This is a genomic window from Nitratireductor rhodophyticola (assembly GCF_019891355.1).
Lineage (GTDB): Bacteria > Pseudomonadota > Alphaproteobacteria > Rhizobiales > Rhizobiaceae > Nitratireductor > Nitratireductor rhodophyticola.
In genome coordinates this window covers 331828-447170 of record NZ_JAHSSF010000004.1, presented here as the reverse complement: position 1 = coordinate 447170, position 115343 = coordinate 331828, and the positions used below count along the sequence as shown (strand labels likewise).

Sequence of the window (115343 nt, the reverse complement as noted above, 5' to 3'; positions counted from 1 at the left end):
CAGCTTTTCAGCTTCGATCCGTTTCATCGCGCGAAGCTGCCGGCGAGTTTGGCGTGCCGGTTGACGTCCTTGTAGAGCAGGTAGCGGAAATTGCCGGGCCCGCCCGCATAGCAGGCCTGCGGGCAGAAGGCGCGCAGCCACATGAAGTCGCCGGCTTCCACTTCCACCCAGTCCTGGTTGAGCCGGTAGACGGCCTTGCCTTCCAGCACATAGAGACCGTGTTCCATGACATGCGTTTCGGCAAAGGGGATCACCGCGCCGGGCTGAAGCGTGACGATGGTTACATGCATGTCGTGGCGTAGATCGGCCGGATCGACAAAGCGTGTCGTTGACCATTTGCCATCCGTTCCCGGCATGGGAGAGGGCGCGACATCGGCCTCGTTCAGAAACAGCGGATCAGGCATGTCGAGGCCGTTGACGGGCTCATAGGCCTTGCGGATCCAGTGGAACCGCGCGGGTGAACTTCCCCGGTTGTGAGCGGTCCAGCCGCTCGATGGCGGCAGATAGGCGTAGCCGCCGGGTGTCATCTTGTGCGTCTCGCCGGCGATCTCGACGGTCAGCTCGCCCTCGACGATGAAAAGCACGCCTTCCGCCGTCTCATCGAGTTCGGCCCGGTCGCTGCCGCCGCCGGGCTCCACTTCCATGATGTATTGCGAAAAGGTCTCGGCGAAGCCGGACAGAGGCCGCGCGATGATCCAGCAGCGGGTTTTTTCCCAGAACGGCAGCAGGCTGGTGACGATGTCCTGCATGACGCCCTTCGGCATCAGCGCATAGGCGTCCGTCAGAACCGCGCGATCGGTCAGGAGCTGGGTCTGCGGCGGATGCCCGCCATGCGGGGCGTAATAGGTGCGGGCGCTCATCTTCTTTGTCCTGAACTCATGCGGGAAGGATGTCGTTGAGCCGCAGCCGGGCGATCCGCTCCACCTGCCGGCAGGCGGTGGCGAATTCCTCGTCGCGGCTGTTCTCTAACCGGGTTTCGAAGGCCTTCAGAATGCTGTCCCTGGTGTTGTCCTTGACGGCGATGATGAAGGGAAAGCCGAATTTTCGCGTGTAGGCGGTGTTGAGTTCGGTGAAGCGGGCGCGCTCGCTGTCGGTCAGTGCATCAAGCCCTGCCGAAGCCTGCTCTTTGCTCGATTCCTTGGTCAGCCTTTTGGCTGCCGCCAGCTTTCCGGCAAGGTCCGGGTGCGCTTTGAGAACCCCAAGGCGTTCGTCTTCGCTGGCCGAACGGAAGGCGCGTGCCAAAGCGTTGGCAAGGCCGCCAGCTGTGTCATGTGCGGGGCCCAGCTCCAGCTTCACCGCGCGCTCGGCGATCCAGGGTGAATGCTCGTAGATGCTGCCGAACCGTTCGATGAACTCCGGTTCGCTCATGCGGCTCGGGCGCAGGGCCGGCGCTTTATAAGGGTGCTTTTCGCGCCAGTGCCGAGCGATCTCGCCACGTGTCGCAAGCCACACATGATCGTGGCTCTTCACATAGTCGATGAAGCGCTGAAGGGCTGCGGCGCGTCCCGGCCGGCCGATGAGCCGGCAATGCAGTCCGATGCTCATCATGCCCGACCGTCCTGCTTCCCCCTCGGCGTAAAGCGTGTCGAAAGCGTCCTTCAGATAGCTGAAAAACTGATCGCCAGAGTTAAAACCCTGTGCGGTGGCAAAGCGCATGTCGTTTGCGTCGAGCGTGTAGGGGATGACCAGCTGCGCGCGCGTGCCGTGCCCATGGCCGTCATGATCGATCCAGTAGGGCAGGTCGTCGTCATAGGTGTCGGAAATCCAGTCGAACCCGCCTTCCTCGATGGCCAGCTTTACCGAATTGACCGAGGTGCGACCGAGATAGAGGCCGCGCGGGCGCTCGCCCACCACTTCGGTGTGCAGCCGGATGGCCTCCAGAAGATCGGCCCGCTCGCTTTCCTCCGTGTGTGCGCGGTAGTCGATCCATTTCAGACCGTGCGAGGCGATCTCCCAGCCGGCGTCCTGCATGGCGGCAAGCTGGTCGGGGCTGCGGGCAAGTGCTGTGGCGACGCCGAAAACGGTGACGGGCACGCCGGCTGCCGTGAGCATGCGGTGGAGCCGCCAGAAGCCGGCACGCGCGCCATACTCATAGATGGATTCCATGTTCCAGTGGCGCATGCCGGGCCAGGGGGCCGCGCCCACCACTTCGGACAGGAAGGCTTCGGAGGCCCCGTCGCCGTGCAATATGCAGTTTTCGCCGCCTTCTTCGTAATTGACGACGAACTGCACCGCGACCTTCGCGCCGCCGGGCCAGTCGGCACTGGGTGGGGTCTGGCCGTAGCCGATCATGTTTCTCAGGTAGCGGGTCATGCAATCTGTCCGAAATTCGCTATTGGCAAGGATAATAGATGGAATGCGGGAGGTACTTTCCTGAAAAATTTGAAAGAGTTTTGTTGTTCTTCCTTAGCGCGTCCTCTTATGCTCGCAATCAATTTGCCCCACAATCAAGTGGTAGACGCGCAAGTGGCTTGAGCGAGTTGATAGGGAGGCCGCATGAGCAATGCGGGTGAGGGTCGTCTGACGACCCATGTGCTGGACACGGCCAGCGGAAAACCGGCCGGAGGACTGGAGATTGCGCTCTATCGCCTGGAGGGCGATGTGCGTACTCATGTGAAGACGGTCAGGACCAACAGCGATGGACGCTGCGATGCGCCGCTGCTTGCCGGCGATGCGTTTCGCACCGGTTTTTACGAACTGGTGTTCGAGGCCGGTGCCTATCTGCGGGCGCACGGTGCCGATCTGCCGGCCCCGGCCTTCCTCGATCAGGTGCCTATCCGCTTTGGCATGGCCGAGCAGGCGCATTATCATGTGCCGTTGCTTCTCTCGCCCTATGGCTACTCCACCTACAGGGGAAGCTGATGAAAGCGCGTTCTGAAATCCGCTTTCTGTTGAACGGCACGCCTGTCACCCTAGCCGATGTGCGGCCGGACGAAACGCTCCTCGATTATCTGCGCCTGCGCCAGCGTCTGACAGGCACCAAGGAAGGCTGCGCGGAAGGCGATTGCGGCGCCTGCACCGTGCTTGTGGGCCGTTTGCGCAATGGCGAACTCGTCTATGAGAGCGTCAATGCCTGCATTCGTTTCCTCGGTTCGCTCGATGCCTGCCATGTGGTGACAGTGGAGCATCTGAAACGTGCCGATGGCAGTCTGCACCCGGTTCAGCAGGCGCTCGTGGATCATCACGGTTCGCAATGCGGCTTCTGCACACCGGGCTTCGTCATGTCGCTTTATGCGCTCTGGATGCGCGAACCGCAGCCCACCGAGCGTGCTGTCGAAAGGGCACTGCAGGGCAATCTCTGCCGGTGCACCGGCTATGAGCCCATCGTGCGCGCCGCGCTGGCCGCCTCCACCTATGGCGATGCGGCGTCGGATCCGTTGGCGACGGAGCGCGCTGCGGTCATCGCCGCGTTGGAAGGTATGAAGGATGGCGCGCGGGTGGAGAGCGGCTCAGGCCGCGAGCGCCTGCTTATTCCCGCGGATGTCGACGATTTTGCCACGATTCTCGAAGCCGAGCCAAAGGCCACCATCGTTGCCGGTGCCACGGATGTGGGGCTCTGGGTCACGAAGTTCATGCGCGAGATTGCGCCGGTGGTGTTCATTGGCGGGCTCGATGAATTGCGTGACATCCGCGAAGACAATGGCACGATCCATATCGGCGCTGGCGTCAGCTATTCCGATGCGTTCGCGCTTTTGGCAAAGCGCATTCCGCAACTCGGCGCACTGATCGACCGTATTGGCGGCGAGCAGGTGCGCAATATGGGCACGATTGGCGGCAACATCGCCAATGGCTCGCCCATCGGCGATACGCCGCCGCCACTGATCGCGCTTGGCACAACGCTCACGCTGCGCAAGGGCAGCGCGCGCCGCACCATTCCGCTGGAAGATTTCTTCATCGACTACGGCAAGCAGGATCGTTTGCCCGGCGAGTTCGTCGAGGCGGTGCATGTGCAGGTGCCCGATGCGGCCTCCCGTTTCGCGGTCTGGAAAATCTCCAAGCGCCGCGATGAAGACATCACGGCGGTTCTGGGCGCTTTCGACATCAGTATCGCCGATGGCCGGGTTGAAGCCGCCCGCATCGCCTATGGCGGCATGGCGGCGACACCAAAACGCGCCAAAGCCGTCGAAGCAGCGCTTGCTGGAAAGGCGTGGACGCAGGAGACGGTCGAGGCAGCACTTTCGGCCTATGAGGACGATTTCCAGCCGATCAGCGACATGCGTGCCTCTGCCGACTATCGCATGATGGTCGCGAAAAACCTGCTCCGCCGCTTCTATCTTGAAAGCACGGGCGGCGCGGCAAACCTCTCCAGATATGAGGCGGCCTGATCATGACTCGGCACGAAATGCTTGATCTGGACAAGGCAAGGATCGCCGGCGGCGTCGCCAGTGATCAAAAACACGATTCCGCGCACAAGCATGTCAGTGGCGAGGCCGTCTATATCGACGACATGCCCGAACCCGTGGGCACACTGCATGCCTGTCTCGGCCTTGCCGAAGTGGCGCATGGCACGATCACGAGCATGGATCTTTCGAAAGTGCGTGCCGCGCAAGGTGTGGTCACCGTTCTGACAGCGGACGACATTCCCGGCGAAAACGACATCAGCCCCACCGGTCTGCATGACGAACCCATTCTAGCCAGTGACAGGGTTCAGTTCTTCGGCCAGCCCATCTTTGCTGTGATTGCCGAAACGCGCGAAGCCGCCCGCCGTGCCTGCCGTCTGGCCAAGATCGAGTATGCGGAAGAACCCGCACTGATCGACATTGCCGATGCGGGCGCCGATGCCCGCCTTGTCACCGCGCCTCTCAAGCTTGAGCGCGGCGACAGTGCCGCGGCCATCGCCGCCGCCCCACATTCCATCAAGGGCCAGATGCGGGTTGGCGGACAGGACCATTTCTATCTCGAAGGCCAGATCGCCTTCGCCATGCCCGGCGAGGATGGCGATGTGACCGTGTTTTCCTCCACCCAGCACCCGAGCGAGGTGCAGCACATGGTGGCGCATGCGCTGGGCGTTTCGTCCCACGCCGTCACCATCGAGGTGCGGCGCATGGGTGGCGGGTTCGGCGGCAAGGAAACGCAGGCCAATTTGTTTGCGGTGATTTCGGCCATCGCGGCCAAGAAGCTGAACCGTCCCGTCAAGCTGCGTCCCGACCGTGACGACGACATGACAGCGACCGGCAAGCGCCACGACTTCCTGATCGACTATGAAGTCGGTTTCGATGATGAGGGTGCCATTCTCGGCGTTGATTTCACCTATGCCGCGCGCTGCGGCTACGCAGCCGATCTCTCCGGTCCGGTGACCGACCGGGCACTGTTTCACTGCGACAACACCTATTTCTACCCCGCTGCGCGAGCCGTTTCGCGCCCGCTTTATACCAACACCGTGTCCAACACCGCGTTTCGCGGTTTCGGTGGGCCGCAGGGCATGGTCGGCGCAGAGCGCATCATCGATGAGGTGGCCTTTGCGCTGGGCAAAGACCCGCTCGAAATCCGCAAGAAAAACCTCTACGGCACCGACGACCGCAACATCACGCCCTACCACCAGACGGTGGAGGACAATGTCGCAGAACGGGTCATCGCGGAACTGGAGGAAAGCAGCGATTATGCCGCGCGCCGACGCGAAATCGCGGCCTTTAACGCAAAAAGCCCGGTCATCAAGCGCGGCCTTGCGCTGACGCCGGTAAAGTTCGGCATCTCCTTCACCGCCACGCATTTCAACCAGGCCGGCGCGCTGGTGCATGTCTATACGGATGGCTCCGTGCATCTGAACCATGGCGGCACCGAGATGGGGCAGGGGCTCTACACCAAGGTGGCGCAGGTGGTGGCCGAAGAATTCCAGATCGACATCGATCAGGTGAAAATCACCGCCACGACCACCGGCAAGGTGCCCAACACGTCCGCAACGGCGGCCTCCTCCGGTTCCGATCTGAACGGCATGGCCGCGCAGGATGCGGCGCGGCAGATCAAGTCCCGGCTGATCGACTTCGCGTCCGAAGCCCATGACGTGCCGAAGGATCAGGTCGTGTTCCTGCCGGGCCGCGTGCGCATCGGCAACCGCGAAATCCCCTTTGCCGACCTCATCCGCGAGGCCTATATGGCCCGCATCCAGCTTTCGGCCGCCGGTTTCTACAAGACGCCGAAGATCCACTGGGATCGCGACAAGGGACAGGGGCGGCCTTTCTATTACTTCGCCTATGGCGCCGCCTGTGCCGAGGTTTCCATCGACACGCTGACCGGCGAATACATGGTCGAGCGCGTCGACATCCTGCATGAGACAGGCCGCTCGCTGAACCGCGCCATCGACATTGGCCAGATCGAGGGCGGCTTCATTCAGGGCATGGGCTGGCTGACGACCGAAGAACTGGTCTGGGACGGCAAGGGGCGGCTTCGGACCCATGCGCCTTCCACCTACAAGATTCCACTCGCATCCGACCGGCCGAAAGTGTTCAACGTGGCGCTTGCCGACTGGGCGGAAAACGCCGAACCGACGGTGCACCGCTCCAAGGCCGTGGGCGAGCCGCCCTTCATGCTGGCCATGTGCGTGCTTCACGCGCTGTCCGATGCGGTGGCGAGCGTGGCCGATCACAAGGTCTGCCCGCGTCTCGATGCGCCGGCCACGCCCGAGCGTGTGTTGATGGCGGTGGAGCGGGTCCGGGCGGAAGGCGCACGCTAGGGCCAGGAACTACTGATATGGCCGCACCGATGACCCATTCAACCGCTGCCCTCAGGGCCTTCCTGCAAGCCTCGCCGTCTGTCGCTCTCGTAGAGGTACGCGAGGCGAAGGGCTCCACCCCGCGCGAAGAGGGCGCATGGATGCTCGTTTCCCTCGAAGCCATTTTCGGAACCATCGGTGGCGGCCAGCTCGAATTTCTGGCGATTGCCCGGGCACGCGAACTCATCTCGGACAATCTCGCAAACGGAAGCCTCGACATCCCGCTCGGGCCGGAAATCGGCCAGTGCTGCGGCGGACGGGTGGCGCTCGACTTTCGCCTACTCGATCAGGCGGAGCGCGAGGCGCTCGTGAAGCGTGCTGGCGAAGCGGCAAGCACCTTCCCGCAGGTGATCCTGTTTGGCGGCGGCCATGTCGGCCATGCGCTGGCGGCAGCGCTGACCCCGCTGCCCGTGCGGGTGCTGGTGGTCGAGACCCGCAAGGAGGCGCTTGAAGATTTTCCGGATGATGTGGAGACGCGCCTTGCGGCCCTGCCGGAAGAGGCGGTGCGTGAAGCCTCCGCCGGAACCGCCTTCGTGATCCTGACCCATGATCACGCGCTCGATTTCCTGCTAGTTGCCGAGGCGCTGGCACGTGACGATGCGGCCTATGTCGGCATGATCGGGTCGAAGACCAAACGTGCCACCTTCAAGAGCTGGTATCTGAAAAACGGCGGTGACGAACACCGTTTCTCCAAGCTCGTCACGCCCATCGGCGGCGATGCCGTACACGACAAACGCCCCGCCGTCATCGCGGCGATGGCGGCTGCGGAGATACTGACGGCTCTACAGTCGTGATGTTGACATTTGTGTGTACAAAACTACATACTTGATGAATGAAGATCGCGGGCTTTGACTGGGACATCGGAAACTGGCCGAAATGCGCAAAGCATGGTGTCTCGAAGGACGAGATCGAACATGCGCTTCTTCATGACCCGCTGATTGCGCCTGATCCCGCACACTCTGGGCCCGAAGACCGCTACATCGTCATCGGGCGCAACCGGCAGGGCCGCCCCATGTTCATAGGCGTGACCTTTCGTATGGTTGATGGGAAGCGTCTTATTCGTCCGATCACAGCGCGCTATATGCATGCCAAGGAGGTGAAACGCTATGAAACGCAGCGTTCCCAAACTGAAAACCGATAAGGATGCGGAAGACTTCCTCGATCAGGATCTTTCCGATCTGGATTTTGGCGCGTTCAAACCCGCTGGTTTCGAGTTCGAGAACAAGGCGGCAAGGGTGAATATGCGCATGCCGCAAAGCCAGCTTGATGCGGTGAAGGCTGAGGCGAAGAAGCGCGGTGTTCCCTATCAGCGGCTCATGCGCGAGCTTGTTCAACGCGGTCTGGAAAGCCTGCGTGCAGGCTGACCATCATTGCTCCGACAGGGTCTCGCCAATCATCTTCTGGCAACGGCTTGCCATGAAGTCGACCAGCAACCGCACTTTCGGGTCCTGAAATTTCTTGTGCGGGTAGAGCGCGGCAAGCTTTACCGGCACGGGCGGGGTTTCAGGCAGGACCACCTGGAGCCGTCCGTCGCGCAGGAATGGCTCGATCTCGAAGCGGGGTTTGTTGACGATGCCGCGCCCGGCAAGCGCCCAGTCGGTGATCACGTCGCCATCGTCGGAATCGAACGGGCCGCCAACCTCGAACTTTCGGGCGCCCTCTGGCGTCTGTAACACCCAGAAATGCTCGCGCGCACCGGGAAAGCGCAGCATCAGGCAATCGTGACGCTCATCAATCAGCGCTTCGGGCGTCTTCGGTTCGCCGCGTCGTTGCAGATAATCAGGGGCTGCCGCCAGAACGCGCTCGCAATCCATGATGCCGCGCATGCGGAATGAGGAATTTTCCAGAATGCCGAGCTTGAAGGCGACGTCGATGCCCTCGCGCATCATGTCGACCTCATGGTCGGAGAGCCGTAAGCGAACCTCGATCTCGGGATATCGGTCACGAAATTCGGGAATGCCGCTGGCGATCAGCCGTTTGCCGATGCCGAGCGGCGCGGTGACGCGGATCGTGCCGCGCGGCTGGCCGGAAAGATCGGCGACCGAGGCTTCGGCTTCCGCCACCGCTTCGAGAACCTTGCGCGCGCCCTCATAGAAGACGCGGCCCTGCTCGGTGGGGGTGAGCTGGCGCGTGGTGCGGTTGAAGAGCCGCACGCCGAGGTGCTTTTCGAGCTCTTTCACCCGGTTCGAGGCAACGGCCGGAGAAAGCCGCATGTCGCGGCCCGCAGAAGACAGATTGCCGAGTTCCACGACGCGGACAAAAACGGCGATGTTGTCGAGATAGGCCATGCACTGCCCCCAGGTGTTTCGCGCGCATTATTTTCCAAAATTTTTTGAAAGTCATCGTGATCTTATCCGCTTTCCGTTTATATCGGGTTCCGTCACCCTGCGCCCGGTGGAGTTGAGGAAGCTGGCATGAACGAATACGCGGTTTTGTGGGACTGGCTGTCTTTTGGCGTGCGCTGGCTGCACGTGGTCACGGCCATTGCCTGGATTGGCTCATCCTTCTATTTCATCGCGCTCGATCTGGGGCTGGTGAAGCGGCCGGGCCTGCCCGAGGGCGTGCATGGCGAGGAATGGCAGGTCCATGGCGGCGGCTTCTACCACATCCAGAAATACATGGTCGCGCCGGCCTCCATGCCGGAGCACCTGACCTGGTTCAAATGGGAATCCTATTCCACCTGGCTGTCCGGCTTCGCGCTGCTGGCCATCGTCTATTATGCGGGCGCGGATCTCTATCTGGTCGACCGCAATGTGCTCGATGTGCCCGCCTGGGGCGGCATCCTGATCTCGCTCGCTTCCATTGGGCTTGGCTGGCTGCTCTACGACCTTCTGTGCAAATCGCCGCTCGGCAAAAACGACACGGCGCTGATGCTGGTTCTCTATGTGATCCTGGTGGTGATGGCGTGGGGCTATACGCAGCTCTTCACCGGTCGCGCGGCCTTCCTGCATCTGGGCGCTTTCACCGCGACCATCATGACGGCGAATGTCTTCCTGATCATCATCCCCAACCAGAAGATCGTGGTGGCCGATCTGAAGGCGGGGCGCACGCCCGACCCGAAGCTTGGCCTGCAGGCCAAGCAGCGCTCGCTGCACAACAATTACCTGACGCTGCCCGTCGTCTTCCTGATGCTGTCGAACCACTATCCGCTGGCCTTCGGCACCCAGTTCAACTGGGTGATCGCATCGCTCATCTTCATCATCGGCGTGCTGATCCGGCACTATTTCAACACGGTGCACGCCCGCAAGGGCACCCCGCACTGGACCTGGGGCCTGGCCGGCGTTCTCTTCATCATCATCATGTGGCTCTCCACCGTGCCGCAGGTGCTGACGGGCGAGACGAAGCTTTCGGCGACGGGACAGACCTTCGTCGCCTCGACCCATTTTCCCGCCGTGCGCGACACGGTGATGGGGCGCTGCGCCATGTGCCATGCTGCCGTGCCGGGCTATGATGGGGTACCTTCACCGCCGAAGAATGTTGTGCTCGACACGGATGCGGCTATTGCCGAGCACGCGCGTGAAATCTATCTGCAGGCAGGCCGCAGCCACGCCATGCCGCCCGGCAATGTCTCGGGCATCACCGAAGAAGAGAGGCGGCTGATCGTGACCTGGTTCGAGGAGGCGCGCTAGCGCATGGCACAGAAACTCATCCGTGGCAGGCTTCTGTCCTTCAAGACCGAGCCGCGGAGCATCGATGATCACGATTCATACCTCTTTGAAGAGGATGGCGCGGTTCTGGTCGAAGACGGCGTTATCCTCGCTGCCGGCAGCTTTGCCGAGGTCGTAGCCGGCGCCGAAGCGGGGCACGCGATGGTGGATCATCGCCCGCATCTCATCCTGCCGGGCTTCATCGACGCCCATGCGCATTTCCCGCAGATGCAGGTGATCGCGAGCTATGGCGCCGAGCTTCTGGACTGGCTGAACAACTACACTTTCCCCGAAGAAACCAGGTTCTCCGACATTCAGCACGGTCGTCACATCGCCCGTCTGTTCTTCGATGAGCTGCTGCGCAACGGCACGACCACGGTTGCCGCCTATTGCTCCGTTCACAAGGAAAGCGCTGAGGCCTTTTTCGGCGAGGCGCTGGCGCGCAATATGTGCGTTGTTGGCGGTAAGGTGATGATGGACCGCAACGCGCCGGCCGCACTCACCGACACGCCGCAGTCCTCTTACGACGACACGAAGGCGCTGATCGGCGAATGGCACGGCAGGGGGCGGCTCAACTATGCCGTCACGCCGCGTTTCGCCATCACCTCCAGCCCCGAGCAGCTGGAGATGGCCGCAGCACTGATGCGCGAGTTCCCCGACCTCCACATGCAGACGCATCTGTCTGAAAATCACGACGAGATCGCCTTCACGCTGGAGCTTTATCCCGACGCGCCGGACTATACCGGCATCTATGAGCATTACGGCCTGCTTGGCCCCAAGGCGTTGCTCGGCCATTGCATTCATCTCTCCGAGCGCGAGGCGGATGTGCTTTCGGACACGGGCTCGGTCGCCGTGTTCTGCCCCACCTCAAACCTCTTCCTCGGCTCCGGCCTGTTCGACTATCTGCGTTATCGCAAGCGTGAGAAGCCGCTGCGGCTGGCCTCGGCGACGGATGTGGGCGGCGGCACCAATTACTCCATGCTGCGCACCATGGATGAGGGCTACAAGGTCATCGCGCTCAATGGCGAGAAGCTGAACCCGCTGGCCTCCTTCTGGCAGATCACGCGCGGCAATGCCGAGGCGCTTTCCCTGTCGGAGCGCGTGGGCACGCTGGAACCGGGCACTGACGCCGATATCGTGGTTCTGAATGCGCGCGCAACGCCGGTCATGGCGCTGCGCATGGAGCGCATCGAAACGCTGGCCGAGGAGCTTTTCCTGCTCCAGACGCTTGCTGATGACCGCGCCATCGTGGAAACCTATGTCGCAGGAGAGGCTGCCAAAAGCGCCTTGTAAGTTCAGGGGGCGCATGTGACCGGCAGCATCGATCCGAAGGCGTTTTTCACAAGACTGTTCGACGCTGCTGTCGCTGCCGCCGACCCGGCCAAGACCATTCGCGCATTCCTACCGGAAAAGCCCCGGGGCCGCACCATTGTGGTCGGGGCCGGCAAGGGGGCGGCCCAGATGGCGGCAGCGCTGGAGGATGTCTGGGACGGGCCTCTGGAAGGCGTGGTCGTGACCCGCTACGGCTATGGCGCGCCGACCCGCATGATCGAGGTTCTGGAGGCGGCGCACCCGGTGCCGGATGAGGCCGGCCTTTCCGGCGCAAAGCGTCTCATGGAGAGCGTGACCGGGCTTGGCCCGGATGATCTGGTGATCGCGCTCGTTTGCGGCGGCGGTTCAGCCCTGCTGCCCGCACCGGCAGGCTTCCTGACGCTTGCCGACGAGATCGCCGTCAACGAGGCGCTTCTGGCGTCCGGCGCGCCGATCTCGGCCATGAACACGGTGCGCAAGCACATTTCCGCAATCAAGGGCGGCAGGTTGGCCGCTATAGCTCATCCCGCGCGCGTGGTCTCGCTGATCGTTTCGGACATTCCCGGCGATGATCCGGCACTTGTTTCATCCGGTCCGACCGTGCCTGACACGGCAAGCCGCGCGGATGCGCTTGCGGTGATCGAGACCTATGGCATGCAGCTGCCCGATGCGGTGATGCAGCATCTCGCATCGCCTGCGGCAGACGCACCAAAGCCGGATGATCCACGTTTTTCAGGCCATGAGGTTCACGTCATCGCCTCGGCCGCGCGTTCGCTGGAAGCCGCTTCGGCCGCCGCCGAAGCGCAGGGCGTGCCTGCCGTCATCCTGTCGGATGCGATTGAGGGCGAAGCGCGCGAGGTGGGCGGCGTTCATGCAGCGATTGCCCGTGAGGTGGCGCTGCGCGACCGGCCTTTCAGAAAACCGGTCGTGCTGCTTTCGGGCGGTGAAACCACGGTCACGCTGCGCCGAAGCGGCGGGCGCGGCGGGCGCAACACAGAATTCCTTCTGGCGCTTGCGCTCGGCATTGAGGGCGTTTCCGGCATCTCGGCTTTCGCCGCCGATACGGATGGCATCGACGGGTCGGAGGAGAATGCCGGTGCCTTTGCCGATCACGGCACCGTCGCGCGTCTGCGCTCTGCCGGCCACGACCCGAAGGCGCTGCTGGCCGCGCATGACGCCTGGGGCGCGTTCGATGCGCTGGACGATCTGTTCGCGCCGGGGCCAACCGGCACGAATGTCAACGATCTGCGAGCGGTGCTGGTGCGGTGATGCTTATGCGCTTTTGCGCGGGCGCTCTTCCGACTGGTAGACGGACAGGACATGTCCGTCCGGGTCGGCAAATTCGGCAGACCAGCCGCCCGGAGCATGGCTGACAGGCGTCACGATCGTCGCGCCTTTCTCCGCAAGACCCTCCACAACGGTATCGATGCCACCTTCGGAGAGGTCGAACACCACTATGGGGGTGTTTCCGGGGCGGGACTCCATCTTGAAGAAGATGAGTTCGATATTGTTCTCGATGCTGGCCAGCAGCCAGTCGCCCGCCTCCTCGTCCCCTTCCATCCTCTGGACATTCAGCCCGACCACATCGCGGTAGAACGCCTCCGTGCGGTCAATGTCGGTGACGTAATAGCAGATGGTGCCGATGCGGACGTTGGAAAGCATGTGTATCTCCTGATGTTACAATGTGGGTTCTGCTTCTTAATTGCCGCAGGAGCCAGGTTTGTGAGCTTTGGGGTGAGAAAAACTTACCGCAAAGAGGTGTCCGTCCGGATCGTGGCTTGCAAGGAATGCAGAATTGCGACCGGTCAGCGGAAGAAGGCTCTGCCGGATCGTGCCGAAGGCGAGCGTGCCCGCCAAAAGCTTTCCGGGAAGGGGAGTTGCATCGGGCGCGGCATCGCGCCAACGCTGGCGCAGGCCGGCAATGCGCTGACGCAGGCTCGCATCGGAAATGCGCAGAAGGTGCCGGATTTCATTGCGCGTATGACCGCCGAGAGCCAGAAGCGCGACAATTCTCTGGCTCCTCGGAAGGCCGGCGAGAAACGCGGTCGGAACATCCCCGTCTTCCGATGGTTCAAAAAGAATTGCGGCGTTCTCACGGGTTGACCGGCGGTAGGCGGAGCGCCGTTTCGTCGCCGCCACGTTGCGCATGACGCCCTGAAGCCAGGCGCGGTTCTCCACGCATGGGCGGTTGCCGGCAGTCAGTGCGGCGATCAGCGTTTCATGCAGCAGGTCTTCCGCTTCGATCTGGTGCGATGCGTGGCGGTGCGCCGTTTTCAGAAGATGGCGATAGGTCGCGGGGGTGAGTTCAAGCCGGGCAGGCATCTCCTGCGCTGTGCGCCTGCTATCCACCGCTCGCTCCCCCATGCTTCCAGTCAGGTGAGGAAGCTACAGGACGCGGCGCGCGCTGCAAGCGAAGACTGAGGCACAGGGCGTGAAATTCAACCCGCGATATCCACCACGCCGCTTTCACCGGTCTCCGAGCCAAAGGCGAGGCGGCGGCCATCATCGTCCCAGGCCATGGCGGTGATCGCACCATTGCCCTGCCGGCGCAGAAGCACCTCCTTCTGGTCGGCAAAGCGCCCGGCCAGGATCATGCCGTCGCCGTAGCCGACGGCGACGATCTCCTCGGTCGGGTGGCAGCAGACCTGCGTCACCATCGTGTCGCCGCGGGTTCCCAGCTCAAGCGGCGCCTTGCCCATCGGGCCGTCCTTCGCCTGGAAGGGCCAGACAATGGCTGCCGGCGCGCCGGACGTGGCGAGCCACTTGCCCTTGGCGCTCCACGAAAAGCTCTTCACCTTTCCCGGATAGCCGGCCATGCGCATGTGCTTGCCGTCCGCGAGTTTCCAGCCATGCAGGGCGTTTTCCTGCATGGTGGTGACGAGGAACTTGCCGTCCGGCGAGAAGGTGATGCCGGTGTGAGCGCCGGCCCATTCCAGCTCAGTCGGCTTGCCGTCGGTTGCCGGAAAATGCAGCGTCGCGCCATTGTAGCGGGCGACCGCAAGCCGCATCCCCTTCGGCGCGAAGGCGATGCCTTCCACCGAGCGCGGGTGCTGGAATTCGCGCTGTTTCCCATCGGCAAAGCGCACATAGGCGTTGCGCCCGACCGCGAAACCGACCGCGCCCTGCGGCCCGGCTGCAACGCTGGTCACCCATTTGCGGCTGATCTCGGCCAGCGTCTCCACCGTGCCGTCAGCCGCAAGTGCCGTGACCCGCCCATCTTCGCCGCCGGTGATGAGGCGTGCCCGATCGACGTCGGGGCAGGCGGCCAGCAGTCCGTCATGAACCTCTGTCCATTTGTGGCCATTGTCGAGACGATGCACCACGCCATCGGCCAGCGCGAAATGCGGAATGTCGTTCAGCCACGCGGTGGCAATGCAATGGCTTTCGAGGTCGAGCGGGGCGACTGTGGGCATATGGGCAGGTCCTGGGCGATGCAGGTCTATGGATTTCGTATGGCGTGGCGCGGATGGCTCTGTCAGGCGTTATGCCTGACAGGCCTCGAATGTGCGCTGCAGACGCTCGGTGTCGAGGTCGCGCCCAATGAAGACGAGGCGGGTTTCGCGCTTTTCGTCCTCGCGCCAGGGGCGCTGGTGATCGCCCTCGATGATCATGTGCACGCCCTGCACCACGAACCGGTCCGGATCGTCCGGGAACGCGATGATGCCCTTGAGGCGCAGAATGCTCGGACCGTCCATCTGCGTGGTCTTCTCGATCCACGGGAAGAACTTCTTCGGGTCCATCTCGCCACCGCGCAGCGAGAGCGATTTCACGCCCGCATCGTGGATCGGCGAGGCCGCGCCATGATCATGCGCGTGGTGATGATGATCGTGCCCGTGCGCATGATCGTGGTGATGATCGTGATGGTCGTGGTCGCAGTCGGGGCCGCACACATGGTCGGGATCGTCGTGATCGAGGAAGTGCGGATCATTATCGAGCACACGCTTCAGATCGAACGCGCCACGGTCCAGAACCTCGGTCAGCGAAACGCCGGCGCGTTCGGCGCGGTGAATGCGGGCCATCGGGTTGATTGCGCGGATCGTTGCCTCGACCGCCGCCAGTTCTTCCGGCGTGACGAGATCGGTCTTGTTGACGATCACGACATCGGCGAACGCGATCTGGTCTTCGGCCTCGTTGGAATCCTTCAGGCGCAGCGGCAGGTGCTTGGCGTCGACCAGCGCGACAACCGCATCAAGGCGGGTCTTGGCGCGCACATCGTCATCCATAAAGAAGGTTTGCGCCACGGGGGCGGGATCGGCCAGGCCCGTGGTCTCCACGACGATGGCGTCGAACCGGCCCGGACGCCGGGTCAGCCCTTCGACCACCCGCACCAGGTCGCCGCGCACCGTGCAGCACACGCAGCCATTGTTCATTTCGTAGATTTCCTCGTCGGATTCCACGATCAGGTCGTTGTCGATGCCGATCTCGCCGAATTCGTTGACGATCACCGCATAACGCTTGCCGTGGTCTTCGGTGAGAATGCGGTTCAGAAGCGTCGTCTTGCCTGAACCCAGATAGCCGGTCAGCACAGTGACGGGGATCTGTGTCGGGGTGGTTTCGCTGGGCGTCTCGGTCTGAACGTCGGACATGATTTCTCGCAAAACTGGAATTGTTTCTCGACTATATAAGACGGCGTCCGGGCGATTGCACGGTCAGTGTTCGAAGTGGGAAATGTCGAACCGGTCGACATCGTGAAGCAGATCCAGGAAGCCGGCCACGCTGTGGGCGATGATGCGATTTCCTGCTTCTGCGCTCGCCGCTGCTGCGTTGCCGGTGACGCCCTCGCGGGCGAGGTCGCGCATCATCCAGCCGAAAGCATGAGGACCGTATGCGCGCAAATGTGTGAAATCGCGGCAAAAGTCAGCCTGGGCGGATTTGAAGTCCATTGCCTTTCGCATGTCCACCATGTCGGGGCGCAATGCCAGCATGACGGAGGTCTCGATAAACCCACCGTGGATACCAAAAGCGCGCTCTTCCTCGGAGACGAGATCCTGCGGATACCCAAAGCGCGTCCAGCTCGTGGCAGCGGCCAGCATGCCGAATCGCACGCGCAATTCCGTTGTTACAATGGTGAGCAATGGTGAGTTGCCACCATGGGCGTTGAGAATGACGAGTTTGCGCAGACCAGCCCTGAACTGGGACTCCCCGATGCCGATCCACCGATTGGCAGCCTCCTCGAATGTCATGGATTGGGTTTGAGGAGAGTCGGAATGCTCCACTGAGTAGCCAATCTTCTCGACAGGAAGAAAAACAATACCGAGATTTTCTGGGGCCTCCCTTTTAACGGCCTCTACAATGCCTTGCGCAATGATCCAGTCAGTCTCGGGGGGCAGATGAGGGCCGTGCTGTTCAGTAGCGCCTATTGGCAGGATCGCTATTTTCTTTGCCGGCGTAGGTTTATTTTCTTGTGTATTCACAGCATGCCTCACGATCTATCAAGACAATTGCCGGGCAAAACTTTTATACGAAAGTAGAGCATAATTATTTGTCTGGGTAAGAGCAATCTATGGTTGCAATGGGATTCGTTAGAGCTATTTTGTTCAAGGGGCGTTCTATCTTATCGTTGAGGATGTCTAAAGGGGAGTTTTTATGGCCAAAGCTGTAAAGGGCGCGACAATTGGTTTGCTACAGTCGGCCGCTCGGCTTTCACGCACCGCTCTGGCCGAGCGGCTTCTGGAGCATGGGCTATATGCGGGGCAAGACAAGTTAATGCTGGCGTTATCGGTGGAGAATGGGCAAACGCCCAGCCAGCTTGCCACTCTTTTAGGTGTGCGTCCGCCGACAATTACCAAAACCATCAACCGACTGACGAATCAGGGCTTTCTTGAAAAGCGATTATCGCAGGAAGACGGACGCCGGGCGTATGTTTTCTTAACCGAAGAAGGAGAGCAGGCCATCCGGTCCATTGAGAAGTCGGTGCGCAAGACCGAAAAAATTGCGCTTAAAGGATTCGACAAGAAAGAGCAGAGGGTCTTGACGCGGCTTCTCTTCAAAGTCGAAGCGAATCTGAACGGCACCAGTTTTGACGATGTCGACGATGAAGACAGTATCGAGGTCGAAGCCTAGCATCTGATCGTCCAGCCTGTTTCCCGCAGAACCGACCCGATTTCACTGAAAGGCGACGTTGCGGCCGCGTATCCTGATTGACCTTTTGGCCGTCCGTGGCGTAAGCAGGTCTTTAAACAGTTTAGCAGGGTGCGACTGCGAGCCCGTCGCAGCACGAGCGGGTGGTGCGATCATGGATTGCGTTGCGCCTGGTGGTGAAGGCCATCCGCACGTTTGGGGGGATTCAGGCTGGCGCAGAAGATCAAACTTTCCACCATCGCCGAGGCGCTTGGCGTCTCCACGGCAACTGTTTCCCTGGCGTTGCGTGACAGTCCGCTGGTCGCCGATGCAACGCGTCAGCGGATCAAGGAGCATGCGCGCGAAATCGGCTATATCTACAACCGGCGTGCGGCAAGCCTGCGAACCTCCCGATCCGGCATTATCGGGGTCGTGGTTCATGACATCATGAACCCGTTCTTTGCCGAGATTCTGCGCTCTATCGAGACTGAACTTGACCGGTCGCGGCAGACCTTTCTCCTGTCCAACCATTACGACCAGCTGGAAAAGCAGCGCACGTTCATCGACACGCTTTTGCAGCTGGGGGCTGACGGGGTCATCATGTCGCCGGCTATTGGTACGCCGCCACAGGATATTCGCCTTGTGGAGGAAAATGGTTTGCCGACGGTGCTTATCGCCCGATCCGTCGAAGGTGCGCGGGTGCCGGTGTTTCGTGGCGACGATGCCTACGGCACCGGGCTCGCGACCAATCACCTGATCTCGCTTGGACACACGCGCATTGCCATGATCGGAGGTACCGACCAGACCTCGACCGGCCGCGACCGGTATCAGGGCTACGTGGATGCGATGGGCAAGGCGGGGCTCGAGATCAAGCCGCAGTGGCGGTTTCCGGGGCCTCGCACCAAGCAGGCCGGCTTCGAGATTGCCGGGGCGTTTCTCGCGCTCAAGGACAAGCCCACAGCGGCGGTCTGCTGGAACGATCTCGTGGCCATCGGTCTCATGAACGGCATTGCCCGTGCCGGACTTGTACCCGGCGTCGACATCTCTGTAACCGGATATGACGATCTTGAAGAGGCGGCGATTGCGACCCCTGCACTGACCACCGTCTGGAACGGCCAGCGGGATGTGGGGCGTCGGGCGGCGCGCGTTCTGCTCGACAGATTGAACGGGGCTGAGGTGAATCCGGCTCAGGAACTTATCAAGCCGGAGCTTCATGTGCGTCAGTCGACCGGCAAGCCCGTCGAGCGCTGAACCATCCTGCAGAAAAGTCACCGGCTCATCTAATCGGGAGGAATGATTTGGCTGAAACACGAGACATCGCCATCCTGGTTCCGGGCGTGCTGCATCCACATGCGAAGGATCGCATTGCCGGGTCTTTCGAACTCGTGACGCTCGAGAGGGCGGATCCGGCTCTTGTGACGGAAGAGATGGCCGCAAGAGTGCGCGGTATGGCAGCCATGACGACGGTCGAGGCAGGCTTCATCGACGCATTGCCCCATCTGGAGATCATCGCCAATTTTGGTGTCGGCTATGACGCGGTGGATGCCGCGCATGCCGGTCGCCGAGGTATCATGGTGACCAACACGCCCGACGTTCTCACGGAGGAGGTGGCCGACACGGCGGTGGGCCTGCTTCTCAACACGGTGCGCGAACTGCCTCGCGCGGAGACATGGCTGCGTGAGGGGCGCTGGGCGCGCGAGGGAGGCTATCGTTTTTCGCGCGGTTCGCTGCGCGGGCGGACAGTAGGCATTTTCGGCATGGGGCGCATCGGCCGCGCCGTCGCGCAGCGGCTTGCCGCCTTTGGTTTGCCGATCGCCTATCACAACCGCCGGAAGCTCGATGACGTGCCGTATGTCTATCACGATACGCTTCCGGGACTTGCTGCAGCCGTCGATACCCTGATCTGCGTCGCCCCCGGAGGGCCGGAAACACACAGGGCCGTCAATGCCGATGTGTTTGAGGCACTGGGCGCAAACGGCGTTTTCGTCAATATCGGCCGTGGCAGCACGGTAGACGAGGCCGCACTGATCCAGGCGTTGCAGAAGGGCACGATCTTCGCGGCGGGTCTGGATGTGTTCGAGAACGAGCCGCATGTGCCGGAGGCATTGATCGCGCTGGAGAATGCGTCGCTTCTGCCGCATGTGGGATCGGCTTCGGTTGCGACGCGTCAGGCCATGGCGGATCTGGTGGTCGACAATCTTGTCACCTGGTTCACCCAAGACCGGGCAATCACACCTGTTCCCGAGACGGGCCATGTGAAGCGCCGGGGCGTTTCGCAGTCTGTCGGTTGACACTGAAAGGCCGCACGGCTCAAAAATTCGGCTGCGCGCAGAACGCCTTAAAGTTGTAGGCGTTAGCAATCGATTAACCAGAAAAATGGAAGCTCCCGGGATGATATCCCGATGACGATGGAGCTCCGATTTCATGAAACTGGTTGTGTCAGGGGCGCTGGTCTTGGCGCTGGTGGGCTCGTTTGGCTATTTTTCCGATCAGGGGGCGACGGGCAATGCCCTGGATCCGGACCGAGATGAGACTGGCCCTGCAGCCACTTCCGAGTTCACGTTGACGGGTATCGGTGTCAACGAGGTCTGCCGTGTGCGCCATGCGCCGGGAGAGGGGAGCACGCAGCTTGATCTCGACCGAAGCTGTGCTCGGATACTGCCGCGTCTTGCCGACGCCCGCATCTGGGAGGAGCGGCCTGACGGGACGGTTGTCTTCGTCTCGGCGGCAGGCGAGGCGCTGGTGGAGTTTTACCCGGGCGATGGCGCAGCCTATGAATCGCTGCGCCCGCGCACACCCCTGCTCAGCCTGTATCGGGAAAACTGATCACTCAGCCGCGATGCCCGCTCTCTCGCGGTTCGCGGCGTGGCGGCGGACGGCTTCGCCGAACGCTCTGAAGATCCGTGCCGAGGAATCGTCCCTGTGCGCCCAGTATTCGGGATGCCACTGGACACCGACGGCGAAGCCCGGCGCCTCCTTCATGGAGACGGCCTCCACTGTGCCATCGTCTGCCACTGCCTCGACCTGAAGACACGGAGCGGGCCTATCCACGCCCTGTCTGTGGACTGAGTTCACACGGACCTCGGACGTGTCGAATATGCGTGCGAGGCAGCCGCCAGGCGCCACTTTCACCGTCTGGCGGATGGCGAAACGGGTGTCATGACCGGCCTCCTGCGGTCCGCGATGATCGAAAGCCCCTTCGCGTTCGTGAATCTCCGTTGCGAGCGTTCCGCCGAGCGCCACGTTCAGTTCCTGAATTCCGCGGCAAATGGCCAGCAGCGGCACCCCCTTCTCGATGGCCTTGCGGATAAGAGGGAGGGTGGTGGCGTCGCGGGCATGGTCGTAGGGACCGTTCTCTTCACTGGCTTCCCCACCGTAGAGTTCGGGATAGACATTTGACTTCGATCCCGTCACGAGCACGCCGTCAACGGTTTCCAGCAGGCTGTCCAGATCGAGCCTGTCGCCGAGCGAGGGAAGCAGCACCGGCAGTACGCCGGCGGTGGAGACGGCGGCGTCGAGATAGGGCTGTGGCGTGGCATGCCACGTGTAGTTCTCGAAATCCTTTGCATCCGTCGAGACGGCGATCAGTGGGGTGTGCATTCGATAATCCGTTTTCTGGCGGTCGCTCTCAGAGATCGGAATGTAGACATTCCGCGCGCCTTTCCAATGGGCAGTTTCGGGATTTCGTTGGGCCTTCGACATTGGTCGCAGAACAGGGATCACACGCTGGACTTGGGCCGCCATGCATGCATTGATACCTGTGGTTTTCGGTGCCCGATATAAGCAAACAGCGTGGGGGCGGCGAAGCCGGCATGAAGCCGGGTGCCAAAGGCACTGCGGCAGACGGTTCCAGAATGGGAGGAGAACATATGGACCGCAGAACCTTCTTCAAGAAGGCAGGCATGGCAGGAACGGGCGTTGCCGCTGCGTCGGCGCTGGCCTCACCCGCCATAGCCCAGTCAATGCCAAAGATCACCTGGCGCTGCACGTCTTCGTTCCCGAAGGCGCTGGATACGATCTATGGCGCAGCCGAAACAATGGCCGAATTCGTGAAAGGGGCAACGGACGGCAATTTCGAGATTCAGATCTTCGCTGCGGGCGAGATCGTGCCTGGCCTTCAGGCGGCGGATGCGGCGGCTGCCGGCACCGTCGAAATGGCGCATACGGCGTCATATTATTATTGGGGCAAGGACGCGACCTACGCGCTGGGCACAGCCATCCCGTTCGGGCTCAACTATCGCCAGCAGAACGCCTGGCTTTATTATGGCGGCGGCAATGAGCTGTTGAACGAGTTCTACCACACCGAGGGGCTCCACACTCTTCCCTGCGGCAATACCGGTGCACAGATGGGCGGCTGGTTCCGAAAGGAGATCAACACCGTTGAGGATCTCAAGGGCCTCAAGATGCGCATCGGTGGCATGGGCGGCAAGATCATCGAGAAGCTCGGCGTGGTTCCCCAGCAGATCGCCGGTGGCGACATCTACCCTGCGCTCGAGAAAGGCACGATCGACGCGACCGAGTGGGTCGGCCCCTATGACGATCAGAAGCTCGGCTTCAACAAGGTCGCCCAGTATTACTACTATCCGGGATGGTGGGAAGGCGGTCCGGTCCTGAACGCCATGTTCAACAAGGCAAAGTGGGATGAACTGCCAGCGGCCTATCAGTCGGTGCTCGATGCGGCCTGTCGTGCAGCCAATGCCGACATGATGGCGAGCTACGATTACAAGAACCCGGCGGCTTTGCGTCAGTTGGTGGCGGATGGCGCGCAGCTGCGTCCGTTCAGTCAGGAAATCCTCGAGGCGTGCTACAACGCTGCGATGGAAACCTATGACGAGATCAACGCGTCTAATCCCACCTTCAAGAAGATCTACGACAATCAGCTGGCGTTCAAAAAGGATGCGTATCTCTGGGCGCAATTGTCCGAATATACGTTCGATACCTTCATGATGATCCAGCAGCGCGCTGGTAAACTCTGATCTGTCCCTGAAATCGCAGAAAACCCCGGAGTTGCGGCTCCGGGGTTTTCTTTTGCAGTCCTGCCGCCGTGTCAGTCAAAACTCGGCGGCTGGCTCAGATCCGGGCCAGCCGGGGCTGCCGGCTGCTCCTGTGGTGTCTCGCCCTGGGTGTTACCGGGCTGCGTGCCCAGCGGTGGCAGACCGCCGATGCCCGGCAGCTGCAGTCCGTTGTTCTGTTGCCCGTTTCCGTCGCCTGGAGCTGTTGTGGGTGGTGAACCGAACGGGGAGCCGCCCAGCCCGCCCGGCAGATCGAATGCGGGTCCTCCGTCGCTGCCGCCACCGAAGGTGGGAATGGTGATCTCAACCTCGTTCGGATCGACGGTGCTTTCCTGCTTGTAGTGCGTGACAAGGCCGGGAAACGCAATCACCAGGATGATCATCAGAAACTGGATGATGATGAAGGGGATGGCACCCTTGTAGATCTCCGTCGTCTTGACGGCGGGCAGAATGCGTCCGGAAACTTCGTCTTTCCATTCCTTCATCGGCGCGATCGATCTCAGATAGAACAGCGAGAAGCCGAAGGGCGGGGTCAGGAACGATGTCTGCAGATTGATGCCGAGAATGACGCCGAACCAGATCAGGTCGATGCCGAGCGTCTCGGCGGCTGGCACCAGGAGCGGGACCATGATGAAGGCAATCTCGAAGAAGTCGAGAAAGCAGCCGAGAATGAAGACGATGACGGTGACGGTAAGCAGGAAGCCGATTTCGCCGCCAGGCAGCGCCAGAAGAAGTTCCTCGATCCAGACATTGCCGTTGATCCCGTAGAAGGTCAGGCCGAAGACCCGCGCGCCAATCAGGATGAACATCACGAAGGCTGCAAGCTTCGTTGTGGCGTCCAGCGCCTGTTTGAGGACGGAAAAGGACAGCCTGCGCTTGACCAGGGCCAGCACGAGTGCGCCGGTTGCTCCCATGGCACCACCTTCGGTCGGTGTGGCGATGCCGAGAAAGATGGTTCCAAGGACGAGAAAGATCAGCGCCAGGGGCGGGATCAGCACGATCACCACCTGCTCGGCGAGCCGTGAAAGAATGTTCAGTTTCAGATGGCGATTGGCAAGGCTGAGGGCGAGAGCGAAGACCGTTGCCGTCGTGGCCGCCCAGACCAGTCTGACTTCGCTGCGCATATCGGCGAAAACGGTGTGATACGTGGCCAGGTAGATGCCGACCGACGCAGCCAGTAGAAGGATCAGAGAGATCACGCCGCCGCCGAGCGTGCGTGTTTCCGGCGGCAGGGCCGGAGCCCAGTGCGGTTTGACGATGGTGACGGCAAAGACAAGCAGGCAGTAGGTGCCGATGATGGCGAGGGCCGGCAGAAGCGCGCCCACATACATGTCTCCCACGGAACGGCCAAGCTGATCGGCCATCACGATCAGGACGAGCGACGGGGGGACGATCTGCGCCAGCGTGCCGGACGCGGCGATGGTGCCGGTGGCAAAGCCGCGATTATAGTTGTAGCGCATCATGATCGGCAACGAGATGAGCCCCATCGCGATCACCGATGCGGCGACGACCCCTGTCGTTGCGGCGAGGAGGGCGCCCACCAGCACTGCGGCGTAGGCAAGCCCGCCACGCACCGGCCCGAAGAGCTGGCCGATCGTGTCAAGCAGGTCTTCGGCCATCCGGGAGCGCTCCAGGATCAGCCCCATAAAGGTGAAAAACGGAATGGCGAGCAGCGTGTCGTTGTACATGATCCCGTAGATGCGCTCGGGGTGCGACTGCAGGAGCGGCCAGAAGAGCCGGATCTCACTGGAGATATGTGAGAGTTCAACACCGATCACGAAGAAGAGGAGGCCACCGGCAGCCAGTGTGAAGGCAACCGGATAGCCGATCAGCAGCATCGCCATGACGGTGACGAACATGATGGGCGCGAGATTGTGCGCGATCAGGTCAATCATCGCGCTTCTCCTCCATCTCAATGGCCGCTTCTGCGGCCGGATGCATTTCATGCTGCGGGTTCGGTTCGTCGATCAGGCCGCGCAGGACCGCATATCGCTTGACGATTTCGGAGATGGCCTGCGCCGTCAAAAGGATGAAGCCGGCAAGGACCATGAATTTGGCGGGCCAGATGATCAGGCCGCTCGCATTGGCGGAAATCTCGCCCGAAATGAAGGAACGCTGAAACCAGGGCCAGCTCAGCCAGACGATCAGCGATACGAATGGAAGCAGGAAGAAGACGTGGCAGAAAAGGTCGATCCAGTCCCGGGTCCGTTTCGTGAACAGGCTCGAAACGATGTCGATGCGGATGTGCTCATTGCGCTGCAACGTATAGGCGGACGCCAGCAGGAACACGGTGCCGTAGAGGTACCATTGCAGTTCGAGCAGGCTGTTGGAAGCCCTCGGTATCGGCAGGTAGGCGGGCAGGCCGTCTCCCAGAAAGCGGATGATGGCATTGTAGGCAGAGACCAGCACCGCAACCAGGATCAGCCACGAAACCTGCTTTCCGATGAATTGATTAATAGCGTCAATCAGGCGCGAAAGGCCAAGAAGCCCCGCCATGCTTTCCTCCCAGCAATGTGTTCCCCCCGGATCGTTTTTGTGATTCTCGGGCCTTATGCTTTGTCTTGCATCTGCAGCCTGCCTTCAAGTGAGCCAAAAGTCGACATTGAAACACGCAGGCAGGCGATACGGAGTGGCGCCGCGTCCGCGACATGCCGAAAAAGTGCAGCCGGACCGGGCCGATGCCCCAGTTCGCTGCTCTCGTGTAGACTGTGGCCATATTAGTAGGTCCTGACCCTAGACAGTTATGCTTGTGCGTGTATTGATGAGCTTCCGCTGCGCCGGAGCATGTTAACTACGGCGCTGCAGTAAAGTTGAAGAGGCCGTTCTGCGGCCCTTTTTTTCGTTTGATGTTCTTTTGGGAGGTATTCATGGATCGTCGTTCTTTCCTCAGGAAAGCGGGACTGGCCGGTGCCGGGGCGGGCGCTGCTGCGTTAGCCACGCCTGCGATCGCTCAGGGCAACCAGACCTGGCGCATGGTCACCACGTGGCCGAAGAATTTTCCGGGTCTGGGTGTCGGCGCCCAGCGGCTTGCAGATCGCATCACGGCGGCTTCGGACGGTCGGCTGACTGTGCAGGTTTATTCGGCGGGTGAACTCGTTCCGCCGCTGCAGTCGCTCGATGCCGTGATCGACGGTTCGGCCGAGATGAGCCATGGTGCGGCGTATTACTGGCAGAACAAGAGCCCGGCCCTGTCCTTCTTTACCGGTGTGCCCTACGGAATGACCTCGCGTGAAATGGCGGCATGGGTCCGCTATATGGGCGGTCAGGAAATCTGGGACGAGATCTACGACCAGTTCGGCGTTCAGGGCTTTCTTTCCGGCGATACGGGCACACAGGCCGGTGGCTGGTTCCGCGAGGAGCTGACGGGTCTCGATTCCGTAAAAGGTCTGCGCTTCCGCACGCCGGGCCTCGGCGGCCGGGTATGGGAGAAGCTTGGCGCGACGGTGACCAACATGGCTGCCGGCGAAATCTTCCAGGCGCTTCAGTCGGGCACGCTCGATGCGGCCGAGTTCGTCGGCCCCTACAACGATCTGGCGCTTGGTTTCTACCAGGTCGCCAAGAACTACTACTTCCCGAGCTTTGTGGAACCGGGACTGGCTACCGAGCTGGTGGTCAACAAGTCCAAGTATCAGGAGCTGCCCACCGACCTGCAGGCGATCGTCAAGGATGTCTGTCAGGCGGAATATGATCAGGTGGCTTCGGATTTCTACGCCAATGATCCGCGTGCCCTGAAGACACTGGTCGACGAGCACGGCGTCAATGTGCGCCAGTTCCCCGACGATATCGTTGAGGCAGGTGCGAAGGCAGCGGCCGAGATTCTCGGCGAGCTGCGCGATTCCGGCGATGCGCTGACGAAGAAGACGACGGAGAGCTTCATCGAGTCGCTCAACATCCTGCGCACCCGTACGGAAGGCACGGACGGTGCTTTCGTCGAGGCTCGCAAGAAATACTTCTCGATCTGATCTCGGTTGAGGTCGACGAAAAAGCCCGGCATCGCGCCGGGCTTTTTTGTTTTCTTGTGTCTGGATCCTAGCTGTAGATCGCTCTCGGAAGCCAGGTGGCGATCTCAGGGAACATGAACATGATGGCGATGGCCAGGAGCTGCAGCAGCACGAAAGGCAGTACTCCCTTATAGATCATCGACGTTTTCACGGAACCCGGTGCGACCCCGCGCAGATAAAACAGCGCGAAGCCGAAAGGCGGCGTGAGGAAGCTTGTCTGCAGGTTCACACCAACCAGAACGCCGAGCCAGACCGGGTCCACATCGAGGGCCAGCAGGATCGGTGCGGTGATCGGGATCACGATGAAGATGATCTCGAACGTGTCGAGGATGAAACCCAGCAGGAACATGATCAGCATGACCACGGCCACGGCCGCCAGCGTGCCGCCGGGCAGGTTGGCGAGGAACTCATGCACCAGATTGTCGCCGCCCATGAGACGGAAGACGATGGAGAAGACCGAAGCGCCGAACAGGATGATGAACACCATGCAGGTGATGGAGGCGGTGGCGATCGCCGTTTCGCGCAGAACGGCAAAAGAAAGCCGCCAGCGGAAGGCGGCAAGCACCATGGCGCCGACGGCGCCCACGGAGGCGGCTTCCGTCGGCGTGGCGATGCCGCCGAGGATCGAACCCAGAACGGCCATGATCAGCAGGAGCGGGGGTAAGAGCGCGACGGCGACCTCGCCCATCAACTCCTTCTTCTCTTCGGGCGGAACCGGTGTGGCCGGGCAGGAGGCCGGATCGAAGATGGCCTTGAGAAGCGTCCATCCGAGATAAAGCCCGACCAGCAGCACACCGGGAAGAAGTGCGCCGGCGAAGAGGTCGCCCACCGATACGGGAACCGGGGCGAAATTGCCCTTCGCCATCTGCACCTGCGCGTTGATGCCCGAAAGCATGTCGCCCATGAAGATGAGAACCGTGGAGGGAGGGATGATCTGTCCAAGCGTACCGGAAGCGCAGATGACGCCGGTCGCAAGCTTCGGATCGTAGTTCGCACGCAGCATTGCCGGTAGCGAGATCAGGCCCATGGTGACGACTGTGGCACCCACCACACCGGTGGATGCGGCCAGAAGCGCGCCGACGATGATGACCGACATGCCAAGCCCGCCGCGCAGATTGCCGAACAGCTTGCCCATGGTCAAAAGCAGTTGCTCTGCGATCTTGGAGCGCTCCAGCATCACGCCCATGAAGATGAAGAGCGGGACAGCCACCAGCACTTCATTGGTCATGTAGCCGATATAGCGGTTTGCCAGGCTGCCGAAATTCGACGGGTCGAAAACGCCGAACCACATGCCGACAAGACCGAACATGAGCGACACGCCAGCCAGCGTGAAGGCGACGGGAAAGCCCAGAAGAAGAAAGCCGATAATGCCGAAGAACATGAGCCCCGAAAGGAGCTCGCCAATCAGAACCGGATCCATCAGACGCTCGCCTCCGGCTGCTCTTCGTCATTGGTTTCGTATCTCAGTTTCGCCGGCAGCAGGGCTTCATTGCCGCTAAGGACAAGGATCGAGCGCAGCGCCATGGCGATGCCCTGCAGGGCGAGCAGTAGGGCAAAGCCGAGGATGAAACCCTTGAGGATGAAGAGCCCCGGCATGCCCCCGACATTGGCAGAAGCTTCCCCCAGCCGCCAGGAGCGGCTGACGAAGCTCCACCCGTAATAGAAAACGACCCAGGAAAACGGCAGCAGGAACAGGACCACGCCAACCAGATCCACGATTGCCTTGTGACGCGTGCTCGCCGGCCGGTAGAAAATGTCGACCCGCACATGGTCGTTTCGGAGAAGGGCGAAGCCGGCGACGGCGGTGAACATCGCTCCGTTCAGCCAGATATAGAGGTCCTGCATCCACACAAAGCTCGTCGCAAAGACGTAGCGCTGCACGACGACGGTGAAACACACCAGGACGATGGCCAGTGACAGCCACGAAAAGATATTGCCGACAAGGGCATTCAGGCCGCTGATTATGCGGACCAGAAAAGCGATTGCGCGCACGGTCAGTTACCTCCGCCGTTGGCGCGCACGGCGAGCGGCGCGTGATGGTATGCCATGAGGCCCTCTTGCATTTCCCCGATTCGGGCGGAAGTTGTTCCCTATCCTGCCCTTCAACCTGGTAGCCAGGCAGCGCCTGATTAGCAGCTTTGTTTCTGGCGAAAAAGTAACCGGGCGGGAAAAGTCGCCTTTTTGCCTTTCGAACCTAAATTATGAAGTGAATATGCCGGACTGGATGCTGCGTTCGGGGAGCAGGCAGGTATACTCCGGTCAGATTCGTGCGCCGTTCATGCGGCCCGGCTAATAAAATGTCCCCGGAAATGCCGTATTTTGTGTTGGCGTTGCTCATTGTTGTGGAGCCCGCAAATTCGTTTGACGGGATGCCGGGCGAATAGAAAACTACCCTTGCGGAAACGTTTCCAACCGTGATCCGCTGAGGAGGAATGCATATATGACGCTTCACGACGTCACGCTGAATGACAAATTCGATTTAACGAAGGAACGCATCTTCGTGTCCGGCGCGCAGGCGATTGTCCGGATGCTCCTGATGCAGCGTGAGCGTGATCGACGTGCGGGGCTGAACACTGCCGGTTTCGTTTCCGGCTATCGCGGGTCGCCCATTGGCGGGCTCGATCAGCAGCTCTGGAAGGCGAAAAAGCAGCTCGAAGCGTCCAATGTGATCTTCCAGCCCGGCCTGAACGAGGAACTGGCGGCAACCGCCTGCTGGGGCTCGCAGCAGACCGAGCTTCTCGGCGAAGGCAAATATGACGGGGTGTTCAGTGTCTGGTACGGCAAAGGCCCGGGCGTAGACCGCTCCGGCGACGTTTTTCGCCACGCCAACCATGCGGGCTCTTCGAAACATGGCGGCGTGCTCGCGCTCATGGGCGATGACCACACAGCCGAATCCTCAACTGTCGCCAATGCCAGCGAGTTCGCTTTCGTTGACGCGATGATTCCGATCCTGAACCCGGCCGGCGTTCAGGAACTTATAGACTACGGTCTTTACGGCTATGCGCTGTCGCGTTTTGCCGGCACCTGGACGGCCATCAAATGCGTCAAGGACAACATTGAATCGACAGCCGCCGTGGATGTGTCGCTTGAGCGGCTGAACATCGTCACGCCCGAATTCGAGATGCCGCCCGGCGGTCTGAACATCCGCAACGAGATCAACATGCTCGGGCAGGAGGCGCGGCTCTACGATTTCAAGCGCGCCGCCGCCGCCGCGTTCGTCCAGGCAAACAATCTCAACCGCATCATCTATTCCGGCGGTTCCAAGGCGAAGATCGGCATTGTCACGCTTGGCAAGAGCTATCTCGACACGCGGCAGGCGCTGGACGATCTGGGAATCGACGAAGCGCGGGCGAACCAGCTTGGCATTCGCCTCTTCAAGGTGGCCTGTCCCTGGCCTTTCGACGTGGAGCACATGCGCGAATTCGCGCGCGGCCTCGACATGGTGATCGTGGTCGAGGAAAAGCGTTCGCTGATCGAAGTGCAATTGCGCGAGAACCTTTACGGCACGGCCAATCAGCCGGAAATCATCGGCAAGGTGGATGAGAAGGGAGGTCGTCTTTTCGCGCCCACGGCGGCGCTCGATCCCAATGAGATTGCCATCGCCATCGGCGAGCGGATCCTGCGGATCATCGGCCCATCGGAAGAGATCGCGGCCCATGTGTCGCGGCTGCGCCAGTTCCAGGCAATGCTTGCGGATACGCAGGACGTGTCAGGTCGCACGCCCTATTTCTGCTCGGGCTGCCCGCACAATACCTCGACCAATGTTCCCGAGGGATCGATCGCAGGCGGCGGCATTGGCTGCCATTTCATGGCCACCTGGATGGACCGGTCCAATGTCGGCTTCACGGCCATGGGCGGCGAGGGCGCGCAGTTCATCGGCCAGGCACCGTTTTCCAGGCGGGAGCACTTCTTCCAGAATCTCGGCGATGGCACCTACAATCATTCCGGTTCCATGGCGATCCGCTTTGCGCGCGCTTCGGGCGCAAACATCACCTACAAAATTCTCTACAATGACGCGGTCGCCATGACGGGTGGTCAGCCGCACGAGGGCGGGCTCACCGTTGACATGATCGCCGATCAGGTGCGTGCGGAAGGCGTGCAGCGCATCGCAGTCGTGAGCGACGAGCCGGAAAAATATGCCGGCGCTGTCAACTTCCCGCAGGGCACCACGATCAACCACCGCGACGATCTCGATCAGGTGCAGCGCGAGCTCCGCGAGGTGAAGGGCGTTTCAGTCCTGCTCTATGATCAGACCTGTGCGGCCGAGAAACGCCGCCGGCGCAAACGCGGGACCTTCCCCGATCCGGACAAGCGCGTCTTCATCAACGAACTCGTGTGCGAAGGCTGTGGAGACTGCGGGGTCAAGTCGAACTGCGTTTCGGTCCAGCCGCAGGAGACCGAATTCGGCCGCAAGCGCCGCATCGACCAGTCCAGCTGTAATAAGGATTTTTCCTGCGTGAACGGGTTTTGCCCGTCCTTTGTGACGGTGCACGGTGCAAAGCTGAAGAAGGCAAAAGGTGCGACAGGCGCCAACGATCCGCTGGAAGGCGTTCCCGAGCCGAAGCTTTATGATCTCGCGCGCGGCTGGTCGGCGGTGGTGGATGGGATAGGCGGCACTGGTGTTGTCACCATTGGCGCGATCGTTGGCATGGCCGCGCATCTGGAAGGCAAGGGCGCAGGCATCATCGACATGGCGGGGCTGGCGCAGAAGGGCGGAGCGGTTTTCACCCATCTGCGAGTCGCCGGGACGCCGGAAGACATTCACGCGATCCGCGTGTCCGCCGGCGAGGCGGATCTCGTTCTCGGCTGCGACCTGGTGGTTTCCGGCGCGAAGAAGGTTCTCGCAGCCGCCCGTGAAGGGCATACCCTGTTCATGGCCAACACCGCGGAAGTGATGCCGGGAGATTTCGCCCGCTCAGCCGATTTCTCGCTTCCCACAGAGCGCCTGAAAAAGGCGATCCGCGCGGCCGTCGGCGAAGACAGGGCGCATTTCTTCGACGCGACACGAACCGCGAGCGTCCTCTTCGGCAATTCCGTTGGTGCAAACATGCTCATGCTTGGCATGGCCTATCAGCTCGGCGGGCTGCCGATTTCGGCTGAAGCCATCGAGAAGGCGATTGAACTCAATGGCCAGGCTGTGTCCATGAACGTTTCAGCGTTCCGCTGGGGACGCCGCGCGGCGCATGATCCTGAATATGTGAGCCGGCTGGTCGCAAAATCCTCAAATGGCGATGTCCGGCAGCCCGTATCGCAGACGCTCGATGAGGTCATCGACCGGCGTGCGACGTTCCTGGCTGGCTACCAGAACCAGGCTTATGCGGAGCGCTACCGCAGCCGCATCGCCCGTTTGCGTGCCAAAGAAGAAAAAGCTGTGCCGGGTTCCACCGCGGTGACGGAAGCCGCAGCGCGCAATCTCTTCAAACTCATGGCCATAAAAGACGAATACGAAGTGGCACGTCTCTACACGGACGGTTCCTTCAAGCGCCAGCTCAACGCTGAATTCGAGAGCTATGATCGCCTCGAGTTTCATCTTGCGCCGCCGGTTCTCGGTCGCCGTGATGCCGCCGGGCATCCGAGAAAGTCGAGCTTTGGTCCCTGGATGATGTCGGCCTTCCGCCTGCTTGCGCGCATGCGGGGCCTGCGGGGCACGGCTTTCGATCTTTTCGGCCGCACCGAAGAACGCCGGATGGAACGGCGCCTGCTCTCCGAATATGAAGGAGATCTCGATCGCATCGAGGCGCTGCTTTCTCCCGAACGGGCGGATGCCGCGGCGGCGCTGGCATCGGTGCCGGCGCTCATTCGCGGCTATGGCCACATTAAGGAAGCCAACGCTGCGAAAGCGGTGCAGGAGCGGGCGAGGCTTGTCCGGCGTCTGGAAGACGGAGACAGGGCGGGTCCTGTCCTGAAAGCGGCAGAATAGCCGGCTTTCTTTAGGGCAGAGGCGAGAAAACTTCACTAAACCTTTCTTAATGCTGTTGTGGCATATCTTGCCCGTCAATCGGGCTCATGCGGTGAAAAACAGCAAAAACAGCATTCCGGAAGACGTCTACGTTGGGTACATCCGTTCGTTGTTTCAGGACGTCGGCGTGCTCCCCGTTGGCGCGGCCTGCTACGGCCTGATTGCTCTTCTCCTCTACTATAAGACAGGCCAGGAGGCCTATCTTGTCTTCGGGCCGGCCATGTTCATTGCCGGCGTCTGGCGTTACTTCAAGATTACGCGTGTCGATCACGCGCTGATCTCCGACTATCCGTCCGCACTCGCCTGGGAGGCCCGATATCTCTGGTGGGGCAGCATCCACGGATTTGTTGTCGGGGCGTTCGGCTTCTTTGCCACGATGTGGTCGAACGACAATTTCAGCGAACTCGCCGCTGTTTCGGCCATTCTAAGCGGCACGATCACCATTGCCGGGCGCAATTACGGATCACACAAAATGGTGTCGATCCTGACGCTGACCATCGTGTTCCCGATGGCGCTCGGTCTGATGCTGAAGGGCGATTTCTATCATTTCGTGCTTGGGCTTTTCATCGCGCCGTTCATGCTGGTCGTGACCAAGATGGCCGATCTCGTACGCACGGTCCTGTTCACTGCCATCAGTGAGGAAAAGCGCTCCACACGGCTGGCGCAGCGTTTCGACCGCGCGCTGAACACCATGCACCACGGTCTGCTCATGCTGAACAATGAGGAGCGCGTGGTGGTGAGCAACACCCAGGCGGCGGAGATGCTTGGGTTCAAGTCCTCTGAGCAGATGCTGGGCCGGACGCTGAAATCGCTCTTGATGCGCGGTGTGGCGAGCGGCCTGCTTTCGGAGCGCGATTATGCGTATGCCGAGGAGCAGCTTTCGCGCGCTTTGCGCGAAGGCCGCAACCGCAAGGTCCTGTTGCGCATGACCAATGGGCGGCATTTTGAGTTCGCTGCCCGTGAAGGGCATGATGAGGTAGGGGTTCTGACCTTCGAGGAGGTCACGAGCCGCGTGGAGGCGGAGGAAAAAATCCGTTTCATGGCGCGTTATGACAGCCTCACCAGCCTGCCCAACCGCGCCTATTTTCACGAGAAGGTCACCGAAGCGATGGCGGCGGGCGATCAGGACAGACTCTGCGGCCTTGGCGTACTCGACCTCGATGATTTCAAGACCGTGAACGACACTCTGGGGCATCCGGTCGGCGATGGTTTGATCTATGCCGTGGCAGAGCGTCTCTCCGCGTTCGAGAGTCCGAATGTTCGCATCAGCCGGTTCGGCGGCGATGAGTTCATGATCTACTTCAACCGGGTGGCCGACGAGGGCGAATTTTCCCGACAGTTTGAGGAAATCTTTGCCTCGCTTGCCGGGGAAGTCGACGTGGCCGGCCACGCCATGCGCATTCAGGCCAGTGGCGGGGCGGTGGTTGTGCCGGTGCGGTCAGGCGATGTGGACTCGATGATCGTCAAGGCGGATCTGGCGCTTTATAGAGCCAAGGAACTCGGCAAGAACGCCTGGAGCCTGTTTGAAACGGAGATGGATGTCGCCTTCCGCAATCGACAGGTGATGAAGGCTGACCTGCGCAATGCCATCGAAGCGCGCAATCTGCGTGTCGTCTACCAGCCGATCGTCGATGCCGCCACCATGCGTGTTTCGAGCTGTGAGGCGCTGTGCCGCTGGGACCACCCGGAACTCGGGCTTGTATCGCCGGCGATCTTCATCCCCCTTGCGGAAGAAATGGGCCTGATCTCCGAGATCAGCACGATCGTTCTTGAAGCGGCCTGCCATGAGTGCGCGAAATGGCCGGAGCATGTCGGCGTGTCCGTGAACCTTTCGGCCAAGGATTTTCGTTCCGATGAAGTGATCGGCAAAGTGGAACGAGCGCTTGACGGGGCAGGCCTGAAGCCCGACCGTCTGGAGATCGAGGTCACGGAAACCGCACTCCTTAACGATACGGAGGCGACGGTCCGCTACATCAACACGCTGAAGAAGCTCGGTGTGCGCATTGCGCTGGACGATTTCGGGACCGGCTATTCCTCGCTGAGCTACCTGCACAGCCTCCCGCTCGACAAAATCAAGATCGACGGAAGTTTCGTCGCCAATCTGAAGGAGGGAGAGCGGTCGCTTCACCTCCTGCAGGGGGTGGTCGATCTTTCGCGCAAGCTGGGCCTTGCGGTCACCGTTGAAGGCGTCGAGCGGTTCGATCAGCTGAAGCTGCTTGAAAGCGCGGTCAAACCCGATCTCCTGCAGGGTTTTCTCTTCGGCCCGGCCCTGACGGCATCCGGCATCGAGACCATGGCTGAAATGAAGCAGCCCTACGCGCCCGGGCAGATTGCCGCCAAGACGCGCGCATCCATCTGACTTTTCGCACATCCGGTATATGCAAGGTGAATGTGCGAAAACCTTCTGTTAAGGTTAATAAAACCTAAACAAGTTTCATACGACTATCAGCTTTACATCGCTCGTCAGGCGACTACGCTTGCTTGATACGAGAGGTGGTAAAAGTCGACGTGGGGCATGCGGCAATGGTCACGAGTACCGGCCTGGTCGGCCTGAAACCGGGGGCAGAGCGCTTTGCTCGCGAACCGGCCAAGAAGTCCTCGAGCTTCATAGATGGCGTGATGGCACTTCTGGAGCGCACCGAATACCGACGGTGCGAATCTGGCGAAGACCGGGAAGAGATATTTCATCTGCGGTACCGTTCCTACCGGGCGCACGGTTTTGTGCCCGAGGCGGAGCAACAGATCGTCAAGGACGATCTCGACGATCTTCCCAACTGCTACAACTTCGCCGTCTATATAGACAAACGCCTCGTCAGCACGGTGCGCCTGCATCAGATCGACCGGGAAAACCCGCTTGGGCCGGTGACGAAAGGGTTCGGCGACGTCATGTCCCCGCTGATCGAGCAGGGCGACAGCTGTATCAATCCAAGCATGCTCGCTGCCGATCCCGATCTCGCGCGCGAATACCGGGCCCTTCCCTATGTCTCGCTGCGCCTGGTTATCGCGGCCTATGAATATTTCCGCTCGACCTATTGCGCCTGTCTCATCCGCCAGGAGCACACGGCATTTTATCGCCGGATCTTTGGTGCCCGGCAGATGAGCCCCGAGCGTGCCTATCCGCCGATAAGCATACCGTTAATGTTGTTTGGCGGGGTCTGTGCCAGGGAGTTCGGCCCCATCGTCGAGCGGTTCCCGTTCTTCCTTTCGACGCGATCGGAGCAGAGAATGCTGTTTGAGCGCACGGCGTCTGGTATATCGGCGCCGCTCACCATTCTGCCGACGGCCAAATATCTGCAGCACGCTGCCTGACCCGGATGCTTTGACGGGATCGCTGCTTGTCGCTGACAGGCTGTCGGGCTATCGAATAGGCATGACTACAAAACGCGACATTGCCGGGGAGACCATCTGGGCTGCCGAGCTTACGGACGACGAACTGGAACGGGCGCGCCGCGGGCTGACGGAGCGGTTATTTTCCAAAGGCAGTTATATCTGTCACCGGGGTGACCGGCTCGATCACTGGACCGGCGTTGTTGAGGGGCTCATCAAGATCAGCGCCATTTCCGCCGCCGGCAAGGCGATGACCTTTGCGGGGGTGACGGACGGCGGCTGGTTCGGTGAGGGGTCGGTGCTCAAGAACGAACCGCGCCAGTACGATGTCGTCGCGATCCGCGATACGCGGCTTGCCATGCTTTCACGCTCAAGCTTCCTGTGGCTCTACGAGAACAGCACCGGTTTCAACCGTTTCCTCGTGCGCCAGCTCAATGAGCGCATGGGTCAGTTCATTGCGACGATAGAGTATGACCGCATTCTGGGACCCACGGCCCGGGTCGCGCGCAATCTCTCATGGTTTTTCAATCGTACGCTCTATCCGCGTGCTGGAACAACGATAGAGATCAGTCAGGAGGAACTTGGTCTTCTGGCCGGTGTTTCGCGGCAGGTGGTCAACCGCGCCCTGCGTGCGCTTGAGGATGAAGGGCTCCTGAAGGCGGAGCATGGCCGCATAACGGTGGTCGATGCAGGCGCATTGAGCCACTACGAATCCTGACCGCGTTCGGGCCTGCCACCATTCTTGATGTTCGCTTAGAGCATCGGACCGAAAAAGTGGAATCCGGTTTTCGGATTATTTCGATGCTCCGACTAAAGACTAGATTCTCCTTCGTGCGTCCGGATGGACGCACGCGATCTAGACTTTAGTCGGAGCAGGCGCCTGATGCTTTAAGAATACTCGCATCCGCGCACATAATTCCGCTAGCATAAAGGCAAACTGATCGCCTGTCTGTCAAGGGGCGTGTTGATCGGGTGCGGGTTTCGTGGAACCCTCAATTCAATCAATAGCTCCGGTTCGGGGAGGAACCGGAACAACAGCGGGTCTACCGCTGACAGTGGGAGGAAGCGACTTGGCGCATTCTGACGCGTCGAAGGATACGTTTGCCAAATATCTGCTCTGGAACGCCGAGCGGTTCGGCGACAGGCCGTCCATGCGTTTCAAGGACTATGGCATCTGGCAGAGCTGGACCTGGGCGGAGCAGCTTGAGGAAGTGCGGGCGTTCGCGCTCGGCCTCCAGTCGATCGGCCTGAAACGCGGCGACAAGATCGCCGTGATCGGCTCCAACCGGCCAAGGCTCTATTGGACATTCGCCGCCGCCCAGTCTCTGGGGGCGGTTCCCGTGCCGGTCTATGCGGATTCCGTTGCCGAAGAGATGGCCTATGTGCTCAACCATGCCGAGGTCACCTTCGCCATGGTCGAGGATCAGGAGCAGGTCGACAAGGTGCTCTCCATCTCGGAAGAGGTGCCGCTCCTGACCGAAATCGTCTATGACGAGGAGCGCGGTCTCAGGGATTACGACCACACCCATCTCCATGCCTATGACAGCGTGCGTGAAACGGGCATGCGCCGCTTCACCGAGGAACCGGAGGCGAATGCGAACTGGCTGGCCGAGATCGAAAAGGGGCGCGGCTCCGATCTTTCGGTCATGCTCTACACATCCGGCACCACGGGCCGCCCGAAGGGCGTGATGCTGTCGAACGACAATTTCGTGCGCTCCGCCATCAACGGGAACGCCTTCGACAATCTGACCGAGAGCGAGACGATCATCGCCTATCTGCCGCTGGCCTGGGTGGGCGATCACCTGTTCTCCTACGCTCAGTCCTACACGGCGGGTTTTTGCGTCGCGTGTCCCGAAAGCCCCGAAACGGTGAACGAGGACCGCCGCGAGATCGCGCCGACCTATTTCTTCGCGCCGCCGCGCGTCTTTGAGGCCATGCTGACCTCGATCATGGTGCGGATGGAAGATGCCGGAAAGCTCAAGAAGGGCATGTTCGATTATTTCCTCGCCCACGCCGCAAAGGTGGGCGAGCGCATTCTGAATGGCGAAGAGGTCGGGCTCGTGGACCGGCTGAAATACCGGCTCGGAGAGTTCATGGTCTATGGCCCGCTGAAAAACCGCATGGGCTTTTCGAACATGCGTGTCGGCTATACGGCCGGCGAGGCCATCGGGCCGGAGCTTTTCTCCTTCTACCGCTCGCTTGGTCTGAACCTGAAACAGCTCTACGGCCAGACGGAAGCCACCGTCTACATCACCGCGCAGGAAGACGGAAAAATCCGTCCCGACACGGTGGGGCTGCCATCGCCCGAGGTGGAAATCCGCATCGCCGAGAGCGGCGAGGTGATGTATCGCTCGCCGGGCGTTTTCGTCGGCTACTACAAGAACGACGAGGCCACCCGCGAGACCAAGACCGAGGATGGCTGGGTGCACACGGGTGACGCCGGCTTCTTCGACACGGACGGCCAGCTCAAGATCATCGACCGGGCCAAGGATGTCGGCAAGCTTTCCGATGGCGCGCTGTTTGCGCCGAAATACATCGAGAACACGCTGAAGTTCTTCCCCGATATTCAGGAAGCGGTGGCGTTCGGCCATGGGCGAGAATTCTGCGCGGCCTTCATCAACATCGATTTGCAGGCGGTCGGCAACTGGGCCGAGCGCAACAACATCGCCTACGCGTCCTATCAGGAACTGGCCGGGCATCCGCGCGTCTACGAGACCATCGCAGCGCATGTGAACGAAGCCAATCGCAGGCTCGCCCGCGAGCCGCTGATGGCGGCTTCCCAGATCAGGCGCTTTCTCGTCCTGCACAAGGAGCTGGATGCCGATGACGGCGAATTGACGCGCACCCAGAAGGTGCGCCGCAAGTTCATCGCCGAACGTTACGGCGAGCTGATCGAGGCGCTCTACGATGGCTCTACGGAGAAGTTCGTGGAAACCCAGGTCACCTATGAGGATGGCCGCAAGGGCATCATCCGCGCCACGGTTCAGATCGTCGATGCCGAGATCCATGCGGTTCCGGCCGAAAATGTCCGGGAGGCTGCCGAATGAACCCGCGTCCCGATCCCAACCAGCTCACTGCGCCGGACGATGGCATCGCCAGGGGCGGCGTGCTTCTCGACGTGAAGAACGTCTCGCTTTCCTTTGGAGGCGTGAAGGCGATCACCGACATTTCGCTTGATGTGCTGAAGGGCGAAATCCGCGCCATCATCGGCCCCAACGGTGCCGGCAAGACATCGATGCTCAATGTCATCAACGGGTTCTACACGCCGCAGGAAGGCACGATCATCTTTCGTGGGCGCGAGCGCCGCTCCATGAAGCCACACGAAGCGGTGGGGCAGGGCATCGCCCGCACCTTCCAGAACGTCGCTCTCTTCAAGGGCATGTCGACGCTCGACAACATAATGGCTGGCCGATCGGTCATGATGAAGCGCAATATCGGCTGGCAGATGCTCTGGCATGGGCCGGCGCTGCGCGAGGAGATCGAACATCGCGAGAAGGTCGAGGAGATCATCGACTTTCTGGAGATCCAGCACATTCGTCGCACACCGGTGGGCAAGCTGCCCTATGGCCTGCAAAAGCGTGTCGAGCTTGGCCGCGCGCTTGCCATGGAGCCGACGCTTCTTCTCCTCGACGAGCCCATGGCGGGCATGAACCTTGAGGAAAAGGAAGACATGAGCCGCTTCATCATCGACGTGAACCAGCAGCGCGGCACCACGATTGCGCTGATCGAGCACGATATGGGCGTGGTCATGGACCTGTCCGACCGCGTGGTGGTGCTCGATTACGGCAAGAAGATTGCCGATGGCCCGCCCGATGAGGTGAAGAACAATCAGGATGTGATCGACGCCTATCTGGGCGTCCCGCACTAGGGGCAGGACGGAGGAACGCATGGAATTCTTGAACGATGTTCTGGTGCAGCCCTTCGCCGATATGGCGGCCGCCCCCGATTTCCTGCTTCAGGTGCTCTGGGAAGGGCTCGTCGGCGGGGTGCTCTACGCGCTGATCGCGCTCGGCTTCGTGCTGATCTACAAATCCTCGCGCATCTTCAATTTTGCGCAGGGCATTATGGTGGTGTTCGCCGCGCTTACGCTGGTGGGTCTCTATGAAAAGGGCGTGCCGGCCCTGCTTGCGCTGCCGCTCACGCTGGCCGTAATGCTGGTGCTTGCCATGACCATCGAGCGCGTGGTGCTGCGGCCGCTGGTCAACCAGCCCGACATCATCCTGTTCATGGCGACCATCGGCATCACGCTGTTCCTGATCGGCTTCGGCGAACTGATCTTCGGCGGCGAAAACAAGGTGATGATCACAGAGCAGCTGTTCATCCCGACAGGCAGCATCGTGTTCGAGCCGTTTGGCGGCTTCGTCTCCATCGAGGAAAAGGATTTGACGGCGGTCATCGGCGCCATGGTGCTGGTGGCGGCTCTTCTGGTCTTCCTCAACAAGTCCAAGATCGGCCGTGCCATCCGGGCGCTTGGCGATGACCATCAGGCCGCTCTCTCGGTCGGCATTTCGCTTTCCACCATCTGGGTGATCGTCTGGTTTATCGCCGGTGTCATCGCGCTTGCCACGGGCATTGTCTGGGGCGCGCGGGCCGGTGTGTCCTTCGCGCTGGAGGTCATCGCCTTCAAGGCGCTGCCGGTGCTCATGCTCGGCGGTCTGGAAAGCGTCATGGGCGCGATCATCGGCGGGCTCGCCATCGGCATTCTGGAAAAGCTCTTCGAGATCTATTGGGGCCAGCCGCTGCTCGGCGGCAACACCGAAGCCTGGTTCGCCTATATGCTGGCGCTGCTCGTGCTTCTCTTCCGCCCGCAGGGGCTGTTTGGCGAAAAAATCATCGAGCGGGTATAATTCATGTTCTACCGCACAGCAGGCCAGTTCAAGACCAGTTACCAAGCCGATCACGCGCTGTTTCCGGTGCGACAGGACGCGTTTCTGCTTGGCGTCATCCTCGTCTTCGCCTTTGTCATCTTTCCGCTCACGGCGAGCGAATTCACCTTCCGAGCGCTGTTGATCCCGGTATTGATCTATTCGCTGGCAGCCCTCGGCCTCAACATTCTCACGGGTTATGCGGGACAATTGTCGCTCGGCACCGGGGCCTTCATGGGGGTGGGGGCCTATGCCTGCTACAAGCTCGTTTCCATCTTCCCGGAGATGAACATCGTGGTGGCGATTGCGATGTCGGGCTTCTTCTCGGCGGCCATCGGCGTGCTGTTCGGCCTGCCATCGCTGCGCATCAAGGGATTCTATCTCGCCATTGCAACGCTGGCCGCGCAGTTCTTTCTCGTCTGGCTGTTCCAGAAATGGGCATGGCTCTACAATTACAACGCGTCCGGCGCGATCCAGGTGCCCAATATCGACATGTTCGGCATCACCGTTGCCGGTCCGCGCGCCACGGCCATCACGCAATATTACTTCGTTCTTTGCGTTGTCTGCGTGATCACCTTCTTCGCCATCAACATCACGCGCGGGCGCATCGGCCGCATGTGGAAGGCGGTGCGCGATATGGATATCGCCGCAGAGCTTGTCGGCATCAATCTGATGCGCACCAAGCTCATGGCATTCTTCGTGTCGTCCTATGTGGTGGGCATTGCCGGCGCGCTGTTCGTTTTTCTATGGCGCGGTGCGGCGGAGGCGAACCTGTTCGACATTCCATTGTCGTTCCGAGTCCTGTTCATCGCGATCATTGGCGGGCTCGGCTCGATCCTTGGAAACTTCCTCGGCGCCATCCTCATCGTCGCGCTGCCGGTCATCATCAGCAGCGTGCCGGAGGCTTTCGGCATCCCGCTCGATTCCGCCATGGTCGAGCATCTGAATATCATGATCATCGGTGCGCTCATCATCGCCTTCCTGATCATCGAGCCGCACGGGCTCGCGCGATTCTGGGCGATGATCCGCGAAAAATTCATTCTATGGCCCTTCCCGCACTAGGCGGGCAAGGTGCGTGAGACGGGGATTGTTCGCCCCTTCCTTTCGGAGAACGGAACAAGTGGAGGAGAGAGTATGAAGAGAATGCTCAGAAATGCGATCCTGTCGTCGGCGCTCGTTGCCGCCGCAGGCTTTGCCGCACCTGCCGCTGCGCAGGACGAAAGCATCTATATTCCGAACCTGGCCTACCGAACGGGCCCGTTCGCTGCCACCGGCACGCCGTTGATGAACGGCCAGCGCGACTACATCACGCTGCTCAACGAGCGCGATGGCGGGTTGAACGGCGTCAAACTCGAATATGACGAGTGCGAAACCGGCTACAACACCGAGAAGGGCGTGGAGTGCTACGAAAAGACCAAGGCGCGCGCCGTGGTCACGCAGCCCTGGTCGACCGGCATCACGCTTCAGGTCCTGCCGAAGTCGAATGTCGACAAGATTCCGATCCTCGCCCCCGGTTACGGCTTCTCGCCCATGGCCGATGGCAAGGTGTTCCAGTGGGCCTACAATCCGCCATCTTCCTACTGGGATGGCGCGTCGATGATCCTGAAGAACATTTCGGATGGCAATCTCGACAGTCTGAAAGACAAGAAGATCGCCTTCCTGCACCTCGATCATCCCTTCGGCAAAGAGCCCATTCCGCTGCTTGAAGTGCTGGCCGAGAAACACGGCTTCGAACTTGTTCCGATCCCGGTCGGGCTGACCGAGATGCAGAACCAGTCGGCGCAGTGGCTGCAGATCCGTCGTGAACGCCCGGACTTCGTCATCATGTGGGGCTGGGGGGCGATGAACGCCGGCGCCATCACCGAAGCTGCGAAAACCAAATATCCGATGGATCAGTTCATCGGCGTGTGGTGGTCGGGCCATGACGGCGACCTGAAGCTGGTCGGCGAGCAGGGCAAGGGCTACCGCTCAATCTCCTGGAGCGTGCCGAATTCCGAAGCCCCGCTCATGGCCGACATCAAGAAGTACGTGGTCGATGCCGGCAAGTCGCAGATCAACCAGGCCGAAGGCGAGTTCGATTCCGTGTTCTATCAGCGCGGTCTCATGATCTCGGTTATTCTGGTGGAAGGCATCAAGGCGGCGCAGGAAGAGTTCGATGTGCGGGCGCCAAGCCCGGAGCAGCTTCGCTGGGGGCTGGAGAACATCAATCTGGATGAAGCCCGCCTGAAAGAGCTTGGTGCGGAAGGCATGCTCGTGCCGTTCAGCACCTCCTGCTCGAACCACACGGGCCATGGCGGCGGCTGGATGCTGCAGTGGGACGGCGCGAAATTCGTCAAGGCTTCGGACCTCTTGACACCGGACCGGGCGGAAATCGAGCCGCTCGAAGCTGAAAAAGCCAAGGAATATGCCGAGGCCAATGCGCCATGGCCTGTCAATGAAGAGTGCAGCATGTAGGCACGCTCTGGTGCCGCTCCCTGTCGCGCGCGGCGGGGAGCGGCGTTTTCTTGAAACCGGGATAGCGAAGCATGACGACGACAGCACCTGCAGCCTCGGCTGAGACCGCGGAACAGATCCTCGAAGTGAACAATATCGAGGTGATCTACGATCACGTCATACTGGTGCTGAAAGGGGTTTCCCTTTCCGTCCCGCGCGGTGGCATCACCGCCTTGCTTGGAGCAAATGGAGCGGGCAAGACCACAACGCTCAAGGCCATCTCCAACCTGCTGCATGCCGAGCGTGGCGAGGTGACCAAGGGGTCGATCCTGTTCGGCGGCGACGAAGTGCAGAACCTCTCGCCCAACGATCTGGTGCGGCGGGGCTGTATTCAGGTCATGGAGGGGCGGCACTGCTTCGGCCATCTCTCGGTGGAGGACAATCTGCTGACGGGTGCCTTCACCCGGCGTGACGGACAGGCAGCGATCCGCGAGGACCTGGATCTGGTCTACACCTATTTCCCGCGCCTGAAGGAGCGACGCAACTCGCAGGCGGGCTATACATCAGGCGGCGAACAGCAGATGACGGCGATTGGCCGGGCCCTGATGTCGCGCCCGAAGATGATCCTGCTTGACGAACCCTCCATGGGGCTCGCGCCGCAACTGGTCGAGGAGATTTTCGAGATCGTCAGAAAGCTCAACGAGGAGCAGGGCGTTTCCTTCCTGCTGGCCGAGCAGAACACCAATGTGGCCCTGCGCTACGCGAAATACGGTTACATTCTGGAATCGGGCCGTGTCGTTCTGGATGGCGAGGCGAAGGCGCTGCGCGAGAACGAAGACGTGAAGGAATTCTACCTTGGCGTCGGCGGCGAGGGACGGCGCTCCTTCCGCAATGTAAAACACTACAAGCGGCGCAAGCGCTGGCTCTCGTGATTCATGCGTTTCTTGTTCGCAATGCCGGAACGGTAGAACGCCATTCAACGCCCAGAGAGCTGAATTTTCCACATTCCGTACCGTTTTTGTGAAATCGGTTCTCTCAAGGCGCCTCAAACCGCATCGGATTGTTCATGCGGCAATCCTCCCATTGCCCTTCAGTCATCTTTTCGCTATCTCCCAAGACCAATTCTATTCCCATGGGGTTTTGAGATGGCAGAGAATTTGCCGGCCGGACCGGCCGAAACGGGCGCAGAAATGGACTACGCCGAGCACGAAAAGACCTACGATCTTTTCCTGGCCGTCATCAAATATTCGAGCCTGGTGGTCGTCGCCATTCTGGTGGCGATGGCGTTTGGTTTCTTCACCTCCGCTGGTTTCTTCTCCAGCACCGTTCTCTTCATTCTGATCTCGGTGGTCGGCGCCTGGTTGCTGCGCTAAAGCGCGCTGCTTGCCGTGACATGCGGGGTCGTTGCCACGGCCCCGTGATTGGGGGGACGGTCCAACCGAAAGGATATGACGGTGGGACAAAGCATATTTGTGCCTAAAGAAATTGACGTAACGGAAGGTCGCGTTGCGGTCTCTCCGGAAACGGTCAAGCGATTTGTGGGCCTGGGTTTCGATGTTGTCGTCGAAAAAAACGCAGGCGAGCAGTCGCGTATTGTCGATGCTGAATTTGAGAAGGCCGGCGCGAAGATCGGCAAGGCTTCGGATGCCGGCAAGGCCGATGTCGTCCTGAAGCTGCGGCGCCCGACGCCGGCCGAAGTCAAAACCTACAAAAAGGGCGCGCTGGTTCTCGCCAGCATGGACCCCTACGGCAATGAGGGCGATGTCGCGGCCATGGCCGCTGCAGGCGTCACCGCCTTTGCCATGGAGTTCATGCCGCGCATCACGCGCGCCCAGTCCATGGACGTTCTGTCCTCGCAGGCCAACCTTGCCGGTTACCGTGCGGTGATCGACGCAGCCGCCGAGTATGATCGTGCGCTGCCGATGATGATGACCGCCGCCGGCACCGTGCCAGCTGCCAAGGTGTTCGTCATGGGCGCTGGCGTTGCCGGCCTTCAGGCCATCGCCACCGCGCGCCGTCTGGGTGCTGTCGTCACCGCCACCGACGTGCGTGCGGCTGCCGGCGAGCAGGTCCAGTCGCTCGGCGCGAAGTTCATCATGACAGAGGCCCTGAAGGATGCCTCGGGCGAGGGCGGCTATGCCCGCGAGCTGACCGACGAAGAAAAGAAGGCCCAGGCCGAACTCGTCGCCGATCACATCGCCAAGCAGGACATCGTCGTCACCACGGCGCTCATTCCGGGCCGGCCCGCGCCGCGTCTTGTCAGCGCTGACATGGTGAAGTCGATGAAGCCGGGCTCCATCATCGTCGATCTGGCGGTCGAGCGTGGCGGCAATGTGGAAGGCGCGAAGGCGGGCGAGGTCGTGACCACCGCCAATGGCGTCAAGATCGTCGGCCATCTCAATGTGCCCGGTCGTGTCGCCGCATCCGCTTCGCTGCTCTATGCGAAAAACCTCTACACCTTCCTGGAGACCATGGTCGACAAGGAGAAGAAGGTGCTCGCCGTAGACATGGAAGACGAGCTGGTGAAGGCCACCATGCTTACCCATGACGGCAAAGTGGTGCATCCCAATGTCGTCGACACCGCAAAGCCCGCTGCCAAGGCCGCCGCGCCGAAAAAGGCGCCAGCCCGCAAGGCACCCGCGCGCAAGCCCGCAGCCAAGGCTTCAGGGGGCGCGGCGACCAAGAAAACGGCGGCTCGGAAAACGGCAGAAAAACCGGCTGGCGCATCCAGCGCTGCTGATAAGCCTGCCGCAACCAAATCGGGGGGAGAATCCTGATGGAACCAACCGCACTCGAAAAGGCGCTCGACCAGCTCGACAGCGCCGCGGCGAGCGTTCGTGCCGCCATTGAAGGCATGCAGGCGGCCGAAGTCGCCGATGCCGCCGGCGCGCTTGCGCATGGTGCATCCGGCGGGGCGATCGACCCGTTCGTCTTCCGCTTCGCCATCTTCGTGCTGGCGATTTTCGTCGGTTACTACGTGGTCTGGTCGGTGACGCCGGCGCTGCACACGCCGCTCATGTCGGTCACCAACGCGATCTCCTCGGTGATCGTGGTCGGTGCGCTGCTGGCCGTGGGCATCTCCGCTTCCGGCCTTGCCACCGGCTTCGGTTTCATCGCGCTCATCCTGGCGTCGGTGAACATCTTCGGTGGCTTCCTCGTGACCAGCCGCATGCTGGCCATGTACAAGAAGAAGGACAAGTGACGTGAGCGCCAATCTTGCATCCTTCCTCTACCTCGTTTCCGGCATTCTCTTCATCCTCGCGCTGAGGGGCCTGTCGCATCCCACCACCAGCCGTCAGGGCAATGTTTACGGCATGGTCGGCATGGCCATCGCCATCGGCACCACGCTGCTCTACGCAACGCCTTCCTTCGGCGGGTTCGTGCTCATCGTCGTCGGTCTCGCCATCGGCGGCGGTATCGGCGCGGTGATTGCCAAGCGCATCGCCATGACCGCCATGCCGCAGCTCGTGGCCGCGTTCCACTCGCTTGTCGGCCTTGCCGCCGTCATGGTGGCCGCTGCCGCCCTCTATGCGCCGGAGAGCTTCGGCATCGGCACGCTGGGTGCGATCCACGCGCAGGCGCTGGTCGAGATGTCGCTGGGCGTCGCCATTGGTGCCATCACCTTCACCGGCTCGGTCATCGCCTTTCTGAAGCTCGATGGCCGCATGTCCGGCAAGCCGATCCTGCTGCCCATGCGCCATGTGGTGAATGCGGGTCTGGCGATCGCGCTGGTCGTCCTGATCGTGCTGCTCGTCACCACGCAGAGCACGACCATCTTCTGGCTGATCGTCGCCGCCTCGCTGGTGCTCGGTGTGCTCATCATCATCCCGATCGGTGGCGCGGACATGCCGGTCGTCGTGTCGATGCTCAACTCCTATTCGGGCTGGGCCGCAGCCGGCATCGGCTTCACGCTCGGCAATCTCGCGCTCATCATCACCGGCGCGCTGGTTGGCTCTTCCGGTGCGATCCTGTCCTACATCATGTGTAAGGGCATGAACCGGTCTTTCATCTCGGTCATTCTCGGCGGCTTCGGCGGCGAGACGGCCGCTGCCGCAGACGACGATATGGATCGTACCGTCAAGCAGGGCTCCGCCGATGACGCCGCCTATCTGATGGCGAATGCGCAGAAGGTCATCATCGTGCCCGGTTACGGCATGGCCGTCGCCCAGGCCCAACATGCGCTGCGCGAGCTCGCCGACAAGCTGAAGGAAGCCGGTGTCGAGGTGAAATACGCCATTCACCCGGTCGCAGGCCGCATGCCCGGTCACATGAACGTGCTGCTCGCAGAGGCGCAGGTGCCCTATGACGAGGTGTTCGAGCTCGAAGACATCAACTCCGAGTTCGCCCAGGCAGACGTTGCCTATGTCATCGGCGCCAACGACGTGACCAACCCGGCCGCGCGCGACGACAAGTCCTCGCCGATCTACGGTATGCCGATCCTCGACGTGGACAAGGCGCGCACCTGTCTCTTCGTCAAGCGCTCGCTCGGCTCCGGCTATGCCGGCATCGACAACACGCTGTTCTACAAGGATGGCACGATGATGCTTCTGGGCGACGCCAAGAAAATGACGGAAGACATCGTCAAGGCGATGGATCACTGACCTCGAAGAAGACAACACCGAAAAATAAAGCCCGGCGCGCAGCCGGGCTTTTTTGCTGTCGGGTGGGGCAGGGGAACGATCACTCGGCAGCGGCAGTCGAGCGCAACTGAAACTCGCTCACACCCAGCGCGACATTGATGCCGGTCTTGCCTTCAACACTGATGGGCTGAAGCATCAGGCTTTCGCTGTCCTGGGTGACGAGAATGTTCGCGCCTGCGCCAAGGCCCGCTGCCACTTCTGCGCTCACGCCCGCATAGTCGCCCTCAAGCGCGCCCGGCGCGTAGGCATCGGCCGTGGGAGCCAGAACCAGCCACTGCATCTGCGTGGCATCCTTGACGCCGACATCGAGGCCGAACTTGTTCACGACACCCACATAGGTTTCAGGCGGACGGCTGTCATCGGCCGGCTCGAATGTGCATGCCAGTTCCTGGGAGGAGGCGATCACCACGCCGGCACCGCCTTCGATGACACAGTCGAGGACACCGACTTCCACACGCTCTTGGGAAAGGGCAGGCGCGGCGGCTGCGGCCGTCAGGACGGAAGCGAGAATGATTGCTTTTTTCATCACTGGAACTCCTTTTGTGGTCCGGGCTCAAAACACGCCACTGCAAAGAAGGTTCCAGATTAATTTGCGTGATTTTTCGTGAAGACAACCAAAAGCCCCGAAGCAAAACTCCGGGGCTAAGGCATTGACTATATTTGGAAATCAGATGCGTGTCCGGGCCAGGCCGTCGCGTGCCGGCATGTATTCCGGGTCGAGCTGTAGCGCTCGGGCATAGGATTTGGCGGCCTTCGCCTTGTCGCCGCGCTTCTCGTATACGAGCGCCTGGTTCGCCCAGCTTTCTGCCAGATCGTCGTCAAGCCGAATGGCTGTGTTGAAGTCGGAGAATGCGTTCTCGTCATCCCCCTGCGCCAGATAGGAGAGGCCCCGGCCGTTGTAGCCATAGGGCGCGTCGGGTGAGAGCGAGATCGCCTTCGCGAAATCCTCGATCGCGAACTGGTGCTGGCCACTTGCCTGATAAAGAAGACCGCGACGGTAATAGGCGCGCGGATCCGTGGTATCGAGCTGGATGGCGCGTTCCAGATCGGCAAGTGCATCCGTGGAGCGTCCCGACAGGCGATAGATCTCTGCACGCCCGATATAGGCCGTGTCGTAGTTTGGATCGAGCGAGATCGCCTGATTGTAGTCCGCAAGCGCCTGCTGGTTGTTGCCCGTGTAGCGATGGATCAGTGCACGGTTGGCATAGGTGTTGGGCGAGCGCGGGTTGAGCGAGATCGCCTTGTCGAAATCCTTCAGAGCATCCTGATAGCGCCCCGCACGACCGTAAGCTGCACCGCGCATATTGTAGGCTTCCGGCTCATTGGGGGTGCGCTGGATGACCGCGCTCAACGAATTGATGTTTTCCGCAGAGCCCTGAGCGGTGTCGATGCGGCTCAGATCCGTTGCCGGGTTTGTGGAGGTCTGGCAGGCTGTCAGCGGCACAAGTGCAGCGAGGGCGAGACCGGCAAGCGCATTGCGCGAAAAGCGGGGGGAGGGCGTATCGAAAAAAGTCATGCCATTTAATGCCATAACCCGAGTACCAAACCAAGCCATTGCCGTACCCATGCAAAGAGTCATCGGATATGCGAAAACGCGGCACGACCAAAAGATCGTACCGCGTTCGTTATAGACAGAAATCGTCGAAAGATGGGCGCTATCAGCGTGCGCCCGGACGACCGCCGACGAGACCTTCGCGCTGAGCGCGCTTACGCGCCAGCTTGCGTGCGCGGCGCACGGCTTCAGCCTTTTCGCGCGCGCGCTTTTCTGACGGCTTCTCATAGTGCCCACGCATCTTCATCTCGCGGAAGATGCCTTCGCGCTGCATTTTCTTCTTCAGCGCGCGAAGCGCCTGATCAACATTGTTGTCGCGGACGAGTACCTGCACGTGGGTTTCCTGTCAGAACGTTGGTCTTCTAATTTTCAAATGTGAATTCTGGTTTTCCTCCGCCCATGGGCGGAGGCTTCCGCAGCCATATTTTGCCGCGAATAGCGCTGGCTCATAGCAGAAGCCTCGATTTCTGTCGAGCTATTTCTTGTGAATTTTTCCTTCGCCCGCTTCCTTCGGGAGTTCACGTTAACGTAGAGAAAAGAAAAGAACACTACACAGGCGTGTTTTTTATATTGGAGTATACCGACATGTCGGAAGGGGATGGGCGGGCCGGTACTGGTCTGGAGGCAAGTCTGTTGAGATTTGGTTTCGGCATGGGCGCTTTCATATTGGTCGTTGGTTCGGCCGTCTATGGCGAACTCGTCCATGGATATGGCCTGTTGCGCAAGGGCGACCCTGACTTCACGCTCTTTGGCCGCGCCCGGATCGGCTTCTCCTTTCTGGCAGCGCTCCTCCTCTTTTTTGCCTTGAAGCCGGCCATGGGTGCTTTGGCCCTGGCAAGAGGGGACCGCGCGCAGGCGTTCTGGGCCATTGGTGCTGCCGGCGCATTTCTTCTGGCGGTTGCAGCGGCCGTTCATTTTGTTCCCACGGCGTTGAACGATTTTGTCCGCGAGATGCAGCCGCTGGGTATGGCCACCGAGGTTCTTCTCATTGCAGCGGTCGTCAGTTTCCTTATCGCCGCCTGGCGCGCGCGCGGCATGCGCGGCGCGCGTCTGCTCGGCGTCTTTCCGCCGTGGCTGGTGCTGGCTGGCATGGCCGGCGTGGTGTTTCTCATTCTGATGGAGGAGATGTCCTGGGGGCAGCATTGGCTTGGCTGGGCCACGCCCGAGCTCTTCAGCAAGAACATCCAGAACGAAACCAACATCCACAATTTCTACACCTACCAGTTCGAGGCCATCTACTACACGAGCGCGATTTTCTGCTTTGTGGTCCTGCCCTGGTGCTGGCCGCGTGGTGCGGGCGGTCTCTTCGCTCAGGTGGAGCCTTATCTGCCGCCGCGAATCTTTGCGCTTTTCGGGCTGCCCGTGGCGTCGCTGATGTTCGAATCCTGGAACATCGTGCCCTATCAGGTCTGGTTCTTCCTCGGGCTTTTGATCTGTCTCGACATCGTTCGCCAGCTCAAATCCTCCGAGCTGCGCCTCGCCGCCATCGCCCTTGCCGCCGTCTATGTGATCTCCAAGCTGGTGTTCATCATTCGCGGCGTCGACATGGTGGATGGCTACGAGCTGTCCGAGGTGCGCGAGCTCTATATTTCGCTTCTTTTCCTTGCCCATGGCTGGATGCTGGCGAAGCGTTTTCGCCAGCATCGATAGCGCGCCCTGTCAGACCTTGCTGATGGCAACGCCGCCATCGGCCAGCATGGCTGTGCCGGTCGTGAAGCTCGAGGCGTCCGAAGCGAGGAAGAGTGCCGTCTGGGCGATCTCTTCGGGACGTGCGATGCGTTTCAACGCATGCATGCCTTCGACGAAGGCGCGCTGTTCATCGTTCTCGAACGTGGCCATTCTGGTGTCGGTCCCGCCGGGAAGAAGGGCATTCACGCGAATGGCTTCGTGCCCGAGATCCGATGCCAGCGATTTAACGAGGCCGACGAGCCCGGCCTTGCTCGCCGCATAGGCCGCCATGCCGGGCATGCCTGCGGTCTCATGACCAACGAAGCTCGACGTAAAGATCAGCGAACCGCCGCCGCGCCGCCTCATGGCTGGTACCTGGTATCGGGCAGCCGAAAAGGCGGAGCTCAGATTGGTTTCGATCACATCGTTCCAGTCCGAGCGTTCAAGTGCGTCGATCTGCACCAGCGGGCCGACAGCGCCGGCATTGTTGAAGGCGATGTCGAGACCTCCAAAGCGGCTTTCTGCGGCTGCGACAAGTTTCTGATTGTGAGCATCCTCGCGCACATCGCCGGCAAGCGCGATGGCTTCGCCTCCATTCGCTTCGATCTCGCCGACAAGTGTGTCCAGTTCTGCCTGCCGCCGTGCTGTAATGACGACCCTGGCGCCGTGCTGGGCGAACAGCCTGGCTGCCGCCCGACCGATACCGGCACTTGCGCCGGTTACGATGGCGACTTTCTCTTTTAGCGATGTCATCTGGTGTCCTTCCGTTTCACGCTGCCGGCATTGCCGGGGTGATGCGAAACTCTCAGCAATGGGGCGTGTCAGCCACCCGAAACCAGACGAGAGGCCAGAGGGGAGGCCAGACGAAAGGAATGACAACGGGGCTTGGCGCAAAACGGCAATTGCCGTCGCAATCAGCGCAAACCATTGCGCGGGATTTCGCTACTGCTAGGCTGTGTCTGAAGGCGCCCGGCTGCGGCGCGCTGCCTGCATTGCGGAGAGGCCCATGCGCAAATATTCCGTCTTCGCCATCGCCCGCGAGGCCATGCGTGGCCACAGGGGCTGGCCGGAACAGTGGTCCTCTCCCGAACCGAAGAAGAATTACGACGTCATCATCGTCGGTGCCGGCGGTCATGGGCTTGGAACGGCCTATTATCTTGCAAAAGAGCACGGCATCACCAATGTCGCCGTGCTGGAAAAGGGCTGGCTCGGCGGCGGCAACACCGGCCGCAACACCACCATCATCCGCTCCAACTATCTCTATGACGAGAGCGCGGGCATCTACGATCATTCCATGAAGCTCTGGGACGGGCTTTCGCAGGATTTGAACTACAACGTCATGTATTCGCCGCGCGGCGTGATGATGCTGGCGCACAATGTGCACGATGTGCAGGTGTTCAAGCGCCATATCCATGCCAACCGGCTGAACGGCGTAGACAATGAATGGCTAACGCCCGAAGAGGCGAAGGCCTATTGCCCGCCGCTCAACATTTCGACCGAGGCGCGTTATCCGGTTATGGGCGCAGCGCTGCAGCGGCGCGGCGGCACGGCCCGCCACGATGCCGTTGCCTGGGGCTATGCGCGGGCAGCCGCCGCGCGCGGCATCGATATCATCCAGAACTGCGAGGTCACCGGTATCAATCGCGGGCCTGACGGGGCCGTTACCGGTGTGGAGACCACGCGCGGAACCATCGGCGCGAAGAAGGTGGGCGTCGTAGCCGCCGGTCATTCCTCGGTGCTGATGCAGATGGCGGGCGTTCAGGTGCCGCTGGAATCCTACCCGCTTCAGGCACTCGTGTCGGAACCGGTCAAGCCGGTCTTCCCCTGTGTGGTCATGTCCAACACGGTTCACGCCTATATCTCCCAGTCCGACAAGGGCGAACTGGTCATCGGGGCAGGCACCGATCAATACACCTCCTATTCGCAGACCGGCGGGCTGCACATCATCCAGCACACGCTCGATGCCATCTGCGAGATGTTCCCGATCTTCACCCGCATGAAGATGCTGCGGTCGTGGGGCGGCATTGTGGATGTCACGCCCGACCGTTCACCCATTCTGGCCAAAACCCCGGTGAAGGGGCTCTATGTGAATTGCGGCTGGGGCACGGGGGGCTTCAAGGCGACGCCGGGCTCGGCGCACGTGTTTGCTCACACCGTCGCGCGCGACGAGCCGCATCCCATAAACGCACCCTTCACGCTGGAGCGGTTCCGGTCCGGGCGGCTCATCGACGAGGCCGCGGCAGCAGCAGTCGCCCACTAAAGCAAAACCGCAGGAGATTTTGCATGAAAGCCATCAACCTCTCGGAGAAGCTGTCGCTTTTTAGCGAACACTGGTCGCCAAGAATTGTCGGCTCCTACAACGGCAACGATCTCCTTGTGGTGAAGGTCAAAGGCGAATTCGTCTGGCATTCGCACGAGGAAACGGATGACTTTTTTCTGGTGCTCAAGGGACGGATCACCATCCGCATGCGCGAAGGCGATGTGGAGCTTGGGCCCGGGGAGCTGTTCGTCGTCCCTAAAGGCGTTGAACATTGCCCTGTGGCTGAGGAGGAAGCGCATCTTCTGTTGATCGAACCCGCGGGCACGCCCAATACCGGCGATCCCCGCACGGCTGCCACCAAAAGGCGGATCTGAGCTCATGCTTCTCATTCACTGCCCCTATTGCGGGGAAGACCGGCCGGAACTGGAATTCCGCCATGCCGGCGAGGCGCATATCGCACGGCCTGAAAACATGGCCGAACTGTCGGATGAAGAGTTCGAGCGCTTCTTCTTCATTCGCTCAAACCCCAAGGGCATCGTCTATGAACGCTGGCGGCACATCCATGGCTGCGCCCGGTTCTTCAATGCCGCGCGCGACACGGTGTCAGACCGGTTCCTGACGACTTATAAGGCCGGCGAGCCGAAACCCGATCTCGGGAAGGGGGTATGATGTTGACCGTTGCTTACCCCCCTCTGCCCTGCCGGGCATCTCCCCCTCAAGGGGGGAGATTGTCTTTTCATCAGGAACAGCAACTAGCCTTTCAGCGAAGGCACCGACAGACGCAGCGACTGATCTCCCCCCCTGAGGGGGAGATGCCCGGCAGGGCAGAGGGGGGTATCCCGGCGCGGTCACTTCAGTCAGGGGGTGCAAGATGACCCAGCCCTTCCGCATCGCCACCGCCGGCCGGCTTGGCAAGGCCGATCCCGTTCGTTTCACCTTCGACGGCAAGTCCTTCGAGGGGCTGCATGGCGACACGCTCGCATCGGCCCTGCTTGCCAATGGTGTGCATCTTGTCGGTCGCTCCTTCAAATATCACCGCCCGCGCGGCATGGTCTCCGCCGGTGCGGAAGAGCCCAATGCGTTGGTCGGCGTTCACCGGGATGCTGCCCGCAAGGCGCCCAATGTGCGGGCCACCGTTCAGGAAATTTACGAGGGGCTGAACGCGGTGTCGCAAAACCGCTGGCCCTCGCTCTCCTTCGATGTCGGCGCGCTCAACGATCTGGCTTCGCCCTTTTTCTCCGCCGGGTTCTACTACAAGACCTTCATGTGGCCGAAGGTCGCCTGGGAAAAGCTCTACGAACCTTTCATCCGGCGCGCCGCCGGTCTCGGCGAGGCACCCGACCGGCCCGATCCGGACTGTTACGCAAACCGTTTCGCCCATTGCGACGTGCTGGTCATTGGCGGCGGTGCGGCCGGGCTTTCCGCAGCACTCGCTGCCGCCGATGCAGGCGCACGCGTCATTCTGGCCGACGAACAGGCGGAAACGGGCGGCGCGCTGCGCTATGAGACCGGCGCGATGATCGAGGGCATGCCCGGCTGGAACTGGGCGCAGGCCGTGACGGCGGATCTCGCCGCGCGCGACAATGTCCGGCTTCTCACCCGCACAACGGGTTTCGGCTATTACGCGCAGAACATGGTGGGGCTCGTCGAGCGGCTGACCGATCACCTCGTCAGCCCCGCCACGGATCAGCCGCGGGAGCGGCTCTGGCAGGTGCGGGCAAAGCGCGTCGTGCTCGCCACCGGGGCCATCGAGCGGCACATGGTGTTTCCCGACAATGACCGACCGGGCATCATGCTGGCGTCCGCCGCCCGCACCTATCTGAACCATTTCGGCGTTGCGGTGGGGCGCAGTGTGGCGGTCTACACGGCAGAAGACAGCGCCTGGCAGGCGGCTATCGATCTGAAACGCGCGGGCGTGGGCATTGCCGCCATCGTCGATTGCCGGCCCGATCCGCAAGGGCCGCATGTGGAAGAGGCGCGGCGGCTCGGCATTGAGTGCCTGACGGGGCATGCCGTCACCGGCACGGGCGGGCGGCTCAGGGTTTCATCCATAAAGGTACGACCGGTTTCAGGCGGTGCGGAGCGCACGATCGCCTGCGACGCGCTTCTGACCTCGTCCGGCTGGACGCCAGCCGTTCATCTCTTTTCGCAGTCACGCGGCAAGCTGGTCTTCGATGCAGAAACGCAGCGCTTCCTTCCCGGCCAGGCGGTGCAGGAGCTGGTCTCGGTTGGCGCGTGCGCCGGCACGGTCGATCTGGGCGAGACGGTGGCCGAGGCCCTGAAGGCCGGGCATGAGGCTGCCGGAGGCGCGGCCCGCAAGCTGCCAAAATTTTCCGCCGACAGTACTGAGCGCTGGTCCGGCGGCATGCTGGGTGCGGGCGAGGGGGCTGGAGCCGAAAGCACGGCCAAGGCCTTTGTCGATTTCCAGAACGACGTGACCGCGAAGGACATCCGCCAGGCGGTGCGCGAGGGCATGCGTTCCATCGAGCACGTCAAGCGCTTCACCACCACCGGCATGGCGACCGATCAGGGCAAGACGTCCAACATGCACGGTCTCGCCATCGCCGCCGAGATGCTGGGCAGGCCCATCCCCGAAGTGGGGCTCACCACGTTCCGCGCGCCCTATACGCCCGTCACCTTCGGCGCGCTTGTGGGGCACGGCAAGGGCCGTTTGTTCGAGCCGGTGCGGCGCACGCCCATGCACGACTGGGCCGAGGCGCACGGGGCCGTGTTCGAGGATGTGGGCCAGTGGAAACGTGCCTGGTTCTTCCCGCAGGCCGGCGAAGACATGCATGCGGCGGTCGCCCGTGAGTGCCGCACGGTGCGCCGGAATGCGGGCATTTTCGACGCCACCACGCTCGGCAAGATCGAGGTCGTCGGGCCGGATGCCGCGCGTTTCATGGAGCTGATGTACACGAACCCGTGGCAGAAGCTCGGTGTCGGGCGCTGTCGCTATGGCGTCATGCTGCGCGAGGACGGGTTCATCTATGATGACGGCGTGGTGGGGCGGCTTGCCGAAGACCGCTTCCACGTGACCACCACGACCGGCGGCGCACCGCGCGTGCTCAACCACATGGAAGACTATCTCCAGACCGAATTCCCCGATCTGAAGGTCTATTTGACCTCCACGTCCGAGCAATGGGCGGTTATCGCCGTTCAGGGGCCGAAAAGCCGCGACATCATCGCCCCGCTGGTGGAGGGGATCGACCTTGCCGACGAGGCGATGCCGCACATGTCGGTGCGGGAGGGGCTGATCTGCGGCGTTCCCACCAGGCTTTTCCGCATGTCGTTCACCGGCGAGCGCGGTTTCGAGATCAATGTGCCGGCCGACTATGGCCGCGCCGTGTGGGAGGCCGTCTGGGCGGAAGGTGAAAAGCACGGCGCCTGCGCTTATGGCACGGAGACCATGCATGTGCTCAGAGCCGAAAAGGGCTTCATCATTGTCGGGCAGGAGACGGATGGCACCGTCACGCCGCATGATGCGGGGCTTTCCTGGGCCATCGGCAAAAAGAAGACGGATTTTGTCGGCATGCGCGGGCTGATGCGCCCGGACCTCGTGGCTCCCGGCCGCAAACAGCTCGTGGGCCTCAGGACGCGCGATCCGAAAACGGTTCTCGAAGAGGGCGCGCAGGTCGTCGCAGACCCGGACGCCCCGGTTCCCGTGCCCATGCTGGGCCACGTTACTTCCTCCTACTGGTCGGAAAATTGCGGCCATTCCATCGCGCTGGCGCTGGTTGAGGGCGGTCACGAGCGCATGGGCGAAACCCTCTATGTGCCGATGCCCGATGGCGCGATCGCGGTAGAAGTCACCTCGACGGTTTTCTTTGACGAGAAGGGAGAGCGCACCAATGGCTGACGCAATCGCCCGCGCAAGCGCGCATGAAGGCCGCTTTCTCAACGATGAAGGCATCACGCTGGTGCGTGCGGAGCCGGCCACGCGGCTTTCGCTGCGTGCGCCGAAGGCTGCGGTGAAGTCCCTTTCGAAGGCCCTGGGTCTCGATCTGCCGCAGCGCCCGAAGACGTCCACCGTGAAAGACGGTCGTGCCGCTCTCTGGCTCGGCCCGGACGAATGGCTGGTGATCGACGAGAACGAGGCTGATCTGCTCGGGGCAAGTGCCGCGACCAAGGCATTTCATTCCGCCGTGGACGTCTCGCATCGCAACACGGCTGTTCTCGTATCGAGTTCGCGCGCCGAAGCGGTGCTCAATGCCGGTTGCCCACAGGACCTGTCGCCTGATGCCTTTCCCGTCGGCGCGTGCTCCCGCACGGTCTTTGGCAAGGCTGAAATCATCCTGTGGCGTACGGAGGGGGACGCTTTCCGGGTGGAATGCTGGCGCTCTTTTTCCGACTATGTTTTCATGCTTCTGGAGGCAGCCGCGCGCGATCGATAATCGCAGACGAGCGGAACCGAAGCGGCTGTTTCGGCATTGATCCGAAAAAGGATGATCTCGATGCAGCCTGATCCCAAGAAGCCGAAACCCGAGACCGAGAATGAGCGTGCCGCCAAAGAGGAAGCACTGGAGGAGGGTTTAGAAGACAGTTTCCCGGCAAGCGACCCGGTTTCCGTCACGCGCACGACCCGCACCGGGGCGCCGGGAGAGTTTGCGAAAAAGCCTCAGAAGAGGAAGCTGAATGCCGAGGAGCTTGAAGAGGAACTTGACGAAGGCCTCGAGGATACGTTTCCAGCCAGCGACCCCGTGTCCGTGACCTCCACCACGCACACGGGGCGTCCAAAGAGAGATCGCTAACCCTTCTCAGCCCTCCGGTTTGCAATGCGCCAGGCGGCGGCTGCGCCAAAGGCGGCCAGTGGCGCGAAGCTGACAAACACCCAGAGCGCCACGGCCTGCATGGCTTCCACCGTGCCGCCTTCGGCGAAGCCGGCCATGTTGGCGACGATGCCTGCGAGGGCGGCACCAAGTGCGAAGGCGATCTGCTGCGTTGTCGGCATCGCCGCAGATGCGCTGTCACGCTCGTGCTCGGGTGCGGCTGCAACCACACGGCGGATAAGAAATCCCCAGAGCATGCCGAAACCCGCGCCCTGTGCGAGCGAAAGCAGTACGATTGCCCAGACCGGTCCTTCCGCTATGGCGGGACCGAGCAGCGCAACAGCCAGCAGGATAAGCAGGGCGCCGATTTTCATTACGAGCCGTTCTCCTGCCTCGCTCGCGCCGGCGAAAAGGATCGCCGTCGAGCTCCAGGCAACGGCTTCTGCCGCCATCACATAGCCTGCACCGAGAGCCGACATGCCGTGAATGCGCTGGAGGAGAAACGGGCCATAGACGGTGAAGGACATGGCCGCCGTGCCAAGCGTCAGATTGGCGATGAAGCCGGCACCCACAAGCGTGCGAATATCGAATGCGCGCGTGGGGAACATTTTGTCGGTCGCACGGCTGCCATCGCGTTTCAGGAAGAGGAAGAACAGTGCCGCACCCGCTGCCACCAGAGGCAGCGAGATGCCGGGTGTCACGTAAATGCCCGCTGTCGCCACAGCCAGAACGGCAAGCGAGAGAAGCACAAGCCGCGCCAGGGGAAAGCGCTGAACCGCTTCCGATGCGCCCCTCGTCGGACGCAGGAACATTGGCACCAGAACCGCGAGCAGCAGCGCCTGGATCGCAAAGGTCCAGAATCCCCAGCGCCACAGGCCGAGATCGGCGAAGAAACCGCCGATCATGGGGCCGCAGAAGGCCGACGCCCCCCAGATGGCCGACATCAGGGCGATCAGGCGCGGCCACATCTCTTCCGGGAAAAGACGCTGGATCGCAACATATGTGAGCGCGACCAGAAGGCCGCCGCCGACGCCCTGGCCAAAACGGCCAAGCAGCATGACCGGCATGTTGGGTGCGAGCGCGCTGATGGCACAGCCCACCGTGTAAATGAGGGCCGCGATCACAAAGGCGCGGCGGAGGCCGATCGCCGTTGCCGCAAGGGCGGCTGCGGCAGCGGAAATGATCGAGCCCAGCAGGTAGAGCGATAGCGTCCAGCTCACCAGCCGGTCGCCGCCGATCTCTGCAACCGCCGCCGGCATTGCCGTTGCGACGAGCAGCGTGTCGGCGGCGTGGAGCCAGATGCCGAGACAAAGGAGCGCGAACTGGCCGAGCTGGCCGGTTTTCAGGATCGCCGCCCAGCCGGCATTGCCGAGCGGTGCCTCGGTGTGTGCATTGGTCATGATGTGCCTCGGTAAATCGGGTTCAGTCGCCTGAACGTGCTTCTATGCGGTAGGCGCAGCGACGTGCGCCCGCCAGGATATGGTCCGTGCGCTCGACCCGTGTCTGCGGTCCGAGCACGGCCTTGAAAACGCTGAGTTCGGAACGGCAAAAGCCCTGGCAGGCTGTTGCGGCTGCGCAGATCGGGCAGTGGTTTTCGATCAGAAGAAAGGCGCCGTCGTCGAGCGGTTCGACTTCGGCCATGTAGCCCTCGCGGGCGCGGATACGGGCTAGCGCGGCGACACGCTCCTCAAGATCGGAATGCGCGTTCACCGCGTTTTCGTAAGACGTCTTCATTGTCTGTTCGCGCTGCCCGATCAGCCTGTCGAGGCCTTCTTCACCAAAAATGCGGCGGATCGAGCTGATCAGGTCCAGTGTCAGGTCCGAATGACTGTCGGGGAAACGGCCATGGCCTTTTTCTGTCAGGCGCCACACACGCTCCGGACGTCCGGGCCCACGCGCTTCCTCCTGAAACTGCACCAGATGGCTTTCCTCCAGCCGTGAAAGCTGCTTGCGCACGGCAACGGACGATATCTTCAGGAAGTGCGCGAGCCGCTGGGCCGTCATCGCCCCCTTCGTCTTTAGTGCGAAGAGGATACGCTCATCCGCCCTTTCCGGTGCGGCTTCGGGCTGAACGGGTGCAATGGTTGCGGGGGATGCGGGCATGACGAATCTCCAATTGACAATAAAATAACCGATTGGTTTCTTTATTGTCAATCGGCTTGTCACGTCGGGCAATGCGTGGCATCCCTCCATCCGTGGGGGCGCGGAACATGATTCTTCGCCGTGAACCAGATATCTCGCTTGTCCAGTTTTGATCGCCTGAGCGACAACGCTCTCCTCTCCGCTGACCAGCGCCATGCGCTACTTCGCCGGCACGGTAATTTCGTGCTGGCCTATTCGGTCGCGCATCAGCCCGGGCTGCGCTACTTCGGCAATGAGCACGGCGTCATCGCTTATCGCATGGTGGGCCGCACGGCCTATGCGCTGGCCGATCCCCTGGCGCCGCGCGCTCTCTGGCCTGAGCTGCTGGCCGCCTTTGTTGTGGCCAGACAGGATGTCACCTTCTGGCAGGTCTCGCGCCCCATGGCAGAACTCCTGTCGTCGAGCGGGTTCTTCGTGAACGCGCTGGGTATCGAAAGCCTGATCGACCTTCAGACATATGAATTCGCAGGCCCGTCGCGGCGCAGTTTCCGCACGGCAACCAACCGGTTCACACGCATGGGATGCCGTGTCGAGGAGGTTCCCGTTGCCGGGCTCGACCCGAAACGCGTGGAGGCGATTTCACTTGGCTGGCGGCGAACCCGCACCACGAAACGGCGTGAGCTTTCCTTCCTTGTGCGCCCGATTCAGTTGCGCGACGAGGCGGATGTCCGCAAGTTTTTCATTCTCGACCAGAACGATCAGCCGGTCGCTTTCGCTTTCTTCGATCCGCTCTATGAGGATGACAGGCTGGTCGGCTACCTTTCGGCCACGCGGCGCTGGCTGCCCGATACGGATCCGCTGGCGGCGTACTTTCTGGTGCGCCGCGCCGTGGAAACCTTTCAGGCCGAAGGGGTGCCGAAGCTTTATCTCGGTCTCATGCCCTTCCACAAGATCGAGGATCAGGAGTTCCAGAAGGACTGGCTGACCCGTCGCGCTTTCCGGTTCATCTACACCAATCCGATTGCCCAGAAGCTTGTCTATCCGACCCAGTCTCTCGCCAGACACAAGGAAAGTTATGGCGGTGAAGCGCGCGAAACATGGTGCGCGATGAACACACAACCCTCGCTGCCGCGGCTCCTCAAGCTCATTCGGGCATGCGGGGTTCTCTGAACGAACGTTCTGTCTTGCCGGCTGCAGGGGCATGCGCAGCTTCTGGAACTGCCTGTCATTGACAATCCGGGTCATGGACCCCAGAAACGGGGCGCCTGCCGCCGGCGCTCCGCGGTCGTGTTCCAGCCATTCAGGGAACGGCCATACTCCGTGCGAGCCACTGCTTGAGAGCGCCATCCGCCATTTCGAAAACGGGAGCGCAAAAAGTAATCCCCATGTTTAATCGTTTTGTCATCAACCCGCCGGTCTTTTTCGGTGCGGTCTCCATCATCGCCGTGTTTCTTTTGATCGGCATCGTTTTTCCCGGTCGAGCAGGGGAGCTGTTCTCCGCACTGCAGAGCAGCATCCTGGCGAGCTTCGGCTGGCTCTATCTCCTTGCTGTCGGCATTTTTCTGGCGGCGGTGCTTCTGTTTTCTTTCGGGCAGTTCGGCAGGCTGAAGCTGGGCCCGGACGATTCCGAGCCCGAGTTCAAATATCATTCCTGGGTTGCCATGCTCTTTGCTGCAGGCATGGGCATCGGGCTGATGTTTTATGCGGTCGGGGAGCCGATGACGCATTTTCTTGCGCCACCCACCGCGGAACCCGGCAGCATCGCCGCGATGCGTGAAGCCATGACGGTCACCTTCTTCCACTGGGGCATTCATGCCTGGGCTATCTACGCCGTGGTTGGCCTGTCGCTCGCTTATTTCGGCTATCGCTACAATCTGCCGCTTACGATCCGTTCAGGCCTCTATCCGCTGTTGAAGGACAGGATCAACGGTCCCATCGGCCATGCGGTCGATATCTTTGCCATCGTCGGCACCATGTTCGGTATCGCCACGTCGCTCGGGCTCGGCGTTACCCAGATCAATGCCGGTCTCAATTATCTGATCGGCCTGCCCATCGCCCCTTGGGTGCAATTGCCGCTGATCGCGGTCATCACCGCCTTTGCCACCATCTCGGTGGTTACGGGGCTCGACAAGGGGGTGCGCATTCTGTCCGAGACCAATCTGATTGTCGCAGTCCTGCTGATGATCTTCGTTCTGATTGTCGGGCCGACGGCTAACCTCTTTCGGGATTTCGTCCAGAATATCGGCCTCTACCTCGACACGCTCGTTCTGCGCACCTTCAACATCTACGCATATGAACCGACCCCCTGGATCGACGGCTGGACCCTTTTCTACTGGGCATGGTGGATCTCCTGGTCACCATTCGTCGGCATGTTCATCGCGCGCATTTCACGCGGGCGCACCGTGCGTGAGTTCGTAACGGCAGTGCTGTTCATCCCGGCGGGTTTCACCTTTTTCTGGATGACGGTGTTCGGCAACACGGCGATCTTCGTAGACACCGGCATCGCCGCTGGTGAGCTGGGTGCCGAGGTTGCCAGGGATGTGTCAGTCGGTCTTTTCCAGTTCTTCACCTATCTGCCGCTTACCGGCCTCACATCGACACTGGCAGTCGCGCTGGTGGCGATCTTCTTCATCACTTCGTCGGATTCCGGTTCTCTCGTCATCGACACGATCGCAGCGGGCGGTGAGACGGAAACGACGACCCTTCAGCGTGTCTTCTGGTGCGCGCTGGAGGGGCTGGTTGCCGCATCCCTTCTTCTGGCCGGTGGCCTCGGCGCGCTGCAGTCGGCAACCATTGCCAGTGCGTTGCCGTTCACCTTTGTCATGCTTGCGCTGGTCTGGGCGCTCTATGTCGGCATGCGGGCTGACCTGGCGCAGCGCGAAGCCCATGCCGCAGTGCCGCAGGTGGCCCCGGCCTATCCCGCCTCCGGGCTCACATGGCAGCGCAGGCTGGGGCTGATGCTGCATGCGCCGAGTGAGAAGGAAACGCTCGCCTTCATCCAGAAGGATGTGAAGCCCGCACTGGAGCAGGTGGCGAGGGAACTGACCGAGCGGGGGCGTGAAGCCTTTGTGGAGGAAGAGGAAAGCGGCGCAATCGCGCTCACATCGCCGGCTGAAGACATGCGCAACTTCGTTTACGGTGTGGCCCCCGCTTCGCAGAAACTGCCGGCGTTCTCGGCCTTCGATGCGGCGCGGTCCGGCTTGCGTTACGAGGCCCGCACCCAGTTTTCAAGCGGCAGCAGGGGCTACGACATCATGGGCATGACACGCGATCAGATCATTCACGATGTGCTGATCCAGTATGAGCGCTATCTGCTTTTGGTGCAGTCGACCGCATCCGAACTGGTCTCGGCGGCACCCGAGCATGACGTTCAGGCCCAGAAGGAAGAGTAGGGGCTTTTGAGCATCTTGTGGTGAGATAGAGCCCCCTGACCCTCGCGTGAATGCGCAAAGACAGATGGAGCGGAGCGGCGTTTCCATGAAACGCTGAACTGCCCTCGAGGGTCGGAACGTCAGCCGCTTCCGGCCCTGCTCATCGTCCCTGTTCCTGGTTTTCCTGCCACGTGGCGGGAACCCGGGACGGGAGATATTGATGCCGCGCTCAGTGCGTGCGCATGGCCATGATCGACTTGTTCAGGAAGGCGAATTTCTCAAGCACGATGTGACCGTCATCGAACAATCGCCGCATCTGCCGCGTGGAGATGAGCGTGTTGTGCTCAACCAGATCGCAGGCTTCTTCCGGATCGGGAGTGCGCGGGAAAAAGCCCAGTTGAAAGCGCTGTACGAGTGCGATCCTGGCTGCCTTGGGAAGATACTGAAACCCGGGCATGCGAAAATGCGGTTCGAAGGGAAACCAGAAGTTCGGGGTCTGCACGAAATAGCGCCGAGAGAGCCGCTTCGTGTTCTCGGCGAACTGCATCATGCGTTCCCAGCTTCCAACGTGCTCCACGACAGAGTTCGAATGAACGAAATCGAACCGCTCTCCGGCAAAAAGGTCCGGATCGGCAGCGTCACCTGAAAGCGCGTGGAACATTTCCGTGTCCTCCACCTGTTCCGCTTCAAGGTTGAGGAGCGTGATCTTCAACTTCTGACGGTGATGGTTCAGAAAATCCGCACCGATCTTCCAGTATTCTTCGGTTCCTCCGAGGTCGAGAATTCTGATCTGCCGCTTCTCGGCAAGGGCATCCTCGATAAGCGGACGGACGTTTTGAAATCGCTTGGCGCGGAAATTGAACTCGAGGCTTTCACGATCTGCATACGGGTTTCTTGGGGCTTTTTCTTCTGGCGGGGCGTTTGAACTGACGGTCATGAAAACTCTCGAAAGAACGGGAACGCGGTCAACAATCTGAAATGACACGCTATTTATTTTGATGAATAGCTTCCGCGAAGCGGACAGGCAATTCTCTTACGGCTTGTAACGTTAATGCCGGCTACTCTTCTCTTGAAAGGTGGCAGCGCCTGTTGGGTGTTCAACGGCCCTGTGTCGCTTTGATGAGATTGCAGGAAACCGCCAGACCGGTCAGTCTTCCTTTGTCCGGTCGGGCATCGCCAGTGTCAGCCAATGCGCGGTGAGAGCGGGTTTCATCGAGTTCTCGATCTCTACGGAAACATCGTAGTTGACCTCGGCAATGCCCGATGGGCGCAGCTTGATCGCGGCGAGAACGAAACGGGCGCGGATGCGGGCGCCGCATCGCACCGGTGCCAGAAATCGGATGCGCTCGAAGCCGAAGTTCACGCCCATGGCGGACCCCTCGAGCCGTGGCACGGCTTCGAACACCATGGTCGACAGCAGCGACAGCGACAGGAAGCCGTGCGCGATGGTGCCGCCATAGGGCGTTTCCCGGGCCGCGCGCTCGGGGTCGGTGTGGATGAACTGGTGATCGTCCGTCGCCGCGGCAAACTGGTCGATCATCTCCTGGGTGACGACACGCCAGTTGGACAGGCCGACTTCCTGCCCTACCAGTTTCTCGGCTTCTTCAATGCTGATTGTCCCGGTGGTCAACGGGGCACTCCGTGGCTGTTGAACTGGTTGCGCGGTGTGCTTCCCCACCCGCGCGCCGCGCACAGATACAGTTTTGTACTGCGATTGTCACCCGCCAGAAGAGGCATCCGTCAGGATGCCTTCCCGCCGATCCGCGACGCGTGGTCAAGTTCGCGTTCGAGCCTTGCTTCCTCCTCCACCTTTGGGGTGATGAAGCGCCCGAGCACCAGATAGGCAACCGGGGTGAGGAAGAGGGTCGACAGCGTCGAAAGGCCGAGACCTCCAACGATCACCCAGCCGAGCGCGATGCGTGCTTCCGCGCCGGCGCCGCTCGCGAGCACCAGCGGCACGCCCCCGACAATGGTACAGATCATTGTCATGGCCACCGGACGCAGGCGGATCAATGATGCCTCCTCGATGGCCTCGCGCACGCCCAGCCCGCGATCGCGGAGCTGGTTGGCGAACTCGACGATGAGAATGCCGTTCTTGGCCATGATGCCGACGAGCAGCACGAGGCCGATCTGGCTGTAGACGTTGAGGCTGGTGCCGGTCAGAAGCATGGCGAACACGGCGCAGGCGAGCCCGAGCGGAACTGTGGCCATGATGATGATTGCGCTGACGAAGCTCTCGAACTGGGCTGCCAGAACGAGGAGGATGATGACCAGCGCAAAACCGAAAATGATCAGCATCGAGTTGGCGGTCTCGCCAAGTGCGGCTGCTTCTCCAAGCGGCACAAGCCGCATGCCCGGTTCGAGCAGGGGCGCGGCGATCTCCTGCGCCCGCTGATAGGCTTCGCCGAGCGCCACATCGCCGAGTGCGGCGTTGATGCCGACCGAACGCAACTGATCCTCGCGCGACAGCGATGGCGGTACCGCCTGCTCCTTCAGAGTGGCGATGACGGACAAAGGCACGAAGCGTCCGTCGCCGGCCTTGATGTAGATGTTCTCCAGATCGGTGGGATCGTTCACCGGATTGGTGGTCGAAACCAGTTTGACGTCGACGCTGCGGTCGTCGATGAAGACCGAGCCGATTTTGCGGCCATCGAGCATCGCCTGAATCGTGTTGCCAAGACCGTCGATGTCGATCCCCAGATCGAACGCGCGGTCGCGGTCGATGGCGATGGAAAGCTGGGGCTGTGTCGTGTCGTCGGAGAGGCGGGCCTGACGGAAGTCCGGATCCTCGTCCATGGCCGCGACGATCTTTTCTGCGGTCTCCGTCAGTTTTGCATAATTGTTGCCGGCGATTGCGAAACTCAGCCCGTTGCCCGCGCCACGGATGCCAAGGCTGTTGGGCTGGAAGACGAAGGCGCGCACGCCGGGTTCATTGCGCACGCGGGTGGAAATGTCGGCAACGATCTCCTGCTGGCTGCGCGTGCGGCTTTCCCAGTCGGCCAGCCGCAGCACCAGGAAGCCGCTGTTGGAGGAGCCCCGGCCTGCGATCGAGAATGTGCTGACCACTTCTCCGCTGTCGCGCAGAGGCTGTATTAGCGCTTCGATGCGGCGCATCCGTTCCGCGAAGTAGTCGAGGCTGACACCCTGTGGTGCCGAAACGCGCATGAAGGCGATCGAGCGATCTTCGCTCGGTGTGATTTCGGACTTGATGAAGCCGAACGCACCATAGGCGGCCGCCGCGAAGAGAACCGAAATCACGATCACCAGGGCAGGCGCGTTGAGGCAGGCATGCAGGCAGCGTCGATAGATGGCGGAAAGGGCCCGCCCGGCGCGTGCACCCATTCCGGTGGCTTCCCCCGCTTCGCCTTCGGGATGGGAGGCCAGCATGCGGGACGCCAGCATCGGGCAGAGCGAGAGTGCCACGATGGAAGAAAGAAAAACCGCCATGGCCAGAACGAAGCCGAATTCCTTGAAGAGGCCACCTGCCTGCCCCGGCAGGAAGGAAATGGGCACAAAGACCGCGATCAGCGTCGCCGTCGTTGCCAGCACTGCGAAGAAGACTTCCTGTGTGCCGAGCACGGCGGCTGCGCGCGCGCCCATGCCTTCATTGCGCCGGCGCACGATGTTTTCCAGCACCACGATGGCGTCGTCCACCACGAGCCCGGTGGCCAGGACGAGCGCCAGAAGGGTGAGAATATTGATGGAAAAGCCGGTCAGATAGATGGTCGCCAGTGTGCCGATCAGCGCCACCGGAATGGCGAGGCCGGGAATGATTGTCGCGCGGACGTCGCGCAGGAAGATGAAGATGACCAGAAGGACCACCGTCACGGCGATCATCAGTGCGATCTCTACCTCATGGATGGCGCCGTTGATAAAGGTCGCATCATCGCTGGTGACCTCGATGTCGACCCCTTCGGGCAGAATCTCGCGCACGTCCTCCACCGCCTTGCGGACGCCGGTGGAAATCTCGAGCGTGTTCGACTGTGCCTGGCGCACGATGCCCAGCCCGATGCCGGTGCGGCCATTGGCGCGCAACTGGCTTTCTCCCAGATCGCCGCCAAGCGTCACGGTCGCAACCTCACCCAGCCGGACGTAGTCCTTGAGATAGATCGCTTCGAACTCTTCCGGTGTCGAGATGGCGGCTGTGGCGCGTACGGTCAGGTCCTGGGTCGTGTTGCTAAGGGAGCCTGCCGGCGTGTCGAACGCGACCGTGCCGAGTGCCTGCGAAACGTCGGCGACCGTCAGTCCCATGCTGGAGAGTTTCGTCTGGTCGATGTCGACGCGGAAAATCTCGGTCCGGTCTCCATAGACCTGCACGTCGGCGACACCGGGCACGGCGGAAAAGGCATCGACGACTTCATCCTCGACCAGCGTCGTCAGTTCCTGCACCGGCATGCTCGCAGAGGTGAGCGCAATGCGCATCACCGCCTGCGCATCATTGTCGGATTTGATGATGCGCGGCGCGTCCGCATCATCGGGTAGGCTGTTCTGGATGCGGCTCACCGCATCGCGCAGGTCGGAGGCGGCGGTGTCCAGATTGACACTGTCGCTGAATTCCACCGTCACCCGGCTGCGGCCGTAGGAAGAATCCGACGAGATCGCCACCACGCCCGAGACACGGGCCGCGGCACCTTCGATGATGGCGGTCACCTCGCGGTCCATCGTTTCTGCGGCGGCGCCGGAAAAATTGGTGGAAACGGTGATGACCGGGCGATCGACATCCGGCAGTTCGCGGACTTCGATGCCGAAGAGGGCGGCAAGACCCGCCACGGCAATCAGCGTGTTGAAAACAAAGGCCAGAACCGGCCGCCGGACGAAGAGAGCGGTGATGCCCGCCTGGGCGTTGTGAAGCGTTTCCTTCACGTCGCGGACCCTTCCGCATTGGCAAGTCTTGCGCCGGCATTGGCCGGATTGCCCGCCGTTTCAACGGGCGCGCCCTCGCGCACATTGTGGATGCCCTGGGTAACGACAAGGTCGTTCTCGCCGAACTCGGCATCGACCAGAACGCTGTCGGCATTGCGCTGGACGATGCGCACGGGCTTCTGCCGCGCCATGCCGTTTTCGACGGTCCAGACGAACGGCCCGTCAGAGCTCCACTGGATCGCCAGCGGGTCGATAGCCGGATAGGTTTCGCCGGGGAAGCGCATGGAAATGGTGAATGCCATGCCGGCCCGCAATCGGTCATCGGGATTGTCGATGCGTCCCTCGATGCGCAGCGTGCGGCTTTCCGGGTCGATGCGATTGTCGATGGCGCTGATTTCGCCTTCATGGACCGAAGATGCCCGGGCGACCGACGTGGCCGTCAGCGGCGAACCAATGTCGATCAGGTCGGCGTAGCGCTCGGGGATCCAGAAATCCACCAGGATCTGCGACCGGTCGTCAATGCTGGCGATTTCCGTGCTGCTCGTCACATAGCTGCCGGCCGAGATCGGCAGGATGCCGACCGTCCCGTCGATGGGGGCGGTGATGGAGCGGCGTTCAAGTGCGAGTTCGGCTTCGCGCTTGGCCAGTTCTGCATTGCGCAGCGCAAGCTCGGCTTCGTTCTGCTGCACCACGCTCACCGTGTTGGACGTGCGCAGTGCCTTGATGCGTTCGAGCGTCGCCCGGGCGTCATCAAGGGCGATTACGGCACGGTCCAGAGCAATTTCCTCGGAATCGGAATCGAGCCTCGCAATAAGGTCGCCGGTCTTCACCTCAGCGCCGGACGTGACCGCAATTTCAACCAGCGTGCCCGCCGTGAGCGGATTGACGATGACCGAGCGTCGCGCCCTGCCGGTGCCGATGGCGGAAAGCCTGTCGTTGATTGTCGCTTGGGTGATGGGTGCGGTCACCACTGGACCGGGCGCGCCTCCGCCGCGGCCTCCGCGCTGCGGCCCGCGCGTTGCGGTGTTTTCTGCAGAGGTTTGGCTGGGAGAGACAAGACCCGCACGCGCCAGCACATCCTGTGCGCCCGGATAGTACAGGAACCATGCAAAGGCTGCTGCAATAAGAATGATGAGGCAGGCAACTGCCTGTTTCCAGAAAGACATGCACGCTCCGGCTATTCGGTCTTGGCAATGGAGGCGGCGCTCGTCAGCCGGTATACCGGTCGCTTCAGGCCATGTTCTTTATGCCAGCTTCCGGGCGGCTTTTCATCTTTTCTAGTATTAAATTATCGTAAGGCTACGGGAGCCAGACGGAGCCGTTTTCCAAACAGCCCCGTCAATCGGGCAGGGAGCAGGGATCACGTCACCTTGGCGCGGGTGCGATATTCTTCCCGGTCCCAGAGTTTTTGCCGCAAGACGCGTTCCAGAGTTTCTGCAGCGGCCACGATGTCGGTGTGCCGCAGGTAAAGCGGTGTCATGCCAAACCGCAGAATGTCGGGAGCGCGAAAATCGCCGATCACGCCATTGGCGATGAGGGCCTGCATGATCGCATAGCCTTCAGGGTGCCGGAACGACACCTGGCTGCCGCGCTGTTCATGCACGCGGGGTGTCACCAGTTCCAGTTCCGGGCAGCGATGCTCGACCTCGGCTATGAACCGATCGCACAATTCCTGCGATTTCTGCCGCACCAGCGCCATGTCGACGCCCTCGAAGGCGTCAAGCGCGATGTTGAGCGCGGAGAGGGAGAGGATCGGCGGTGTGCCCACCTTCATTCGGCCAATGCCGTCTGCCGGCCTGTAATCGGTGGTGAACGCAAAGGGGGCGTCGTGCCCCATCCAGCCCGAAAGAGCCGGGGCGACGTCATTCAGATGGCGTTCTGCGACATAAAGGAACGCTGGCGCCCCGGGACCGCCATTCAGGTATTTGTAGCCGCAGCCGATGGCGAAATCCGCCCCGGCGGCATCGAGGTGGACGGGAAAAGCGCCTGCGCTGTGGCAAAGATCCCAGATAGCAAGGGCGCCTTTGCCATGAATGTGCTTCGTCATGGCCTCCATGTCGTAGCGCTCGCCGGTCCGGTAGTCGACTTCCGTCAGCAGCACTGCGGCAACGGTTTCGTCCACGGCTTCTTCCATCGTTTCGGCTGTGGCGAGTTTCAGTTCATAGCCCTGACCAAGGAGGCGGGTAAGCCCGTCGGCGACATAAAGATCGGTTGGAAAATTGTTCCTGTCAGAGAGAATGACACGCCGGTCCGGACGCAGCGAGAGGGCTGCAGAAAGCACCTTGAAGACATTGATCGAGGTGGAATCGCCAACGGTCACGCAATTCGCACCGGTGCCGACAAGGGCAGCGATTTTTCCGGCGACCTGGGATGGCAGGTCAATCCAGCCGGCGTCGTTCCAGCCGCGCACCAGGCGTTCGCCCCACTGGCGTTCGATCACGTCACTCATGCGAACGCCGAGACCTGCCGGCAGGACGCCAAGGCTGTTGCCATCCAGATACACAACGCCTTCCGGGAGCGTAAATCTGGAACGATACGCCTTCAGCGGGTCGAGCCTGTCGCTCTCTTGGGCATTTGCCATCGTGTCTGCGTCCTGATTTGGTTTGGTTACGCTCATTTGATCAAGGCTCTATTGGCTCGCAAGATTATATATAATATGATTGATTATATGAAATCTAAGGTCAAGACAATGCCACAGAGCGATCCGTTAGAGCCCGAGGGAGCGCTTGGCGCACTCAAGCGGGACATTGTCAGTGGTGTTCTGGCGCCCGGTGCACCCCTGCGCCTGATGATGCTGTCGAAGCGTTATGGTGTCGGGTACACGCCGCTGCGCGAAGCATTGTCGCGGCTTGAAGAGGCGGGCCTTGCCGTTCTCAGCCCCAATCGCGGCTACCGTGTAGCATCGGTCTCGGTTGCGGAACTGGAAGATCTCGAACAGGCGCGGGCTGTCGTGGAAACGGCGCTTCTCAAGGACGCCATAGCCCATGGCGACCTGGAATGGGAAAGCGCCATCGTGGCGTGTCACCATCGGTTGTCACGCGCCTCAGCCGCCCTTTGCAGCGATCGTGCGGCGGCTTTCGCCTCCTGGATGGATGCGCATGATGCCTTCCATGGATCGCTTCTCGCCGCTGCCAGGTCAGGCTGGCTGAAATCCTTTCAGCGGCAGATTTCCGAACAGCTGAGGCGGCACCATCAGGCGCTTCTGTTTGCGCCAGATGGTGATGCGGGGCGTGAAGCCGAACACGATGCGCCGACGCTGGCGTTGCTGGAAGAAGCGCTGTCCCTTGCCAACCACACGCGGCTGATGGAGGCGGCGCTGGCACGCGATGCGGTGCGCGCGGCCGCACTCCTGCGCGAACACGTTCAGTTCACGCTGGCGGTCTATCGGTCGGCAGCGGCGCGACCGGGCGGCGGGCCGCCCCTTCAGGCATGACGCCGGGCAGGGGAGGTCAGCTAGTTTGCGGCTGCGTCGACGCCAATTGACGTTGCGCGTTAGAGCCACGGAGCTCTTTTGGTAAAATGCTGATTTTTATGGGAAACGGATGGTGGGCGTGACTGGGATTGAACCAGTGACCCCTACGATGTCAACGTAGTGCTCTCCCGCTGAGCTACACGCCCATCCGACGCCGCGCATAGATCATAAAATTGCGGCTGGCGTCAATAGGTAGTTTGGGGATTTTACGGCTATTTCGACAACCGGGGCGGATGCCGCGCTTTCCCCGCCGGAAACCCGGTTCAGGCCGCCTGTAAAAGCTTCTCCACCTCGTTGACGAGATCGCGCAGATGGAAGGGCTTGGACAGGACTTTTGCGTCCTGGGGTGCATTCGAATCGGGGTTCAGCGCCACGGCGGCAAAACCCGTGATGAACATCACCTTTAAGTCCGGATCGATTTCCGTCGCGCGCCTGGCGAGTTCGATGCCGTCCATCTCCGGCATGACGATGTCGGTCAAAAGGAGAGAGAAAGGCTCTTCACGCAACCGGTCATAGGCGCCCGCGCCATTGTCGAAGTCGACGACTTCGTAGCCTGCCCGTTCCAGCGCCTTCACGAGAAAGCGCCGCATGTCGTTATCGTCTTCCGCCAGGAGAATCCGTGCCATTGTGCCGTCCGAATCGTGCGAGAGCGGTCGTCCCGCAAACCGCTTGTATGTCATCAGCTATATGATTCTCGCGTGGTAAATATCAAGTGAATCCTTATGGGCCAGTCTGTGGAGCGGCTGGACAGGCGCGCGCGCCGGTGGCAGGCTTTGCAGGGACAAGGCTTGGTGGAGGCGTAAAACACGGATGAATGCTGCAGCGGATTTCGGGAAGATTCCGGCTTTCGAGGTGCATGCCCCAGCGTCGCAGGAGGCGCCGTTCGTCTTCAATTCGCCGCACAGCGGGCGTCATTATCCGCAGCGTTTTCTTGAAATGAGCCGGCTTGATGCCACCGTGATCCGGCGTTCGGAAGACTGTTATGTGGACGAGCTTTTCTCCGGCGTGATCGCCTGCGGCGCGCCTCTCCTGGCCGCCAATTTCCCGCGCGCCTATCTGGATGTGAACCGCGAGCCGTGGGAACTCGATCCGCGTATGTTTTCCGAGCCGGTGCCGCCCTATGCCAACATCCGCTCGCCGCGGGTGGCCGGCGGGCTCGGCACCGTGCCCAAGCTGGTCGGCGAGGGGCTCGACATCTATCACGGCCGGCTGCCGCTGGCCGAAGCCGTTTCGCGTATCGAGGCGATCTACCAGCCCTATCATGAATGTCTCAAACGACTTCTGATCAACACGCATTGCGCGTTCGGTCATGGCATTCTGATCGACTGTCATTCCATGCCGGCGGGGGTGCGTTCGGGAGACGGCAGCCTGCGGCCCGATTTCATCATCGGCGACCGCTTCGGCGTGTCGGCTGCGCCGATCCTGACGGAATGGGTGGTCGGCCTTTTATCGGCGCGCGGCTATTGCGTGGTCCACAACAAGCCCTATGCCGGTGGCTTTATCACCGAGCATTACGGCCGCCCCGCCCAGGGGCTCCATGCGCTGCAGATCGAGATCAACCGCAGCCTCTACATGAATGAACGGACGTTCGAGAAGACCCCGGGTTTCAATGCCCTGATGGACGACCTGACAGATTTCGCCCGCGAACTGATGCTGACCGCCAGGCGGCATTTCACCGATCTTCCCCTCGCAGCCGAGTGACCTGCAGATTTGCCGCGGTGCAGCATGAGTTTCCCTCAACCGGGAAGGGCGGGGTAAAAAAAGACCGCATCGCATGGGCGACGCGGCCTAAAGTCTAGGGAGGAAACGCCCAAAAGGGCATTCGGCAGATAAACTGCCTGAATAGAAGTTTATGTTGCATTGCAGCATTGTCAAGCGTTAACCGTTCGACAACCATTGCAAACGGCCGCATTCGCGGCGAAGATCACGTCCGACCATCCGCCTGTCAGCCGAATCCAGAAATCCCAAATCCAGAATTCAGGAGTTCCCCATGACCGTGTCGCCGGCCCTCATGCGCCGCATTGCCGAGGCTGCCGCAGAACAGACCCTGCCACGCTTTCGCCAGCCGGCGCTGATCGACAACAAGGTCGATGGCGGTTTCGACCCGGTCACGGAGGCCGACCGCGAGGCCGAGAAGGCGATACGCGCGCTGATCGGCGAGGCCTATCCCGATCATGGCATACTGGGCGAGGAATTCGGCCTTGAGGGCGAGGCGAGCGATCACCGCTGGATCATCGATCCCATCGACGGCACACGCGCTTTCATCTCCGGTCTGCCGCTGTGGGGAACGCTGGTGGGGCTCACCGTGTCGGGCCGCGCGGTTGCGGGTATGATGTCCCAGCCCTTCACGGGGGAGCTTTTCTACACGGTCGGCGAGGGCGCCCATTATGAGGGGCCGGGCGGTGCGCGGTCATTGAAAACCCGCGAGACGACCGAGCTTGCCGATGCCACGCTGTGCACCACCACGCCTGCGCTGTTCGATGGGCTGCGCCGTCCGGCCTATGACCGGGTGGAAAAATCCGTCTGTCTCGCCCGCTACGGCACCGATTGCTACGCCTATGCCATGCTGGCGGCAGGGCAGATCGACCTCGTCGTCGAAACGGCGCTGCAGCCCTACGACATTGTCGCACTCGTCCCCATCATCGAGCAGGCGGGCGGGGTGATCACGAGCTGGGCCGGTGGCAGGCCCGAAAGCGGCGGGGATATCGTTGCCGCTGCCACGCCCCAGCTCCATGAAAAGGCAATGGCGCTCCTGCGCTGACACGGTTCAGAAGTCGATGTCGCCTGTTCCTTCCACAAACGCAAAGAAGGCGGCGAGCGCCTGCTCACGGTAGCGGTCGGCCTCCTGCAGGAGTTCGTGGCGTGCGCCATCGATCGTCAGCAGCGAACCGCTGCGCAGGTGGCGCGCATAGGTTTCGATGGCGCTGTTGGAAACGACACGGTCGCTCCCGGCTGCGAGTATCAGCGATGGGATGTGCAGCCGGGCCATGAAGTCCGGATCCGTCACCTGCTCGACCGCGCGGAACATGGCACGCGTCCAGGCCACTGTCGGGCCATTGATGGCAAGCCCCGGCCAGGCCGTCACCGTCGCGCGGTTGCGGTTGAAGCGCTCCGAGTCGGAGCTCAGCGCCGCGGGTGAGAAATCCGGTGTCTTCAGCCGGTTGCGCCGGCCCGGCATATACATTTTTCCAAGCCCGATCGCGTAGAGAAACCGGGCGAGGCGCGCCACCCAGGTCGTTATGGCCGGCGAGCCGGCAAGGCCAAGCAGCGGCGCGCAAAGCACCATGCGGCGCACACGGTTGGTGAGGCTGGGGGAGGCCAGAAGCGCAATCAGCACGCCCGTTGAGTGGGCAAGGATATAATAGGGGCCCCGGCAGTCCGGCAGAACGACCTGCTCAAACAGCGTGTCCAGATCGCGCACATAGTCATCGAAACTCTCCACATAGCCGCGATCGGCATTCGCCAGAAGCCGCTCGGAGCCACCCTGCCCACGCCAGTCGAGGATCGTCGATCCATAGCCATGCTGTGCGAGGTCGTCGGCCGTCTCAAAGTATTTTTCGATGTATTCGTTGCGGCCTGGAAGCAGCACCACCGTGCCACGCTTCGTCTCGCCCCGGCCCGGCACGCGCGCGTAGCGGATCGAAACCCCGTCCCCCGTCTGCAACAGGCCTGCTTCAATCCCGTCTGGCGCGGGATTCTCCGGAACGGCGATAAGCAGGTCATCCATGCGGAATCATTGGCCTCAAGAGCATGGTTGAGGGGTGACGGAAGATGATATTCCTATGGATTGATAGAGCCGGGTGGGCTGAAAGGCAAGAAACGGAAAGGTTCTGGGAGGTCGAATGCCGGAAGCGACGTCATGCCGCTTCCGGCGTTCCGCACCGGTGGAAGGGACGTTACATCCGGTGCTTTACCCGGTGGCAACGCAGGGCTGCCAATCAGGTAGAGCCACCCTAGCGGGGCCAAGCTGAACGGTTTCCGAGTGCTCCGTTCATCCGCCGTTCATCTGGATCGGCGGGCTCTTGAACCGGATTTTTGCTGCCCCCATATATTTTCTGCGGCCGCCAGAACGGGGTCGCTGGCCTCTCGGAAACGCCCATAAGCGGGTTTCGGAACATGGCCATAACGCAATGTTGCTCAACAGGAGAACAGACCATGCGTCACGTAGATTTTTCGCCTCTTTATCGTTCCACCGTCGGCTTCGACCGGCTTTTCTCGATGCTTGATACGCTCGGTCAGCCGGACAATGGCCAGACTTACCCGCCTTACAACATCGAGCGCACGGGTGAAGATGCCTATCGCATTTCGATGGCTGTCGCCGGGTTTGGCGAAGAGGACATTTCCATCGAGGCCCATCGCAACGTGCTCACCGTCAAGGGCGAAAAGAGTGCCGAGCAGAAGGGCGAGAGCGAACTGCTTTATCGCGGCATCGCCTCACGCAGCTTCGAGCGCCGTTTCCAGCTTGCCGATCATGTCGAGGTGACGGGCGCCAATCTTGAGAACGGCCTTCTGCACATCGATTTGACGCGCAACATCCCCGAGGAGATGAAGCCGCGCCGCATCCCCATCGCTTCGGTGAAGGATGCGAAGGAAATCGAGGCCAAGGCCCACTAGATCGCCGGCGTCCATTCGGACGCACAAAGGACGATCCAGACTGTAAATGGAGCATCGGAATAATCCGAAAACTGCATTCCGCGTTTCGGTCCGATGCTCGAAACCAGAGAAATGCTCATTGAGCATTGGCGGCGCCCTTGTGGCGCCGCTTCTGGTTCAGCTGTCTGAAATCGTGCGGCGGCGTGAAAGAAGCGCGTCGAGCGAGATCAACCCCGCGCCTTTGACCACGAGATAGAGAAGCAGGAAAACCCAGAGCGTGCGCTGATCCCAGATCAGTCCGTCCGAAAATCGGTCGAACCAGGCTCCCGCCGTCTCCGAACCCACATTGTGCACGGCGATGTCCACATAGGACTGAACGAGCACGAAACCGATCATGCCGAGTGCGGCAATGCGGGTGAAGAGGCCGATCACGATCAGCAATGGCAACACGAACTCGGAATACGTCCCCATCCAGACAATGAATCCCCATGGAATGAATGACACGGCCGAAACGTTGCCCCCTGCCGCTTCCACCGCCGGCAGTGCGATCTGGTAGTAGGCGCCGTCAGCGACATGAAAGAAGCCGAAAAAGCCATCTCCGACCTTGGTTCGTGCCGAGTTCAGGAAGTAGAAATAGAGAACGGCGAAGAAGGAGAAACGGGCTGCAAAGCCCAGAAACCAGCCGTCGAGCATCCGCTCCACGGTTGAGAAGACACGCGCATGCAGCGCCTCGATTGTCTGAAACACGGCCATCAGTCCTTTTCGTCGATATCGTTGCCGGCGCGGCAGCCTTCAAACGCGCCGCTTTCAATGGTCATGGCGATTGCCGCCTGGAGATCGAAGTCCGGCTGGCTCTCAAGTGCCAGGCCTGCGGCGTCTTGCAGGCGCACGCCCTTGCTTAAGGCCTGAAGGAAAAGAAACTGGCCGGGGTCGAGCCTTCGCACCTGCACGTTCAGAGATGGCCGCGTCACAAGGGCAGCTTCGGCAATACCGGCATTGATGCGCTCGGGCATCGGGCCTCCCCGGTGCGCGGTGAAAATCGTGTAGACCGCATAGTCTGAAGAGACGAGGCGTGCGGCCGGATGCGGCGTGAAGAGCGCCGTCGCCAGCGCCTGGGGCGGCAGCGCGCCGAGATCGGCAGCAGTGAGCGGCGTCCGGTCGGCTGCGTGATAGGCGTCGAGCCAGGCGCGTTCGAGCCGCGCGACGTCAGGCAGGTATTTCAGATGGCGGATCGGTGTGAAACCGGCGAGAAAATCCGCAAAATCATGCCCATATTCGAAGACGAGACGCGAGCGCGGCGGATGCGCGCGCAGGAAATCGCGCGCGATCATGCGAAAATTCTCGTCCCCGAGGATCTGCGTCACCGCCGGGAAGATTTCGGTGAGCGCCGTGACGAGGCTGTGGGTGACATTGTTGCGGTAGACGTTGAAGCGTTTCTGCGCCGCCTTGCCGTGCGGGCCGGTCACGCCCCGCGGTGTCGCACGCTCCGGATCGAGAAGCACCGCACCGAACGCGTCATCGTAAGCGGTGGACGCATTGGCCGCCACGAGGTCAGGAGTGGAGCGCATGGCGTTTCACGTTTTGCTGATGGCCACGATAACGGTCGAGAATGCGTTCGGCGGCAATGGCTTCCGAGCGCAGGACCGGCCAGTCGGGAACCTCCGAATCCCACTCGACAAGGGTATCGATCGGCCCGCACGCCTTGATCACCGTCTCGTAGAGGCTCCACACGGGGTCGGCGACGGGCCGGTCATGGCTGTCGATCAACAGCGGCGCGCCCTCGTCATCCTCCTGCTCGTCATGGCCGGCAAGGTGGATTTCGCCCACATGCTCCAGCGGGAAATCGGCCAGGTATCCGGTGGCGCTGAAGCCGTGATTGGTTGCGGAGACGAACACATTGTTGATGTCGAGCAGCAGGCCGCAGCCCGTGCGCTTCACGATTTCACGCAGGAAATCGGTTTCCTTCCAGACAGATTCGGAAAACAGAACATAGGTGGACGGGTTTTCAAGCAGGATCGGTCCGCCGATCGCTTCCTGCACCTGATCAATATGCTCGCACACGCGCGCCAGCGTTTCGTCGGTATAGGGCAGGGGCAGGAGGTCGTTGAAAAACACATCGTCATGGGTCGACCAGGCGAGATGTTCCGACACCCTGAAGGGTTCGTATCGCTCGACGAGGCCGGCAAAACGGGCGAGGTGTTCGGGATCGAGCGGGTTCATCCCGCCGATGGACATGCACACGCCGTGCAGGGAAACGGGCAGCATGTTGCGGATTTCGGTCAGGGCGGCGTGCGGCGGTCCGCCCGCGCCCATATAGTTTTCCGCATGCACCTCCACGAAGCCGACCGAAGTCGGGTCTGCTGCGATTGCATCGAAATGCTGCGGTTTGAAACTCGCGCCGGCCCTGCCGGCGGGAGTGAATGCCGGGAGGCGGTTCTGGTTTGCGGAGTGAATTGCGAATTCGCGTGCCATCAGGCGCCTCCCGGCATTACTGGTTCAGGATGCAGTCAGGTCGATCAGGACGGCAGATCGCGATCGAGCGGCTCAAGCGAGCCCATGCGTTCGCCGGGCAGTTCCATCGTGGTGCAGGTGCCTGCATCCACATAGGTCCAGGCGTTGCCCTGATAGTCGACCTTCGAAGTGCCGGCGCAGGTGGTGCCGGGGCCGGCAGCGCAATCGTTCTTGCCGGCCATGGAAACACCATAGCACTTTTCTTTTTCCTGTGCCTGGGCAGCCGTGGTCGTGGCGAGGGTTCCGGCCGACAGAGCGGCAGCGACTGTGCCGGCAATGTAGGCAGCGGTGAGTGCGGTTTTCGTGGACATGAAATGATCTCCTCTAGAGGTCGTGTCGAAGCCGGATTTCAGCTCCGGCAGGACCCGTTTTTTCAGAGGGACAGTTCACTTGGAAATCAAGCGCGCGCGAGCCACCATCACTTGGGCGTGAGGCGGTGTTTATCGCGCGCGCCTTCTGCTCAACCGTTCAGGGCCTGCCTGAACGCTTCGATCTCGGAGCGCTCGGTGGCAAAGCTGGTCACAAACCGATGAAGAACCTCTCCTGCGCTGACCTCGCTGGTAAAGGATAGAGGGGGCTTCCACGGGTAAAATTTCGCGCCCGCGGCCTGCAGTGTCTTTGCCTTCTCGGCGGTCATCAGTGCAAACACCTCATTTGCCTGTGGCTGCCAGGCGAGGCGTGTGCCGTCGGCGGCCGAAATGGCAGATGCGAGGTCGGCGGCCATGGCGTTGGCGTGCTGTGCCGTCTTTAGCCATAAATCGTCGCGGAAATAGGCTTCGAACTGTGCGGCGATGAAGCGCGATTTGGAAAAGAGGTGCGCAGCGCGCTTGCGCAGAAAATGCATCTGCCCGACCTTTGCCGGGTCGAGCACGACAATGGCCTCCGCGCACCAGCAGCCATTCTTAGTCCCGCCGAAGGAGACGATGTCGACGCCGCGCTTCCAGGTCATCTCTGCCGGCGTGGTTTCAAGCGCCACCAGGGCGTTGGCAAAGCGCGCGCCGTCGAGGTGCAACGGAATATCGGCCTCGCGGCAGATGCCGGCGATTTTCTCGATTTCCTCAAGGGAATAAAGCGTGCCGATCTCGGTTGCCTGTGTGATGGACGCCGCCATGGGCTGTCCCGCATGCACGAACTCGGCCGGATGCGCGCGGATCGCCACGTCGAGCGCGTTCGGGTCCATGCGCCCCAACGGGCCTGCAACACCCTTCAGGCGCGCGCCGCCGGTCAGATATTCCGGAGCGCCACCTTCGTCATCGATCGCGTGGGCCTCTGTGTGGCAGAAGGCAACGCCGCCGGGTTTGGCAGCCCACGCAAGCGACAGGCTGTTGGCGGCCGTGCCGGTGCCGACGAAGAACACCGCCACGTCGCGTTCGAAAATATCGCAGAAGATTCGCTCGACCTGCCTGTCCAGATCGCCGGTACCGTAAGCCGATGCATAGCCGCCTGCATTGTTTGTGAGCGCTTCGGCGATTTGCGGATGGGCGCCGGCCCAGTTGTCGGAGGCGAAATTCATGCAGTCGATCTCTCTTTTGACCTTAAAATAAGCAGTGGCGGCGCGACATTGCGCGCTTCACCCCTCCGTATCAAGCCCCCGGGATGAGATGTTGCGGTCATTCTTTTGCTTTGCAGGATGATCTGCGGTGATGATGGATAATTTCGACAATACTTGCAGTTCGGGAATTTTCTTTCGCTTTTTGCGCAAAAAATTTGCATTTCCGTCTTGTCTGGTGTTGGTATTTCTGGCATTTCAGCGATTAGGACAGCAATCCTGTCTTATTGCGCAAAGATCATGTTACGGTGCATTGCAAACGCCTCCCCGGGTCGTGGTAATGTAGCGGTGATCGGCGCGACGAAGGCGGTCCGGCAATGACCGGAGCAAAATCCATAGGCAGGAATGCCCCGCCCAAGAACAAGAAAATGCGCCGGAGCGAACCGGTAGCGTTCCTCCGGCTTCTAAATGGAAATGCCGTGCATACACCCCGGATGGCCGCAAGGGCAGCCCGGCGACTGAACGACCGCCCAGTGAGGAGAGGCTCTGGGCAACAATTGTGAGGAATTGCGATGACGGAAATGACGCCATCTGTTTCGACCAGGTTCGAACCTGCCGCCGAGGCCGGAGCGGCCACCGTCAAACGCACAGCGAAGACAATCGTGCCCGGCCTGCCGGCAGCGCAGGGGCTTTACGACCCGCGCAATGAGCATGACGCCTGCGGTGTCGGCTTTGTCGCGCATATGAAGGGCAAGCGCTCGCACAGCATCGTTCAGGACGGGCTTGCCATGCTCGAGAACCTCACCCATCGCGGTGCCGTGGGGGCTGACCCGCTCGTGGGCGACGGTGCGGGCATGCTGATGCAGATCCCCGACCGTTTCTATCGTGAAGAATGGGCCGAACGCGGTGTCGAGCTTCCCGAGCCCGGCCACTATGGCGTCGGTCATTTCTTCATGCCGCGCGACGGCGCTCTGCGCGAGAAGATCGATACGATCATTGCCGATGTGGTGCGCTCGGAAGGTCAGGAACTGATCGGTTTCCGCGATGTGCCGGTCGACAATTCCTGCCTCTCCAAGGCGCCCGAAATCGTTGCTTCCGAGCCGGTCCACCGGCAGATTTTCATCGCGCGCGGGGCGAGTATCCAGAATGAAGAGGATTTCGAGCGGCGGCTCTATATCCTGCGCAAAGTGATTTCGGGCCGTGTGCGCGAGGAGCTGGAAGGCGGCACGCATGGTTTCTACACCGTCTCGCTGTCGGCGCGCACCATCGTCTACAAGGGCATGTTCCTCGCCTATCAGCTTGGCGCCTATTACAAGGACCTGAAGGATCCGCGCTTCGAGACGGCGCTGGCGCTCGTGCACCAGCGCTTCTCCACCAACACCTTCCCCTCCTGGGAGCTCGCGCATCCCTATCGCATGGTCGCCCACAATGGCGAGATCAACACCGTGCGCGGCAACGTCAACTGGATGGCGGCGCGGCAGGCTTCGGTGGATTCGGAGCTCTTCGGCAACGACATTTCCAAGCTCTGGCCGATTTCCTATGAGGGCCAGTCCGACACGGCCTGTTTCGACAACGCGCTGGAGTTCCTGTTCCAGGGCGGTTATTCGCTCGTCCATTCCATGATGATGCTGATCCCGGAAGCCTGGGCCGGCAATCGCCTGATGAGCGACGAGCGCAAGGCGTTCTACGAATACCACGCGGCGCTGATGGAGCCGTGGGATGGCCCGGCTGCCGTGGCCTTTACCGACGGCATCCAGATTGGCGCAACGCTCGACCGCAACGGTTTGCGTCCGGCGCGCTACATCGTCACCGACGACGATCGCGTCATCATGGCGTCCGAAGCCGGTGCGCTGGTCGTGCCGGAGGAGAAGATCGTCAGCAAATGGCGTCTCCAGCCCGGCCGCATGCTCCTGATCGACATGGAAGAAGGCCGCATCATCTCCGACGAGGATGTGAAGGCGGCAATCGCCACCAAGCATCCTTTCCAGAAGTGGCTCGACAACACCCAACTCATCCTTGAGGATCTGAAGCCGGTGGAGCCGCGCGCCCTGCGCAAGGATGTCTCCCCGCTCGATCTGCAGCAGGCCTTCGGCTACACGCAGGAAGACACGAAGATGCTGATGGCGCCCATGGCCACGACCGGCCAGGAGGGCATCGGCTCCATGGGCACCGACACGCCGATCTCGGCCATGTCCGACAAGCCCAAGCTGCTCTACACCTATTTCAAGCAGAACTTTGCGCAGGTCACCAACCCGCCGATCGATCCGATCCGCGAAGAACTGGTGATGAGCCTGGTCTCCTTCATCGGCCCGCGGCCCAATATTTTCGATCTGGTCGGCTCCTCGCGCCGCAAGCGGCTTGAGGTGCGCCAGCCCATCCTCACCAATGGGGATCTGGAAAAGATCCGCTCCATCGGCCACACCGAGGACCGGTTCGACACCAAGACCATCGACGTCACTTATGCCTCGGGCGAGGGTGCTGCCGGCATGCGTGGCGCTCTGGAGCGCGTGTGCGACCGGGCCGAGGCAGCCGTTGCCGGCGGTTATAACATCATCATCCTGTCGGATCGTCAGATCGGCCCGGACCGCATCGCCATCCCGATGCTGCTTGCCACCGCCGCCGTCCACCATCACCTGATCCGCAAGGGCCTGCGCACCGCGGTCGGCCTCGTGGTCGAATCCGGCGAGCCGCGCGAGGTGCATCATTTCTGCTGCCTGGCAGGCTATGGCGCCGAGGCGATCAACCCCTATCTCGCCTTCGACACGCTGCTTGCCATGCACAAGGCCGGTGAGTTTCCGCCGGAGGTGGACCCGCAGGAGGTCGTGCAGCGCTACATCAAGGCCATCGGCAAGGGCATTCTGAAGGTCATGTCCAAGATGGGCATCTCCACCTACCAGTCCTATTGCGGCGCGCAGATTTTCGATGCCGTGGGCCTCGAAAGCGATTTCATCGAGCAGTATTTCACCAACACCGCCACCACGATCGAAGGTGTCGGGCTGGAAGAGATTGCAGCCGAGACCGCGGGCCGCCACACATCGGCGTTCGGTCCCGACCCGGTGCTGAAAAACGCGCTCGAAGTGGGTGGCGAATACAATTACCGCATGCGCGGCGAATCCCACATCTGGTCGCCCGATGCCGTTGCCTCCCTCCAGCATGCCGTGCGCGGCAAGTCCTTCGAGACCTATCGCGATTTCGCAAAGATGGTTGATGGCGAGGCGGCAGACGCCAAGTCCATTCGCGGCCTCTTCTCGGTCAAGACGGCCAGGGATGCCGGCCGCAAGCCTGTTTCGCTCGACGAGGTCGAGCCGGCTTCCGAAATCGTCAAGCGGTTCTCCACCGGCGCCATGTCCTTCGGCTCCATCAGCCGCGAGGCGCACACCACGCTGGCGCGCGCCATGAATGCGCTGGGCGGCAAGTCGAACACGGGCGAGGGCGGCGAGGAGCCTGATCGCTACCTGCCGATGCCCGACGGTTCGATGAACCCGGAGCGCTCCTCCATCAAGCAGATTGCCAGCGGCCGTTTCGGCGTCACCACCGAATATCTTGTCAATTCCGACATGATGCAGATCAAGGTGGCGCAGGGCGCAAAGCCCGGCGAGGGCGGTCAGCTTCCCGGCCACAAGGTGGATGCCACCATCGCCAAGGTGCGCCACTCCACGCCGGGTGTCGGCCTCATTTCGCCGCCGCCGCATCACGACATCTATTCCATCGAGGATCTGGCGCAGCTCATCTACGATCTGAAAAACGTCAATCCGGATGCGGATGTCTCCGTCAAGCTCGTCTCCGAGGTTGGCGTGGGCACGGTCGCGGCCGGCGTCGCCAAGGCGCGCGCCGATCACATCACCATTTCGGGCTATGATGGCGGCACGGGCGCTTCCCCGCTCACCTCCATTAAGCATGCCGGCAGCCCGTGGGAGATGGGGCTTGCCGAAACCCACCAGACCCTGGTGCTCAACGGGCTGCGCTCGCGCGTGGCGCTTCAGGTCGACGGCGGGCTGAAAACCGGCCGCGATGTCATCATCGGCGCGCTGCTGGGCGCCGACGAATATGGCTTCTCCACCGCACCGCTGATCGCCGCCGGCTGCATCATGATGCGCAAGTGCCACCTGAACACCTGCCCCGTCGGCGTCGCCACGCAGGATCCGGTGCTGCGCAAGCGCTTCAAGGGCACGCCGGAGCACGTCATCAACTACTTCTTCTATGTCGCGGAAGAGGTGCGTCAGTATCTGGCCGAGATGGGCTATACGAAGCTCGACGACATTATCGGCCAGTCGGACCTTCTCGAGAAGAACGCGATGATCGCGCACTGGAAGGCGCGCGGCCTCGACTTCACGAAAGTCTTCTACAAGCCCGATGCCCCGCGCGAAGCCTTGCGCTGGACGGAACGGCAGGTCCATCCGATCGACGACATCCTCGACCGCAAGCTGATCGAGGCGGCAAAGCCCGCGCTTGAAAACCGGGAGCCCGTGTCGCTGGACTTCCCGATCTGCAACACCGACCGCTCCGCTGGCGCGATGCTGTCGGGCGCGGTGGCCAAGCGCTATGGCCAGAAGGGCCTGAAGGACAGCACGATCGATGTGCGCCTCACGGGCACGGCCGGTCAGTCCTTCGGCGCGTTCTTGGCGCGCGGCGTCACCTTCACCCTTCATGGCGATGCCAACGACTATGTCGGCAAGGGTCTGTCGGGTGGGCGCATCGTCATTCGTCCGACGGACGATTCGAAGATTGTCGCGGAAGAGTCCATCATCGTCGGCAACACCGTGCTTTACGGTGCCACCGAGGGTGAGTGCTACTTCCGGGGCGTTGCGGGCGAGCGTTTTGCCGTGCGCAACTCGGGTGCCGTCGCCGTTGTCGAAGGCGTCGGCGATCATGGCTGCGAATACATGACCGGCGGCGTTGTCGTCGTGCTCGGCCAGACAGGCCGCAACTTCGCAGCCGGCATGTCGGGCGGCGTCGCCTATGTGCTGGACGAGGCTGGCGATTTTGCTGAGCGCTGCAACATGGCCATGGTCGAGCTCGATCCGGTTCCGGAGGAAGACGACATCCTCGAAAAGCTGCACCACCACGGCGGTGACCTCATGCATAAGGGGCGCGTCGACGTATCCGGCGACATGACCCGGCACGATGAGGAGCGTCTGGCGCAGCTCATCTCCAACCATCTCCATTACACGGGCTCTGAGCGGGCGCGCACCATTCTGGACAACTGGGCGGACTATCGGCCCAAATTCCGCAAGGTGATGCCGGTCGAGTACCGCCGTGCGCTTGAGGAGATGGAACGCATGAAACTGGGGCTGGCGGCGGAATAGCCGCCGTCCTTGGGAGAAAATGCGATGGAGATCTTTGGTGATCAGAACTCGGGCAATTGCCTGAAGGTCAAGTACACGGCGGATCATCTCGGGCTCGCCTATCGCTGGCGCGAGCTTGACATCATGGCGGGCGAGAGCCGTACCGAGGAATTCCTCGCCATGTCGCCCTTCGGGCAGGTGCCGGTGGTGCGGTTTGATGATGGTCGCACACTCGGGCAGTCCGGCGCGATCATGCGCTATCTGGCGCGGGGCAGCGCGCTCCTGCCGGATGACGCGTTCGCCGCGGCGGAAATGGATCAGTGGATGTTCTGGGAGCAGAATTTCCACGAGCCCAATGTGGCAGGCGCGCGTTTTCATGTGGTCTACCGCAGGGAGCCGGTGGAGACGCGTGATCCTGACAAGGTCGAGCGGGGCGAGGCCGCGCTCGATTTCATGGATGATGCTCTGAAGACGCGTGACTTTTTTGTCGGTGATGCGCTCACCATCGCCGACATTGCGCTTCTCGGCTACACGCGGCTTGCCCCTCAGGGCGGATTTGAACTCGACGGGCGCAGGGCGCTCACCCGCTGGATTGCACGGTGCGAGGAAGTCCTCGGACTTCCGGCACTACAATAGAATAACGGGGTTTACTCGATGGGTAAGGTTACAGGTTTTCTCGAAATCGACCGGCAGGTCCACAAGTATCAGCCGGCATCCGACCGTATTCGCCATTTCCGCGAATTCACGCTGCCCATGTCGGACAAGGAAGTCGAGAAACAGGCCGCGCGCTGCATGGATTGCGGCATTCCCTATTGCCACGGGCCGACAGGCTGTCCGGTCCACAACCAGATCCCGGACTGGAACGACCTCGTCTACAATGGCGACTGGGACGAGGCGATCCGCAACCTGCATTCCACCAACAACTTCCCCGAATGGACGGGCCGCATCTGTCCCGCGCCCTGCGAGGAAGCCTGCACGCTCAACCTCGAAGACATTCCCGTTGCCATCAAGACGGTCGAGCAGGCCATTGCCGACAAGGCCTATGAGTCGGGCTTCGTGCGGCCCTATCCGCCCGAGCACAAGACAGGCAAGACCGTGGCCATCATCGGTTCGGGGCCCGCGGGCATGGCGGCTGCCCAGCAGCTTGGCCGTGCGGGCCATCAGGTGCATGTCTATGAGCGCGAAAGCAGGCCGGGCGGCTTGATGCGCTACGGCATTCCCGATTTCAAGATCGAGAAGCACTACATCGACCGCCGCGTCGAGCAGATGCAGGGCGAGGGCGTCACCTTCCATTGCGGCGTGAATGTCGGCGTCGACAAGCCGGTCGAGGACCTCCTTTCCGAATATGATGCCGTTTTGTATTGCGGCGGCTCGGAGCGCCCGCGTCCTGCCGGTATTCCTGGTGCCGACCTCGAAGGTGTGCACGACGCAATGCCCTATCTGGTTCAGCAGAACCGGCGTGTGGGCGGCGAGGACATCCAGTCCGTTGCCTGGGCTTCCGATCCCATCCTCGCCGGCGGCAAGCATGTGGTGGTGGTCGGTGGCGGCGACACCGCGTCCGACTGCGTGGGCACGGCGTTCCGTCAGGGGGCGGTGCGCGTTACCCAGCTCGACATTCGTCCGCGCCCGCCGGAAAAGGAAGATAAGCTCGCCGTCTGGCCCTACTGGGCGACCAAGATGCGCACTTCATCCTCGCAGGCCGAAGGTGCGGAGCGCGAGTTCCAGGTCGCAACGCTCGAATTCATCGGCGAGGACGGGGTTCTGACCGGTGTGAAATGCTGCCAGGTGGATGAGAAGCGCAAACCCATCGCAGGTACGGAATTCGTCATCCGCGCCGATCTCGCCTTCATCGCCATCGGCTTCTCCGGCCCGGCGGAAACGGGCGTTCTGTCGGAATTCGGAGATCGTCTGAAAACCGATGTTGATCGCCGCAACTCGGTCAACGTCAACGCCAATGACCGCGACTACAAGACCACAGTCGACCGGCTGTTTGCGGCAGGCGATGTCCGCCGTGGTCAATCGCTGGTGGTCTGGGCGATCCGCGAGGGGCGTCAGGCAGCACGGGCGATTGACGAGTTCCTCATGGGAAGTTCCGTCCTGCCGCGTTAAGCCGTCTCAGCGCGTACTGAAATCAGGGCGTCGCCTGGGCCGGGGGGCCGGGCGGCGTTTCGCTTCTCGGAGTTGCGTTCGTGCGCAGGGAGAAATTGTCAGCACGACCGGGCTGGGCAACAGGTTCCGGAGTGGCCCCGTCGCTTTGACCGCGCTCCTGACGTGCGATCGGTTTTACCACAGCGCCCATCAGTTCAAGCCCGCCGTCGAGCGCGGGGTCGGAAAGGGAGATCGGCATGGTCCGGTTCACCGGGGAGGGGTTCTCGGGGTGCAGCACGAGCGCCGGGAGGCTCTCCATGCCAAGTTCGCCGATATCCGGAGACACGGCCTCGCCGAGCAGTTTGTTGAGTGGCTTCTCTACGTAAAAGGCCACCTTGCGCTTTCCTGAACGTGTCAGGTTGATGCCATCGCTGCCGCGCAGGCGCACCGGCTGCCCGTTCATGTCGGGGCCGGTGAAGATAAAACCGCCGTTTTCGTCCACGAAGCCATCCCAGATGTCCACGAACGAACCGTCGACCGCCTCGACCGCGGTCTTGTAGATGTCGTTGAACGCGAGCATGTCCGAAGACATGCTTGATGACTTGAACGGGGGCAGGCCACTCCAGATGAGCGGGATTTTCTTTTCTTCCAGCGCAGCGGCAAAAGTCTCGACCCTTTGCGTGTATTCCACGAGCCAGGCTTCTGAGCGTGGTGCTTCGCGTTTGCCGTCGACGACGAGCTGCTGGCGGTCGTTGGAGCCGATCATCATGACAACGACAGTGGGCGACACGTCCTCCAGTATGCCCGCAATCTCGCCGTTCCAGTCGTAATAGTCGTCACGCACGAAGCCTGACGATCCATTGCTGCGGTTGACCACGCGGACGCCGGGCGATTCCGCATAGGCTGAACTCAGCCCTTCTGCGAGACCACCGGCCAGGAAGTCGCCGAGAACAAGCACGACACGGGCATTCTCAAGCTTTTCGACTTCAGGCGGCGGTGGAGGTTGCGGGGCCGCGCTGCGGGTGGCCGAGCGGCGGCGTTGTGTGCCCTGCTGCTTTCGTGGGGCAGAGCGCTGGCGCGTTGCCGGGCGTTCCGGCTGGCGCTGGCGCAGTGCTCCTCCGAAAAGGAGGTCGAACAGGCCACGCCGTTGCTCACGTCGGTATTCCTGCGCTTCTGCTATGGAAGGAATGGCAGTTGACGCGGGCATGGCCAGACTGAAGGCGATAACGGCAAGCGCGATGCACTTGCCGCTGCCGTCAGATTTTTTGGTCCGTTTGGCCTTCATGCCCCGCGTTCCGTGCTCCCGGTTCAGTTTCCGCGCAGGCGGCGCAGGACTTCCTTGCCGGGATGGCCGTCCTGCTGCATGCCGCTGCGTGCCTGGAAGGCGCGGATGGCGGCACGCGAGCCTGAACCGATCTTGCCATCGATCGGACCGTCATAATAGCCAAGCGCGCCGAGACGTTTTTGCAGTTCTTCCGTTTCGGTATAGCTCAGTCGTTCGAACGGGCGGTTCCAGTCACGCACCAGCCCGCCATATCCGGCGATCTGATCGGCGAGCAACCCGACCGCGAGCGCGTATTTGTCGGAGTTGTTATAGCGCTTGATGACCTGAAAATTCTTGGTCACCAGGAAGACCGGTCCTTCCCGGCCGTCCGGCACTTTCAGCTCGGCGCTGTCGCTCGGGCGGGGGAATGGCTTGCCATTGGCGCGCACCACGCCGATCGACTGCCAGCGGCTGAGAGACATGTTGCCGCCGGGAAACTTGCGTCCGCCGGGGAGGGCAGCCGTCTCGTAGCCCCATGTCTCGCCTGCGCGCCATCCATTGCGGCGCAGAAGATTGGCTGCGGTCGCCAGCGCGTCGGGGATCGAGGTCCAGATGTCGCGGCGGCCATTGCCGTCCATATCGACCGCGTAAGCCTGGTAACTTGTGGGGATGAACTGGGTGTGCCCCATCGCGCCCGCCCAGGAGCCGGTGAGGTGGCCGACGTCGATGTCGCCGGTCTGGAGAATCTTCAATGCGGCGATCAATTGCTGGCGGGCGAACTTCGCGCGCCGCTTGTCGGCATAGGCGAGTGTGGCGAGAGAACGCGGTACGCTGCGCATGATGCGTTCGTTCTTCAGCACTTCGCCATAGTTCGATTCGATCGACCAGATGGCGAGCAGAACGTAGCGGCTTACGCCGAACTGGCGTTCAATTCGATCAAGCCACGGCTTCCACTGGCGGGCGAGCTGGCGACCGCGCTGAATTGCGTCTTCCTGCACACGATTGTCGAAATACTCCCAGGGCTCGGCGCGGAACTCGGGTTGATAGCGTGCTTTCTCAAGCACTTCGGGGTCGGGTGCGGTGATGCCGCGGAAGGCGCGATCATAGGTGGCACCGGATACCCCGTTCTGAATGGCCACGCTGCGGAACTGCTGAACCCAGCGCTGAAAGCCCGCATCGGCGCTGGCCGGTTGAAGGGTTACGGTGTAGGCAACCACGAAAGAAGCGATCAATGTCGCGACGAGGTTTCGTGGGGGCGAGCGGAACAACATCACGATCTCCGTTACAGGTACTCCAACGCATCCATGGCAGGTCCCGGTTAGAAAAACGTTTACCATGCTGTTATTGTCCGTGATCATTCTTCCGGGGAACTTGTCACGATATACGCGCATTCATTCAGGAAACATCAATCCGGCGTTGCTATGGCGTCGCCACATCCCTTTCCAGCAACCTTTTCGGGGGCCTATTTCTAATGACGAAACTTCGCAAAGCGGTATTTCCTGTCGCTGGTCTCGGAACACGTTTTCTTCCGGCCACCAAGGCAATTCCCAAGGAAATGCTGACGGTCGTCGACAAACCGGTGATTCAGTACGTGGTCGACGAGGCACGCGAAGCCGGTATCGAGCACTTCATCTTCGTGACGGGACGCAACAAGGCTGTCATCGAGGATCACTTCGACATTCAGGTGGAACTTTACGATACATTGGAACGCCGCGGCAAGAACGAGGTTCTGGAACGCCTGCACGGTATGCAGCCGCAGCCGGGGCAGACGAGTTTTACCCGCCAGCAGGAACCGCTCGGTCTTGGCCATGCGGTCTGGTGCGCGCGCGAGCTGGTCGGCAACGAGCCCTTCGCGCTTCTTTTGCCGGACATGATCATGCAGGCGCCGAAGGGATGTCTGTCGCAGATGGTGGAGGTGTTCGAGAAGACCGGAGGCAATGTGGTCTCGGTGGAAGAATGCGAACCTTCCCAGACCCACAAATACGGCATCGTCGGACGCGGTGACGATGTCGCCGGAGGTTTTGAGATCAATGCGATGGTTGAGAAACCGAAGCCGGAAGATGCACCGTCGAATTTCTACATTAATGGCCGTTATATCCTTCAGCCGGCGATATTCGATCTTCTCGCCCAGCAGGAGCGCGGGGCGGGCGGTGAAATCCAGCTTACCGATTCGATGCTGACGCTGATGCAGCGCCAGCCATTTCACGGCTATCACTTTACCGGCCGCACGTTCGACTGCGGTTCGCCCGAGGGGTTCGTGGAGGCGAATCTTGCTTTCGCGCTCGAGCGTCCCGAACTGCGCGAACATGTGCTGAGAGTTGTCGAGGCTTCGGGCCGAAGCTGATTCAGAATTTTGGGAAAACGCCGCGTTTCGCCCTGAAATGGCGGCGTTTTCCGACTTTTCCGGAATTTTGGAGCGAATTCCCGAAAACGCGTTTTACCGCTGCATTCGGATGCCCATGAACACGCTCGTGGCATCGTAATCGCGGCCCGGAAGGCTGCTCGTGCGCTTCTCATAGCGGGCGCGGCCGGTCAGGCCCAGCGTGCGATTGAGCCACCAGGTCATGCCGGCTTCGCCGTTCATCGTCAGGTCGTGCCCGCCGCTCATATAGTCGCGCCAAGAAAGGCCGGCAGCCGCCTCGGCGGTGAGGTTTGCGCGAATTTGACGTTCAAGCCGCAGTGTCCCGGCATACAGGATAGAGCCGCTGTCGCCCGCATCCGTCGTGCCTTCGATGGTGGTGGAGCCATCGAACCGCACATTGGTGCCGCGCTGTGGCGACCAGTTGAGGGCTGCGGCGAGCGCCAGCCCCGAAACCGTGTCCAGGCGCTCGTCGTCAAGGTCCTCGGCGATCCAGCCGATGGACGCTTCGCCGGAGAGCTTCTCCTCGATATCGACCATGACACCGGCACGTGCGGCAAGGCGTGTTGCCGAGCGCTCATAACCGGCGCTGTCCTGTGTCTCGTCATAGAACCGGCGGCCGAACTCGCCCTCGATGAACGGGGTGAGGGCCGGCGAAATGGCATAGCCGGTGCGCAGGCGCAGCGTGGCAAGCGTCGCGTTGCGCTCTTTCTGCGAGAGCGTGCTGCCATCGATCAGCGTGGCGTCGCCATATTGCTGACGTGACACCGATCCGGTGGCACTCAGACGCAGTTTTCCAAAATCCTTCGAGAGGCCGAGACTGCCGTCGATGGTGTGACGCAGCGGACGCTCGTCGACGCCGGTAATGATCACGGGGGACGATGCGGATTCGGGGCTTATCGAATAGCCCAGGCTGGCGAGCGCCGTGTAATCGCGGGCCAGATCGAAGCGCAGGGTGCCGTCAATGCCGCCTTCGATGTCCGAGACTTCATCTCCAGAAACCGACTTGCGATAGATGCCGTAGGCGTCCACCGTCGCTGCGTGCCGTGCCCAGTCGGAAACCGCGTTCAGTCTGAGCGTTGATTGGGAAACAATGGCTTCGCTGCCATTGGTGCTGGAATCGGCATTGGACGTCCAGGTCAGCCCCTGTTCCAGCGTGGGGATGACGGTGAAGCTGCCGAACCTCAGCCCCAGAGGAGCATAGGGGTTTTCGTCTGTGGCCTGAAAGTCGCTTTCGATCGCCCCGGTGCGTGGATTGAGCGCTTCTGCGCGCTCAATCCGTTCAAAACCGGCGTTTTCCTCTTCGTTTTCGGGAATGCCCTGCGTGACGACCGTGTCCAGCGGTGGTTCCACCGGCCGCGTCCGGTCGTTCTGAGCCGTGCGGGCGCGTTCGCGCGCGACGGCGGTGGAGGGCGCCCGGGTTGAGCGTTCGTTCTCGGCCTCGGCCGGCTCGGCTGGGCTCGGTGTCGCCGGCTCGTAACGCGGTGAGGGAAGCCCGGTTTCAGCCGTACTCTGGATGGATGACGTGATGTCCGTTTCGGAGACGAGACCGCGCAGGCCTTCGGCCTGCTGCGCTTGCGCGGCAGCCTGTGTCAATGCATTCAGACACGGGGCAATCAGACACAGGCCGAGCGCAGTCGACCTGTACCATCCGCATATGCGGGAACCCACTCTGACACCGGGACGAGACATACAGATCCAGACTATCAAGACGCGCCATGATTATGCTTACCGAAATCTAAAGCTCCGTGGTTAACGGAAGGTTGAGCCCAGCCGCGTTATCCTCCGTCACTCGCCTGTGAACAATCTGAATGGACAGCAGGTCATCAAGGCGGTAAGGGCAGTGCCATGCTGAAAGACTCTTCCATGAACATCGACCGGAAAAGCGTTGTCGCTTCCGCCGTTCGCACGCTTGAAACGGAACGCGCGGGCCTGAAGGAACTGGCCGAAGCTCTCGACAACGGACTTGCCGACCCCTTCGCGGAGGCGGTGCGCATCATCGCCGGGATCAAGGGGCGGCTGATCGTGACCGGCGTCGGCAAGAGCGGTCATATCGGCTCCAAGATCGCCGCCACACTCGCTTCGACGGGAACGCCGGCCTTCTTCGTGCATCCGGCGGAGGCCAATCACGGCGATCTCGGCATGATCGGCGATGACGACGTGATCCTCGCCATGTCATGGTCGGGCGAAACCACAGAATTGCACGGCATCGTCGCCTATGCGCGGCGCTTTGCCATCCCGATCATCGCCATCACGGCAGGCAAATCATCGGCACTTGCAAGGGAGGCCACGGTCGTTCTCGGATTGCCGCGTGCGCCCGAAGCCTGCCCGCACGGGCTCGCGCCTACCACGTCGACGGTTCTGCAACTGGTCATCGGCGATGCGCTGGCGGTGGCGCTGCTTGAAGCGCGGGGCTTCACGGCCGATCATTTTCGCACTTTTCATCCCGGCGGCCAGCTCGGCGCTAAACTGACACAGGTGCGCCAGATCATGCATTCGGGCAGTGAACTGCCGCTTGCCAGCAGCGGTGCGCTGATGCGCGAAGCCATTCTGGAAATGACCCAGAAAGGGTTCGGCTGTGTCGGTATTACCGATGCGGACGGTGTGTTGATCGGGATCATCACCGATGGCGATTTGCGCCGCCACATCGACAGCGAGCTTCTTTCCATGACGGTCGATCAGGTGATGACGCGCAATCCGAAAACCATCGGGCCGGAAACACTGGCGGAAAGCGCGCTGCAGGTTGTCAATTCCTCGGCCATCACCACGCTGATGGTGGTTGAAGACGGCAAGCCATGCGGCGTGGTGCATCTGCACGATCTGCTGCGCATCGGCGCTGCCTGATCAGGCGGGAACATATGCTTTGGCCGGTCTGACCGGCCAATTCGTCAAACCGCCTCCACGCGCAAGGTGCCAGCGTCCACCGAAGCGACCCTGACGCGCGTGCCTGCCGGCAGTTCGGGCCCCGTGACGCGCCACAAGGTGTCGTCAAGCCGGATGCGGCCGAAGCCGTTCTCGATGGCTTCCTCGAGCGTTGCCGTGCGTCCGACGAGCTGCTCCCTGCGACGATTGAGAAGCGGTTGGTCGGTTTCTTCGTTGCGGCGCGAATCCATGAGGCGTTTGCCGGCATAGGCCGAGATCAGCGAGAGCGCCAGGAAAACCAGAACCTGCACCTGCCAGCTCCAGGCCGGCAGGTCCCACAATTGCAGCGAAAGCGCGCCGGTCAGAATGGCGGCGATGCCGATCCAGAGCAGGAAGACACCGGGTGCCAGAATCTCGGCTGCAAGAAGCACGAAGCCAAGCAGCATCCAGTTCCAGGGGCCGAGTTCCGCGATTACATGCTCGATCATGGCGCTACTCCTGCGCCGGTCCCGTGCGGGGCGGACGGGCCGATGAGACACGGTTTGACTGCGCCTGCGGTGTGCCGCCTTCGCCGAACACTTCGCGCGCGATCGAGCCGATGCCTCCCAGCGAGCCGATCAGCGAGGATGCCTCGAAAGGCATGAGAACGATCTTGTTGTTGCTGGAGGAGCCGATGGTGGCCAGCGCTTCGGTGTATTTCTGCGCGACGAAGTAGTTGACGGCCTGTACGTCGCCGGCGGCGATGGCTTCCGAAACGACCTGGGTGGCGCGTGCTTCGGCCTCGGCGGCACGCTCGCGTGCCTCGGCATCACGAAAGGCTGCCTCGCGGCGGCCTTCGGCCTCGAGAATCTCGGCCTGCTTCAGGCCTTCCGCCTCCAGAATCTGCGCGCGCTTGTTGCGCTCGGCCATCATCTGGCGGGCCATCGATTCCACGAGATTGGCCGGCGGATTGATGTCCTTGATCTCGACACGGGTCATCTTGATGCCCCATGGGCTGGCCGCGTCATCGACAATGCGCAGAAGCTTCTCGTTGATCGCATCGCGGTTGGACAGGAGTTCATCGAGGTCCATGGAGCCCATGACGGAGCGAATGTTTGTCATGGTCAGGTTGAGGATCGCGTTTTCGAGACCGGAGACTTGATAGGCTGCCTCGGCGGCGGTGAGCACCTGGTAGAAGGCGACACCGTCGACGGCGACAATCGCGTTGTCACGGGTGATGACTTCCTGAGTGGGGACGTCCAGCACCTGCTCCATCATGTTCATCTTCGCGCCGACGCGATCGATGAAGGGGACAATGAGATTGAGGCCGGGCGTGAGCGTTTTCGTGTAGCGACCAAAGCGCTCGACGGTGAAGTTGAAGCCCTGCGGAACGGTCTTGATGCCGGCAAACAGCAGGAGCAGGACAAGGACAACGAGTACTGGAATGATGAAGTCAAAACCGGAGAAAGGCATATTCGGCTCCTGGGACCGCTTCAGCGGGGCATGAGTGATACGCGAGCGCGCAGTTTAAGGCACTGCGCCACGATGTGAATAGAAAGACCACGGATCGCACCACCACGGAAACAGACTGCATGGAGGCAAAGCCTGTTTCCACAGCAAGTTGCATCGCGGTGCATATGCCTCGCCAAATATGACGTGCCTGTGGCAAGGCGGGGTCCGATCCTACAACCAGCCAGAAAGCTCGCGGCGTACAAGTGTCTCGATCACGGCCATGCCCTCATCCGTGTCGTTGAGGCAGGGGATATGTGTGAAATTCTTGCCGCCGGCTTCGTGAAAAATCTCTCCGGCCTCACCGGCGATTTCTTCAAGCGTCTCCAGACAGTCGGAGACGAAGCCAGGATTGAACACGGCGATGGATTTGACGCCCTCTCTGGCGAGCTTTTCAACGGTCTTGTCGGTATAAGGCTGGAGCCATTCTTCCGGGCCGAAGCGTGACTGAAAGCAGGTCATGAGTTTCTTCTCGTCCCAGCCGAGGCGTTCGCGCAGGAGGCGGGTCGTTTTCTGGCAATGGCAGTGATAGGGGTCGCCGCGCCTGAAATAGCTTTGCGGGATGCCGTGATAGGAAGCGATGACGACTTCCGGCTCGAAATCCAGGCTTTCGAGGTGCTTTTCGATGGAGCGGGCGAGCGCCTCGATATAGACCGGCTCGTCCTGATAGGAGGGCACGGTGCGGACGGCCGGCTGGAAGCGCATCTTCATGAGCGCTTCGAAGAATTTGTCGTTCACCGTTGCCGTGGTGGTGGCGGAGTATTGCGGGTAGAGCGGGAACATGACGATGCGGTCGCAGCCGCGCTCCATCAGACTCTTTGTCACCGTCTCGATGGACGGCTGTCCGTAGCGCATGGCCCAGTCGACAATGACATGATCATGTTCACCAAGCGCCTCGCCGAGCTTCTCTCCCTGAGAGCGGGTGAAGGTGCGCAGCGGCGATTCATTGCGCTCCTGATTCCAGATTTCCGCGTAAGCAGCGCCTGACTTCTTTGGCCGCGTGTTGAGAACGATGCCGTAAAGGATCGGATACCAGATGGCTTTCGGCCATTCGATGACGCGGGGATCTGACAGGAACTCCTTCAGATACCGCCGCATGGGCGCGTAGTCCGTGCCGTCGGGCGTGCCCAGATTGACGAGAAGAACGCCTACCTTGCCGACGCGGACAGGTGGGTGCTCTGCGGGCAGCGGGCCAATGGCCTTCGCTGCTTTGGGGTCGATTTTCGTGGGGAGATTCATGCTTTGGCTCCGATCATGCAGGGGAAGCTAGCGAAGCCGGACAGGTTTTCAATGGAGCGCGTGGCCGCAGGGGCGAAAAAAGAGCCCCGCCGTGCGGCGGGGCTCCGTGAATCTCTGGAAGCGACCGGTCAGTTTGCCGATGGGAGGTTAAGTTCCATGCCGACGTCGATCCGGTTGGGATTGATCTGCGGGTTGGCTTCCGCGATCGCGCGCCATTTGGCCGGATCGCCATAATGTGTGCGGGCGATCTCCCAAAGCGTGTCGCCGCGTGCGACGGTGTGGGTTTTCTTCTCGCCTTCCATGGCCTCACCGGCGGTGCTGGCAGCCTCCTTCATCGTGTCGGAAGCGTCCTTGGCCATGCCCTCCATGGCTTCACCGGCCTCTTTCGCGGCATCGCCGGCGGTTTCGGTCATCTTTTTCATGGCGTCGCCGGCCTCTTCGACAGCCTTGTCCGCCATTTCCTTGGCGCCTTCAGCCATGCTTTCGACGGCTTCGCCCGCCTTTTCAACAGCCTCTTCGACCGCTTTTGGTGCCTCGCTGGCAATCGTTTTCGACATCTCCGGCAGATCGGGGGTCGTGGCCTCGGTCTCCGCTCCTGCAACGCTCGCCGCGACCTTCGTGATACGGCCGTCGATGGCTGGCGTATAGGGGCTGTTTTCGGCCAGATAATCGGCAAGAACCTGTTCAAGCCCCGGGCCGTAATCATAGGCGTTTTCGGCATTCTCCGCGAAGAGCTTGTAGCCATCGCCGCCATTGCGCATGAAATTGTTGGAGGCAATGGTGTAGGTGGTGCCCGGGTCGATCGGAGACCAGCCGTCGCCGTCCTTCACCTCGACGGACTTGATGCGGCCTTCGCCGGGAGCGACGGACGGGTCGAAGCTGTAACGCAGGCCGGAAACCTGCGGGAAACGGCCGGCGCCTTCCTCGATCTGGCTCACGCCGCTTTCCAGCGAGGCGACAACATCGGCGCCCTTCAACTGGAAGGTGGCAAGCGTGTTCTGGAAGGGCAGGACACCCAGCACTTCACCCATGGTGACCTCGCCGCCATCGATGGAGGCGCGCAGGCCGCCGCCATTGGTTATGGCGAACTGCACGCCCTGATCCGCAGTGCGCGCGACCATGGCGTCGGTCACGAGATTGCCCATCTCGCATTCGCCGGCGCGGCAGGTCTCGCGGCTGCCATCGACGGGGGCTGCCGTTTCGGCGACGATCTTGTTCTTCAGTTCCTCGATGGGGCCGGCCAGCTCCTTGACGCGGGCGACAACGGCCTCGTCCTTGGCAACGGAAGCGTCGATCAGCTTGACGTCGCCGGTGGCGGCGGTGACGACACCTTCGTCACTGAAGGTAAGCTTCAGCTCGCCGAGATATTTCGAATAGGATGCGGCCTGCACCACGGGCACCTGATGGCCGTCGGGATTGTCGACCATGGTCGGGTAGGGGCCTTCGGCACCTTCGACCGTGTTGGACAGGAGCGTGTTTGAGTGGCCACCGACGACCACGTCAACGCCGGGGATTTTGGCGATGGCCTCAAGGTCGCGCGGATAGCCGACATGGGTGAGCGCGATGACCTTGTTTGCGCCTTCGGCGGTGGCGGCTTTCACGGCTGCGGTGATGCCGGCCACGTCCTCGATGATTGAGACATTTTCGCCGGGCGAGGAAAGCTCCGCCGTGTCATTGGCGACTGCGCCGACAATGGCGATCTTCTCGCCGCCCACATCGAGGATGAGATACTCCTTCACCCGGTCACCGAGTGCTGAAGCTTCCTTGGCCTTGACGTTGGAGCCCAGAACCGGGAACTCGACCTTGTCGAGGAAGGTGGCGAGACCGTCTTCGCCATCATCGAACTCATGGTTGCCGACGACCATGGCGTCGGTCTTCATGAGGTTCAGGAACTCGGCTTCGGCAGCACCCTTGTAAGTGGTGTAGAAGAGCGAGCCCTGGAAATTGTCACCGGCGTTCAAAAGCAGGACGTTTTCGCCCTCAAGCGCCTTGCGGGACTCGGCCACCGCGGTGACGAGGCGGGCAGCGCCGCCGAAGCACTCGCCGGCTTCATCGTCTTCCGGCGAACAGGTGGAATCGTATTTGTTGATGGGCTCGATGCGGCTGTGCCAGTCGTTCATGTGGAGAATGTTGAGCGTGTAGTCGGCGAAGGCCGCGCCGGCGCTCAGCGTCAGTGCCGATACGGTCAGCGATGCAAGGGCAAGGCGCTTCCTGAAGATCGATCTGTTCATTGTGACTTCTCCCGAATGGCTCTTTTGCGGTCTCTACCGCCGCATTGTGACGCCGTTTTAAAGGTTGTCCGGGCCGCATGTTTCCACCGGCTTGCAAGCGATGCAAGTGAAACTTGGGTGGCGGGCGGGAAGTTCGCGGCGCGTGCTTATGGTGCTATTCTGGGCGGTGCTGAAGAGCCTGAACGGGTCAGGACCAAACCTCAGGGAAGGTGAACGCCATGGACGCTGCAGAACTGCGCGCCATTCAGGCGCCGATCAAGGACCGCTATCGTGGCGAGCCGGGCGCGGCCCTCATCACGCTTCACGCCAGGGGGGCGCTCGACGATCAGAACATTGCCTGCAAGGTGGAGACCGGCCGTGCTATCGCCATTGCCGGACTGCACCCGGCGACGGGCGGAACGGGGCTGGAACTGTGCTCCGGCGACATGCTGCTGGAAGCGCTGGTCGCCTGCGCGGGCGTGACGCTGAAGGCCGTGGCCACCGCGCTGGAGATACCGCTTCGGGCGGGCGTGGTTTCAGCCGAGGGCGATCTCGACTTTCGCGGCACGCTGGGTGTGGTGAGGGATGCGCCGGTGGGCTTTGCGGAAATCCGGCTGTCCTTCGATCTCGACACGGATGCATCGCAGGAGCAGCTCGATCAGCTTCTGAAGCTCACCGAGCGCTACTGCGTGGTTTACCAGACGATTGCGAATGGCCCTTCGCTCAGCGTGGCGATGACGCGGATGTGAGCGCGGGGCGAGGCTTTTCGATACGCGCCATCTCGACGGAAACGGCCTTGAGCAGGGCGTGGACCCGGCTGCCCGGCTGAAGGTCGAGCGCATCTGCCGATTTTGCCGTGATGCGGGCCAGAAGCTGCTGCCCGCCAAAGCCAAGCGCGACCGTGGCGAACGCGCCGTCGCGGCGAATTTCCTCGACAATTGCGGGAAGCTGGTTGCGGATCGACAGTCCGTCATGGGGCGCATTGGCGATGGCGACATCGCCGGCCCGCACGCGCAGCCGCACCGTCATGCCGGGTGCGAAACCGTTTCCGGTCAGCTCGATGCGGCCTTCACCAAGCGCGATGACGGCGGTGTGGTAGGCGGGGTCAACATCCGTGATGCGGCCTTCAAGGATGACGCCGGCCTCGTCGGGATCGCCGCCGGCGGCAAGGCCGAGATGTGCGAGGATGGCGGCGGCGGGGCCGCTGTCGGAAACGCGTCCGTTTTCGATCAGCACGACCGTGTCGGCCAGACGCGCGACCTCCGAGGTTTCGTGGCTCACATAGAGGATGGGAATGCCGGCCTCGGTGCGGATCGCTTCCAGATAGGGCAGGATCTCGTTGCGCCGCGCCTTGTCGAGCGAGGAGAGCGGCTCATCCATGAGAAGCAGCGCAGGGTCGGCAAGCAGCGCCCGGCCGATGGCGACGCGCTGGCGCTCTCCGCCTGAAAGCGTGGCGGGTGCGGCGTCGAGACGGTCTTCAAGGCCGAGCAGGGCCACCACTTCATCGAAGGCGCGGGATGCCGGACGGCGACCGGCCCAGCGGGCATAGGTGAGGTTTCTGCGCACCGAAAGATGCGGGAAGAGGCGCGCATCCTGAAAGACGAAGCCGATGCCGCGTTTTTCCGGCGGGAGGTTCGTGCCCCTGGCCGAATCGAACAGCGTGCGCCCGCCCGCCACGATGCGTCCCGACTGCGGACGGGCCGTGCCCGCGATCATCTTCAGGAGCGTGGATTTGCCCGCGCCGGATGGGCCGAACAGGGCGGTGACGCCTGCGCCGGCCTGAAAGGCGGTTTCGATCTCGAAACTGCCGGCGCGGCCCCTGATGTCGACGTAAAGAGCGGTCATGCGCGTCCTCCGGCGGTGAGCCTGCGGGCCAGATATTCGGACGCGACGATGGCGGCGAGCGCCAGGGCGACGGCGATTGCGATAAGGCGAAGGGCGGCGTCGTCGCCGGATGGCGATTGCAGCAGCGCATAGATGGCGAGCGACAGGGTCTGTGTTTCGCCGGGAATGTTTGAGACGAAGGTGATCGTCGCCCCGAACTCGCCAAGCGCCTTGGCAAAGCCAAGCACTGCGCCGGCAATGACGCCCGGAAGGGCGAGCGGCAGGGTGACGGTGAAGAATACGGTGAGACGCGATGCGCCGAGCGTGCGCGCGGCCTCGCCAAAGCCCTGATCCATGGCTTCGAGCGACAGGCGAATGGGCCGCACGAGGAGCGGAAACGCCATGACGCCGGCGGCGAGCGCGGCACCTGTCCAGCGGAAGGCGAAGCTGATGCCGAACAGGTTTTCAAAGAGCTGGCCAAGCGGGCCTTTGGAGCCGAACAGGATCAACAGGCCATAGCCGGTGACGACCGGCGGCAGCACGAGCGGCAGGGTGACCAGCGCCTGAACGACGCCCTTTCCGGGGAACTCCCTGCGGGCCAGAAGCCAGGCGACCGCAAAGGCCGGAACGAGCGCGCAGAGGATGGCGGTAAACGCCACCCTCGCGGACAGGAGTATGATCGAAAGTTCGGTCTCGCCCATGTCGGCAGTCTATTCCGTAGCTTCGGAAAAACCGAGATCGGTGAAGATCGCGCGGCCGGCCTCGCTTTTCAGGAAGGCGAGGAAGGCTTCTGCGCTTTCGGCTCCATCCTTCGTGGCGGCGGCGGGGTAGAGGATCGGCGCGTGGCTGTCTGCCGGGAAGACATAGGCGCGCACCAGATCGCCGACGGCTTTCTGGTCCGATCCATAGACGATTGCCGCTTTCACCTCGCCACGGCTGGCGAGCTCCAGCGCCACACGGACGTTTTCACCGAACACGGCGTTCTTCTCGACGTCTTTCCAGAGACCGAGGTTTTCGAGCGCCGTGCGGGCATATTTGCCGGCGGGCACATGGCTCGGGTCGCCCATGGCGAAGCGTTCGTCGAGCAGGGCGTCGGGGCTCTCAGCGGGCTTTGTGCCCTCTGCGGTTGCGATGACGAGATTGTTGCCGGCGATGATGATCTCGCTATCGGTGCGGACCAGATCGCGCTCGACCAGATACGCCATCCAGTCGGTGTTTGCGGAGATGTAGACATCCGCCGGCGCACCGGCCTCGATCTGGCGGGCGAGAACGGAGCTGGAGGCAAAGGAGACGACCACTTCGTCGCCACCGGCTGCCTGATATTCGCCTGCGGCGCGCTCGATGGCGTCCTTCATGCTGGCAGCGGCGAAGACGGTGAGTTTTTCGGCGATAGCCGCCGTGGAAAGAGAAACGAGGAGGGCGAGGCTCACAAGAGCACGTTTGAACATGGAACCACCATAGGTCATTGGCGCGGACGGGTGCCGCACGCCGGTCAACGGGAATGCATGGTGGTCAGGTCTGGACATTCGCGCCCCGAATGCCGCCCGAACCTTGGAACAGAGGCAGCCATCACGCGCTGCCCGGGCCGGATATTAGGAGGGGGGTGACGGCGGGGTCAAGGGAGGATGGGGCAAAGCGCTGGGGATGGGGGCGGTGTGGGCGTGTGAGGTGGTGGGCATTTCGGGAATGCCGGTGCTCGCCCCTCATCCTCACCTTCTCCCCGCTCGCGGGGAGAAGGGGGCATTGACGGTGGGGCTGGGTTGTCTGGCGGCGTGGGGCCTTTGGGCTTTAGGCGGGACGGTTGAGCTGCCTCCTTCTCCCCGTTTGCGGGGAGAAGGGGACCTCGACGTTGGGGCCGGGTTGTCCGGCGGTGTGCGGCCCTTGGCTTTTAGGCGGGACGGTTGGGCAGCCTCCTTCTCCCCGCTTGCGGGGAGAAGGTCCCGGCAGGGGGATGAGGGGCGTGCGGCAATGTTTGTGGTTTTGTGCTGACTGGGGCGTGGGGGCTGCGGCGATGCCGGTGCTCGCCCCTCATCCTCACCTTCTCCCCGCTTGCGGGGAGAAGGGGGCATTGACGGTGGGGCTGGGTTGTCTGGCGGCGTGGGGCCTTTGGGCTTTAGGCGGGACGGTTGAGCTGCCTCCTTCTCCCCGTTTGCGGGGAGAAGGAGGCCTCGACGTTGAGAAACGGTCAGGCCGTTGCTTCGGAGACGGTTGCCTCGATGTGGTCGACAAGCGGGTCGGGCAGGCGCAGGCGGCCGGCGAGCATGTCGAGATAGCCGCGCTCGGCGCGGGTCTTCGGCTCTATGGTGAGGCGCGAAGCCGTGTAAAGCTCGATTTTCTGAGCGTCGGTCTGTGCGGCCTCGACCAGCGCATCGAGATCGACCGGGCGTTCCAGCTCGCGCATGAGGAAGGCTTCCTCCTCGCTGTCGATGCCGGAAAGCTTGAGCTTGTCGGCGATCTTGGCGCGCTCGCCTTCATCGATATGGCCATCGGCGCGGGCGGCGGCGATCATGGCGCGCACCAGCGCCAGCGCGAATTCGCCTTCACCCTGCGGGGCCTGGGCCGGGTTGAAGCTGGTGTCTTCCGGCGGCGGCAGAAGCTCGCCTTCCTTGGCCGCTTCGGTCGGCTCCTTGCCTGCCTGATAGTTCTGATAGGCCTTGTAGGCGATGCCGGCCACGGCGGCGAGGCCGCCGAGCTTGAGCGCGCTGCCGGTGACGGAACGTCCAGTGCTGGTGCCTAACAGGACGGCCGCGATGGCGCCGGTTGCAAGCGGATTGTCCTTGGCGAGCTGAACCGCCTGGCCCGCCTTGTCGCGCACGGTTCCCTGCGTTCCGGGCACCTGTGAGCCCAGAAGGTCGTTCAGCAGCTTCTTTGGATCAAACATCCGCATCTCCTCGTTTCGCGCCTGTCGCGCCGTAGCGTTGGCGAAAAGGTAGGGACGCATTTGTGGCATTGCAATGTTGGAGGATGATGCAACCGGCAGGGGAAGACGAAAGTCCAATGTCATTCGAAGGGCTCGGCAGGAGCCTTGCCGCCCGACAGCCCGGTCATGATGGCGGGGCGGGTGCCCTTCCTGTGTTCGGCTGTCTCGAACCGGAGGGCTTCGATGACGCCGTCGCGCGGGAAGTGCTCCAGAACCCGCGCCAGTGTGGCGGGTGCGATGCGGTGGCGGCCTGCGCCGAAGAGATCGCAGACCGCGCCGCGCGAAACCAGATGCGCCTCTGCGCCATGCGCGCGGGCGGACACCCATCCGTTGAGATGGAGCGCGATGGCGTCGCCGACCTTCCGGCCAACCTGTTCGCCATGTCCCTTCGCGCAGAGATGGCCGCGCGCCCGCTCGCCGCCGCTGAGCGCAAAGCAGCGCGTGCAGAGTGGCGGCTCGTGGTGCTCCGTCAGGCCGATATCGTGCAGGATGGCGGCGGCGAAAAACAGGGCGGGATCGTGGTCGAGGCGCTCATGGGCCGCGATCAGTGACCCGAACAGATAGGTGCGCCAGCTATGGAAAAGCAGCGCATCGCGATGGGTTTCGGTGGCGAGCTGAAGCGCATCTTCCACCAGCGCGGTCTGCGGCGGCATCAGCGCGTCGAGCGAGACCGGAGCCGGGGTGAGAAGGCCAAAGCGGTGGCGAACCGTGTCGAGTACTGCATGCATCTGCACAAAGGCGAGATTGCCGATGAGACGGATTTTCTCGCCGCTGTTCAGTGTTCCATCCGTTCCGTGCCCCCAGGCGAGCGTGCCCATGGCTGCGTTTTTGGGATGTTGCGATTGGGTCATCGTGATGTGCCTTGATATTTGTACTGTTTCGCATAAAAATGCACGGAGGTGAATTTTATGCAAGATGGTACAAAATGATTGCACGCCGAGGACGCCCGCCAGCCTATGACCGCGAAGCGGCGCTGATGGCCATTGCGGAGGCCTTTCGCCTGCGCGGCTATGCCGCTGCCTCGCTGGACGAGATCGCGCGGGCGGCGGGGATGAACCGGCCCAGCCTTTTCGCCGCGTTCGGCAACAAGAAGGCCATGTATCTGGCCGCCCTTGAAGACTACCGGCGGCGGATGGAGCAGGCGGTTTCGCCAGCGCTGGAGGGCGAAGGGCCGCTGGGCGATGCGCTGACGGGGTTCTTCGACGCGGCCATCGGCTTTTATGGCGAGGGGGCTGCGCCGGGCTGTCTCGTTCTGTGCACGGCGACGGCGGAAGCGCCGGCCGATGAAGAGATCGCCGCCGCGCTGGCGGACACGATCAGCGGGATTGAGGCGCAGCTTACGGCGCGGATTGCGCGCGAAGCGGCTGACGGTGAAGCAGCGGGGCTGGCGCAGTTGATGGTGTCGGTTCTGATATGCATTGCCGTTCAGGCCCGTGCGGGCGCGGACGAGGCGGCGCTGAAGCGCTTTGCGCGCGCCAGCGTGGCTGCGGCATTGCGTCAAGCCCTGTGATCGCGCTTTGACATTTCGCGCATCCGGTGGCACTGGCTCCAGCCCGATTTTCAAATGCAAGGCATTCACGTGACCGACGTTGTTTCCCACACCCTGACCCTTTCCGATGGACGCCGTCTCGGCTGGCATGAATGGGGCGCGTCTGCGGGCCGTATCGTGATTTTCTGCTCCGGCGCTGGCATGGCGGGGGCGATCCCGTTTGGCGGCGCGGCGGCAGAGCGGCTTGGCCTGCGGATTGTCGCGGTGGACCGGGCGGGGCTCGGCGCGTCTGACGCGAACCCGGAAAAGAGCTTTCGGAGCTGGAGCGCGGATGTGGCGGCACTGCTGGCGCATCTGGGGGAAGACAGTGCGCTTGCCATGGGCTTTTCGCAGGGCGCGCCGTTTGCGCTGGCGCTGGCGGATGCCGGCGTGGCGAAGGCTGTGGCGCTGGTTTCGGGGCAGGATGAATTGTCTGCGCCGGAAGTGCTGTCGCAATTGCCCGAGCCTGTCGCCAACATGGTGCAGTTAGCCAAGGATGACCCGGCGCGTCTGGAGGCGGACATTGCCGCCTCTGCGACCGCCGAATGGTTATGGCAGATGATCGAGACGATGAGCGGGCCGCAGGACCGTGCCTATTATGCCGGCGAGGCGTTCGCGCCGCTCTATCGCGCAGCGCTGGCGGACGGGTTTCGGCAGGGGGCGGCGGGGTATGCCCGCGACACGCGGCTTGCCATGGAGCCCTGGCCGTTCCGAGTCGAGGAGATTGCCTGTCCGGTGGCGTTGTGGTTCGGCCTTGCCGATACGAGCCCGGTGCATTCGCCGGACTTCGGTGCGACGCTGGATGGCCGTTTCGTCAACAGCACGCTGCACCGGCTTGAAGGCGAGGGCAGCGCCATTCTGTGGAGCCAGGCGGGCGCGATCCTTGAGGATCTGGCCGTAGCGGTCTAGGTCTTGTGCTTCTCTGACGGCGTGCCGATGGGGAAGCTTTCGCCGCGCTGTTCGGCCAGTTCCACCTGGCGCTGGCGCTCGGCATAGCGGGCGCGGTCTGCTTCGCTGCGGGTTTCGGCGCAATGCGGGCAGGAAACGCCTTCCTGAAACAGCGGGGAGGCGCGCTCCTGAGGCGTCAGCGGATGCCGGCAGGCGCGGCACAGGGTTGCATCGCCTTCTTCGAGGCCGTGGCGGACCGAGACGCGCTCATCGAACACGAAGCACTCGCCTTCCCACAGGCTTTCTTCGGGCGGAACCTCTTCCAGATATTTCAGGATGCCGCCCTTGAGGTGATAGACGTCATCGACGCCGATCAGCTTCATGTAGGCGGTGGCCTTTTCGCAGCGGATGCCGCCGGTGCAGAACATGGCGACCTTGCGGCCCTTGAGGCGGTTGAGGTTGCGCTCGGCCCATGCGGGAAAGTCGCGGAAGGTTTCCGTTTCCGGATCTTCGGCGCGCGAGAAGGTGCCGATGGCGGTTTCGTAGGCGTTGCGGGTATCAACGACCAGCGTGTCGGGATCGGCGATCAGCGTGTTCCAGTCGGCCGGCTCCACATAGGTTCCCACCTGATTGACGGGATCGACCTCGGGCACGCCCATGGTGACGATCTCCTTCTTCAGCCGCACTTTCATGCGGTGGAAGGGCATTTCGGAGGCTGTGCTGTATTTGACCTCGATGCCTTTGAGGGCGGGGATCGTTTCCAGATGGGTGATCAGCGCGTCGATGGCCTCGGGCGTGCCGGCAACGGTGCCGTTGATGCCTTCGGCGGCCAGAAGAAGCGTGCCGCGAATGCCACGTTCGCAGCAAAAAGCCGCAAGCTCGGGGCGCAGCGCCTCATACCCTGGCAGGTCGGCGAAACGGTAGAGCGCGGCGACGCGAAATCTCTGTTCAGGCGTGGAAGAAATCATGCGCGGTCTCCTACGCTTCTCCCCGTCGGCTTGCAAGAAAAAGCGGGGTTCCGCCATTGCCGGGGCGTCGTGACGGGTCATTTAAAATTGTATCATATTCAATTTATCCCCCTGTGGTTGTGCTGACCGATAATTGCCGAAAGCAATGACGGGCGAGAGCGATGTTTTCAGAAGCAGCAATCAGGGAAATCGGCGAAGCGGCTTTACGGGCAGGAATTGAGCCGGCTCTGCTTCTTGCGGTGGCCCAGGTGGAGAGCGGTGGCAGGTCACATGTCATGGTTCGCGGTCGGGCGGAGCCGGTGATCCGGTTCGAAGGGCATTATTTCGACCGAAGGGTTGCTGGCAGTAAGCGGGCGGAGGCGCGGGCGGCGGGGCTGGCTTCGCCGGAAGCCGGCGGTGTCGCCAATCCGCGCGGTCAGGCCGAACGCTGGGCGCTTTTTGAGAAGGCTGCGCGCATGGACAGAAAGGCCGCGTGCGAATCCGTTTCCTGGGGGCTGGGGCAGGTGATGGGAGCACACTGGAGCTGGCTCGGCTTTGCCGATGTGGAGGCGCTGGTGGCCGAGGCCCGGAGCGGGACCGCCGGGCAGGTTCGTCTGATGCTGCGCTACATCGAGAAGGCGGGGCTGAAAGAGGCTCTGGCTGCGCGGAACTGGGCACGGTTTGCGCGGGGCTATAACGGACCGGGCTACAGGCGCAACCAGTATGACAGGAAGCTCGCCCGAGCCTACCGGGCCTATGCGGCACGGGAAACACCCGATGCGGGCGATCTGCTACGGATCGGTGCATGGGGCGCTGCGGCGGAGCGCCTTCAGGCGATGCTATGCGCACTGGGCTACCCGGTGGCCGTGGACGGGGTGTTTGGCGCACGGACGGAGATGGCTTTGAAGCGCTTTCAGAAAGAGGCCGGCCTTGTTGTGGACGGCGTGGCGGGAGACGCGACATGGCGCGCGCTGCAGAACGCTCTGCCTTTTCGCGATTTGCTGCGGCGCCTTTGGGGCCGGTTGACCGGCTTCTGGACGCGTTTGCAAACAGACAATTGAGGTTTGCGGCTTGCCAGTTTTGGGAGAAAAGTGTTCATGGGCGGCGAAATACGTGTATTGAACCGTTTTAACGGTGCGGTTTCGCCGGAAATGTAGAGGCTTTGAGGAGACGTGTGCACATGAACGCTGCCATGCAGAAGAAGAACGAGGTGCTGCTGGCGATCCTGGAAGGTCAGCCGGTGATCCCGGTCTTGAAGATCGACCGCCTGGCGGATGCCGTGCCGCTGGCGCGGGCACTGGTGAAGGGCGGGTTGCCGGCCATCGAAATCACGCTGCGCACGCCTGACGCCATCGACGCGATCCGTCTCGTCAGCGAAGAAGTGCCGGAGGCGATTGTCGGTGCCGGCACGATCCTGACCTCGAAGGACTTCTCCTACGCGGTGGCGGCCGGTGCGCGGTTCATCGTCAGCCCCGGCATCACGCAGGAGCTGCTCGATGCGGCATCGATGTCCGAGGTGCCGTTCCTGCCTGGTGCGGCAACGCCGAGCGAGGTGATGGCCGCGCGTGAGGAAGGTTACAGCCTTCTGAAGTTCTTTCCGGCCGAGCAGTCGGGCGGCGCGCCCTTCCTGAAAGCTCTTTCCTCGCCCCTGGCTTCCATCCGTTTCTGCCCGACGGGCGGTGTCTCGCCGAAGAATGTGCATGACTATCTGTCCTTGCCGAATGTGATCTGCGTCGGCGGCTCCTGGGTCGCGCCCGACAAGGCGATCGAGGCCGGAGACTGGGCCTCCATCGAGGCGCTGGCTCGTGAGGCAAGCGGCCTCAAGGGCTGAAAAAGCCTGTTCTCAAACGAAAAAAAAGCGGGGCCCCGGAGCCCCGCTTTTTCGTTGTCTTGCAGGCCTGCCTCAGTTGGTGCGGAAGCGGGCCATGGAGATGAAGTTCACGGCCTTGCCGCTGAAGCGGGTGGCGTCCGCCACGGTGATATCCTGCTGGAAACCGGTCGTGTAGACGGTCTCGGGCGAGCGGACGAACTCACTGTCAAACGCCGGCGGATGGGTCGGCCGCGCGGCTTCGGTCAGCATGGAGTTCCGGCTGAGCGCGCGGCTCGGCGCCTCACCCCCGCTGGCGACCACGACGGGCTGCGCATCGCGGATCACGTCAGCCGGGCCGGGCTTGGCCGATTTACGGGTGCTGCGTGCACGGCTTTCGTGGCGCGTTTCCGTTGCCTGATCCGCACGGGCGAGAAGCGCTTTGCGGGGGGTGGCTGAAACCGGCTGTCCACGCTCTTCCTGCAGGGCAGCGGCAGCCGTTTCAGGTTCCTTGTCGGCAGCGAGAGCAAAATCGCTCTGCTGTGCCGCTGGCTCCGCCTGCGGGCGCGGTTCGGGAAGTGCGGCGAGCGTGAACTCGTCGGCCACGGCGCGGGCGGGGCGGCTCGACGGAACCGGCAGATAAGCGGCCGTTGTAATCGGCTGCGCGGTCTCCGCGTCGTCGGCCAGAACGCCGGCAATGGCATCCGGTGCCTCGGTCTGCGCCGAGGCTATCTGCACAAGAGCTTCCTGGGTCGCGGCATCAGGCGCATATTCCGGGCGACGTGTCGGGATCGGTATGTTCGCGGCCACGAGAACCGCGGTTCCGGCCTGCTCAGGCGTGGCCTGCTCGGTGATGGCGGGTGCTTCCTCGACAGGCTTGACCTCGAAGGGCAGGGGCTGGCCCACGGCCACATCCGGTCGCGGTGCTGCGCGCGGTGTCGGCAGGCTACGCTGCGGCAGGGCGGCGAGGATCGTGCTCGGGGTTTCGGGCTCGGGCTGCGGTGCGGGCGCTGCTGCCGGCGCCTGAGGCCGGCGCGCTGCCGGCTGCCGCGCCGCAACCGTCGTGGTCTCGGCGGTATCCTCTTCCTCGTCGGCACCGCCGCCGAAGAGCGCGGCCAGGAGACCGCGGCCATTGCCACCGCCGCCATTGTCACGCGCAACCTGAATGGAGCCGCCGTTGCGCTTGCGCGCTTCGTAGGCGGCAACTGCCTGCTTGTATCCCGGCAGAGGTTTGCCGTCGGTTGGAACATGCATGGTCTTGCCGTCGGGGAATACGGCCAAAAGCTGCTTGCGGCTCATGCGCGGCCAGTGGCGCACACCGCCGACATCAATGTGAATGAAGGGCGAGCCCGAACGCGGGTAGTAACCGACGCCGCCAGCTTCGTACTTCAGTGCAGCGTTGCGCAGGCTGGCAAGCTTGACGCCTGGAATGTAGAAGTCGATTGCCTTGCCAAGCATGTGCTGGCTCTTCTTTGCAACACCGCTTGAACGGCTGCGAAGCATGGCGTTGGTCTTGGGCGAGCGGTAGGCGGAAACGACGTGGATATAATCGCGTGCACCGGTGGTGCGATAGACCTCCCAAAGCAGGTCGAGAACCTTCGGGTCCATATTGGTCGGTTCGTTCTGTCGCCAGTCACGCAGGAAGCGGTTTACCTGTTTGAGGCCGCTCTGGATGTAGCGCCCGTTTCGCTTGTAGGTGATCTCGGCGCGTTCCTTCGTGTGGATGAAGTAAAGCTTCAGGGTGCGTGTTTCGGCGTTAGCGGCGGGCGCAGCTGCGACCAGCGCGCCGACTGCAAGCATCAAACCGGCGAGGAGCCTCACGCGTACAAGCGCAGGCAAGCGCCATCCAAGAACGTGAACGTCGTTTTGTCTCAAGATCCGTGGCCTTACAGGCTGGTGTTTGTCCCCCGAGCCTCAGGCCCGGACTGTGTGGTTCCCACCTTCCGATTATTCCATTTAATGGTTAATTCGATCTTATTAAAGGAGGAATGCGCGAAGAGGATGGCGATATCGTGGCAAAACGTGACAAGCCGCCGCAGGGTAAATGCGGGGTTAATGTCTGGACTGTGTCCCCGGTGCCTCAGTCGTCTTTCGCGCGCGGGCGTTCTGCCGGATCGATGCCCATGTCCTTGAGTTTTCGATAAAGCGTGGAGCGTCCGATGCCCAGGCGCCGCGCGATTTCACTCATCTGGCCGCGGTAGTGATCGAGGGCAAACCGGATCACATCGCTTTCGATCTCCTCCAGTGGGCGTACATTCCCGTCTTCGTCCAGTGTGGCAACGCTTCCCGGCAGGTCTTGAACCGTAGGCGCTTCCCGATGGGGAAGGTCACGACGGTCTGTCGGCAGTGCCGCCGCAGGGCTATCGTCGGCCGATACTGTTCCTGTCTGGGCCTCGTATGGATCGATGCCTTCGACCTGAGCGAGGATCTGCGGGAAGTCAGCCGTGTCGAGCACGCTCGTTTCGCAAAGCACGACTGCCCGGAAGACGGCGTTTTCCAGTTGTCGAATATTGCCGGGCCAGTCGTAGCTTTCCAGAAGCGCGAGCGCTCTGCGCGATATGCCGGTGATCCGGTTTGAAGCGCTGTCGCTGAAGCGGGCAATGAATGCCTGCACCAGAAGAGGAATGTCATCCCTTCTCTCGCGCAGCGGCGGCACCATGATTGGGAAGACATTGAGGCGGTAGAACAGGTCTTCACGAAACCGACCTTCTTTGACGCGCTCAATCAGGTTCTGGTTGGTCGCCGAGATCAGGCGGATGTCGACCTTCTGTGTGCCGCGCCCGCCGACCGTGTCCACTTCGCCCTGCTGTACGGCACGCAGGAGCTTGACCTGTACGTCGAGGGGAAGGTCGCCGATCTCGTCCAGAAAAAGGGTTCCCGTATCGGCTTCGGCGAATTTGCCGATGCGCTTTTCCGTTGCGCCGGTGAAGGCTCCTTTTTCGTGGCCGAAGAGAATGCTCTCCACCAGCGTATCGGGGATCGCGCCGCAGTTGACCGTGATGAAAGGCTTTCGGCGGCGCCGGCTTTCGCTCTGGATCGCACGGGCGATAACCTCCTTGCCGACACCGGATTCCCCTTCGATCAGGATGGGTATGTCGCTGGCGGCGGCCTTCTGGCCCAGCATGATGACCCGCGCCATGGACGGGCTGTTGGTGACCAGATCATCAAGAGAGGATGCCTCGGCCGGTCTGCCGCCACGGCGCTGGCGGGTCTCCATGGCGCTGACCCTGAGGGCGTTTTTTATGGCTGCCCCAAGTCGGGCCGGGGCAACGGGCTTGACGATGAAATCGAAGGCGCCGGCGCGCATGGCTTCGACCGCCGTGTCGATGCTGCCGCGCGATGTCTGCACGATAACCGGAATGTCAGAGCCTTCGCCGCGAAGGCGTTCGAGCATTTCGAGCCCGCTCATCTGCGGCATGACGAGGTCGAGCACAATGGTACGCGGGGCCTGCTCGGCGCGTTCCAGCACACCCAGCGCCTCCTGACCGTTCTCTGCAAGAAGCGGCGTGTGACCGAGTTTCTCCACCGCAGCCTGAAGAAGGCGGCGCTGGACCGGGTCATCGTCGACTATGAGAACGGCTTCGGACATGTCGCAATTATGCAATGGCGTTACGATATCGCGCGCAGTTTTCCGGCGCGGGCTGGATCAAAATGGCATAGGCTTCTAAACAAGGGTTCAAGAATCCCGGTGAACGAAACCTTTCGGCACCGTGGACGGACAGCGATTTCGGCAACGAGGATTACATGGCCAACAACACTGACAGGGCCCGTCGCCCTGCGGCAACGGATGCGGCGCTAGCGGCTGAAAACGCGTTTTCGGAACTCGGCAATCTGCCGGAGTGGAATCTCGCCGATCTGTATCCGGCAATCGAGTCACCCGAACTGAAGCGCGATCTCGATCGTGCCGCCGCGGAAGCGGCCGGTTTCGAAACCGCCTGGAAGGGCAAGCTTGCGGACGAGGCTGCAAGGGGTCCGGAAGGCAGGCTGGGCGAAGCGGTTGAAGCCTATGAAGGCATTGAGGAACTGATGGGCCGCATCGTCTCCTATGCGGGGCTTCTCTATGCGGGCGATACGTCAGACCCGAAGCGTGCGAAGCTTTATGGCGACGTGCAGGAGAAACTCACGGACGCAAGCGCACATCTCATCTTTTTCACGCTGGAGCTGAACAAGATCGAAGACGCAGTGCTCGACGCAGCGCTGGAAGCCGATCCCAGGCTTGCGCACTACAGGCCCTGGGTGCTCGATATCCGTCGCGACAAACCCTACGAACTCGAAGACCGGGTCGAGCAGCTTTTCCACGAAAAGTCGGTGACCGGGCGTGGCGCCTGGAACCGCCTGTTCGACGAGACCATGACCAGTCTGCGCTTCACGGTGGACGGAGAGGAACTGGCGCTGGAGCAGACGCTCAACCTGTTGCAGGATGCGGATGGTGAGAAGCGCCACCGGGCGGCGCAGGCGCTGGCCGATACTTTCTCGAAGAACCTGCGCACATTCACGCTGATTACCAACACACTGGCCAAGGACAAGGAAATCTCCGACCGCTGGCGCGGGTTCGAGGACATTGCCGATTCCCGCCACCTGGCAAACCGCGTGGAACGGCCGGTCGTGGATGCACTGGCGGAAGCCGTGCGCACCGCCTATCCGAGGCTTTCGCATCGCTATTACGCCATGAAGGCCAGGTGGCTGGGCATGGATGTGCTGAACCACTGGGACCGCAACGCGCCGCTGCCGGAGACACCGCAGGCGGTGATCGGCTGGGACGAGGCGAAGAATACGGTGCTCGACGCCTATGCCGCGTTCGATCCGCGAATGGCAGAAATCGCGGGCCGCTTTTTCGATCACAACTGGATCGACGCGCCGGTGCGTCCGGGCAAGTCGCCGGGGGCGTTCGCTCACCCGACCGTTCCCTCCGCGCATCCCTATCTGCTCCTGAACTATCTCGGCAAACCGCGTGACGTGATGACGCTGGCGCATGAGATGGGGCATGGCATTCACCAGGTGCTGGCCGGAAAACAGGGGGCGCTGATGGCGCCGACGCCGCTCACGCTTGCCGAAACGGCCTCGGTTTTCGGCGAGATGCTCACCTTCCGCTCGCTGCTCGACCGAACGACCGAAAAGCGCGAACGCAAGGCCATGCTGGCGCAGAAGGTGGAGGACATGCTCAACACGGTCGTGCGCCAGATCGCCTTTTATGAGTTCGAACGCAAGGTGCATGCCAAGCGCCGCAGCGACGGTGAGCTGACCTCCGATCAGATCGGCGAATTGTGGCTCGACGTGCAGAAGGCGTGTCTCGGTCCGTCGGTGAAGCTGCGCGAGGGATATGAGACGTTCTGGGCCTATATCCCGCACTTCATCCACTCGCCTTTCTATGTTTACGCCTACGCCTTCGGCGACTGTCTGGTGAACTCGCTCTTCGCCGTTTACCAGCAGGCTCCGGAGGGTTTCCAGGAACGGTATTTCGCCATGCTTGAGGCCGGCGGCACGAAGCATCATTCGGAGCTTCTGGCGCCTTTCGGCCTCGATGCGAGCGACCCGGATTTCTGGGGCAGGGGGCTTTCGGTGATCGAGGGGCTGATAGACGAGCTTGAAACGCTCGACGGCTAGGGTCAGGACTCAATAATATGACCACAATGGCGATCGATAGACCAAGAGATGCAAGGAAAAGCCCGCAGAGCGGGGTTCTTCCCCCGGTCAAGGGGTTTGACGCGGCAGGTCGCCAGTCTATCGAACGTCCTTCGGATCGGCCTGATTTGCACGGGCTACTTTGTCGCAAGACCTTGAAAGACATGAAGTCTTCCTGTGGTCTTGCTTCGCGTATCCGCACAAATCAGGCCGACCATTGTGGTCATATTAATGGGTCCTGACCCTAGGACAGGTTTCTCAGACACGATGCCCGCCGATATTCGGGGCCAGGTTCTGATCCGCGACGACGCGGCCGGCCGGGAGCTTTGCTTCTCCCGGCCGCGCGCGCTCCTGACTGCGAGAGATGCCGAGACGTTCGAGATCATGCTCGACCGGGCAGAGAGGGCGCGGCGCGACGGTT

General features: G+C 61.8%; 101 protein-coding genes and 1 tRNA gene (2 of these 102 only partly in view). 54 read left to right on the top strand and 48 right to left on the bottom strand.

The annotated features are described in order from the left end of the window. The 3 genes in view from KUG85_RS17590 to puuE are tightly spaced (at most 16 nt apart) and all read right to left on the bottom strand, a layout consistent with a single transcriptional unit that may run on beyond the window. A protein-coding gene (locus KUG85_RS17590; RefSeq protein ID WP_223006242.1) for an ureidoglycolate lyase crosses the window boundary here: on the bottom strand, positions 1–27 show its beginning. 474 nt of this gene lie to the left of the window's left edge; only the first 27 of its 501 coding nucleotides appear in the window; the start codon lies at positions 25–27; the stop codon falls past the left edge of the window. Further along, entirely contained in the window at positions 24–860 is an 837-nt protein-coding gene (locus KUG85_RS17585) for a bifunctional allantoicase/(S)-ureidoglycine aminohydrolase (RefSeq protein WP_065815842.1), read from the bottom strand. Before KUG85_RS17585 ends, KUG85_RS17590 begins: the two co-directional genes overlap by 4 nt. A 16-nt stretch (positions 861–876) precedes the next feature. Further along, on the bottom strand, positions 877–2313 hold the full coding sequence (puuE, locus tag KUG85_RS17580; RefSeq protein WP_223006241.1) for an allantoinase PuuE: 1437 nt from the start codon (positions 2311–2313) through the stop codon (positions 877–879). 183 nt (positions 2314–2496) lie between these two features. Between puuE and uraH the strand changes: the two genes are divergently transcribed. From uraH to KUG85_RS17550, 6 genes are read left to right on the top strand one after another with little or no spacing between them, the layout of a single operon-like run. Next, positions 2497–2862, top strand: a complete 366-nt coding sequence (uraH, locus tag KUG85_RS17575) for a hydroxyisourate hydrolase (RefSeq protein WP_065815840.1) — start codon at positions 2497–2499, stop codon at positions 2860–2862. Continuing rightward, on the top strand, positions 2862–4325 hold the full coding sequence (xdhA, locus tag KUG85_RS17570; protein ID WP_223006240.1) for a xanthine dehydrogenase small subunit: 1464 nt from the start codon (positions 2862–2864) through the stop codon (positions 4323–4325). The genes uraH and xdhA overlap by 1 nt, the downstream gene beginning before the upstream one ends. A gap of 2 nt (positions 4326–4327) precedes the next feature. Next, positions 4328–6670, top strand: coding sequence for a xanthine dehydrogenase molybdopterin binding subunit (xdhB, locus tag KUG85_RS17565; protein WP_223006239.1), 2343 nt, complete (start codon positions 4328–4330; stop codon positions 6668–6670). Positions 6671–6687: 17 nt separating this feature from the next. After that, a complete protein-coding gene (gene xdhC / locus KUG85_RS17560) occupies positions 6688–7503 on the top strand; it encodes a xanthine dehydrogenase accessory protein XdhC (RefSeq protein WP_407673695.1) in 816 nt (271 codons plus the stop codon). 38 nt (positions 7504–7541) lie between these two features. Next, a complete protein-coding gene (locus tag KUG85_RS17555) occupies positions 7542–7850 on the top strand; it encodes a BrnT family toxin (protein ID WP_223006238.1) in 309 nt (102 codons plus the stop codon). Next, entirely contained in the window at positions 7816–8073 is a 258-nt protein-coding gene (locus KUG85_RS17550; RefSeq protein ID WP_065815836.1) for a CopG family antitoxin, read from the top strand. The genes KUG85_RS17555 and KUG85_RS17550 overlap by 35 nt, the downstream gene beginning before the upstream one ends. Before the next feature lie 3 nt (positions 8074–8076). On the opposite strand, the gene KUG85_RS17545 is transcribed toward KUG85_RS17550, so the two are convergent. Beyond that, positions 8077–8997, bottom strand: a complete 921-nt coding sequence (locus KUG85_RS17545; protein WP_223006237.1) for a LysR family transcriptional regulator — start codon at positions 8995–8997, stop codon at positions 8077–8079. A 126-nt stretch (positions 8998–9123) separates the two neighbouring features. Between KUG85_RS17545 and KUG85_RS17540 the strand changes: the two genes are divergently transcribed. The 3 genes from KUG85_RS17540 to KUG85_RS17530 are packed head-to-tail and all read left to right on the top strand — an operon-like array spanning position 9124 to position 12936. Beyond that, the gene (locus KUG85_RS17540) at positions 9124–10338 is read left to right on the top strand and encodes a urate hydroxylase PuuD (protein ID WP_223006236.1); all 1215 of its coding nucleotides are present in this window, start codon (positions 9124–9126) and stop codon (positions 10336–10338) included. A 3-nt stretch (positions 10339–10341) separates the two neighbouring features. After that, the gene (gene guaD / locus KUG85_RS17535) at positions 10342–11649 is read left to right on the top strand and encodes a guanine deaminase (RefSeq protein ID WP_223006235.1); all 1308 of its coding nucleotides are present in this window, start codon (positions 10342–10344) and stop codon (positions 11647–11649) included. A gap of 15 nt (positions 11650–11664) precedes the next feature. Beyond that, positions 11665–12936: a glycerate kinase type-2 family protein gene (locus tag KUG85_RS17530; protein WP_223006234.1), complete on the top strand. Its 1272-nt coding sequence runs from the start codon at positions 11665–11667 to the stop codon at positions 12934–12936. 3 nt (positions 12937–12939) lie between these two features. On the opposite strand, the gene KUG85_RS17525 is transcribed toward KUG85_RS17530, so the two are convergent. The 5 genes from KUG85_RS17525 to KUG85_RS17505 all read right to left on the bottom strand — a co-directional run bounded on the left by KUG85_RS17525 (position 12940) and on the right by KUG85_RS17505 (position 17081). Then, positions 12940–13329: a VOC family protein gene (locus KUG85_RS17525; protein ID WP_223006233.1), complete on the bottom strand. Its 390-nt coding sequence runs from the start codon at positions 13327–13329 to the stop codon at positions 12940–12942. Between the two features lie 36 nt (positions 13330–13365). Continuing rightward, positions 13366–14016: an RNA polymerase sigma factor gene (locus KUG85_RS17520; RefSeq protein ID WP_223006232.1), complete on the bottom strand. Its 651-nt coding sequence runs from the start codon at positions 14014–14016 to the stop codon at positions 13366–13368. Positions 14017–14105: 89 nt separating this feature from the next. Beyond that, positions 14106–15080: a WD40 repeat domain-containing protein gene (locus tag KUG85_RS17515; protein WP_223006231.1), complete on the bottom strand. Its 975-nt coding sequence runs from the start codon at positions 15078–15080 to the stop codon at positions 14106–14108. 69 nt (positions 15081–15149) lie between these two features. Continuing rightward, a complete protein-coding gene (locus KUG85_RS17510; protein ID WP_223006230.1) occupies positions 15150–16253 on the bottom strand; it encodes a CobW family GTP-binding protein in 1104 nt (367 codons plus the stop codon). Positions 16254–16316: 63 nt separating this feature from the next. Next, entirely contained in the window at positions 16317–17081 is a 765-nt protein-coding gene (locus tag KUG85_RS17505; protein WP_223006229.1) for a creatininase family protein, read from the bottom strand. A 172-nt stretch (positions 17082–17253) separates the two neighbouring features. Between KUG85_RS17505 and KUG85_RS17500 the strand changes: the two genes are divergently transcribed. The 4 genes from KUG85_RS17500 to KUG85_RS17485 all read left to right on the top strand — a co-directional run bounded on the left by KUG85_RS17500 (position 17254) and on the right by KUG85_RS17485 (position 20553). Next, positions 17254–17730 (top strand): MarR family winged helix-turn-helix transcriptional regulator, encoded by a 477-nt coding sequence (locus KUG85_RS17500; protein ID WP_065815826.1) that lies wholly within the window; start codon positions 17254–17256, stop codon positions 17728–17730. A 228-nt stretch (positions 17731–17958) separates the two neighbouring features. Beyond that, on the top strand, positions 17959–18978 hold the full coding sequence (locus KUG85_RS17495) for a LacI family DNA-binding transcriptional regulator (RefSeq protein ID WP_025030476.1): 1020 nt from the start codon (positions 17959–17961) through the stop codon (positions 18976–18978). A gap of 47 nt (positions 18979–19025) precedes the next feature. After that, a complete protein-coding gene (locus tag KUG85_RS17490) occupies positions 19026–20018 on the top strand; it encodes a 2-hydroxyacid dehydrogenase (RefSeq protein WP_223006228.1) in 993 nt (330 codons plus the stop codon). A 133-nt stretch (positions 20019–20151) separates the two neighbouring features. Continuing rightward, positions 20152–20553: a hypothetical protein gene (locus KUG85_RS17485; protein WP_065815824.1), complete on the top strand. Its 402-nt coding sequence runs from the start codon at positions 20152–20154 to the stop codon at positions 20551–20553. Here the strand turns inward: KUG85_RS17485 and KUG85_RS17480 are convergent, their stop codons facing one another. Beyond that, on the bottom strand, positions 20554–21327 hold the full coding sequence (locus KUG85_RS17480; RefSeq protein ID WP_223006227.1) for a gamma-glutamyl-gamma-aminobutyrate hydrolase family protein: 774 nt from the start codon (positions 21325–21327) through the stop codon (positions 20554–20556). It lies immediately after the preceding gene. Between the two features lie 269 nt (positions 21328–21596). Here KUG85_RS17480 and KUG85_RS17475 point away from each other — a divergent pair, with 269 nt between their 5' ends. Beyond that, positions 21597–22703: a TRAP transporter substrate-binding protein gene (locus KUG85_RS17475; protein ID WP_065815822.1), complete on the top strand. Its 1107-nt coding sequence runs from the start codon at positions 21597–21599 to the stop codon at positions 22701–22703. 71 nt (positions 22704–22774) lie between these two features. Here the strand turns inward: KUG85_RS17475 and KUG85_RS17470 are convergent, their stop codons facing one another. Further along, complete coding sequence (locus tag KUG85_RS17470; protein WP_223006226.1) at positions 22775–24634, bottom strand: TRAP transporter large permease; 1860 nt, start codon at positions 24632–24634, stop codon at positions 22775–22777. Then, positions 24627–25235 (bottom strand): TRAP transporter small permease subunit, encoded by a 609-nt coding sequence (locus KUG85_RS17465; RefSeq protein ID WP_065815820.1) that lies wholly within the window; start codon positions 25233–25235, stop codon positions 24627–24629. The genes KUG85_RS17470 and KUG85_RS17465 overlap by 8 nt, the downstream gene beginning before the upstream one ends. A gap of 371 nt (positions 25236–25606) precedes the next feature. Here KUG85_RS17465 and KUG85_RS17460 point away from each other — a divergent pair, with 371 nt between their 5' ends. Continuing rightward, positions 25607–26701 (top strand): TRAP transporter substrate-binding protein, encoded by a 1095-nt coding sequence (locus KUG85_RS17460; protein ID WP_065816005.1) that lies wholly within the window; start codon positions 25607–25609, stop codon positions 26699–26701. Between the two features lie 67 nt (positions 26702–26768). On the opposite strand, the gene KUG85_RS17455 is transcribed toward KUG85_RS17460, so the two are convergent. Together KUG85_RS17455 and KUG85_RS17450 are read right to left on the bottom strand one after the other, a co-directional pair. Further along, entirely contained in the window at positions 26769–28160 is a 1392-nt protein-coding gene (locus KUG85_RS17455; RefSeq protein WP_007008846.1) for a TRAP transporter large permease, read from the bottom strand. Further along, complete coding sequence (locus KUG85_RS17450) at positions 28160–28732, bottom strand: TRAP transporter small permease subunit (RefSeq protein WP_223006225.1); 573 nt, start codon at positions 28730–28732, stop codon at positions 28160–28162. The genes KUG85_RS17455 and KUG85_RS17450 overlap by 1 nt, the downstream gene beginning before the upstream one ends. A 448-nt stretch (positions 28733–29180) precedes the next feature. Between KUG85_RS17450 and KUG85_RS17445 the strand changes: the two genes are divergently transcribed. The 14 genes from KUG85_RS17445 (at position 29181) to KUG85_RS17380 (ending at position 47925) form a co-directional block, all read left to right on the top strand. Beyond that, a complete protein-coding gene (locus KUG85_RS17445) occupies positions 29181–32660 on the top strand; it encodes an indolepyruvate ferredoxin oxidoreductase family protein (protein WP_223006224.1) in 3480 nt (1159 codons plus the stop codon). Between the two features lie 49 nt (positions 32661–32709). Beyond that, the gene (locus tag KUG85_RS17440) at positions 32710–35058 is read left to right on the top strand and encodes a putative bifunctional diguanylate cyclase/phosphodiesterase (RefSeq protein WP_223006223.1); all 2349 of its coding nucleotides are present in this window, start codon (positions 32710–32712) and stop codon (positions 35056–35058) included. Positions 35059–35222: 164 nt separating this feature from the next. Continuing rightward, positions 35223–36008, top strand: coding sequence for an N-acyl amino acid synthase FeeM domain-containing protein (locus KUG85_RS17435; protein ID WP_223006222.1), 786 nt, complete (start codon positions 35223–35225; stop codon positions 36006–36008). Positions 36009–36069: 61 nt separating this feature from the next. Then, complete coding sequence (locus tag KUG85_RS17430; RefSeq protein WP_223006221.1) at positions 36070–36744, top strand: Crp/Fnr family transcriptional regulator; 675 nt, start codon at positions 36070–36072, stop codon at positions 36742–36744. A gap of 352 nt (positions 36745–37096) precedes the next feature. Continuing rightward, positions 37097–39073: an AMP-binding protein gene (locus KUG85_RS17425; protein ID WP_223006220.1), complete on the top strand. Its 1977-nt coding sequence runs from the start codon at positions 37097–37099 to the stop codon at positions 39071–39073. After that, positions 39070–39894: an ABC transporter ATP-binding protein gene (locus KUG85_RS17420; RefSeq protein WP_065815813.1), complete on the top strand. Its 825-nt coding sequence runs from the start codon at positions 39070–39072 to the stop codon at positions 39892–39894. Before KUG85_RS17425 ends, KUG85_RS17420 begins: the two co-directional genes overlap by 4 nt. A gap of 19 nt (positions 39895–39913) precedes the next feature. Continuing rightward, positions 39914–40873 carry a branched-chain amino acid ABC transporter permease gene (locus KUG85_RS17415; RefSeq protein ID WP_065815812.1) on the top strand — a complete coding sequence of 320 codons (960 nt, stop codon included), beginning with the start codon at positions 39914–39916 and terminating at the stop codon, positions 40871–40873. A 3-nt stretch (positions 40874–40876) separates the two neighbouring features. Continuing rightward, positions 40877–41953, top strand: coding sequence for a branched-chain amino acid ABC transporter permease (locus KUG85_RS17410; protein ID WP_223006219.1), 1077 nt, complete (start codon positions 40877–40879; stop codon positions 41951–41953). 72 nt (positions 41954–42025) lie between these two features. Further along, positions 42026–43345 carry an ABC transporter substrate-binding protein gene (locus KUG85_RS17405; RefSeq protein ID WP_223006218.1) on the top strand — a complete coding sequence of 440 codons (1320 nt, stop codon included), beginning with the start codon at positions 42026–42028 and terminating at the stop codon, positions 43343–43345. Positions 43346–43416: 71 nt separating this feature from the next. Next, positions 43417–44256 carry an ABC transporter ATP-binding protein gene (locus KUG85_RS17400; RefSeq protein WP_065815809.1) on the top strand — a complete coding sequence of 280 codons (840 nt, stop codon included), beginning with the start codon at positions 43417–43419 and terminating at the stop codon, positions 44254–44256. Positions 44257–44469: 213 nt separating this feature from the next. Further along, entirely contained in the window at positions 44470–44697 is a 228-nt protein-coding gene (locus KUG85_RS17395) for an aa3-type cytochrome c oxidase subunit IV (protein ID WP_007008834.1), read from the top strand. Positions 44698–44778: 81 nt separating this feature from the next. Beyond that, positions 44779–46101: a Re/Si-specific NAD(P)(+) transhydrogenase subunit alpha gene (locus tag KUG85_RS17390; protein ID WP_223006217.1), complete on the top strand. Its 1323-nt coding sequence runs from the start codon at positions 44779–44781 to the stop codon at positions 46099–46101. Further along, complete coding sequence (locus KUG85_RS17385; RefSeq protein WP_007008832.1) at positions 46101–46526, top strand: proton-translocating transhydrogenase family protein; 426 nt, start codon at positions 46101–46103, stop codon at positions 46524–46526. Before KUG85_RS17390 ends, KUG85_RS17385 begins: the two co-directional genes overlap by 1 nt. A 1-nt stretch (position 46527) precedes the next feature. Next, positions 46528–47925: an NAD(P)(+) transhydrogenase (Re/Si-specific) subunit beta gene (locus KUG85_RS17380; RefSeq protein WP_065815808.1), complete on the top strand. Its 1398-nt coding sequence runs from the start codon at positions 46528–46530 to the stop codon at positions 47923–47925. 79 nt (positions 47926–48004) lie between these two features. Here KUG85_RS17380 and KUG85_RS17375 read toward each other — a convergent pair whose 3' ends face one another. The 3 genes from KUG85_RS17375 to rpsU all read right to left on the bottom strand — a co-directional run bounded on the left by KUG85_RS17375 (position 48005) and on the right by rpsU (position 49850). Beyond that, on the bottom strand, positions 48005–48490 hold the full coding sequence (locus KUG85_RS17375) for a DUF992 domain-containing protein (protein ID WP_223006216.1): 486 nt from the start codon (positions 48488–48490) through the stop codon (positions 48005–48007). 141 nt (positions 48491–48631) lie between these two features. Next, on the bottom strand, positions 48632–49495 hold the full coding sequence (locus tag KUG85_RS17370; RefSeq protein ID WP_223006215.1) for a tetratricopeptide repeat protein: 864 nt from the start codon (positions 49493–49495) through the stop codon (positions 48632–48634). 127 nt (positions 49496–49622) lie between these two features. Further along, positions 49623–49850, bottom strand: coding sequence for a 30S ribosomal protein S21 (gene rpsU, locus KUG85_RS17365; RefSeq protein WP_007008828.1), 228 nt, complete (start codon positions 49848–49850; stop codon positions 49623–49625). Between the two features lie 251 nt (positions 49851–50101). Between rpsU and KUG85_RS17360 the strand changes: the two genes are divergently transcribed. Further along, positions 50102–51166, top strand: coding sequence for a hypothetical protein (locus KUG85_RS17360; protein ID WP_223006214.1), 1065 nt, complete (start codon positions 50102–50104; stop codon positions 51164–51166). Between the two features lie 9 nt (positions 51167–51175). On the opposite strand, the gene KUG85_RS17355 is transcribed toward KUG85_RS17360, so the two are convergent. After that, positions 51176–51937 (bottom strand): SDR family oxidoreductase, encoded by a 762-nt coding sequence (locus tag KUG85_RS17355; RefSeq protein ID WP_223006213.1) that lies wholly within the window; start codon positions 51935–51937, stop codon positions 51176–51178. A 253-nt stretch (positions 51938–52190) separates the two neighbouring features. On the opposite strand from KUG85_RS17355, the gene KUG85_RS17350 reads away from it, so the two are divergent. The 6 genes from KUG85_RS17350 (at position 52191) to KUG85_RS17325 (ending at position 58192) form a co-directional block, all read left to right on the top strand. Continuing rightward, positions 52191–53444: a sarcosine oxidase subunit beta gene (locus KUG85_RS17350; RefSeq protein WP_223006212.1), complete on the top strand. Its 1254-nt coding sequence runs from the start codon at positions 52191–52193 to the stop codon at positions 53442–53444. 23 nt (positions 53445–53467) lie between these two features. Further along, positions 53468–53818, top strand: a complete 351-nt coding sequence (locus tag KUG85_RS17345; RefSeq protein WP_223006211.1) for a cupin domain-containing protein — start codon at positions 53468–53470, stop codon at positions 53816–53818. A gap of 4 nt (positions 53819–53822) precedes the next feature. Next, a complete protein-coding gene (locus KUG85_RS17340; RefSeq protein WP_223006210.1) occupies positions 53823–54113 on the top strand; it encodes a sarcosine oxidase subunit delta in 291 nt (96 codons plus the stop codon). A gap of 202 nt (positions 54114–54315) precedes the next feature. Then, positions 54316–57300 carry a sarcosine oxidase subunit alpha gene (locus tag KUG85_RS17335; RefSeq protein ID WP_223006209.1) on the top strand — a complete coding sequence of 995 codons (2985 nt, stop codon included), beginning with the start codon at positions 54316–54318 and terminating at the stop codon, positions 57298–57300. Further along, positions 57293–57835: a sarcosine oxidase subunit gamma gene (locus tag KUG85_RS17330; protein WP_223006208.1), complete on the top strand. Its 543-nt coding sequence runs from the start codon at positions 57293–57295 to the stop codon at positions 57833–57835. The genes KUG85_RS17335 and KUG85_RS17330 overlap by 8 nt, the downstream gene beginning before the upstream one ends. A 60-nt stretch (positions 57836–57895) precedes the next feature. Then, positions 57896–58192, top strand: coding sequence for a hypothetical protein (locus KUG85_RS17325; RefSeq protein ID WP_223006207.1), 297 nt, complete (start codon positions 57896–57898; stop codon positions 58190–58192). Here the strand turns inward: KUG85_RS17325 and KUG85_RS17320 are convergent. Together KUG85_RS17320 and KUG85_RS17315 are read right to left on the bottom strand one after the other, a co-directional pair. Further along, positions 58189–59610, bottom strand: coding sequence for an MFS transporter (locus KUG85_RS17320; RefSeq protein ID WP_223006206.1), 1422 nt, complete (start codon positions 59608–59610; stop codon positions 58189–58191). The genes KUG85_RS17325 and KUG85_RS17320 overlap by 4 nt on opposite strands. A 22-nt stretch (positions 59611–59632) precedes the next feature. Beyond that, a complete protein-coding gene (locus KUG85_RS17315; RefSeq protein WP_223006205.1) occupies positions 59633–60313 on the bottom strand; it encodes a helix-turn-helix transcriptional regulator in 681 nt (226 codons plus the stop codon). Positions 60314–60451: 138 nt separating this feature from the next. Between KUG85_RS17315 and KUG85_RS17310 the strand changes: the two genes are divergently transcribed. Together KUG85_RS17310 and KUG85_RS17305 are read left to right on the top strand one after the other, a co-directional pair. Next, the gene (locus tag KUG85_RS17310; protein WP_223006204.1) at positions 60452–61462 is read left to right on the top strand and encodes a DUF2156 domain-containing protein; all 1011 of its coding nucleotides are present in this window, start codon (positions 60452–60454) and stop codon (positions 61460–61462) included. Between the two features lie 215 nt (positions 61463–61677). Then, positions 61678–63684 carry a BCCT family transporter gene (locus KUG85_RS17305; RefSeq protein WP_223006203.1) on the top strand — a complete coding sequence of 669 codons (2007 nt, stop codon included), beginning with the start codon at positions 61678–61680 and terminating at the stop codon, positions 63682–63684. Between the two features lie 208 nt (positions 63685–63892). Here the strand turns inward: KUG85_RS17305 and KUG85_RS17300 are convergent, their stop codons facing one another. The 5 genes from KUG85_RS17300 to kynU form a co-directional block, all read right to left on the bottom strand. After that, a complete protein-coding gene (locus KUG85_RS17300; protein ID WP_223006202.1) occupies positions 63893–64600 on the bottom strand; it encodes a methyltransferase domain-containing protein in 708 nt (235 codons plus the stop codon). Between the two features lie 210 nt (positions 64601–64810). Further along, entirely contained in the window at positions 64811–65293 is a 483-nt protein-coding gene (locus KUG85_RS17295) for a MaoC family dehydratase (protein WP_223006201.1), read from the bottom strand. Between the two features lie 110 nt (positions 65294–65403). Further along, positions 65404–68526, bottom strand: a complete 3123-nt coding sequence (locus KUG85_RS17290) for an efflux RND transporter permease subunit (RefSeq protein ID WP_223006200.1) — start codon at positions 68524–68526, stop codon at positions 65404–65406. Then, positions 68523–69692 carry an efflux RND transporter periplasmic adaptor subunit gene (locus KUG85_RS17285; protein ID WP_065815794.1) on the bottom strand — a complete coding sequence of 390 codons (1170 nt, stop codon included), beginning with the start codon at positions 69690–69692 and terminating at the stop codon, positions 68523–68525. The genes KUG85_RS17290 and KUG85_RS17285 overlap by 4 nt, the downstream gene beginning before the upstream one ends. Positions 69693–69886: 194 nt before the next feature. Then, positions 69887–71107: a kynureninase gene (gene kynU / locus KUG85_RS17280; protein WP_223006199.1), complete on the bottom strand. Its 1221-nt coding sequence runs from the start codon at positions 71105–71107 to the stop codon at positions 69887–69889. Positions 71108–71215: 108 nt separating this feature from the next. Between kynU and KUG85_RS17275 the strand changes: the two genes are divergently transcribed. Next, positions 71216–71959 (top strand): GntR family transcriptional regulator, encoded by a 744-nt coding sequence (locus tag KUG85_RS17275; protein WP_255606464.1) that lies wholly within the window; start codon positions 71216–71218, stop codon positions 71957–71959. Positions 71960–72069: 110 nt separating this feature from the next. Here the strand turns inward: KUG85_RS17275 and KUG85_RS17270 are convergent. After that, positions 72070–72144 (bottom strand) — tRNA-Val (locus tag KUG85_RS17270). A 117-nt stretch (positions 72145–72261) separates the two neighbouring features. After that, entirely contained in the window at positions 72262–72624 is a 363-nt protein-coding gene (gene cpdR, locus KUG85_RS17265; RefSeq protein WP_007008549.1) for a cell cycle two-component system response regulator CpdR, read from the bottom strand. A 184-nt stretch (positions 72625–72808) separates the two neighbouring features. Between cpdR and KUG85_RS17260 the strand changes: the two genes are divergently transcribed. Next, entirely contained in the window at positions 72809–73699 is an 891-nt protein-coding gene (locus tag KUG85_RS17260; RefSeq protein WP_223006197.1) for an N-formylglutamate amidohydrolase, read from the top strand. Positions 73700–73988: 289 nt separating this feature from the next. Next, positions 73989–74759 (top strand): histidinol-phosphatase, encoded by a 771-nt coding sequence (hisN, locus tag KUG85_RS17255; protein ID WP_223006196.1) that lies wholly within the window; start codon positions 73989–73991, stop codon positions 74757–74759. A gap of 6 nt (positions 74760–74765) precedes the next feature. On the opposite strand, the gene KUG85_RS17250 is transcribed toward hisN, so the two are convergent. Further along, on the bottom strand, positions 74766–75725 hold the full coding sequence (locus KUG85_RS17250) for an alpha/beta fold hydrolase (protein ID WP_223006195.1): 960 nt from the start codon (positions 75723–75725) through the stop codon (positions 74766–74768). 428 nt (positions 75726–76153) lie between these two features. Here KUG85_RS17250 and KUG85_RS17245 point away from each other — a divergent pair, with 428 nt between their 5' ends. Further along, positions 76154–76612 carry an Hsp20 family protein gene (locus tag KUG85_RS17245; RefSeq protein ID WP_007008552.1) on the top strand — a complete coding sequence of 153 codons (459 nt, stop codon included), beginning with the start codon at positions 76154–76156 and terminating at the stop codon, positions 76610–76612. 156 nt (positions 76613–76768) lie between these two features. Here the strand turns inward: KUG85_RS17245 and KUG85_RS17240 are convergent, their stop codons facing one another. The 5 genes from KUG85_RS17240 to KUG85_RS17220 form a co-directional block, all read right to left on the bottom strand. Further along, positions 76769–77344 carry a DoxX family protein gene (locus tag KUG85_RS17240; RefSeq protein WP_065815786.1) on the bottom strand — a complete coding sequence of 192 codons (576 nt, stop codon included), beginning with the start codon at positions 77342–77344 and terminating at the stop codon, positions 76769–76771. Further along, entirely contained in the window at positions 77344–78159 is an 816-nt protein-coding gene (locus KUG85_RS17235; protein ID WP_223006194.1) for an HvfC/BufC N-terminal domain-containing protein, read from the bottom strand. The genes KUG85_RS17240 and KUG85_RS17235 overlap by 1 nt, the downstream gene beginning before the upstream one ends. Continuing rightward, positions 78143–79063 (bottom strand): MNIO family bufferin maturase, encoded by a 921-nt coding sequence (gene bufB, locus KUG85_RS17230; protein WP_223006193.1) that lies wholly within the window; start codon positions 79061–79063, stop codon positions 78143–78145. Before bufB ends, KUG85_RS17235 begins: the two co-directional genes overlap by 17 nt. 44 nt (positions 79064–79107) lie before the next feature. Beyond that, positions 79108–79413 (bottom strand): BufA1 family periplasmic bufferin-type metallophore, encoded by a 306-nt coding sequence (locus KUG85_RS17225; protein WP_007008556.1) that lies wholly within the window; start codon positions 79411–79413, stop codon positions 79108–79110. A gap of 149 nt (positions 79414–79562) precedes the next feature. Then, entirely contained in the window at positions 79563–80615 is a 1053-nt protein-coding gene (locus tag KUG85_RS17220) for a threonine aldolase family protein (protein WP_223006192.1), read from the bottom strand. Between the two features lie 548 nt (positions 80616–81163). On the opposite strand from KUG85_RS17220, the gene gltB reads away from it, so the two are divergent. The 3 genes from gltB to KUG85_RS17205 are packed head-to-tail and all read left to right on the top strand — an operon-like array spanning position 81164 to position 87985. Further along, positions 81164–85897 carry a glutamate synthase large subunit gene (gene gltB / locus KUG85_RS17215; protein WP_223006191.1) on the top strand — a complete coding sequence of 1578 codons (4734 nt, stop codon included), beginning with the start codon at positions 81164–81166 and terminating at the stop codon, positions 85895–85897. A 24-nt stretch (positions 85898–85921) separates the two neighbouring features. After that, complete coding sequence (locus KUG85_RS17210) at positions 85922–86512, top strand: glutathione S-transferase family protein (protein ID WP_223006190.1); 591 nt, start codon at positions 85922–85924, stop codon at positions 86510–86512. A gap of 18 nt (positions 86513–86530) precedes the next feature. After that, positions 86531–87985 (top strand): glutamate synthase subunit beta, encoded by a 1455-nt coding sequence (locus tag KUG85_RS17205; RefSeq protein ID WP_223006189.1) that lies wholly within the window; start codon positions 86531–86533, stop codon positions 87983–87985. Positions 87986–88007: 22 nt separating this feature from the next. Here KUG85_RS17205 and KUG85_RS17200 read toward each other — a convergent pair whose 3' ends face one another. Further along, positions 88008–89249 carry an SGNH/GDSL hydrolase family protein gene (locus KUG85_RS17200; RefSeq protein ID WP_065815779.1) on the bottom strand — a complete coding sequence of 414 codons (1242 nt, stop codon included), beginning with the start codon at positions 89247–89249 and terminating at the stop codon, positions 88008–88010. Between the two features lie 23 nt (positions 89250–89272). Beyond that, positions 89273–90499, bottom strand: a complete 1227-nt coding sequence (locus KUG85_RS17195; protein WP_223006188.1) for a lytic murein transglycosylase — start codon at positions 90497–90499, stop codon at positions 89273–89275. Positions 90500–90699: 200 nt separating this feature from the next. On the opposite strand from KUG85_RS17195, the gene galU reads away from it, so the two are divergent. Continuing rightward, positions 90700–91572 (top strand): UTP--glucose-1-phosphate uridylyltransferase GalU, encoded by an 873-nt coding sequence (gene galU / locus KUG85_RS17190; RefSeq protein WP_065815777.1) that lies wholly within the window; start codon positions 90700–90702, stop codon positions 91570–91572. Positions 91573–91665: 93 nt separating this feature from the next. Here galU and KUG85_RS17185 read toward each other — a convergent pair whose 3' ends face one another. Next, positions 91666–93183: an outer membrane beta-barrel protein gene (locus tag KUG85_RS17185; protein WP_223006187.1), complete on the bottom strand. Its 1518-nt coding sequence runs from the start codon at positions 93181–93183 to the stop codon at positions 91666–91668. Between the two features lie 252 nt (positions 93184–93435). Between KUG85_RS17185 and KUG85_RS17180 the strand changes: the two genes are divergently transcribed. Next, positions 93436–94431, top strand: a complete 996-nt coding sequence (locus tag KUG85_RS17180; RefSeq protein ID WP_007008565.1) for a KpsF/GutQ family sugar-phosphate isomerase — start codon at positions 93436–93438, stop codon at positions 94429–94431. Between the two features lie 44 nt (positions 94432–94475). Here the strand turns inward: KUG85_RS17180 and KUG85_RS17175 are convergent, their stop codons facing one another. The 4 genes from KUG85_RS17175 to KUG85_RS17160 form a co-directional block, all read right to left on the bottom strand. Then, a complete protein-coding gene (locus tag KUG85_RS17175) occupies positions 94476–94937 on the bottom strand; it encodes an NfeD family protein (protein ID WP_223006186.1) in 462 nt (153 codons plus the stop codon). A gap of 4 nt (positions 94938–94941) precedes the next feature. Continuing rightward, positions 94942–95901 carry an SPFH domain-containing protein gene (locus tag KUG85_RS17170; RefSeq protein WP_223006185.1) on the bottom strand — a complete coding sequence of 320 codons (960 nt, stop codon included), beginning with the start codon at positions 95899–95901 and terminating at the stop codon, positions 94942–94944. A 210-nt stretch (positions 95902–96111) separates the two neighbouring features. Continuing rightward, positions 96112–97176 carry a ferrochelatase gene (gene hemH / locus KUG85_RS17165; RefSeq protein ID WP_223006184.1) on the bottom strand — a complete coding sequence of 355 codons (1065 nt, stop codon included), beginning with the start codon at positions 97174–97176 and terminating at the stop codon, positions 96112–96114. A 128-nt stretch (positions 97177–97304) separates the two neighbouring features. After that, positions 97305–99407, bottom strand: a complete 2103-nt coding sequence (locus KUG85_RS17160) for a 5'-nucleotidase C-terminal domain-containing protein (RefSeq protein ID WP_223006183.1) — start codon at positions 99405–99407, stop codon at positions 97305–97307. Positions 99408–99625: 218 nt separating this feature from the next. On the opposite strand from KUG85_RS17160, the gene KUG85_RS17155 reads away from it, so the two are divergent. Next, the gene (locus KUG85_RS17155; protein ID WP_223006182.1) at positions 99626–100135 is read left to right on the top strand and encodes an OsmC family protein; all 510 of its coding nucleotides are present in this window, start codon (positions 99626–99628) and stop codon (positions 100133–100135) included. On the opposite strand, the gene modC is transcribed toward KUG85_RS17155, so the two are convergent. From modC to KUG85_RS17130, 5 genes are all read right to left on the bottom strand, one after another. Beyond that, positions 100110–101231, bottom strand: a complete 1122-nt coding sequence (modC, locus tag KUG85_RS17150) for a molybdenum ABC transporter ATP-binding protein (RefSeq protein WP_223006181.1) — start codon at positions 101229–101231, stop codon at positions 100110–100112. The genes KUG85_RS17155 and modC overlap by 26 nt on opposite strands. Continuing rightward, on the bottom strand, positions 101228–101911 hold the full coding sequence (gene modB / locus KUG85_RS17145; protein ID WP_223006180.1) for a molybdate ABC transporter permease subunit: 684 nt from the start codon (positions 101909–101911) through the stop codon (positions 101228–101230). Before modB ends, modC begins: the two co-directional genes overlap by 4 nt. A 9-nt stretch (positions 101912–101920) precedes the next feature. Continuing rightward, positions 101921–102658, bottom strand: coding sequence for a molybdate ABC transporter substrate-binding protein (modA, locus tag KUG85_RS17140; RefSeq protein ID WP_223006368.1), 738 nt, complete (start codon positions 102656–102658; stop codon positions 101921–101923). A gap of 737 nt (positions 102659–103395) precedes the next feature. Next, on the bottom strand, positions 103396–104091 hold the full coding sequence (locus KUG85_RS17135) for a tellurite resistance TerB family protein (RefSeq protein ID WP_223006179.1): 696 nt from the start codon (positions 104089–104091) through the stop codon (positions 103396–103398). A 119-nt stretch (positions 104092–104210) separates the two neighbouring features. Next, positions 104211–104981: an HD domain-containing protein gene (locus KUG85_RS17130; RefSeq protein ID WP_255606463.1), complete on the bottom strand. Its 771-nt coding sequence runs from the start codon at positions 104979–104981 to the stop codon at positions 104211–104213. Positions 104982–105055: 74 nt separating this feature from the next. On the opposite strand from KUG85_RS17130, the gene KUG85_RS17125 reads away from it, so the two are divergent. Next, complete coding sequence (locus tag KUG85_RS17125) at positions 105056–105640, top strand: TetR/AcrR family transcriptional regulator (protein WP_065815764.1); 585 nt, start codon at positions 105056–105058, stop codon at positions 105638–105640. A 69-nt stretch (positions 105641–105709) separates the two neighbouring features. Next, positions 105710–106567, top strand: a complete 858-nt coding sequence (locus KUG85_RS17120; RefSeq protein WP_255606462.1) for an alpha/beta fold hydrolase — start codon at positions 105710–105712, stop codon at positions 106565–106567. On the opposite strand, the gene trhO is transcribed toward KUG85_RS17120, so the two are convergent. Beyond that, complete coding sequence (gene trhO, locus KUG85_RS17115) at positions 106564–107514, bottom strand: oxygen-dependent tRNA uridine(34) hydroxylase TrhO (protein ID WP_223006177.1); 951 nt, start codon at positions 107512–107514, stop codon at positions 106564–106566. The genes KUG85_RS17120 and trhO overlap by 4 nt on opposite strands. Positions 107515–107675: 161 nt before the next feature. Between trhO and KUG85_RS17110 the strand changes: the two genes are divergently transcribed. After that, on the top strand, positions 107676–108554 hold the full coding sequence (locus tag KUG85_RS17110) for an N-acetylmuramidase domain-containing protein (RefSeq protein WP_223006176.1): 879 nt from the start codon (positions 107676–107678) through the stop codon (positions 108552–108554). Positions 108555–108685: 131 nt separating this feature from the next. Beyond that, positions 108686–109324, top strand: coding sequence for a 2-dehydro-3-deoxy-phosphogluconate aldolase (locus KUG85_RS17105; protein WP_088941525.1), 639 nt, complete (start codon positions 108686–108688; stop codon positions 109322–109324). 72 nt (positions 109325–109396) lie between these two features. Here KUG85_RS17105 and KUG85_RS17100 read toward each other — a convergent pair whose 3' ends face one another. Further along, positions 109397–111100: a DUF882 domain-containing protein gene (locus KUG85_RS17100; protein ID WP_223006175.1), complete on the bottom strand. Its 1704-nt coding sequence runs from the start codon at positions 111098–111100 to the stop codon at positions 109397–109399. Positions 111101–111380: 280 nt separating this feature from the next. Next, the gene (locus KUG85_RS17095) at positions 111381–112889 is read right to left on the bottom strand and encodes a sigma-54-dependent transcriptional regulator (protein ID WP_223006174.1); all 1509 of its coding nucleotides are present in this window, start codon (positions 112887–112889) and stop codon (positions 111381–111383) included. A 155-nt stretch (positions 112890–113044) separates the two neighbouring features. On the opposite strand from KUG85_RS17095, the gene KUG85_RS17090 reads away from it, so the two are divergent. Together KUG85_RS17090 and KUG85_RS17085 are read left to right on the top strand one after the other, a co-directional pair. After that, a complete protein-coding gene (locus KUG85_RS17090) occupies positions 113045–114904 on the top strand; it encodes a M3 family oligoendopeptidase (protein WP_007008583.1) in 1860 nt (619 codons plus the stop codon). 285 nt (positions 114905–115189) lie between these two features. Further along, positions 115190–115343, top strand: partial view of an aminodeoxychorismate synthase component I gene (locus KUG85_RS17085; RefSeq protein ID WP_223006173.1) — the beginning only. Its footprint extends 977 nt past the window's final position; the window shows 154 of its 1131 coding nt (coding positions 1–154); its start codon is at positions 115190–115192; its stop codon lies off the right edge, out of view.

Bases quoted from the DNA above. Each gene is read 5' to 3' on its own strand.
- KUG85_RS17585 (WP_065815842.1), bottom strand. From the start codon at position 860: ATGAGCGCCCGCACCTATTACGCCCCGCATGGCGGGCATCCGCCGCAG.
- puuE (WP_223006241.1), bottom strand. From the start codon at position 2,313: ATGACCCGCTACCTGAGAAACATGATCGGCTACGGCCAGACCCCACCC.
- uraH (WP_065815840.1), top strand. From the start codon at position 2,497: ATGAGCAATGCGGGTGAGGGTCGTCTGACGACCCATGTGCTGGACACG.
- xdhA (WP_223006240.1), top strand. From the start codon at position 2,862: ATGAAAGCGCGTTCTGAAATCCGCTTTCTGTTGAACGGCACGCCTGTC.
- xdhB (WP_223006239.1), top strand. From the start codon at position 4,328: ATGACTCGGCACGAAATGCTTGATCTGGACAAGGCAAGGATCGCCGGC.
- xdhC (WP_407673695.1), top strand. From the start codon at position 6,688: ATGGCCGCACCGATGACCCATTCAACCGCTGCCCTCAGGGCCTTCCTG.
- KUG85_RS17555 (WP_223006238.1), top strand. From the start codon at position 7,542: ATGAAGATCGCGGGCTTTGACTGGGACATCGGAAACTGGCCGAAATGC.
- KUG85_RS17550 (WP_065815836.1), top strand. From the start codon at position 7,816: ATGAAACGCAGCGTTCCCAAACTGAAAACCGATAAGGATGCGGAAGAC.
- KUG85_RS17545 (WP_223006237.1), bottom strand. From the start codon at position 8,997: ATGGCCTATCTCGACAACATCGCCGTTTTTGTCCGCGTCGTGGAACTC.
- KUG85_RS17540 (WP_223006236.1), top strand. From the start codon at position 9,124: ATGAACGAATACGCGGTTTTGTGGGACTGGCTGTCTTTTGGCGTGCGC.
- guaD (WP_223006235.1), top strand. From the start codon at position 10,342: ATGGCACAGAAACTCATCCGTGGCAGGCTTCTGTCCTTCAAGACCGAG.
- KUG85_RS17525 (WP_223006233.1), bottom strand. From the start codon at position 13,329: ATGCTTTCCAACGTCCGCATCGGCACCATCTGCTATTACGTCACCGAC.
- KUG85_RS17515 (WP_223006231.1), bottom strand. From the start codon at position 15,080: ATGCCCACAGTCGCCCCGCTCGACCTCGAAAGCCATTGCATTGCCACC.
- KUG85_RS17510 (WP_223006230.1), bottom strand. From the start codon at position 16,253: ATGTCCGACGTTCAGACCGAGACGCCCAGCGAAACCACCCCGACACAG.
- KUG85_RS17500 (WP_065815826.1), top strand. From the start codon at position 17,254: ATGGCCAAAGCTGTAAAGGGCGCGACAATTGGTTTGCTACAGTCGGCC.
- KUG85_RS17485 (WP_065815824.1), top strand. From the start codon at position 20,152: ATGAAACTGGTTGTGTCAGGGGCGCTGGTCTTGGCGCTGGTGGGCTCG.
- KUG85_RS17480 (WP_223006227.1), bottom strand. From the start codon at position 21,327: ATGCACACCCCACTGATCGCCGTCTCGACGGATGCAAAGGATTTCGAG.
- KUG85_RS17475 (WP_065815822.1), top strand. From the start codon at position 21,597: ATGGACCGCAGAACCTTCTTCAAGAAGGCAGGCATGGCAGGAACGGGC.
- KUG85_RS17470 (WP_223006226.1), bottom strand. From the start codon at position 24,634: ATGATTGACCTGATCGCGCACAATCTCGCGCCCATCATGTTCGTCACC.
- KUG85_RS17465 (WP_065815820.1), bottom strand. From the start codon at position 25,235: ATGGCGGGGCTTCTTGGCCTTTCGCGCCTGATTGACGCTATTAATCAA.
- KUG85_RS17460 (WP_065816005.1), top strand. From the start codon at position 25,607: ATGGATCGTCGTTCTTTCCTCAGGAAAGCGGGACTGGCCGGTGCCGGG.
- KUG85_RS17455 (WP_007008846.1), bottom strand. From the start codon at position 28,160: ATGGATCCGGTTCTGATTGGCGAGCTCCTTTCGGGGCTCATGTTCTTC.
- KUG85_RS17445 (WP_223006224.1), top strand. From the start codon at position 29,181: ATGACGCTTCACGACGTCACGCTGAATGACAAATTCGATTTAACGAAG.
- KUG85_RS17440 (WP_223006223.1), top strand. From the start codon at position 32,710: ATGCTGTTGTGGCATATCTTGCCCGTCAATCGGGCTCATGCGGTGAAA.
- KUG85_RS17435 (WP_223006222.1), top strand. From the start codon at position 35,223: ATGGTCACGAGTACCGGCCTGGTCGGCCTGAAACCGGGGGCAGAGCGC.
- KUG85_RS17430 (WP_223006221.1), top strand. From the start codon at position 36,070: ATGACTACAAAACGCGACATTGCCGGGGAGACCATCTGGGCTGCCGAG.
- KUG85_RS17420 (WP_065815813.1), top strand. From the start codon at position 39,070: ATGAACCCGCGTCCCGATCCCAACCAGCTCACTGCGCCGGACGATGGC.
- KUG85_RS17415 (WP_065815812.1), top strand. From the start codon at position 39,914: ATGGAATTCTTGAACGATGTTCTGGTGCAGCCCTTCGCCGATATGGCG.
- KUG85_RS17410 (WP_223006219.1), top strand. From the start codon at position 40,877: ATGTTCTACCGCACAGCAGGCCAGTTCAAGACCAGTTACCAAGCCGAT.
- KUG85_RS17405 (WP_223006218.1), top strand. From the start codon at position 42,026: ATGAAGAGAATGCTCAGAAATGCGATCCTGTCGTCGGCGCTCGTTGCC.
- KUG85_RS17400 (WP_065815809.1), top strand. From the start codon at position 43,417: ATGACGACGACAGCACCTGCAGCCTCGGCTGAGACCGCGGAACAGATC.
- KUG85_RS17395 (WP_007008834.1), top strand. From the start codon at position 44,470: ATGGCAGAGAATTTGCCGGCCGGACCGGCCGAAACGGGCGCAGAAATG.
- KUG85_RS17385 (WP_007008832.1), top strand. From the start codon at position 46,101: ATGGAACCAACCGCACTCGAAAAGGCGCTCGACCAGCTCGACAGCGCC.
- KUG85_RS17375 (WP_223006216.1), bottom strand. From the start codon at position 48,490: ATGAAAAAAGCAATCATTCTCGCTTCCGTCCTGACGGCCGCAGCCGCC.
- KUG85_RS17370 (WP_223006215.1), bottom strand. From the start codon at position 49,495: ATGGCATTAAATGGCATGACTTTTTTCGATACGCCCTCCCCCCGCTTT.
- KUG85_RS17360 (WP_223006214.1), top strand. From the start codon at position 50,102: ATGTCGGAAGGGGATGGGCGGGCCGGTACTGGTCTGGAGGCAAGTCTG.
- KUG85_RS17355 (WP_223006213.1), bottom strand. From the start codon at position 51,937: ATGACATCGCTAAAAGAGAAAGTCGCCATCGTAACCGGCGCAAGTGCC.
- KUG85_RS17350 (WP_223006212.1), top strand. From the start codon at position 52,191: ATGCGCAAATATTCCGTCTTCGCCATCGCCCGCGAGGCCATGCGTGGC.
- KUG85_RS17345 (WP_223006211.1), top strand. From the start codon at position 53,468: ATGAAAGCCATCAACCTCTCGGAGAAGCTGTCGCTTTTTAGCGAACAC.
- KUG85_RS17340 (WP_223006210.1), top strand. From the start codon at position 53,823: ATGCTTCTCATTCACTGCCCCTATTGCGGGGAAGACCGGCCGGAACTG.
- KUG85_RS17335 (WP_223006209.1), top strand. From the start codon at position 54,316: ATGACCCAGCCCTTCCGCATCGCCACCGCCGGCCGGCTTGGCAAGGCC.
- KUG85_RS17330 (WP_223006208.1), top strand. From the start codon at position 57,293: ATGGCTGACGCAATCGCCCGCGCAAGCGCGCATGAAGGCCGCTTTCTC.
- KUG85_RS17325 (WP_223006207.1), top strand. From the start codon at position 57,896: ATGCAGCCTGATCCCAAGAAGCCGAAACCCGAGACCGAGAATGAGCGT.
- KUG85_RS17320 (WP_223006206.1), bottom strand. From the start codon at position 59,610: ATGACCAATGCACACACCGAGGCACCGCTCGGCAATGCCGGCTGGGCG.
- KUG85_RS17315 (WP_223006205.1), bottom strand. From the start codon at position 60,313: ATGCCCGCATCCCCCGCAACCATTGCACCCGTTCAGCCCGAAGCCGCA.
- KUG85_RS17305 (WP_223006203.1), top strand. From the start codon at position 61,678: ATGTTTAATCGTTTTGTCATCAACCCGCCGGTCTTTTTCGGTGCGGTC.
- KUG85_RS17300 (WP_223006202.1), bottom strand. From the start codon at position 64,600: ATGACCGTCAGTTCAAACGCCCCGCCAGAAGAAAAAGCCCCAAGAAAC.
- KUG85_RS17285 (WP_065815794.1), bottom strand. From the start codon at position 69,692: ATGTCTTTCTGGAAACAGGCAGTTGCCTGCCTCATCATTCTTATTGCA.
- kynU (WP_223006199.1), bottom strand. From the start codon at position 71,107: ATGGCAAATGCCCAAGAGAGCGACAGGCTCGACCCGCTGAAGGCGTAT.
- KUG85_RS17275 (WP_255606464.1), top strand. From the start codon at position 71,216: ATGCCACAGAGCGATCCGTTAGAGCCCGAGGGAGCGCTTGGCGCACTC.
- cpdR (WP_007008549.1), bottom strand. From the start codon at position 72,624: ATGGCACGGATTCTCCTGGCGGAAGACGATAACGACATGCGGCGCTTT.
- KUG85_RS17260 (WP_223006197.1), top strand. From the start codon at position 72,809: ATGAATGCTGCAGCGGATTTCGGGAAGATTCCGGCTTTCGAGGTGCAT.
- hisN (WP_223006196.1), top strand. From the start codon at position 73,989: ATGACCGTGTCGCCGGCCCTCATGCGCCGCATTGCCGAGGCTGCCGCA.
- KUG85_RS17250 (WP_223006195.1), bottom strand. From the start codon at position 75,725: ATGGATGACCTGCTTATCGCCGTTCCGGAGAATCCCGCGCCAGACGGG.
- KUG85_RS17245 (WP_007008552.1), top strand. From the start codon at position 76,154: ATGCGTCACGTAGATTTTTCGCCTCTTTATCGTTCCACCGTCGGCTTC.
- KUG85_RS17240 (WP_065815786.1), bottom strand. From the start codon at position 77,344: ATGGCCGTGTTTCAGACAATCGAGGCGCTGCATGCGCGTGTCTTCTCA.
- KUG85_RS17235 (WP_223006194.1), bottom strand. From the start codon at position 78,159: ATGCGCTCCACTCCTGACCTCGTGGCGGCCAATGCGTCCACCGCTTAC.
- bufB (WP_223006193.1), bottom strand. From the start codon at position 79,063: ATGGCACGCGAATTCGCAATTCACTCCGCAAACCAGAACCGCCTCCCG.
- KUG85_RS17225 (WP_007008556.1), bottom strand. From the start codon at position 79,413: ATGTCCACGAAAACCGCACTCACCGCTGCCTACATTGCCGGCACAGTC.
- KUG85_RS17220 (WP_223006192.1), bottom strand. From the start codon at position 80,615: ATGAATTTCGCCTCCGACAACTGGGCCGGCGCCCATCCGCAAATCGCC.
- gltB (WP_223006191.1), top strand. From the start codon at position 81,164: ATGACGGAAATGACGCCATCTGTTTCGACCAGGTTCGAACCTGCCGCC.
- KUG85_RS17210 (WP_223006190.1), top strand. From the start codon at position 85,922: ATGGAGATCTTTGGTGATCAGAACTCGGGCAATTGCCTGAAGGTCAAG.
- KUG85_RS17205 (WP_223006189.1), top strand. From the start codon at position 86,531: ATGGGTAAGGTTACAGGTTTTCTCGAAATCGACCGGCAGGTCCACAAG.
- KUG85_RS17200 (WP_065815779.1), bottom strand. From the start codon at position 89,249: ATGAAGGCCAAACGGACCAAAAAATCTGACGGCAGCGGCAAGTGCATC.
- KUG85_RS17195 (WP_223006188.1), bottom strand. From the start codon at position 90,499: ATGTTGTTCCGCTCGCCCCCACGAAACCTCGTCGCGACATTGATCGCT.
- galU (WP_065815777.1), top strand. From the start codon at position 90,700: ATGACGAAACTTCGCAAAGCGGTATTTCCTGTCGCTGGTCTCGGAACA.
- KUG85_RS17180 (WP_007008565.1), top strand. From the start codon at position 93,436: ATGCTGAAAGACTCTTCCATGAACATCGACCGGAAAAGCGTTGTCGCT.
- KUG85_RS17175 (WP_223006186.1), bottom strand. From the start codon at position 94,937: ATGATCGAGCATGTAATCGCGGAACTCGGCCCCTGGAACTGGATGCTG.
- KUG85_RS17170 (WP_223006185.1), bottom strand. From the start codon at position 95,901: ATGCCTTTCTCCGGTTTTGACTTCATCATTCCAGTACTCGTTGTCCTT.
- hemH (WP_223006184.1), bottom strand. From the start codon at position 97,176: ATGAATCTCCCCACGAAAATCGACCCCAAAGCAGCGAAGGCCATTGGC.
- KUG85_RS17160 (WP_223006183.1), bottom strand. From the start codon at position 99,407: ATGAACAGATCGATCTTCAGGAAGCGCCTTGCCCTTGCATCGCTGACC.
- KUG85_RS17155 (WP_223006182.1), top strand. From the start codon at position 99,626: ATGGACGCTGCAGAACTGCGCGCCATTCAGGCGCCGATCAAGGACCGC.
- modC (WP_223006181.1), bottom strand. From the start codon at position 101,231: ATGACCGCTCTTTACGTCGACATCAGGGGCCGCGCCGGCAGTTTCGAG.
- modB (WP_223006180.1), bottom strand. From the start codon at position 101,911: ATGGGCGAGACCGAACTTTCGATCATACTCCTGTCCGCGAGGGTGGCG.
- modA (WP_223006368.1), bottom strand. From the start codon at position 102,658: ATGTTCAAACGTGCTCTTGTGAGCCTCGCCCTCCTCGTTTCTCTTTCC.
- KUG85_RS17135 (WP_223006179.1), bottom strand. From the start codon at position 104,091: ATGTTTGATCCAAAGAAGCTGCTGAACGACCTTCTGGGCTCACAGGTG.
- KUG85_RS17130 (WP_255606463.1), bottom strand. From the start codon at position 104,981: ATGACCCAATCGCAACATCCCAAAAACGCAGCCATGGGCACGCTCGCC.
- KUG85_RS17125 (WP_065815764.1), top strand. From the start codon at position 105,056: ATGATTGCACGCCGAGGACGCCCGCCAGCCTATGACCGCGAAGCGGCG.
- trhO (WP_223006177.1), bottom strand. From the start codon at position 107,514: ATGATTTCTTCCACGCCTGAACAGAGATTTCGCGTCGCCGCGCTCTAC.
- KUG85_RS17110 (WP_223006176.1), top strand. From the start codon at position 107,676: ATGTTTTCAGAAGCAGCAATCAGGGAAATCGGCGAAGCGGCTTTACGG.
- KUG85_RS17105 (WP_088941525.1), top strand. From the start codon at position 108,686: ATGCAGAAGAAGAACGAGGTGCTGCTGGCGATCCTGGAAGGTCAGCCG.
- KUG85_RS17100 (WP_223006175.1), bottom strand. From the start codon at position 111,100: ATGCTTGCAGTCGGCGCGCTGGTCGCAGCTGCGCCCGCCGCTAACGCC.
- KUG85_RS17095 (WP_223006174.1), bottom strand. From the start codon at position 112,889: ATGTCCGAAGCCGTTCTCATAGTCGACGATGACCCGGTCCAGCGCCGC.
- KUG85_RS17090 (WP_007008583.1), top strand. From the start codon at position 113,045: ATGGCCAACAACACTGACAGGGCCCGTCGCCCTGCGGCAACGGATGCG.